102 protein-coding genes, 5 tRNA genes and 1 pseudogene (1 of these 108 only partly in view) are annotated in these 115,077 nt (G+C 73.1%); 78 read left to right on the plus strand and 30 right to left on the minus strand.

All coding sequences use genetic code 11. The features are described 5' to 3' along the window. From ABT026_RS04075 to ABT026_RS04110, 8 genes are all read left to right on the plus strand, one after another. Positions 1-43, plus strand: partial view of an ABC transporter substrate-binding protein gene (locus tag ABT026_RS04075; RefSeq protein WP_351111919.1) — the final stretch only. The gene continues 1,625 nt to the left of window position 1, outside the view; 43 of the gene's 1,668 nt are visible here — the last part of the coding sequence; its start codon lies off the left edge, out of view; its stop codon occupies positions 41-43. 108 nt (positions 44-151) lie between these two features. Continuing rightward, a complete protein-coding gene (locus ABT026_RS04080; RefSeq protein WP_351111921.1) occupies positions 152-1,156 on the plus strand; it encodes an ABC transporter permease in 1,005 nt (334 codons plus the stop codon). Positions 1,157-1,164: 8 nt separating this feature from the next. Further along, positions 1,165-2,115 (plus strand): ABC transporter permease, encoded by a 951-nt coding sequence (locus ABT026_RS04085; protein WP_502967902.1) that lies wholly within the window; start codon positions 1,165-1,167, stop codon positions 2,113-2,115. Between the two features lie 6 nt (positions 2,116-2,121). Next, the gene (locus ABT026_RS04090) at positions 2,122-3,144 is read left to right on the plus strand and encodes an ABC transporter ATP-binding protein (protein ID WP_351111923.1); all 1,023 of its coding nucleotides are present in this window, start codon (positions 2,122-2,124) and stop codon (positions 3,142-3,144) included. Beyond that, complete coding sequence (locus tag ABT026_RS04095) at positions 3,141-4,286, plus strand: ABC transporter ATP-binding protein (protein ID WP_351111925.1); 1,146 nt, start codon at positions 3,141-3,143, stop codon at positions 4,284-4,286. The genes ABT026_RS04090 and ABT026_RS04095 overlap by 4 nt, the downstream gene beginning before the upstream one ends. 237 nt (positions 4,287-4,523) lie before the next feature. Beyond that, positions 4,524-5,201, plus strand: coding sequence for a trimeric intracellular cation channel family protein (locus ABT026_RS04100; protein ID WP_351111927.1), 678 nt, complete (start codon positions 4,524-4,526; stop codon positions 5,199-5,201). A 62-nt stretch (positions 5,202-5,263) separates the two neighbouring features. Continuing rightward, the gene (locus ABT026_RS04105; protein ID WP_351111929.1) at positions 5,264-6,124 is read left to right on the plus strand and encodes a thioesterase family protein; all 861 of its coding nucleotides are present in this window, start codon (positions 5,264-5,266) and stop codon (positions 6,122-6,124) included. Positions 6,125-6,314: 190 nt separating this feature from the next. Further along, entirely contained in the window at positions 6,315-7,484 is a 1,170-nt protein-coding gene (locus ABT026_RS04110) for a cysteine desulfurase family protein (RefSeq protein WP_351111930.1), read from the plus strand. 44 nt (positions 7,485-7,528) lie between these two features. Here ABT026_RS04110 and ABT026_RS04115 read toward each other — a convergent pair whose 3' ends face one another. Beyond that, on the minus strand, positions 7,529-8,215 hold the full coding sequence (locus ABT026_RS04115; RefSeq protein ID WP_351111932.1) for an N-acetylmuramoyl-L-alanine amidase: 687 nt from the start codon (positions 8,213-8,215) through the stop codon (positions 7,529-7,531). A gap of 61 nt (positions 8,216-8,276) precedes the next feature. On the opposite strand from ABT026_RS04115, the gene mnmA reads away from it, so the two are divergent. From mnmA to ABT026_RS04130, 3 genes are all read left to right on the plus strand, one after another. Continuing rightward, positions 8,277-9,407, plus strand: a complete 1,131-nt coding sequence (mnmA, locus tag ABT026_RS04120; protein WP_351111934.1) for a tRNA 2-thiouridine(34) synthase MnmA — start codon at positions 8,277-8,279, stop codon at positions 9,405-9,407. 164 nt (positions 9,408-9,571) lie between these two features. Beyond that, complete coding sequence (locus ABT026_RS04125) at positions 9,572-9,760, plus strand: hypothetical protein (protein WP_351111936.1); 189 nt, start codon at positions 9,572-9,574, stop codon at positions 9,758-9,760. A gap of 92 nt (positions 9,761-9,852) precedes the next feature. Beyond that, positions 9,853-10,506: a class I SAM-dependent methyltransferase gene (locus ABT026_RS04130; RefSeq protein ID WP_351111938.1), complete on the plus strand. Its 654-nt coding sequence runs from the start codon at positions 9,853-9,855 to the stop codon at positions 10,504-10,506. A 58-nt stretch (positions 10,507-10,564) separates the two neighbouring features. On the opposite strand, the gene ABT026_RS04135 is transcribed toward ABT026_RS04130, so the two are convergent. Together ABT026_RS04135 and ABT026_RS04140 are read right to left on the minus strand one after the other, a co-directional pair. Then, positions 10,565-11,095 (minus strand): SRPBCC family protein, encoded by a 531-nt coding sequence (locus tag ABT026_RS04135; RefSeq protein ID WP_351111940.1) that lies wholly within the window; start codon positions 11,093-11,095, stop codon positions 10,565-10,567. 121 nt (positions 11,096-11,216) lie between these two features. Further along, positions 11,217-12,146: a ketopantoate reductase family protein gene (locus tag ABT026_RS04140; protein ID WP_351111942.1), complete on the minus strand. Its 930-nt coding sequence runs from the start codon at positions 12,144-12,146 to the stop codon at positions 11,217-11,219. Positions 12,147-12,471: 325 nt separating this feature from the next. Here ABT026_RS04140 and ABT026_RS04145 point away from each other — a divergent pair, with 325 nt between their 5' ends. From ABT026_RS04145 to gatB, 9 genes are all read left to right on the plus strand, one after another. Next, positions 12,472-13,011 carry an LOG family protein gene (locus ABT026_RS04145; protein WP_351111944.1) on the plus strand — a complete coding sequence of 180 codons (540 nt, stop codon included), beginning with the start codon at positions 12,472-12,474 and terminating at the stop codon, positions 13,009-13,011. Between the two features lie 26 nt (positions 13,012-13,037). Continuing rightward, positions 13,038-13,727 (plus strand): SDR family oxidoreductase, encoded by a 690-nt coding sequence (locus ABT026_RS04150; RefSeq protein ID WP_351111946.1) that lies wholly within the window; start codon positions 13,038-13,040, stop codon positions 13,725-13,727. 166 nt (positions 13,728-13,893) lie between these two features. Further along, entirely contained in the window at positions 13,894-14,898 is a 1,005-nt protein-coding gene (locus ABT026_RS04155; RefSeq protein ID WP_351111948.1) for a methionine synthase, read from the plus strand. Positions 14,899-14,912: 14 nt separating this feature from the next. Continuing rightward, positions 14,913-17,189, plus strand: coding sequence for an NAD-dependent DNA ligase LigA (gene ligA / locus ABT026_RS04160; protein WP_502967895.1), 2,277 nt, complete (start codon positions 14,913-14,915; stop codon positions 17,187-17,189). Positions 17,190-17,531: 342 nt separating this feature from the next. Next, positions 17,532-19,811 carry a putative bifunctional diguanylate cyclase/phosphodiesterase gene (locus ABT026_RS04165; protein ID WP_351111950.1) on the plus strand — a complete coding sequence of 760 codons (2,280 nt, stop codon included), beginning with the start codon at positions 17,532-17,534 and terminating at the stop codon, positions 19,809-19,811. 112 nt (positions 19,812-19,923) lie between these two features. Continuing rightward, entirely contained in the window at positions 19,924-20,223 is a 300-nt protein-coding gene (gene gatC, locus ABT026_RS04170; RefSeq protein WP_108954271.1) for an Asp-tRNA(Asn)/Glu-tRNA(Gln) amidotransferase subunit GatC, read from the plus strand. A 2-nt stretch (positions 20,224-20,225) separates the two neighbouring features. After that, positions 20,226-21,719 carry an Asp-tRNA(Asn)/Glu-tRNA(Gln) amidotransferase subunit GatA gene (gene gatA / locus ABT026_RS04175; RefSeq protein WP_351111952.1) on the plus strand — a complete coding sequence of 498 codons (1,494 nt, stop codon included), beginning with the start codon at positions 20,226-20,228 and terminating at the stop codon, positions 21,717-21,719. Further along, positions 21,716-21,955 (plus strand): hypothetical protein, encoded by a 240-nt coding sequence (locus ABT026_RS04180; RefSeq protein ID WP_351111954.1) that lies wholly within the window; start codon positions 21,716-21,718, stop codon positions 21,953-21,955. The genes gatA and ABT026_RS04180 overlap by 4 nt, the downstream gene beginning before the upstream one ends. A gap of 15 nt (positions 21,956-21,970) precedes the next feature. Further along, on the plus strand, positions 21,971-23,485 hold the full coding sequence (gatB, locus tag ABT026_RS04185) for an Asp-tRNA(Asn)/Glu-tRNA(Gln) amidotransferase subunit GatB (RefSeq protein ID WP_351111956.1): 1,515 nt from the start codon (positions 21,971-21,973) through the stop codon (positions 23,483-23,485). A 134-nt stretch (positions 23,486-23,619) separates the two neighbouring features. Here gatB and ABT026_RS04190 read toward each other — a convergent pair whose 3' ends face one another. Then, positions 23,620-24,786 carry a PQQ-dependent sugar dehydrogenase gene (locus ABT026_RS04190; RefSeq protein WP_351111958.1) on the minus strand — a complete coding sequence of 389 codons (1,167 nt, stop codon included), beginning with the start codon at positions 24,784-24,786 and terminating at the stop codon, positions 23,620-23,622. A 225-nt stretch (positions 24,787-25,011) separates the two neighbouring features. After that, positions 25,012-26,010 carry an aldo/keto reductase gene (locus tag ABT026_RS04195; protein WP_351111960.1) on the minus strand — a complete coding sequence of 333 codons (999 nt, stop codon included), beginning with the start codon at positions 26,008-26,010 and terminating at the stop codon, positions 25,012-25,014. Between the two features lie 97 nt (positions 26,011-26,107). Here ABT026_RS04195 and ABT026_RS04200 point away from each other — a divergent pair, with 97 nt between their 5' ends. The 6 genes from ABT026_RS04200 to serA all read left to right on the plus strand — a co-directional run bounded on the left by ABT026_RS04200 (position 26,108) and on the right by serA (position 36,193). Next, complete coding sequence (locus ABT026_RS04200) at positions 26,108-27,049, plus strand: 2-hydroxyacid dehydrogenase (RefSeq protein ID WP_351111962.1); 942 nt, start codon at positions 26,108-26,110, stop codon at positions 27,047-27,049. 372 nt (positions 27,050-27,421) lie between these two features. Continuing rightward, positions 27,422-30,622, plus strand: a complete 3,201-nt coding sequence (locus ABT026_RS04205; protein WP_502967896.1) for a putative bifunctional diguanylate cyclase/phosphodiesterase — start codon at positions 27,422-27,424, stop codon at positions 30,620-30,622. A 243-nt stretch (positions 30,623-30,865) separates the two neighbouring features. Beyond that, a complete protein-coding gene (locus tag ABT026_RS04210) occupies positions 30,866-32,716 on the plus strand; it encodes an acetolactate synthase large subunit (protein ID WP_351111964.1) in 1,851 nt (616 codons plus the stop codon). 20 nt (positions 32,717-32,736) lie between these two features. Continuing rightward, a complete protein-coding gene (gene ilvN, locus ABT026_RS04215; protein ID WP_108954261.1) occupies positions 32,737-33,261 on the plus strand; it encodes an acetolactate synthase small subunit in 525 nt (174 codons plus the stop codon). 117 nt (positions 33,262-33,378) lie between these two features. Continuing rightward, positions 33,379-34,377, plus strand: coding sequence for a ketol-acid reductoisomerase (ilvC, locus tag ABT026_RS04220; RefSeq protein ID WP_351111967.1), 999 nt, complete (start codon positions 33,379-33,381; stop codon positions 34,375-34,377). A gap of 226 nt (positions 34,378-34,603) precedes the next feature. Then, positions 34,604-36,193, plus strand: a complete 1,590-nt coding sequence (serA, locus tag ABT026_RS04225; RefSeq protein WP_351111969.1) for a phosphoglycerate dehydrogenase — start codon at positions 34,604-34,606, stop codon at positions 36,191-36,193. A 135-nt stretch (positions 36,194-36,328) separates the two neighbouring features. Here serA and ABT026_RS04230 read toward each other — a convergent pair whose 3' ends face one another. Continuing rightward, on the minus strand, positions 36,329-37,849 hold the full coding sequence (locus ABT026_RS04230) for an MFS transporter (protein WP_351111971.1): 1,521 nt from the start codon (positions 37,847-37,849) through the stop codon (positions 36,329-36,331). Between the two features lie 95 nt (positions 37,850-37,944). On the opposite strand from ABT026_RS04230, the gene ABT026_RS04235 reads away from it, so the two are divergent. Next, entirely contained in the window at positions 37,945-38,532 is a 588-nt protein-coding gene (locus ABT026_RS04235) for a TetR/AcrR family transcriptional regulator (protein ID WP_351111973.1), read from the plus strand. A gap of 24 nt (positions 38,533-38,556) precedes the next feature. On the opposite strand, the gene ABT026_RS04240 is transcribed toward ABT026_RS04235, so the two are convergent. Then, a complete protein-coding gene (locus tag ABT026_RS04240) occupies positions 38,557-39,687 on the minus strand; it encodes a PucR family transcriptional regulator (RefSeq protein ID WP_351111975.1) in 1,131 nt (376 codons plus the stop codon). A 149-nt stretch (positions 39,688-39,836) separates the two neighbouring features. Here ABT026_RS04240 and ABT026_RS04245 point away from each other — a divergent pair, with 149 nt between their 5' ends. From ABT026_RS04245 to ABT026_RS04275, 7 genes are all read left to right on the plus strand, one after another. Then, a complete protein-coding gene (locus tag ABT026_RS04245) occupies positions 39,837-40,763 on the plus strand; it encodes a proline dehydrogenase family protein (RefSeq protein ID WP_351111977.1) in 927 nt (308 codons plus the stop codon). 57 nt (positions 40,764-40,820) lie between these two features. Beyond that, positions 40,821-42,452: an L-glutamate gamma-semialdehyde dehydrogenase gene (pruA, locus tag ABT026_RS04250; protein WP_351111979.1), complete on the plus strand. Its 1,632-nt coding sequence runs from the start codon at positions 40,821-40,823 to the stop codon at positions 42,450-42,452. A gap of 339 nt (positions 42,453-42,791) precedes the next feature. Next, entirely contained in the window at positions 42,792-42,944 is a 153-nt protein-coding gene (locus ABT026_RS04255; protein ID WP_351111981.1) for a hypothetical protein, read from the plus strand. Between the two features lie 90 nt (positions 42,945-43,034). After that, entirely contained in the window at positions 43,035-44,078 is a 1,044-nt protein-coding gene (locus ABT026_RS04260; RefSeq protein ID WP_351111983.1) for a 3-isopropylmalate dehydrogenase, read from the plus strand. 268 nt (positions 44,079-44,346) lie between these two features. Beyond that, entirely contained in the window at positions 44,347-45,441 is a 1,095-nt protein-coding gene (locus ABT026_RS04265) for a branched-chain amino acid aminotransferase (protein ID WP_351111985.1), read from the plus strand. 397 nt (positions 45,442-45,838) lie between these two features. Further along, positions 45,839-47,437: a citramalate synthase gene (cimA, locus tag ABT026_RS04270; protein ID WP_351111987.1), complete on the plus strand. Its 1,599-nt coding sequence runs from the start codon at positions 45,839-45,841 to the stop codon at positions 47,435-47,437. A 69-nt stretch (positions 47,438-47,506) separates the two neighbouring features. After that, the gene (locus ABT026_RS04275) at positions 47,507-48,916 is read left to right on the plus strand and encodes a hypothetical protein (protein WP_351111989.1); all 1,410 of its coding nucleotides are present in this window, start codon (positions 47,507-47,509) and stop codon (positions 48,914-48,916) included. A gap of 59 nt (positions 48,917-48,975) precedes the next feature. Here the strand turns inward: ABT026_RS04275 and ABT026_RS04280 are convergent, their stop codons facing one another. The 5 genes from ABT026_RS04280 to ABT026_RS04300 form a co-directional block, all read right to left on the minus strand. Then, positions 48,976-50,112: a serine hydrolase domain-containing protein gene (locus ABT026_RS04280; RefSeq protein WP_351111991.1), complete on the minus strand. Its 1,137-nt coding sequence runs from the start codon at positions 50,110-50,112 to the stop codon at positions 48,976-48,978. 164 nt (positions 50,113-50,276) lie between these two features. After that, the gene (locus ABT026_RS04285) at positions 50,277-50,720 is read right to left on the minus strand and encodes a hypothetical protein (RefSeq protein ID WP_351111993.1); all 444 of its coding nucleotides are present in this window, start codon (positions 50,718-50,720) and stop codon (positions 50,277-50,279) included. Positions 50,721-50,837: 117 nt separating this feature from the next. Then, on the minus strand, positions 50,838-52,313 hold the full coding sequence (gene gltX / locus ABT026_RS04290) for a glutamate--tRNA ligase (protein WP_502967897.1): 1,476 nt from the start codon (positions 52,311-52,313) through the stop codon (positions 50,838-50,840). Next, positions 52,306-53,082, minus strand: a complete 777-nt coding sequence (locus ABT026_RS04295; RefSeq protein WP_351111997.1) for a fumarylacetoacetate hydrolase family protein — start codon at positions 53,080-53,082, stop codon at positions 52,306-52,308. Before ABT026_RS04295 ends, gltX begins: the two co-directional genes overlap by 8 nt. Positions 53,083-53,199: 117 nt before the next feature. Continuing rightward, on the minus strand, positions 53,200-53,382 hold the full coding sequence (locus ABT026_RS04300) for a hypothetical protein (protein ID WP_351111999.1): 183 nt from the start codon (positions 53,380-53,382) through the stop codon (positions 53,200-53,202). A 630-nt stretch (positions 53,383-54,012) separates the two neighbouring features. Here ABT026_RS04300 and ABT026_RS04305 point away from each other — a divergent pair. The 8 genes from ABT026_RS04305 to ABT026_RS04340 all read left to right on the plus strand — a co-directional run bounded on the left by ABT026_RS04305 (position 54,013) and on the right by ABT026_RS04340 (position 64,456). Then, on the plus strand, positions 54,013-57,768 hold the full coding sequence (locus ABT026_RS04305) for a sensor histidine kinase (protein ID WP_351112001.1): 3,756 nt from the start codon (positions 54,013-54,015) through the stop codon (positions 57,766-57,768). Further along, positions 57,769-58,191, plus strand: a complete 423-nt coding sequence (locus tag ABT026_RS04310) for a roadblock/LC7 domain-containing protein (protein ID WP_108954246.1) — start codon at positions 57,769-57,771, stop codon at positions 58,189-58,191. 109 nt (positions 58,192-58,300) lie between these two features. Further along, positions 58,301-58,693, plus strand: coding sequence for a DUF742 domain-containing protein (locus ABT026_RS04315; RefSeq protein ID WP_108954245.1), 393 nt, complete (start codon positions 58,301-58,303; stop codon positions 58,691-58,693). Next, positions 58,674-59,252: a GTP-binding protein gene (locus ABT026_RS04320; RefSeq protein ID WP_351112003.1), complete on the plus strand. Its 579-nt coding sequence runs from the start codon at positions 58,674-58,676 to the stop codon at positions 59,250-59,252. The genes ABT026_RS04315 and ABT026_RS04320 overlap by 20 nt, the downstream gene beginning before the upstream one ends. Positions 59,253-59,714: 462 nt before the next feature. Continuing rightward, on the plus strand, positions 59,715-62,774 hold the full coding sequence (locus tag ABT026_RS04325) for a sensor histidine kinase (protein WP_351112005.1): 3,060 nt from the start codon (positions 59,715-59,717) through the stop codon (positions 62,772-62,774). 10 nt (positions 62,775-62,784) lie between these two features. Then, positions 62,785-63,198 carry a roadblock/LC7 domain-containing protein gene (locus tag ABT026_RS04330; protein WP_166021041.1) on the plus strand — a complete coding sequence of 138 codons (414 nt, stop codon included), beginning with the start codon at positions 62,785-62,787 and terminating at the stop codon, positions 63,196-63,198. Between the two features lie 96 nt (positions 63,199-63,294). Next, positions 63,295-63,894 (plus strand): DUF742 domain-containing protein, encoded by a 600-nt coding sequence (locus ABT026_RS04335; protein ID WP_351112008.1) that lies wholly within the window; start codon positions 63,295-63,297, stop codon positions 63,892-63,894. Beyond that, complete coding sequence (locus ABT026_RS04340; RefSeq protein ID WP_108954241.1) at positions 63,875-64,456, plus strand: GTP-binding protein; 582 nt, start codon at positions 63,875-63,877, stop codon at positions 64,454-64,456. Before ABT026_RS04335 ends, ABT026_RS04340 begins: the two co-directional genes overlap by 20 nt. 274 nt (positions 64,457-64,730) lie before the next feature. Here the strand turns inward: ABT026_RS04340 and ABT026_RS04345 are convergent, their stop codons facing one another. Together ABT026_RS04345 and ABT026_RS04350 are read right to left on the minus strand one after the other, a co-directional pair. Beyond that, positions 64,731-64,928 carry an acyl-CoA carboxylase epsilon subunit gene (locus ABT026_RS04345; protein ID WP_351112010.1) on the minus strand — a complete coding sequence of 66 codons (198 nt, stop codon included), beginning with the start codon at positions 64,926-64,928 and terminating at the stop codon, positions 64,731-64,733. Positions 64,929-64,986: 58 nt separating this feature from the next. After that, the gene (locus ABT026_RS04350) at positions 64,987-66,519 is read right to left on the minus strand and encodes an acyl-CoA carboxylase subunit beta (RefSeq protein ID WP_351112195.1); all 1,533 of its coding nucleotides are present in this window, start codon (positions 66,517-66,519) and stop codon (positions 64,987-64,989) included. Between the two features lie 473 nt (positions 66,520-66,992). Here ABT026_RS04350 and ABT026_RS04355 point away from each other — a divergent pair, with 473 nt between their 5' ends. The 8 genes from ABT026_RS04355 (at position 66,993) to ABT026_RS04390 (ending at position 70,588) form a co-directional block, all read left to right on the plus strand. Further along, positions 66,993-67,589: a YceI family protein gene (locus ABT026_RS04355; RefSeq protein WP_351112012.1), complete on the plus strand. Its 597-nt coding sequence runs from the start codon at positions 66,993-66,995 to the stop codon at positions 67,587-67,589. 157 nt (positions 67,590-67,746) lie between these two features. Beyond that, positions 67,747-69,267 (plus strand): hypothetical protein, encoded by a 1,521-nt coding sequence (locus ABT026_RS04360; protein ID WP_351112014.1) that lies wholly within the window; start codon positions 67,747-67,749, stop codon positions 69,265-69,267. Beyond that, positions 69,264-70,019 (plus strand): HAD family hydrolase, encoded by a 756-nt coding sequence (locus ABT026_RS04365; RefSeq protein WP_351112016.1) that lies wholly within the window; start codon positions 69,264-69,266, stop codon positions 70,017-70,019. The genes ABT026_RS04360 and ABT026_RS04365 overlap by 4 nt, the downstream gene beginning before the upstream one ends. 93 nt (positions 70,020-70,112) lie before the next feature. Continuing rightward, positions 70,113-70,184: transfer RNA gene (locus ABT026_RS04370), tRNA-Gln, on the plus strand. Positions 70,185-70,205: 21 nt separating this feature from the next. Continuing rightward, a tRNA-Glu gene (locus ABT026_RS04375) sits at positions 70,206-70,278 on the plus strand. 28 nt (positions 70,279-70,306) lie between these two features. Further along, positions 70,307-70,379, plus strand: a tRNA-Glu gene (locus tag ABT026_RS04380). A gap of 36 nt (positions 70,380-70,415) precedes the next feature. After that, positions 70,416-70,487, plus strand: a tRNA-Gln gene (locus ABT026_RS04385). Between the two features lie 28 nt (positions 70,488-70,515). Continuing rightward, a tRNA-Glu gene (locus ABT026_RS04390) sits at positions 70,516-70,588 on the plus strand. A 137-nt stretch (positions 70,589-70,725) separates the two neighbouring features. Here the strand turns inward: ABT026_RS04390 and ndgR are convergent. Then, on the minus strand, positions 70,726-71,442 hold the full coding sequence (gene ndgR, locus ABT026_RS04395) for an IclR family transcriptional regulator NdgR (RefSeq protein ID WP_108954235.1): 717 nt from the start codon (positions 71,440-71,442) through the stop codon (positions 70,726-70,728). 156 nt (positions 71,443-71,598) lie between these two features. Here ndgR and leuC point away from each other — a divergent pair, with 156 nt between their 5' ends. The 4 genes from leuC to ABT026_RS04415 all read left to right on the plus strand — a co-directional run bounded on the left by leuC (position 71,599) and on the right by ABT026_RS04415 (position 75,019). Continuing rightward, positions 71,599-73,023, plus strand: coding sequence for a 3-isopropylmalate dehydratase large subunit (gene leuC, locus ABT026_RS04400; protein ID WP_351112018.1), 1,425 nt, complete (start codon positions 71,599-71,601; stop codon positions 73,021-73,023). A 34-nt stretch (positions 73,024-73,057) separates the two neighbouring features. Next, positions 73,058-73,651, plus strand: a complete 594-nt coding sequence (leuD, locus tag ABT026_RS04405; RefSeq protein ID WP_351112020.1) for a 3-isopropylmalate dehydratase small subunit — start codon at positions 73,058-73,060, stop codon at positions 73,649-73,651. A gap of 326 nt (positions 73,652-73,977) precedes the next feature. Then, a complete protein-coding gene (locus ABT026_RS04410) occupies positions 73,978-74,208 on the plus strand; it encodes an SCO5555 family protein (RefSeq protein ID WP_351112022.1) in 231 nt (76 codons plus the stop codon). 136 nt (positions 74,209-74,344) lie between these two features. Further along, positions 74,345-75,019, plus strand: a complete 675-nt coding sequence (locus ABT026_RS04415; RefSeq protein ID WP_351112024.1) for an HU family DNA-binding protein — start codon at positions 74,345-74,347, stop codon at positions 75,017-75,019. A 134-nt stretch (positions 75,020-75,153) separates the two neighbouring features. Here the strand turns inward: ABT026_RS04415 and ABT026_RS04420 are convergent, their stop codons facing one another. Next, entirely contained in the window at positions 75,154-75,366 is a 213-nt protein-coding gene (locus tag ABT026_RS04420; protein ID WP_351112026.1) for a hypothetical protein, read from the minus strand. 179 nt (positions 75,367-75,545) lie between these two features. Next, a complete protein-coding gene (gene cofC / locus ABT026_RS04425; protein ID WP_351112028.1) occupies positions 75,546-76,187 on the minus strand; it encodes a 2-phospho-L-lactate guanylyltransferase in 642 nt (213 codons plus the stop codon). Positions 76,188-76,387: 200 nt separating this feature from the next. Here cofC and ABT026_RS04430 point away from each other — a divergent pair, with 200 nt between their 5' ends. The 7 genes from ABT026_RS04430 to ABT026_RS04460 all read left to right on the plus strand — a co-directional run bounded on the left by ABT026_RS04430 (position 76,388) and on the right by ABT026_RS04460 (position 84,623). Continuing rightward, a complete protein-coding gene (locus ABT026_RS04430; protein ID WP_351112030.1) occupies positions 76,388-77,182 on the plus strand; it encodes a lysophospholipid acyltransferase family protein in 795 nt (264 codons plus the stop codon). Next, positions 77,179-78,234: an NAD(P)H-dependent glycerol-3-phosphate dehydrogenase gene (locus tag ABT026_RS04435; protein WP_351112032.1), complete on the plus strand. Its 1,056-nt coding sequence runs from the start codon at positions 77,179-77,181 to the stop codon at positions 78,232-78,234. Before ABT026_RS04430 ends, ABT026_RS04435 begins: the two co-directional genes overlap by 4 nt. Positions 78,235-78,436: 202 nt before the next feature. Continuing rightward, positions 78,437-79,606, plus strand: a complete 1,170-nt coding sequence (locus ABT026_RS04440; RefSeq protein WP_351112033.1) for a D-alanine--D-alanine ligase family protein — start codon at positions 78,437-78,439, stop codon at positions 79,604-79,606. Positions 79,607-79,875: 269 nt separating this feature from the next. Further along, a complete protein-coding gene (locus tag ABT026_RS04445) occupies positions 79,876-81,039 on the plus strand; it encodes a polyprenyl synthetase family protein (protein ID WP_351112197.1) in 1,164 nt (387 codons plus the stop codon). After that, positions 81,036-82,607, plus strand: coding sequence for a phytoene desaturase (locus ABT026_RS04450; protein ID WP_351112035.1), 1,572 nt, complete (start codon positions 81,036-81,038; stop codon positions 82,605-82,607). Before ABT026_RS04445 ends, ABT026_RS04450 begins: the two co-directional genes overlap by 4 nt. Next, positions 82,594-83,619 (plus strand): phytoene/squalene synthase family protein, encoded by a 1,026-nt coding sequence (locus ABT026_RS04455; protein WP_351112037.1) that lies wholly within the window; start codon positions 82,594-82,596, stop codon positions 83,617-83,619. The genes ABT026_RS04450 and ABT026_RS04455 overlap by 14 nt, the downstream gene beginning before the upstream one ends. Then, positions 83,616-84,623, plus strand: coding sequence for a Rieske (2Fe-2S) protein (locus tag ABT026_RS04460; protein ID WP_351112039.1), 1,008 nt, complete (start codon positions 83,616-83,618; stop codon positions 84,621-84,623). The genes ABT026_RS04455 and ABT026_RS04460 overlap by 4 nt, the downstream gene beginning before the upstream one ends. A gap of 94 nt (positions 84,624-84,717) precedes the next feature. Here the strand turns inward: ABT026_RS04460 and ABT026_RS04465 are convergent, their stop codons facing one another. The 4 genes from ABT026_RS04465 to ABT026_RS04480 form a co-directional block, all read right to left on the minus strand. Further along, on the minus strand, positions 84,718-86,214 hold the full coding sequence (locus ABT026_RS04465; RefSeq protein WP_351112199.1) for an FAD-dependent oxidoreductase: 1,497 nt from the start codon (positions 86,212-86,214) through the stop codon (positions 84,718-84,720). Positions 86,215-86,345: 131 nt separating this feature from the next. Further along, the gene (locus tag ABT026_RS04470; RefSeq protein WP_351112041.1) at positions 86,346-87,716 is read right to left on the minus strand and encodes a lycopene cyclase family protein; all 1,371 of its coding nucleotides are present in this window, start codon (positions 87,714-87,716) and stop codon (positions 86,346-86,348) included. 103 nt (positions 87,717-87,819) lie between these two features. Further along, positions 87,820-89,076, minus strand: a complete 1,257-nt coding sequence (locus ABT026_RS04475) for an NAD(P)/FAD-dependent oxidoreductase (protein WP_351112043.1) — start codon at positions 89,074-89,076, stop codon at positions 87,820-87,822. A 328-nt stretch (positions 89,077-89,404) separates the two neighbouring features. Continuing rightward, positions 89,405-90,505, minus strand: coding sequence for a MerR family transcriptional regulator (locus ABT026_RS04480; protein WP_351112045.1), 1,101 nt, complete (start codon positions 90,503-90,505; stop codon positions 89,405-89,407). Between the two features lie 181 nt (positions 90,506-90,686). On the opposite strand from ABT026_RS04480, the gene ABT026_RS04485 reads away from it, so the two are divergent. The 4 genes from ABT026_RS04485 to ABT026_RS04500 all read left to right on the plus strand — a co-directional run bounded on the left by ABT026_RS04485 (position 90,687) and on the right by ABT026_RS04500 (position 93,502). Then, complete coding sequence (locus ABT026_RS04485) at positions 90,687-91,319, plus strand: RNA polymerase sigma factor (RefSeq protein WP_351112047.1); 633 nt, start codon at positions 90,687-90,689, stop codon at positions 91,317-91,319. Between the two features lie 111 nt (positions 91,320-91,430). Next, positions 91,431-92,279 (plus strand): DUF4397 domain-containing protein, encoded by an 849-nt coding sequence (locus tag ABT026_RS04490; protein WP_351112049.1) that lies wholly within the window; start codon positions 91,431-91,433, stop codon positions 92,277-92,279. After that, the gene (locus ABT026_RS04495) at positions 92,272-93,027 is read left to right on the plus strand and encodes a class F sortase (protein WP_351112051.1); all 756 of its coding nucleotides are present in this window, start codon (positions 92,272-92,274) and stop codon (positions 93,025-93,027) included. Before ABT026_RS04490 ends, ABT026_RS04495 begins: the two co-directional genes overlap by 8 nt. A gap of 61 nt (positions 93,028-93,088) precedes the next feature. Beyond that, a complete protein-coding gene (locus ABT026_RS04500; protein ID WP_351112053.1) occupies positions 93,089-93,502 on the plus strand; it encodes a hypothetical protein in 414 nt (137 codons plus the stop codon). A gap of 70 nt (positions 93,503-93,572) precedes the next feature. Here the strand turns inward: ABT026_RS04500 and ABT026_RS04505 are convergent, their stop codons facing one another. Together ABT026_RS04505 and ABT026_RS04510 are read right to left on the minus strand one after the other, a co-directional pair. Beyond that, positions 93,573-94,088: a DUF3515 domain-containing protein gene (locus tag ABT026_RS04505; RefSeq protein ID WP_351112055.1), complete on the minus strand. Its 516-nt coding sequence runs from the start codon at positions 94,086-94,088 to the stop codon at positions 93,573-93,575. Between the two features lie 20 nt (positions 94,089-94,108). Beyond that, positions 94,109-94,342 (minus strand): Lrp/AsnC family transcriptional regulator, encoded by a 234-nt coding sequence (locus ABT026_RS04510; protein ID WP_108954215.1) that lies wholly within the window; start codon positions 94,340-94,342, stop codon positions 94,109-94,111. Between the two features lie 274 nt (positions 94,343-94,616). Between ABT026_RS04510 and ABT026_RS04515 the strand changes: the two genes are divergently transcribed. Further along, positions 94,617-95,582 (plus strand): thiamine-phosphate kinase, encoded by a 966-nt coding sequence (locus ABT026_RS04515; protein WP_351112057.1) that lies wholly within the window; start codon positions 94,617-94,619, stop codon positions 95,580-95,582. Between the two features lie 22 nt (positions 95,583-95,604). Then, positions 95,605-96,438, plus strand: coding sequence for a bifunctional hydroxymethylpyrimidine kinase/phosphomethylpyrimidine kinase (gene thiD, locus ABT026_RS04520; RefSeq protein ID WP_351112059.1), 834 nt, complete (start codon positions 95,605-95,607; stop codon positions 96,436-96,438). A gap of 150 nt (positions 96,439-96,588) precedes the next feature. Here the strand turns inward: thiD and rpmB are convergent, their stop codons facing one another. Next, on the minus strand, positions 96,589-96,774 hold the full coding sequence (gene rpmB, locus ABT026_RS04525; RefSeq protein WP_108954212.1) for a 50S ribosomal protein L28: 186 nt from the start codon (positions 96,772-96,774) through the stop codon (positions 96,589-96,591). Between the two features lie 297 nt (positions 96,775-97,071). Between rpmB and ABT026_RS04530 the strand changes: the two genes are divergently transcribed. After that, positions 97,072-98,799 (plus strand): DAK2 domain-containing protein, encoded by a 1,728-nt coding sequence (locus ABT026_RS04530; protein ID WP_351112061.1) that lies wholly within the window; start codon positions 97,072-97,074, stop codon positions 98,797-98,799. Positions 98,800-99,088: 289 nt separating this feature from the next. Here ABT026_RS04530 and ABT026_RS04535 read toward each other — a convergent pair whose 3' ends face one another. Both ABT026_RS04535 and ABT026_RS04540 read right to left on the minus strand, forming a co-directional pair. Continuing rightward, positions 99,089-102,097, minus strand: coding sequence for an ATP-binding protein (locus tag ABT026_RS04535; protein WP_351112063.1), 3,009 nt, complete (start codon positions 102,095-102,097; stop codon positions 99,089-99,091). After that, complete coding sequence (locus ABT026_RS04540; protein ID WP_351112201.1) at positions 102,094-103,953, minus strand: HSP90 family protein; 1,860 nt, start codon at positions 103,951-103,953, stop codon at positions 102,094-102,096. Before ABT026_RS04540 ends, ABT026_RS04535 begins: the two co-directional genes overlap by 4 nt. Positions 103,954-104,126: 173 nt before the next feature. Between ABT026_RS04540 and recG the strand changes: the two genes are divergently transcribed. From recG to mutM, 8 genes are all read left to right on the plus strand, one after another. After that, entirely contained in the window at positions 104,127-106,334 is a 2,208-nt protein-coding gene (recG, locus tag ABT026_RS04545; protein WP_351112065.1) for an ATP-dependent DNA helicase RecG, read from the plus strand. A gap of 59 nt (positions 106,335-106,393) precedes the next feature. Continuing rightward, a complete protein-coding gene (gene rsmD / locus ABT026_RS04550; RefSeq protein ID WP_351112067.1) occupies positions 106,394-106,981 on the plus strand; it encodes a 16S rRNA (guanine(966)-N(2))-methyltransferase RsmD in 588 nt (195 codons plus the stop codon). Beyond that, positions 106,978-107,487 (plus strand): pantetheine-phosphate adenylyltransferase, encoded by a 510-nt coding sequence (coaD, locus tag ABT026_RS04555; RefSeq protein ID WP_351112069.1) that lies wholly within the window; start codon positions 106,978-106,980, stop codon positions 107,485-107,487. The genes rsmD and coaD overlap by 4 nt, the downstream gene beginning before the upstream one ends. A 121-nt stretch (positions 107,488-107,608) precedes the next feature. Continuing rightward, entirely contained in the window at positions 107,609-108,766 is a 1,158-nt protein-coding gene (locus tag ABT026_RS04560; protein WP_351112071.1) for a F0F1 ATP synthase subunit B family protein, read from the plus strand. A 130-nt stretch (positions 108,767-108,896) separates the two neighbouring features. Then, positions 108,897-109,550 (plus strand): YceD family protein, encoded by a 654-nt coding sequence (locus ABT026_RS04565; RefSeq protein ID WP_351112073.1) that lies wholly within the window; start codon positions 108,897-108,899, stop codon positions 109,548-109,550. Positions 109,551-109,552: 2 nt separating this feature from the next. Further along, a complete protein-coding gene (gene rpmF, locus ABT026_RS04570) occupies positions 109,553-109,726 on the plus strand; it encodes a 50S ribosomal protein L32 (protein ID WP_052859918.1) in 174 nt (57 codons plus the stop codon). A 19-nt stretch (positions 109,727-109,745) separates the two neighbouring features. Further along, positions 109,746-110,603: a ribonuclease III gene (rnc, locus tag ABT026_RS04575; protein ID WP_351112075.1), complete on the plus strand. Its 858-nt coding sequence runs from the start codon at positions 109,746-109,748 to the stop codon at positions 110,601-110,603. Positions 110,604-110,738: 135 nt separating this feature from the next. Then, on the plus strand, positions 110,739-111,596 hold the full coding sequence (gene mutM, locus ABT026_RS04580) for a bifunctional DNA-formamidopyrimidine glycosylase/DNA-(apurinic or apyrimidinic site) lyase (protein WP_351112077.1): 858 nt from the start codon (positions 110,739-110,741) through the stop codon (positions 111,594-111,596). 420 nt (positions 111,597-112,016) lie between these two features. Here the strand turns inward: mutM and ABT026_RS04585 are convergent. Further along, positions 112,017-112,448, minus strand: a pseudogene (locus tag ABT026_RS04585) (VOC family protein); the annotation flags it as partial. Here ABT026_RS04585 and ABT026_RS04590 point away from each other — a divergent pair. Next, on the plus strand, positions 112,433-112,858 hold the full coding sequence (locus ABT026_RS04590) for a DUF6924 domain-containing protein (protein WP_351112079.1): 426 nt from the start codon (positions 112,433-112,435) through the stop codon (positions 112,856-112,858). The pseudogene ABT026_RS04585 and the gene ABT026_RS04590 sit on opposite strands and share 16 nt — an antisense overlap. Before the next feature lie 47 nt (positions 112,859-112,905). Continuing rightward, a complete protein-coding gene (locus ABT026_RS04595) occupies positions 112,906-113,280 on the plus strand; it encodes a hypothetical protein (RefSeq protein WP_351112081.1) in 375 nt (124 codons plus the stop codon). On the opposite strand, the gene ABT026_RS04600 is transcribed toward ABT026_RS04595, so the two are convergent. The 3 genes from ABT026_RS04600 to ABT026_RS04610 form a co-directional block, all read right to left on the minus strand. After that, entirely contained in the window at positions 113,270-113,476 is a 207-nt protein-coding gene (locus ABT026_RS04600; protein WP_351112083.1) for a hypothetical protein, read from the minus strand. The genes ABT026_RS04595 and ABT026_RS04600 overlap by 11 nt on opposite strands. Before the next feature lie 242 nt (positions 113,477-113,718). Continuing rightward, on the minus strand, positions 113,719-114,291 hold the full coding sequence (locus ABT026_RS04605) for a hypothetical protein (RefSeq protein ID WP_351112085.1): 573 nt from the start codon (positions 114,289-114,291) through the stop codon (positions 113,719-113,721). Positions 114,292-114,397: 106 nt separating this feature from the next. Continuing rightward, positions 114,398-114,733 (minus strand): hypothetical protein, encoded by a 336-nt coding sequence (locus ABT026_RS04610; protein ID WP_351112087.1) that lies wholly within the window; start codon positions 114,731-114,733, stop codon positions 114,398-114,400. Between the last annotated feature and the right edge of the window lie 344 nt (positions 114,734-115,077).

Consider the following 115,077-nt stretch of genomic DNA (forward strand, 5'->3'; position numbering starts at 1 on the left):
GCCGCTGACGCAGGAGAACTTCGCCGAGGTCTCCTTCAAGTAAGCCGCGGTACCCAGGCACCGCATCCCCGCTCCGCCCGGCCGCCGCACCCAAGGCGGCCGGGCGGACGCGTCCATCAGGCAACACGTACGTCAGAAAGGGGCATGCGCGGTGCTGCGTCTCGTCGCACGAAGACTGCTCCAGCTCATACCCACGCTGCTGGGCCTGTCGGTCCTGCTCTTCATCTGGCTCAACCGGCTTCCCGGCGGCCCCGCCTCAGCGATCCTGGGCGAGCGCGCGACCGATGCCGAGGTCGCGAGAATCAACCGGCTGCTGGGCCTCGACCAGCCGCTCTACGTCCAGTACTGGCGCTTCCTCAAGCGCATCGTGGAACTGGACCTGGGCACCTCGGTGCAGACCGGACAGCCGGTGTGGGACGAGTTCACCCTCCGCTTCCCGGCCACCGTCGAACTGTCGCTGCTGGCCATGCTGATCGCCGTCGCGGTCGGCGTTCCGCTGGGCTACCTCGCCGCCAAGCGGCGCGGCGGATGGCTGGACGTCAGCGCGGTCTCCGGCTCGCTGATCGGCATCTGCATCCCCGTCTTCTTCCTGGCCCTGCTGCTCAAGCAGGTCTTCGCCGTCCACCTGGGCTGGTTCCCCAGCTACGGCCGCCTCTCCACGGGCCTGAACGCCACCGACGTGACCGGGTTCGCCACCCTCGACGGCCTCCTCACCGGTGAGTTCGACGCCACCTGGGACGCGATCATGCACCTGGTGCTGCCCGCGCTGGCGCTCGCCTCCATCCCGCTCGCCGTGATCGTGCGCATGACCCGGGCCAGCGTCCTGGAGGTGCTCGGCGAGGACTACGTCCGCACCGCCGAGTCCAAGGGCCTGCACCCGAAGGTGGTGCGCGGCCGGCACGTGCTGCGCAACGCCATGCTGCCGGTCATCACCGCGGGCGGCCTGCTCACCGGCTCCCTGCTCTCGGGCGCCGTGCTGACCGAGACCGTCTTCTCCTTCAACGGCATCGGCCAGTTCATCCGCACCGCCATCGACGGCCGTGACTACCCCGTCCTGGTCGGCTTCATCATGTTCATCGCGATGACGTACGTCCTGATCAACCTGCTGGTGGACCTGGCGTACAGCCTCATCGATCCGAGAGTGCGGGTGCACTGACCGTGAGTATGACCAAGACCGAGAAGATCCAGCGGCTCGCGGAGCTCACCGCCCGGGACGAGACCACCAGCGGCGCCAGCCTCTGGAAGGAGGCGCTGCGCCGGCTGCGGGGCAGCAAGATGGCGCTCATCGGCGGCGCGATCATCCTGCTCTTCCTGATCGTCGCCGTGGTCGGCCCGTGGGTCGCCCCGTTCTCGCCCACCGCGCAGACCTGGCGCAGTGAGGTCTTCCCCAACCAGGGCAAGTTCGTCAACCCGCGCGCCGAGAACTGGTTCGGTCTCGACCACCTGGGCCGCGACCTGTTCTCGCGCTTCCTGGTCGGGGCGCGGCAGACCCTGCTGGTCGGTGTCGTCTCCACGCTGATCGGCCTGATCGTCGGCGCGATCATCGGCGGGGTCTCCGGCGCCGCGGCCACGCTCGGCGGGGACGCCGGCCGCCGCTTCGACTCGGTGATCATGCGCTTCATCGACATGATGCTGGCGCTGCCGTCGCTGCTGCTCGCCGTGTCCGTCGCCGCCGTGATGGGCCAGTCCCTGACCACGGTGATGATCGCGGTCGGCGTCGTGCAGGTGCCGATCTTCGCCCGGCTGCTGCGCGGCTCGATGCTCGCGCAGGGCGGCGCCGACTACGTGCTGGCCGCCCGTGCCCTCGGCATCCGCAAGCGCCGGATCGTGCTCACGCAGATCGTGCCGAACTCCCTGAGCCCGGTGATCGTGCAGACGACCCTCACCCTGGCCACCGCGATCATCGAGGCCGCCGCCCTGTCCTACCTGGGTCTCGGCAACCCCGACCCCGCGGTCCCCGAGTGGGGCGTGATGCTCTCGACGGCGCAGCGTTTCTTCGACAACGCGCCGCTCATGGCCGTCTTCCCGGCCGTCGGCATCATCATCACCGCCCTCGGCTTCACCCTGCTCGGTGAGTCCATGCGGGAAGCCCTCGACCCGAAGCTGCGAGGCTGAACCACCATGCCACTTCTCTCAGTCGACGAACTGACGGTCACGTTCACCGGAGCGCACGGCCGCAGGACGAACCGCGCGGTCGACGGCGTCTCCTTCCAGGTCGACCAGGGTCAGGTCGTGGGCCTGGTGGGCGAGTCCGGCTGCGGCAAGTCGGTCACCTCGCTCGCCCTGATGGGCCTGCTGCCCTCCAAGGGCGTCGAGCTGGGCGGCCGCGCCGACCTCGACGGCGACAACCTGCTCACCATGAGCCGCGGCAAGCTGCGCGACCTGCGCGGCCGGCGGATGGCCATGATCTTCCAGGACCCGCTGTCCTCGCTGAACCCGGTGATCCCGATCGGCGTGCAGGTCACCGAGATCCTGGAGCGGCACCGCGGCCTGAAGGGCGAGGCGGCCCGCAAGCGCGCCGCCGAGCTGCTCGACCGGGTCGGCATCCCCGATCCGACCCGGCGGCTCAAGGAGTTCCCGCACCAGCTGTCCGGCGGCATGCGGCAGCGCGCCATGATCGCCATGGCCGTCGCCTGCGCCCCCGAGCTGCTGATCGCCGACGAGCCGACCACCGCGCTCGACGTGACCATCCAGGCGCAGATCCTGGAACTGCTCAAGGAACTGGTCGACCAGGAGGGCACCGCCCTGCTGATGATCACCCACGACCTGGGCGTGGTCGCCGGCCTGTGCGACCAGGTCAACGTGCTCTACGCGGGCCGGGTCGTCGAGTCCGCGGCCCGCCGCGAGCTGTTCGCCCACCCGTCGCACCCGTACGCCAACGGGCTGCTGGGCTCCATCCCGCGCCTGGACGCCCCCCGCGGCGAGCCGCTCACCCCGGTCCGCGGCTCCATCAACGACCGGATCGCCTGGACCGACGGCTGCGCCTTCGCGCCGCGCTGCGACCGCTACGAGCTGGACTGCCTCGGCGGCGCCCCCGGCCTGCGCGAGCCCCGGGCCGCCGGCCACCAGGTGCGGTGCGTGCACCCGGTGCTGCACGGCAACGGCGAAACCGACGATCTCCGGACCGAGGAGGTCCCCGCATGAGCCTGCTCGAACTCGACGGAGTGAAGGTCCACTTCCCCGTCAAGAAGGGCGTGATCTTCGACCGCGTGGTGGGCCATGTGCACGCCGTGGACGGGGTGTCCCTGAAGGTGGAGGCCGGGCAGACCTACGGCCTGGTCGGTGAGTCGGGCTGCGGCAAGACCACCCTCGGCCGGGCCGTGCTGCGGCTGGTCGACATCACCGAGGGCGAGGTCGTGCTCGACGGCACCGACCTGGCCAAGCTGCCGCCGGAGGAGATGCGCCGCTTCCGCAGCCGGCTCCAGATGGTGTTCCAGGACCCGCTGGGCTCCCTCAACCCGCGGCAGAACATCGAGTCGATCCTCTCCGAGGGCATGGCCGCCCACGGCATCGGCGCCACCCGCGAGGAGCGGCGGGAGAAGATCAAGGCCATCCTGACCAAGGTCGGCCTGCCCGCCGACGCGCTCTCCCGCTACCCGCACGAGTTCTCCGGCGGCCAGCGCCAGCGCATCGGCATCGCCCGCGCGCTGGTCCTCGAGCCCGACGTGATCATCTGCGACGAGCCGGTCTCCGCGCTGGACGTGTCCATCCAGGCCCAGGTGATCAACCTCCTTGAGGACCTGCAGGAGGAGCTGGGCCTGACCTACCTGGTCATCGCCCACGACCTCGCGGTGGTCCGGCACATCTCCGACGTGGTCGGCGTGATGTACCTGGGCGCGCTGGTCGAGGAGGCGTCGAGCGACGCGCTCTACGCCGAGCCGCGCCACCCGTACACCAAGGCGCTGATGTCGGCGGTGCCGGTGCCGGACCCGGAGGTCGAGGAGAAGCGGGAGCGCATCCTGCTCACCGGCGACCTCCCCTCCCCGGCCAACCCGCCCGCCGGCTGCCGGTTCCACACCCGGTGCCCCTGGGCGCGGGAGCGGTGCGCCACCGAGCGTCCCGAGCTGCTGGACACGGGCGACGGACACCGGGTGGCCTGCCACTTCCAGGCGGAGATCGCCGCGGGCGAGCTGGAGCGGACCGGCGGCGAGGTGGTCGCGGCGGCGCGGCCCGAGGAGCCGGTGACGGCGCCGGTGCCGGCCCCGGCGACGGGTGACGCGCAGGGCTCCGCGCCGGCGCCGGACGCCCCGGACACTCCGGACGCGGGGGTCGTCGGCACGAAGTGAGCCGGGCCGGTGATCCGGCCGGCGGTCGAAGGGGGGCGGCGTCCACGGGGCGCCGTCCCCCTTCGTGCGTCCGGTCCACGTCTCCGGTCCACGTCTCCCGTTCTTGTCTCCGGTGCATGTCTCCGGTTCACGTGTCGGGTTCACATGTCCGGGCACGTGACGCATTGAACTCCAGGCATCTCGCATGCTGGACCTTTCAATGCAAGGTCGACGGCGGACACCGGGCACAATGTCGAGGTGTACCCGCAACTGTTCAGCCCGGGCGTCCAGCACACGCTCGAACTGGTCGGCATCTTCGTCTTCGCCATATCCGGCGCCCTGCTCGCCGTGCGCAAGAACTTCGACGTCTTCGGCATGGCCGTGCTCGCCGAGGTCACCGCGCTCGGCGGAGGGCTCATCCGTGACGTGGTGATCGGCGCCGTGCCGCCGGTCGCCTTCACCGACCTGGGCTTCTTCCTCACGCCGCTGGCGGCCACCGCCCTGGTCTTCTTCCTTCACCCCCAGGTGGAGCGCATCCAGACCGCGGTGAACGTCTTCGACGCGGCGGGCCTCGGTCTGTTCTGCGTGGCCGGCACGCTCAAGGCGTACGAGTACGGACTGGGGCTCACGGCCTCGGCCACGCTGGGCATGGCCACCGCCGTCGGCGGCGGTGTGCTGCGGGACATGCTCGCCAACGAGGTGCCCTCGCTGCTGCGCTGGGACCGCGACCTGTACGCGGTGCCCGCCATCGTCGGTTCGGCGATGGCGGCGGTCTGCATCAAACTGGACGCGCTCACCCCCGCCACCCTGGGGCTGGCCGTCACGGTCGCCTTCGTGCTCCGGCTGCTCGCCATGCGGTTCCACTGGCGGGCCCCGCGTGCCTGGCACCGCCGGTCGACCGTCAAGGAGGTCCAGCCGGAGGAGGTCGCGGTATGAGGTGGGTCACTGTCCGCGGTGGAAAAGCTACCGCTTAGTAACGTACGGGGTATCGTTCTCCCATGTCAGATGCAGCCTCCGCCCAGGCGACCCGGGCCACGATCGGTGACAGCGAGTTCGACCGGGACAGCACGGTCACCTGCCGGGAGCCCGGCGTGTACGACATCGATCTGCCCGCCGGCTGGACGATCTTCAACGCGGTCAACGGCGGCTTCCTGCTGGCCGTGGCGGCCCGCGCGCTCTCCGACGCGCTGCCGCACGCCGACCCGTTCTCCGTCACCGCGCACTACCTGACGGCCTCCACGCCGGGCCCCGCCGTGGTGCGCACCGAGGTGGTCCGCACCGGCCGCACCCTCTCCACCGGCCAGGCGTCGATCTACCAGCAGGACGCGGACGGCAACGAGGTCGAGCGGATCCGGGTCCTCGCCTCCTACGGCGACCTGGACTCGCTGCCCGACGACGTCCGGACCAGCGCCGTGCCGCCGGTCTTCCCGCCCATCGAGCAGTGCTTCGGGCCGGACGACTCGCCGGAGCCGCTGCCGGGCGCGTCCGCCATCACGGACCGCCTCTTCATGAAGATGGACCCCGCGACGCTGGGCTGGGCGCTGGGCGCGCCCTCCGGCAAGGGCGAGGTGCGCGGGTACTTCGGGCTCGCCGACGGGCGGGACGCCGACCCGTTCTCGCTCCTGCTGACCGTGGACGCGCTGCCGCCGACCGCCTTCGACCTCGGCCTCACCGGGTGGGTCCCGACCGTCGAGCTCACCGCCCACATCCGGTGCCGCCCGGCCCCCGGCCCGCTGCGGGTCTCCATCACCACGCGCAACCTCGCGCACGGCTTCCTCGAGGAGGACGCCGAGGTCTGGGACACCGCCGGCCGCCTCGTCGCCCAGTCCCGCCAACTCGCCCGCGCCCGCCTGACCTGACCCGAGGTTCGCGGTGGCCGCGCCCTGCACCCCTGCGGCGGCCGAACCTGCCCGCCCCCGGCTCGAGCGGCGTCGAGAGCTCGGGGGAGGGGGGTATTCGCAGGGCGGGATGGGGGAGCGGCCCCGCGCTGGGGCCCGGAACCCCCGCCGCCCCGGGCCCCCACGCACCGCCCCGTAGAATCGAGGCACCATGGCATACCTCGACCACGCGGCGACGACCCCGATGCTGCCGGAGGCGGCCGCCGCGCTGACCGCCCAGCTGGCCGTCACCGGCAACGCGTCCTCCCTCCACGCGGCCGGCCGCCGCGCGCGCCGCACCGTCGAGGAGGCCCGCGAGACCCTCGCCGAGGCCCTCGGCGCCCGCCCCAGCGAGGTCGTGTTCACCTCCGGCGGCACCGAGGCGGACAACCTCGCCGTGAAGGGCCTGTACTGGTCCCGCCGCGACGCCGACCCCGCCCGCACCCGCGTCCTGGCCAGCCCCGTCGAGCACCACGCCGTCCTGGACGCCGTGCACTGGCTCGCCGAGCACGAGGGCGCCACCGTCGAGTACCTCCCCGTCGACGCCTTCGGCAGGGTCCACGCCGACGCCCTGCGCGCGGCGATCGCCCGCAACCCCGACGACGTCGCCCTCGCCACCGTGATGTGGGCCAACAACGAGATCGGCACCCTGATGCCGGTCCGCGAACTCGCCGACGTCGCGACCGAGTTCGGCGTCCCGCTGCATGCCGACGCGGTGCAGGCGTTCGGGCAGGTGCCGCTCTCCTTCGAGGAGTCCGGTCTCGCCGCCGCCACCGTCTCAGGCCACAAGATCGGCGGCCCCTACGGCATCGGCGCCCTGCTGCTGCGCCGTGAGCACACCCCCGTCCCCGTGCTGCACGGCGGCGGCCAGGAACGTCACGTCCGCTCCGGCACCCTCGACGTCCCCGCCGTGGCCGCCTTCGCGGTCGCCGGGGCGCACGCCGCCGAGCACCAGCCGCTGTTCGCCGAGCGGATCGGCGCCCTGCGCGACGAGCTGGTGGACGCCGTCCGCTCCGCCGTGCCCGAGGCGATCCTCGGCGGCGACCCCGACCGGGCCGGCCGGCTCCCCGCCAACGCGCACTTCACCTTCCCCGGCTGCGAGGGCGACTCCCTGCTGCTCCTGCTGGACGCCCAGGGCATCGAGTGCTCCACCGGTTCCGCGTGCACGGCCGGCGTCGCCCAGCCCAGCCACGTCCTGCTGGCCACCGGCACCGACCCGGACCTGGCGCGCGGCACCCTGCGGTTCTCCCTCGGCCACACCTCGACGCCCGCCGACGTGGAGGCCGTCGCCAAGGCGATAGGCCCCGCGGTGGAACGCGCCCGCGCCGCCGGCCTCACCTGACCGAACCGCCCGCCCAGGCACCCGCCCCGGCACCCGCCCAGGCGTCAGGCCCGGTTCCTGAGCGCCCCGCGCACCAGCTTCATGTACCGGTCCCAGTCCCAGTGGGGCCCGGGATCCGTGTGGTCCGCGCCCGGCACCTCGTGGTGGCCGATCACGTGCTTGCGGTCCACCGGTATGCCGTGGCGCTCGCATATCCCGGCCGTCAGCCGCGCCGATCCCTCGTACATGGCCGCGGTGAAGTCCTGGGGGCGGTCCACGAAGCCGACGTGCTCGATGCCGACGCTGCGCTCGTTGTAGTCCCGGTTGCCCGCGTGGTACGCCACGTCCAGCTCACGGATCATCTGCGTGACGTGGCCGTCCCGGTCGACGATGTAGTGCGCCGCCGCCTGGTGGCCGGGGTCCTTGAACACCTTCACCGCCGTGCGGTACTCGCACTGGGTGATGTGGACGACGACCAGCTCCACCGGGTAGTCGTCGGGCCGGTCGGCCCGGCGGTAGTTGGCCTCCGAGGCGGCCGTCCACCGGGCGCCCGGGGAGTCCACCGCGCCCTCGACGCGTGGCTTCTCGACGCCCGGCACCCGCCACCACGCGCGGCTGAGGTCCTCGCGTGCGACCAGGCCGGCGCCGGCGGCCGTCGCGAGGCCGCCGATCAGCAGGGTCCGGCGCCTGACGCGCCGGCCCCCGTCCTTGCCCTTGCCCTTGTCCTTGCCGGACCCGGTGGTGGCGTTCACGTATCGCACAACGCATATCCGGGGGCGGCGGTTCCCGGGCGCCCCGTACCCTGGAGGGGCTATGACCGATTCCCCGCAGCGCCCCCTCCGCGTCCTCGCCGCCATGTCCGGCGGTGTCGACTCCGCCGTCGCCGCCGCCCGTGCCGCCGAGGCGGGACACGAGGTGACCGGAGTGCACCTCGCGCTCTCCGCCAACCCGCAGTCCTTCCGCACCGGAGCCCGCGGTTGCTGCACCGTCGAGGACTCCCACGACGCCCGCCGCGCCGCGGACGTCATCGGCATCCCCTTCTACGTGTGGGACCTCGCCGACCGGTTCAAGGAGGACGTGGTCGACGACTTCGTCGCCGAGTACGAGGCCGGCCGGACCCCCAACCCCTGCCTGCGCTGCAACGAGAAGATCAAGTTCGCCGCGCTCCTCGACAAGGCGCTCGCCCTCGGCTTCGACGCCGTCTGCACCGGCCACTACGCCAAGGTGGTCCTCCGCGAGGACGGCTCCCGCGAGCTGCACCGCGCCTCGGACATGGCCAAGGACCAGTCCTACGTCCTCGGCGTCCTCGACGACCGGCAGCTCGCGCACGCCCTCTTCCCGCTCGGCGACACCGTCACCACCAAGGACGAGATCCGCGCCGAGGCCGCCCGCCGGGGCCTCGCGGTGGCGAAGAAGCCCGACTCGCACGACATCTGTTTCATCGCCGACGGCGACACCCAGGGCTTCCTCGCCAAGCGCCTCGGCAGGGCCGAGGGCGACATCGTCGACGAGTCCGGCGCCAAGCTCGGCACGCACGAGGGCGCCTACGGCTTCACCATCGGCCAGCGCAAGGGCCTGCGGATCGGCACGCCCGCCGCCGACGGCAAGCCGCGCTACGTCCTGGACATCTCCCCGGTGAACAACACGGTCACCGTCGGCCCCGCCGCCGCGCTCGACGTCACAGCGCTGACCGCGATCAAGCCCCGCTGGTGCGGCACGGCGCCCTCCGGCCCCGGCGCGTACACGGCCCAGCTGCGCGCCCACGGCGACGAGACCCCGGTCACCGCCGAGCTGGTCGACGGCACCCTGCACGTCGCCTTCGCCGAGCCGGTCCGCGGCGTCGCCCCCGGCCAGGCCGTGGTCCTCTACGACGGCACCCGCGTCGTCGGCTCGGCGACCATCGCCACCACCACGCGGGCGACGGAACCGGCCGCCACGGCCTGACGCCGCCGGCGCCCCGGGGCCGAACGGAGCTCGTGGAGAGGGGAGTTGGTCCGACTGCTCCGGGAAGCGCCGGGCACCCGTACCTCCGACGAGCCCGGTGCCGGGGTGGACAGCCACCACAGCCACAGCTGAAGGGCGGCCTCATGCCTCGTATGAGCTGGACCATGGAACAGCGAGCCACGGTGCGGCGGTACATGCTTCTCACCACGCTGTTCGCGGTGGTAGGCGTCGCCCTCGGGGTCTTCCTCGCCGCCTCCGGGAACGCCGGAGGATGGGTGGTGCTGGGGATGTGCCTGTGCATATGGGCGGCGTGCGCTCTGTTCGTCGGCTCCGTCCGGCGCGACCAGCCATGAGAGTGAGCGCGTCGCGGCACAGGTCATGACGCGGGGCGTCCGGACCCTCTTCCACCCGGGGCGCTGTCGGACCGCACTGGCACGATGACCGGATGACCGACTCCACCGCGATCGCCGCCTACTGGAACGCCGCCGCTCACGCCTTCGACGAGGAGCCCGACCACGGTCTGCGCGGCGAGGCGACCCGCGCCGCCTGGGACCGGCTGCTGCGCCGGTGGGCGCCGCCGTTGCCCGCGGACGTGCTCGACCTGGGCTGCGGCACCGGCTCGCTCTCCGTGCTGCTGGCCGGGGCCGGGCACCGGGTGACCGGTGTGGACCTCGCGCCCGCGATGGCCGAGGCCGCGCGTGCGAAGCTGGCCGCCGCCGGGCTGCCGGGGGTCGTCCACGTCGGGGACGCGGCCGCCCCGCCGGTGGGGGAGGACCGCTTCGACATGGTCGTCGTGCGGCACGTGCTGTGGACGCTGCCCGACCCCGAGACCGCCCTGCGCCACTGGGCGGGCCTGCTCCGCCCCGGCGGCACGCTGCTGCTGGTCGAGGGCCGCTGGCGTCAGTCGGCCGACGCCGCCCCGTACGTCGACGGGGTGGAGGCACTGCCGTGGGCCGGCGGGGTGCGGCCGGAGACGCTGCGGGAGGCGGTGGTGCCGTACGCAGCCGAGACCGAGATCGAGGACCTGACGACCGACCCCGACCTGTGGGGCCGCGCGGTGGACGACATCCGCTACGCGCTGGTGGCGCGCGTGGGGTGACCACGAGCGGGACCGGGTGGCGGGGAGGATGCCTTTCCCGGCCACCCGGTCCACTCCGTCACTCCGCCTTCTCGGCCGTCTCCTTGACCGCCCTCAGCGTCGCCTCCATGCCCTCGCCCATCTCGCGGAGGCGGTAGGCGATCACGGCCTCCTCCTTCTCCGGCATCTTCGCGATCACCCGGGTGACCCCTGAAGGACCCGGCCCGATCACCGTCGACTCCCGGAGCAGCGTGCCGCCGTCGACCGGCGTGAGAGCGAACGACCAGGTGGCCATCCGCTTCTCCAGCGCCTGTGCCGGGTCGCCGAAGCGGCCGTCGACGTCCAGGACGGCCCAGGTGAGCCGCCGTTCGGGCTCGAACTCCGTGATGTGGGCCAGCGTCCGGCCCTTGCCGGCGATCGGGTGCTCGTTGTGGCCGATGTACCGCGCGCCGACGGCCGGACCGGTCGCCCCGTCCAGCCACTCGGTGCGCTTCAGTTCCGGGCTGCCCTTCGACATCTCCTCGATGTCGGCGACCACGGCCCACACGCGGGCGGGGTCCGCCGCGATGTGGATCTCACGCTCGGTCGCAGGCCCGTCGGAATAGCGCACGTCAACCCCCACTTCCGGGGCGCGGTCGCTCGCCGGCCCCGCAGGGCGATGCTAGACCTGCCAACTTCCCCGCGAAGGTGTGCGGTTGGCCACATCGCCGGCCTTGACGGGACGCGGCGGATCAGGCTCCCGCACCGCCGTACCGCTGCCCGACCTCGGCCACCAGCCGCGCCATGACGGGCGCCGCCACGCCCTCACGCTCGGCCGCGCGCAGCACGGCGCCGCCGATGGCGTCGAGCTCCAGGGCCCTGCCCGCCTCGGCGTCCCGCCGCATGGAGGACAGCATCCCCGGCGGGCAGTTGTCGTACATGGCCAGGCTCTTCGCCGGGTCGAGCGAGGCCCCACGGGCGGACGCCACCGCGGTGATCTCCCCGGTCAGCGCGACCAGGTCCTCCCGGTACGTGGTGCGCACGCCCTCCGCGTCGGTCAGGTGGCGGGTGGTCAGCAGGGCGAAGGGGGCGAGGAACGCCAGCTTCCCCCAGAGCGCCGAGGCCTCCGAGGAGGCGATCCGTGCCCGCACCCCCGCCGAAGCGAGCAGCTCCGCCACCCGTCCGAGCACCGGCTCGGGCAGCCCTGCCAGGTCGATGTCGCAGAACGGGCTGCCGTGCTCCACCACACCCGGCGCGACCCGGGTCGCCTCGACCCGGATCACCCCCGCCGCCACCCGCCCGGCGCCGTAGCGCCCGCGGAGCCGCTCGACGTGCTCCACGCCGTTCAGCAGCGGCACCACCACCGTGCCGGGGCCCACAGCCGTGGCCGGCACCCGCTCCAGGGCGGCGTCCAGCGAGGTCTGCTTGACGGCGACGAGGAGCAGGTCCACCGGCTCGCGCAGCTCGGTGTCCGCCTCCACCGCGGCGGTGAAGTCGCCGAACGCACCGCTGCGCACGGTGAGCCCGTTCTCCCGCAGCACCGAGGCCGTCTCCTCCCGGGCCAGGCAGATCACCCGGTGACCGGCACGGGACAGCACGGCGGCGAGCAGCCCGCCGACACCGCCGGGGCCGAGCACCGCGACGGTGGCGGGAGAGGCGGTGGCGTGCGTGGGGGAGGACATGGCGGTGAGGCTCCTTCCGGACGAACGGGGCCCGAGACCGGGCCCCACCGAGATGATCAGCGTCCGGCGCCCCCCAGGGCAAGACCAGGGTTCGGTGGCCCATACCCGAGCAATTCCTTGGGGGTGTCCGCTCCCGCGGCTCCCGGCGGCGCCTCGTGACCGCTCCCGGTGCGCGCCCCGTGACCACCACGCCTCGAGGGCCACGCCGGACGCCGGACTCGACGCCTCCACGAGGCCCACGGCGGAAAAGCCCGCCGCCCCGGCCCCCGAGGGCCGGCCGGCGACTCCCGCAGCGGCCCCGGGGCGAACGAGTACGGTGAACGTCATGAACATCTGCGTCTTCCTCTCCGCCGCCGACCTGGACGAGAAGTACACCCGGCCCGCCCGGGAGTTCGCCGAGCTCATAGGACGGGGCGGGCACACCCTGGTGTGGGGCGGGTCCGACTCCGGTCTGATGAAGGTGGTCGCGGACGGCGTGGAGGAGGCCGGGGGCGGGCTGTACGGCGTCTCCGTCGACTTCCTGTCGGCCAAGGCGCGGCCGGGCCTGGACACCATGGTCGTCGCCAAGGACCTGCCCGAGCGCAAGCGGCTGATGCTGGAGCGCGCCGACGCCGTCGTGATCATGGTGGGCGGCACCGGCACGCTGGACGAGGCCACCGAGATCATGGAGCTGAAGAAGCACGGGCACACCGAGATGCCGATCGTGCTGCTCAACACCGCGGGCTTCTACGACGGGCTGCACCAGCAGTTCCTGCGGATGGAGGCCGAGGGCTTCCTGTTCCGGCCGCTCACCGAGATGATTTTCTTCGCCGAGGAGCCGCTGGGTGCGATGGCCTACCTGGAGGAGAGCCTCGGGCACGTGTGACGAGGCCGGATGCGAGCATGGGGCGCATGGCAACTCATGTGATCACCGGCGCCGGCTCCGGCATCGGCGCGGCCGTCGCCCGCCGGCTCTTGGAGCGCGGCGACGAGCTCGTGCTGCACGCCCGCGACGCCGGCCGGGCCAAGGAACTCGCGGCCCTCTTCCCCGGGGCGCGCACCCTGGTCGGCGACCTGAACGACCCGGACAAGCTGTCCTGGGCCTTCTCCCACCAGACCCTGCCCGAGCGGATCGACTCGCTGCTGCACATCGCCGGCGTGGTCGACCTCGGGCCGGTCGGCGACCTCACGCCCAAGGCGTGGCGGCACCAGCTGAACGTCAACCTGATCGCCCCCGCGGAGCTGACCCGGCACTTCCTGCCGCAGCTGCGGGTCGCCAAGGGTCACGTCGTCTTCGTCAACTCCGGCGCCGGGCTCGCCGCCCACGCCCAGTGGGCCGCGTACGCCGCCTCCAAGCACGGACTGAAGGCGCTCGCCGACTCCCTGCGTCAGGAGGAGCACGGCAACGGCGTGCGGGTCACCTCCGTCTACCCCGGCCGGACCGCCACGCCCATGCAGGCCAAGGTCCACCAGCAGGAGGGCAAGGAGTACGACGAGAGCCGCTGGATCGACCCCGAGTCGGTGGCCACCAGCATCCTCATGGCCCTCGACCTGCCCCGCGACGCCGAGGTCAACGACCTCACCGTCCGCCCGGGCCGCTGACGCGGCCGACCCGCACGAAGCCGAGAGCTTGGGGGTGAGGGTCGCCCAGCGGCACGATTGCCCGCAGTGTCGCAGCTCTGTCCGCGGCGCGGTTGCGGCCCCGTGCGCCGTGCGGGGCGGTGGCCCCCTGGCACCGCCGCCCCGCACGTTTCCGTACCCTTCCGACGTGAGCGAAAAGCGCAGGTACACCTTCGGGGCCGCCACCGGGGTCGGCTCCCTCCCCGGCGAGGACGCGCAGGAGGCCGCGAGGACCGCCGTCGGGTCCTTCGAGACGTTCGCGTTCCTCCCCGAGCTGCCCGCCCGCGGCCCGGGCGCCGACATGATCGGCCGGACCGCCGGCCTCCTGGTCGAGATGTACGCCCGCGTCGAACCGAGCGGCTGGCGCCTCGGCGACCGCCCCGGCCGCGACACCCGCCGCGCGCACGCCTGGCTGCGGCAGGACCTCGACGCCCTCGAGGAGCACACCCAGGGCTACCAGGGCCAGTTGAAGGTGCAGGTCGTCGGGCCGTGGACGCTCGCCGCCGCGCTGGAGCTCAGGAACGGCGAGGCGGTCCTCTCCGATCCGGGCGCCGCACGCGACCTGACCGGCTCCCTCACTGAAGGCCTGCGCGACCACCTCGCCGGACTGCGCCGCCGCGTCCCCGGCGCCGAGATCGTGCTGCAGCTCGACGAGCCCTCCCTGACCGCCGTGCTCCGCGGCCAGGTGCGCACCGCCAGCGGCTACCGCACCCACCGCGCCGTCGACCGGCAGGTGGTGGAGGCCGGGCTGCGCGAGGTGATCGGCGTCCACGACGGCCCCGTCGTCGTCCACTCCTGCGCCCCCGACGTCCCGTTCGCCCTGCTGCGCCGCTCCGGCGTCGACGCGGTGTCCTTCGACTTCTCGCTCCTCACCGAGCGTGACGACGACACGATCGGCGAGGCGGTGGAGGACGGCATGCGGCTGTTCGCCGGAGTCGTGCCGGGAACCGACGCCCCGTTGTCGGACCCTGCGGGTAGCGTCATGGGTGTCAGGACGCTGTGGCGCAGGCTGGGACTGCGTCCGGGACTGCTCCCGGAGGCGGTCACGATCACGCCCGCGTGCGGACTCGCGGGGGCCACCCCCGGGTACGCGCGCAAGGCGCTCGCGCATTGTGTCCGGGCGGCGATATCGCTCGCGGACAACCCTGAGTGACGGGAGGACCGACAGTGGCCGGCGACGAGCAGGCGAACACGGCGGACGGCGTGGCGGGCGGCACGCCGGAGAGTGCGGTGCCCAGCGAGGCCCGGGACCGGCACGCGCAGCTGGCCGAGCAGATCGAGGAGCACCGCTTCCGTTACTACGTGAAGGACGCTCCCGTCGTCAGCGACGCGGAGTTCGACCGGCTGCTGCGCTCGCTCGAGGCGCTGGAGGAGGAGTTCCCCGAGCTGCGCACGCCCGACTCGCCGACCCAGAAGGTCGCCGGGGCGTACGAGACGGAGTTCACCGCCGTCACGCACCGAGAGCGGATGCTCTCGCTCGACAACGCCTTCGACGCCGAGGAGCTCGCCGCCTGGGCCGACCGCGTGGCCAAGGAGATCGGCGCCTCCTCCCACCACTTCCTCTGCGAGCTCAAGGTCGACGGCCTCGCCGTCAACCTGACCTACGAGCGGGGCCGCCTCACCCGCGCCGCCACCCGCGGCGACGGCCGCACCGGCGAGGACATCACGCCCAACGTGCGCACCATCGCCGAGATCCCGCACCGGCTGCACGGCGAGGACCTCCCCGACCTGGTCGAGATCCGCGGCGAGGTCTACTTCCCGATGGAGGCGTTCGAGGAGCTCAACGCCCGCCTGGTCGCGGCCGGCGACAAGCCCTTCGCCAACCCCCGCAACGCGGCGGCCGGTTCGCTGCGCCAGAAGGACCCCAAGGTGACCGCCACCCGCCCGCTGCACATGGTGGTGCACGGCATCGGCGCCCTGGAGGGCTACCGCGGCTCGGGCATGTCCCGGCTCTCCGAGGCCTACGAGCTGCTGCGCTCCTGGGGGCTGCCGACGGCCCGGCACAACAAGGTGGTCGACGGCCTCGACGGCGTGCGCGCGTTCATCGCCCACTTCGGCGAGAACCGCCACTCCGTGGAGCACGAGATCGACGGCGTGGTCGTCAAGCTCGACGAGATCCCGCTGCAGGGCCGCCTCGGCTCCACCTCGCGTGCGCCGCGCTGGGCGATCGCCTGGAAGTACGCCCCCGAGGAGGTCAACACCAAGCTGGTCAACATCCGTGTGGGCGTCGGCCGCACCGGCCGCGTGACGCCGTACGCCCAGGTGGAACCGGTCACCGTGGCCGGCTCCGAGGTCGAGTTCGCCACCCTGCACAACCAGGAGGTCGTCAAGGCCAAGGGCGTCCTCATCGGCGACACGGTGGTGCTGCGCAAGGCCGGCGACGTCATCCCGGAGATCCTCGGCCCGGTCGCCGACCTGCGGGACGGCAGCGAGCGGGAGTTCGTGATGCCCGCCGAGTGCCCCGAGTGCGGCACGGCGCTGCGGCCCATGAAGGAGGGCGACATCGACCTGCGGTGTCCCAACGCCCGGGCCTGCCCCGCCCAGATCCGCGAGCGCCTCTTCTACCTGGGTGGCCGCAAGGCGCTGGACATCGAGAACTTCGGCTACGTCTCCGCCGCCGCGCTCAGCCGGCCGCTGGAGCCGTCCGAGCCGCCGCTGCGCGACGAGGGCGACCTCTTCGACCTCACCATCGAGCAGCTGCTGCCCATCAAGGCGTACGTCCTGGACAAGGACAGCGGACTGCCGAAGCGGGACCCGAAGACCGGCGAAGACAAGATCGCGACGCCCTTCGCCAACAAGGAGGGCGAGCCGCGGAAGAACGCCGTGGCCATGCTGGAGAACATCGCCGCCGCCAAGGAGCGGCCGCTGGCCCGCGTCCTCACCAGCCTCTCCATCCGCCACGTCGGCCCGGTCGCCGCCGAGGCGCTGGCCCGTGAGTTCCGTTCGCTGGAGCGCATCGAGGCGGCCGGCGAGGCCGAACTCGCCGCCACCGAGGGCGTCGGGCCGATCATCGCCGCCTCGCTCAAGGAGTGGTTCGCCGAGGACTGGCACCAGGAGATCCTCCGCAAGTGGCGCGCGGCCGGCGTCCGCACGGAGGACGAGGCCACCGGCGAGGACGAGGGCCCGCGCCCGCTGGAGGGGCTGACCGTCGTGGTCACCGGAACGCTCACCGCCTACACCCGGGACGGCGCCAAGGAGGCCCTGGTGAGCCGGGGCGCCAAGGTGACCGGGTCGGTGTCGAAGAAGACCTCCTTCGTGGTGGTCGGCGACAACCCCGGGTCCAAGTACGACAAGGCGATGCAGCTGAAGGTGCCGGTGCTCGACGAGGACGGGTTCGCCGTGCTGCTGGAGCGGGGCCCGGACGCCGCCCACGAGGCCGCACTCCCCGCCGAGGGGGCCGTGGAGCCCGCAGCGGCCGAAGGGGGCGCCGAGGAGGCGGAGTAGCGGCGCTCGGGCGCGCGGTACCGGGTGCCGCCCCCGCGCCGCCCCAGCCGCCCCCCGCTCCCGCCCCAGCCGCCCCCCGCTCCGCCCCTCGCGGAGAGCGGACGAACAGGCAGGGAACGGGCCTTCCGGGCAGTTCGGGTGCAAGCGGGCAACCGCCGGTGACCGGTGCCCAGGAGGCCGTCCGCCGCCTACTGTGGGGACGGTGCACCGGCCGCCTCCGGGCGTCGGGGCACGCCCACCGCTGCGGGAACCGCCGCGGAGCAGAGGGTTCGGACACGCGCGGCCGCGAGGTCGCGCACCGGCCGTGCGGCGTGGCGCCGTCGGCCGGGAGAGGGACGGGGTATGGAACCGACCGAGAACGCCGCGTCGGGCCCTGGGCTGCGCGCACGTGTGACGGGCGCCCTGCGGCGGGTGTTCTCCCGGCTCGCCCCCGCCACCGCCGGCCGTCCCGACGCGCCCGCCCTCCGTCCGGTTCGCCCGGCCCCCGCGCCGTTCGGCGGGCAGTGGGCCGGCACCGGGCCCGCCACCCTCGCGTCCGCCCCCCTCGTCCGCCCCGCGTCCACCGTGCGCCGGGACCTCGGCGAGGACGGCGACCGGCAACCGCCCGCCTGGCCCGTACTGCCCGTCGTGGTGGTCGCCGCCGCCGGCTTCGTGCTGGGGGCCGGCTTCTACCGCGCCTTCTCCGGCCCGCACGCCCTCTTCCCGCCCGGCGCCGTCGGCTGGGCGCTGGCCCTGCTCACCGGCGTGATCGTCGGCCATCTGGTGCTGCTCGGCCGGACCCGCTGGTGGGGTGGCACCGGAGCCGGCGCCGCCCTCACCCTCGCCGTCCTGCTGCTGTACGGCTGGGTGCCGGCCGGCCTGGTCAGCCTCACCGTGGTCGTCTTCTCCGGAATGGCCCGCAGACGCAGCAGACGCCAGAACCTGCTGTGCGGCGCCGTCGACATCCTCGGCATCGCCGTGGGGGCGCTGGTGCTCGCCCTGTTCGGCAGGTTCCCCTCCGTCGAGGCCCCCTGGCAGGCGCAGTACTGGACCGGGTCCGTCGCCCCCGAGGTCGCCGCGGTCGCCGTCGCCTACCTCGCCGTCACCCGCGTCCTGCTCTGGTACCTCCAGGCGCCCTGCGGCGACAGCCTCCCCGTCCTCACCCGCACCGACGTCACCCGGCAGGGGCTGCTCGCCGCCGCGCTGTTCGGCATCGCCCCGCTGATGTGCGTGGTGGCCTCCGTGCAGCCGATGCTGCTGCCGCTCTTCGCCATCCCGCTGATCGCCCTGGACCGCACCCTGTGGATGGCCCGGGCCCGCGCCGAGGAACAGCTGCGCGACCCGCTCACCGGCCTGCCCAACCGTCAGTGGCTGCTGGAGCGCACCTGGAGCGCCATCGACGACGCCGAACGGATGGACGCCCGGACCGCCCTGGTCCTCATCGACCTGGACCGCTTCCGCTCGGTCAACGACACGCTCGGCCACATGGCGGGCGACCGCCTGCTGGTGCAGACGGCCGACCGCCTGCGCCGCGCCCTGCCCGACGGGGCCGAGGCCGCCCGGCTCGGCGGCGACGAGTTCGCCGTCCTGCTGCCGCTCACCGACTCCACCACCTCGGCCACCCGGGCCGCCCGCGCCCTGGTCGCCGAACTGGGCTCCCCGCTCGACCTGGACGGGCTCACCCTGGTCCTGGAGGCCAGCGCCGGCGTGGCGCTCTTCCCCGACCACGCGCCGGACGCCGAGGGGCTGCTGCGCCGGGCCGACGTCGCGATGTACCAGGCCAAGCGCGACCGCACCGGCGTGGAGGCCTACGAGTCCAAGCGGGACTCCAACACCCCCGACCGCCTCGGGCTGCTGGGCGACCTGCGCAGGGCGCTCGACGCCCACGAGGTCGAACTCCACTACCAGCCCAAGGTGCGCTTCGACGGCCAGGTCGCCGGCCTCGAGGCGCTGGTGCGCTGGGTGCACCCCGACCGGGGCAAGGTGCCGCCCGACGAGTTCATCGCCATCGCCGAGTCCTCCGGGCTGATGCCGCACCTCACCGAGTACGTGCTGGAGACCGCCCTCGCCCAGGTCGCCCGGTGGCGCGCGCAGGGCCTGATGGTCCCGGTGGCCGTCAACGTCTCGCCGCGCGACGTCCACACCCCCGGGTTCGCCGGGTCCGTGGCCGCGCGGCTGGCCCGGCACGGCGTTCCGACGGGCGCCCTCCAGCTGGAGATCACCGAGCACGTGCTGCTGGAGGACCCGCAGCGGGCCGCGGACACGCTGGCGGCGCTCAGCGGCCACGGCGTCAAGCTGTCGCTGGACGACTTCGGCACCGGCTACTCCTCCCTGGTCCACCTGCGGCGGCTGCCGGTCAGCGAACTGAAGATCGACCGTTCCTTCGTCGCCAGGCTGGCCGTGGACTCCCAGGACGCCGAGATCGTGCGCTGCACGGTCGACCTGGCCCACTCGCTGGACCTGCTGGTCGTCGCCGAGGGCGTGGAGGACGACGAGACCTGGGAACGCCTGCGGGACCTGGGCTGCGACGCGGTCCAGGGCTGGCTCGTCTCCGCGGCGCTGCCGCCCGACGAGACCACCGCGTGGCTCAAGGCCCGGGGCGTCCGGCGCTCCCCGGCCGCCCTCGACCCGGGCCGGGGCTGAGGCGGGCGGCCCCGAAACGGCTCCCTGGGGGAAACCGGTGCGTGGTCACGTGGCCGTGAGCCATAGGATTGGGGTCCACACCACAGAACTCTCACCCCCAGAGGATCGCTGCATGCCTGGCATCACGCGCGAGGAGGTCGCCCACCTCGCCCGGCTGGCGCGTCTGGAGCTGAAGCCCGAAGAGCTCGACCACTTCGCAGGCCAGCTCGACGACATCATCGGCGCGGTCGCCCGCGTCAGCGAGGTCGCCGACCAAGACGTGCCCCCGACCTCCCACCCGCTCCCGCTGACCAACGTCATGCGCGCGGACGAGGTCCGTCCCTCGCTCACCCCCGAGCAGGCGCTCTCCGGCGCCCCTGCCCAGGAGCAGCAGCGTTTCAAGGTGCCGCAGATCCTGGGTGAGGAGCAGTAGTCATGACCGACATCATCAAGCTCACCGCGGCCGAGACCGCCGAGAAGATCGCCTCCGGCGAGCTCACGGCCGTCGAGGTGACCGAGGCCCACCTGGCCCGCATCGAGGCCGTCGACGAGAAGGTCCACGCCTTCCTGCACATCGATCGCGAGGGCGCGCTCGCGCAGGCCCGCGCGGTCGACGCCAAGCGCGAGCGCGGCGAGAAGCTCGGCCCGCTGGCCGGCGTGCCGCTGGCGCTCAAGGACATCTTCACCACCGAGGGCATCCCGACCACGGTCGGCTCCAAGATCCTCGAGGGCTGGATCCCGCCGTACGACGCCACGCTGGTCAAGCGCCTGAAGGCGGCCGACGTCGTCATCCTCGGCAAGACCAACATGGACGAGTTCGCGATGGGCTCCTCCACCGAGAACAGCGCCTACGGCCCGACCGGCAACCCCTGGGACCTGACCCGGATCCCCGGCGGCTCCGGCGGCGGCTCCTCCGCCGCGCTGGCCGCGTACATGGCCCCGCTGGCCATCGGCACCGACACCGGCGGCTCCATCCGCCAGCCGGCCGCCGTCACCGGCACGGTCGGCGTCAAGCCGACCTACGGCGCGGTCTCCCGCTACGGCATGGTGGCGTTCTCGTCCTCCCTGGACCAGGGCGGCCCCTGCGCCCGCACCGTCCTCGACGCGGCCCTGCTGCACGAGGCGATCGCCGGCCACGACCCGATGGACTCCACCTCCATCGACGCCCCGGTCCCGCCGGTCGTCGAGGCCGCCCGCAACGGCTCGGTCGCCGGCATGCGCGTCGGCGTGGTCAAGCAGTTCCGCGGCGAGGGCTACCAGGCCGGCGTGGTGCAGCGGTTCGAGGAGTCGGTCGAGCTGCTGAAGTCGCTCGGCGCCGAGATCGTCGAGCTGGACTGCCCGTCGTTCGACCTCGGTCTCTCCGCGTACTACCTGATCGCGCCCTCCGAGTGCTCGTCCAACCTGGCCCGCTTCGACGGCCTGCGCTACGGCCTGCGGGTCGGCGACGACGGCGGCAACTCGGCGGAGACGGTCACCTCGCTCACCCGCGAGGCCGGCTTCGGCGACGAGGTCAAGCGCCGCATCATGCTCGGCACCTACGCACTCAGCTCGGGCTACTACGACGCCTACTACGGCAGCGCGCAGAAGGTCCGCACGCTGATCACGCGCGACTTCGAGAAGGCCTTCGAGCAGGTCGACGTGATCGTCTCGCCGACCACGCCGACCACCGCCTTCCCGATCGGCGAGCGCGCCGACGACCCGATGGCGATGTACCTCGCCGACCTGTGCACCATCCCCACCAACCTGGCGGGCAACGCGGCCATGTCGCTGCCCTGCGGACTCGCCCCGGAGGACAACCTCCCGGTCGGTCTGCAGATCATCGCCCCGGCGATGCAGGACGACCGTCTCTACAAGGTCGGAGCGGCCGTCGAGGCCGCCTTCGTGGAAAAGTGGGGACACCCGCTCATCGAGGAGGCTCCGTCGCTGTGAACTCGCTGAAGAAGGCCAAGGGCTTCAAGAAGTCCCGCAACGGGACGTACCTGTCCATCGCCACCACCGCCTTCGGTGCCGTGACGGTCGTCAAGCAGATCCGCAGGGCCCGTCAGGAGAGCGACTCGCTGCGGCTGCTGGACGCCGCCGTCTCCGGCGTCGCCATCGTGACCGGCATCGCCCTGCTGCTGCGCGACCTGAAGCAGCTGGGCGACGACGACGTCCTGCTGGGCTGAGAGGGAAGTTACACCGTGACCACCACGACCGACCTGGTGTCGTACGAGGACGCGCTGGCGTCCTACGACCCCGTCATGGGCCTCGAGGTCCATGTCGAACTCGGCACCAACACCAAGATGTTCTGCGGCTGTTCGACCGCGCTGGGCGCGGAGCCGAACACCCAGACCTGCCCGATCTGCCTCGGCATGCCCGGCGCCCTCCCGGTCGTCAACGCGACCGGCGTGGAGTCGGCGATCAGGATCGGTCTCGCGCTGAACTGCGAGATCGCCGAGTGGTGCCGCTTCGCCCGGAAGAACTACTTCTATCCGGACATGCCGAAGAACTTCCAGACCTCCCAGTACGACGAGCCGATCGCCTTCGACGGCTACCTCGACGTGCAGCTGGAGGACGGGGAGACCTTCCGCGTCAAGATCGAGCGCGCCCACATGGAGGAGGACACCGGCAAGTCGACGCACGTCGGCGGTGCCACCGGCCGCATCCACGGCGCCTCCCACTCGCTGCTGGACTACAACCGCGCCGGCATCCCGCTGATCGAGATCGTCACCAAGCCCATCGAGGGCGCCGGTGAGCGCGCGCCCGAGGTCGCCCGGGCGTACGTGCGCGAGCTGCGCGAACTCATCCGTGCCCTCGGGGTGTCCGAGGCCCGGATGGACAAGGGCCAGATGCGCTGCGACGTCAACCTGTCGCTGCGACCGCACGGCCGGGAGAAGTTCGGCACCCGCAGCGAGACCAAGAACGTCAACTCGCTGCGCTCGGTGGAGCGCGCCGCCCGCTTCGAGATCCAGCGCCACGCGGCGGTGCTGTCCTCGGGCGGCACCATCGTGCAGGAGACCCGCCACTTCCACGAGGACACCGGGTCGACGACCTCGGGCCGCGTGAAGGAGGAGGCGGAGGACTACCGCTACTTCCCCGAGCCGGACCTGGTCCCGGTCGCCCCGTCCCGCGAGTGGGTCGAGGAGATCAGGGCCCAGCTGCCGGAGATGCCGCTGGCCCGCCGCAACCGGCTGCGCGAGGAGTGGGGCGTGTCGGCCACCGACATGCAGGCCATCCTCAACGCCGGCGCGCTGGACCTGATCGTCGAGACCATCGACGCCGGCGCCGACGCGGCCTCCGCCCGCAAGTGGTGGATGGGCGAGCTGGCCCGCAGCGCCAACGAGGCGGGTGTCGCGCCCGAGCAGCTGGCGATCACCCCCGCCCAGGTGGCGCGGGTGTCCGAGCTGGTCGCCAAGGGCGAGCTCAACGACAAGCTGGCCCGCCAGGTCATCGAAGGCGTGCTGGCCGGCGAGGGCGCGCCGGACGAGGTCGTGGAGAAGCGCGGCCTGAAGGTCGTGTCCGACGAGGGCGCGCTCGGCGCGGCCGTGGACGAGGCGATCGCCGGCAACCCGGGCGTCGCGGACAAGATCCGCGGCGGCAAGGTGGCGGCGGCCGGCGCGCTGGTCGGCGCGGTCATGAAGGCCACCCGCGGCCAGGCCGACGCGGCCCGCGTCAAGGAGCTCATCCTCGAGAAGCTCGGCGTCACCGAGGGCTGACGCCTTCGACCGCCCGCGTGACGCGACGGCGCCCCGAGCCCTCCGGCCCGGGGCGCCGTCGCGTCCGGCGGCCGCGCGTCGCTTCCGGCGGCCGCCGTGCGGGCGCGGGTCCCCTGCCCCCCGCTCGCGGACCGTCAGGTGACCCGGAGCTCCAGGACACGGTCGTCGCCCTTGCGCGGCTCGCCGCGGGTGTCGGTGTTGGAGGTGACCAGCCACAGCCGGTCCCCGCCCGCCGCGAGCACCGTCCGCAGACGGCCGTACTTCCCCTCCAGGAAGGCCTGCGGCTTCGCCGACGCCTTGGTGCCGTCCAGCGGGATCCGCCACAACCGCTCGCCCCGCAGCCCGGCCAGCCACAGCGAACCCTCGGCGTAGGCCAGGCCGCTGGGGGAGGCGTCCTCGGTCCTCCACTGGGCGAGCGGGTCGCGGAACTCCGGGCCGCCGCCCTTGCCCTCCTGCTCGGGCCAGCCGTAGTTGCCGCCCGGCACGATCTGGTTCACCTCGTCCCAGGTGTCCTGCCCGAACTCCGCCGCGAACAGGCGCTGCTTGCCGTCGAAGGCCAGACCCTGCACGTTGCGGTGACCCCACGAGAAGACGGGGGAGTCCGGGAAGGGGTTGCCCGGCGCGGGCTCGCCCTCCGGGGTCAGCCGGAGGATCTTGCCACCGAGCGACTCCCGGTCCTGTGCCAGCGGCCGGTCGCCCGCCTCGCCGGTGCCGACGTACAGCAGCTTGTCGGGCCCGAAGGCGATGCGTCCGCCGTTGTGCACGAAGGCCTTGGGGATGCCCCGGAACACCGTGTCCGGCTCGCCGAGTTGCTCTCCCGCCGGCCGGTCCGGGCGGTAGAGCATCCGCACGATCCGGTTGTCGGAGGCCGAGGTGAAGTAGGCGTAGAGATAGTGGTCGGAGGAGAAATCCGGGGACAGCGCCAGCCCGAGCAGCCCGCCCTCGCCCTCGGGGGACACCCCAGGGACCTCACCGACCTCGGTCTTCTTCCCGTTCCCGGTGTCGATCCGGGTGATCGTGCCCTCGTCGCGGGAGGCGACCAGCAGTGCCTCGTCGCCCAGCGCCGCCACACCCCAGGGCGACTTCAGCCCGGTGGCGACCGTCCGCACCACCTGCACCGACCCCTTGGCCGGAGGCGTCCTCGGGCCCGGGCTCGCCGACGGCGAGGGGGCCGCCGCCGCGCTGCTCCTGGACCGGGGGGAAGCGGGTCCGTTCCCGCCCCCGTCACCGGAGGAGCAGCCGGCCGTCAGCAGGAGCGCGGACGTGGCCAGGGCGGCGGCCGCGGCAGTTGGACGTCGCACGAGGAGGTCCCTTCGGTCGGGTCGGGCACGGCGGGGCCGAGCGGTACCGCACGGGTTTCGGGCCCACCCTGTCCTACACCGGACGGCCGCCGAAAGTTCCCGCACCGCGCGGGCCGCGCGGGCCGCGCCCGGGTCCTTCACGCCGACCGCGCCGGATGCTGCGTGCCGACCACACCGGATGCCCCGCGCCGACCGCGCCGGATGCTCCGCGCCGACCGCGCGCGTTCAGTCCAGCGCCGCCGGCAGGTCCCGCAGCTCCGCGAGGTCCTCGGCGGTGAGCCGCAGCGCGGCCGCGGCGGCGTTCTGCCCGGCCCAGCGCTCCTGCTTGGTGCCCGGTACGGCCACCACGTGCGGCCCCTGCGCGAGCACCCACGCCAGGGCCACCTGCGCCGGGGTCACGTCCTCCCCGTGCCGCGCGGCGACCCGGCGCAGCCCGGCGACGATCGGCTGGTTGGCGGCCATCATCTCCGCGGTGAACCTCGGGTGGCGGGCCCGCGCGTCGTCCCGCTCGAAGCCCTCGCCCGGGGTGAGCGTGCCGGTGAGGTAACCGCTGCCCAGCGGCGTCGCCGCCAGGAACGCGACCCCGTGCCCCGTGCACCAGGGCAGCAGGGTCTCCAGCGCCTCCCGCGACCAGACGGACAGCTCCGCCTCGACCGCGGTCACCGGGAACACCCGCTGAAGCCGGCTCAGCTGCTCCAGCGTCCCCCGGTAGGGTCTCGCCCCCGGCCGCCGCCCGGAGCGGGCGCCGCCCACCGCGCACAGCCCGAGCGAGCGGACCTTTCCCTCGCGCACCAGCTCGGCCATGGCCCCCCAGGTCTCCTCGACCGGGACCTCGGGATCCGCGCGGTGCAGCTGGTAGAGGTCGATCACGTCGGTCTGCAGCCGTCGCAGCGAGGCGTCGCAGGCCCGCCTCACGTAACCCGGGCGGCCGTTGGCGACCAGATGCCCCTCGCCGACCAGCAGCCCCACCTTGGTGGAGACGAACGCCTCGGAGCGGCGCTCCTTGAGCACGCGGCCCAGCAACAGCTCGTTGGTGAACGGCCCGTACATGTCGGCCGTGTCGAGGAGGGTGGCTCCGCCGCCCAGGTCCAGGGCCCGGTGCACGGCGCGCAGCGACTCCCCGCCGCGCTGCCGCGAGGTGCTGTACGCCCAGCTCATCGGCATGCACCCCAGCCCGACGGCGCCGACCTCGAGCGTCGTCGAGCCCATCCTCCTGCGCTCCACCTGCCCGCGACCCTCCCTAGGCCTGCCCTGCCCGCCACCGCACGCGGGATCCCAACCTAACGTCTGCCGTCCGGCGTCACTCACCTAGCCTCGGGGCATGACTGCTGAAGTGTGGCTGCCCTACCGCGAGGACGAACTGGAAGGACTGCCGGAGGGCCTCGTCCCCCGGTTCTGGGACGGCCAGGACGCGTACCCCGCCGACCCCGCCGCCTGTGTCCTCTATGTCGTGCCGTACCTCAGGCCCGGTTCCGTGGCCGTCCGCCCGATGCCGGAGATGACCTCGCTGAAGGTGGTGCAGACGTTGTCGGCCGGCATCGACCACATCGAGGCGGGACTCGCCTCGCTGCCCGGCGGCGTCCAGGTCTGCAACGCCCGCGGCGTCCACGACGCCAGCACCGCGGAACTCACCCTGGCCCTGGTCCTCGCCCAGCTGCGCGGCATCCCCGACTTCGCGCGCGCCCAGGAACGGGGGGAGTGGCTGGGCGGTTTCCGGCCCGCGCTCGCCGACCGGACCGTGCTGATCGTCGGCTACGGAGCCATCGGCTCGGCGGTCGAGGACCGGCTCGTGCCCTTCGAGGTCGCGCGGGTGGTGCGCGTCGCGCGCTCCGCCCGCGCCACGGCGCGCGGCCCGGTGCATCCGCTCTCCGAGCTCCCGGGGCTCCTGCCGGAGGCGGACGTGGTGGTACTGCTCACCCCGCTCACCGAGGCCACCCGGGGCATGGTGGACGCGAAGTTCCTGGCCGGGATGAAGGACGGGGCCCTGCTGGTGAACGTCTCGCGCGGTCCGGTGGTGGACACGGAGGCCCTGCTCGCGGAGGTGCGGACCGGCCGGCTCCGGGCCGCCCTGGACGTCACGGACCCCGAGCCGCTGCCGCCCGGCCACCCTCTGTGGACCGCGCCCGGAGTTCTGATCAGCCCTCACGTCGGCGGCCCCACCAGTGCGTTCGCCCCGAGGGCCAAGAGGCTGCTGGTGGACCAGTTGTCACGGTTCGCCGACGGACGCCCCCTGCGCAATGTGATGCTGACGACCGGTCCCTGACGCATGGTCCGGTCCAGTTCGGGTACTCTCCGCTGTCCCGTGGATGCGGAACGTTCCGAACTTCCGTACGTCATCACGGAGAGTAGATGAAGTATGTCCCTGAGTGACGATGCTGGTGTATCGTCACTCGGGGGCTGCGCCGCGCACCGGGGCGCCGGAGAGGTTCTGGACCGAACTGCGAGGGGGGCGACGGGCGATGTACGGCCGAGCGACCGGACCACGGACCCATCATGCCGCGGCCTGCCGCGCCGCGACCCGCAACTCGGCGCCGCTGGGCCGCCGTCGGGGACCCAGGTGCGCGACGGCGCACGCCCGGGCCTTCCGTCGCCGATCGAGTGCCGCCCGCCGCCCCGGCGCCTGCGGGAGGCCCCGGTGAGCTCCCCGTCCCTCTCCCCGCCCGTGCTCGACGGCGGAGGGTGTGCGGCCCAGGAGCCGCGCCTGCCGTCGGCCGCGTCCGTCCCGTCCCGGACGGAGACCGGGCTGCGCCGGGCAGCGGCGCTGGCGCCGCTGCTCCTCCTCGCCGTCGTGTGCGCGGGCTACGCACTGGGCTCCGCGACGGGCTGGGGCTCGCCCCGCGCGGCCCTGGTGATGGGGGACTTCGGGTTGAGCGCCGCCGGCGCGGCCGCGGCCGTCTCCTGTTTCCTCTACTCCCGCCGCCAGGGCGACGAAGTCCGCCCGGCGTGGCTGCTGTTCGCCCTCTCCTCGGCCATGGCCAGCCTGGGCAACCTCGTCTGGGGCTGGTACGAGGTCGTGCTCGAGGCGGAGATGCCGCGGCCCAGCCTCGCCGACCTCTTCTTCCTGTGCTTCGCCCCGCCCGCCATCCTCGGCCTGCTGATGCTGGCGCGGCGCCCGCTGACCAGGGCGGGCTGGGTCTGTCTGGTGCTCGACGCCTGGCTGATCGGCGGCTCGTTGCTGACGCTCTCCTGGAGCCTGGCCCTGAGCCGCAAGGCCGGCGCGGCCGACCAGGGTGTCGCGCACGCCGCCTTCCAACTGGCTTATCCGATACTGGACATCGCGCTGGTGAGCGTGGTCCTCGCGCTGCACTTCCGGCGCACCGCGGCCAACCGCGTCGCCGTCAACACCGCGGTCGGCGCCCTCGCGCTGACCGTGGTCTGCGACGCCCTGTTCACCTCGCCCCTGCTCCACCAGAGCTACCGCTCCGGACAGTTGCTCGACGCCGGCTGGTTCGCCGGCTCGCTGCTGCTCGCCTACGCCCCCTGGGCCGCCGCCTCCTCGCGCGAGCAGGACGGCCGCGGTGGCGACCGGCCGCGCCGGGGCGGCCGCACCTGGGGGCCCGGGCCGGCGCCGTCGCCGAGGCGCCGCGCGGCCGGGGCGGAACCACCGGGCGAGTCCGCCGCCCCGGGGCCCACGGCCGGGCCCGCGGCGGCCCCCGCCGGCCCCTGCCCCTCCATCCCGGGTCCCCCGGCGCCGGGTGTGGAGGCGGGCTACTACGAGCCGACGCGGCCCATAGCGGGATCGCTGGCCGCGCTGCTGCCCTACCTGGCCGCCGCCGTCTGCACCCTGGGCATCCTCTACAACGTCCTGGCCGGCCGCAGCGTGGACCAGGTCGTGCTGCTCACCGCGGGCGCCGTGGTCCTGGCGCTGCTCGTCCGGCAGGGCATCATGCTGATGGACAACATGGCGCTCACCCAGAAGCTGGCCGAGAAGGAGAACCACTTCCGGTCCCTGGTGCAGGGCTCCAGCGACGTCATCATGATCGCGGCCCCCACCGGTCGCCTGAAGTACGTCAGCGACGCCTCCCAGGGCGTCTACGGCCTCCGTCCGCAGGAGCTGGTCGGCCGTGAGCTGGCCGCGCTGATCCACCCCGAGGACCTGCCGGGCGTCCTGCACGAACTGCGCCGCTTCCTGGCCGCCGGCCCGCCCGACGACCCCACCACCCGGATCGAATACCGCTTCCGGTCCGGCGGCGGAGGCTGGCTCAACGTCGAGTCGACGGTCAACCGGCACCAGGGCGGCCTCATCCTCAACAGCCGGGACGTCACCGAACGCGTCCGCCTCCAGGCCCAGTTGCAGCACAACGCGGAGCACGACCCGCTCACCGACCTGCCCAACCGGGCCCTGTTCACCCGGCGCGTCGGGCAGGCGCTCGCCGGCCGCCGGACCTCCGACCAGGGCACCGCGGTGCTCTTCATCGACCTGGACGGCTTCAAGGCGGTCAACGACACCATCGGCCACCAGGCCGGGGACGAGCTCCTGATCCAGGCGGCCCGCCGGCTGCACGAGGCCGTCCGCAAGGGCGACACCGCCGCCCGGCTCGGCGGCGACGAGTTCGCCGCGCTGATCATCGGCGACGGCGTCAGCGAGCGGGCCGCCCGCGAACGGCACATCGTGGAGCTGGCCGACCGGCTGAGGCTCCGGCTCTCCCAGCCGTACGACATCGAGGGCAACGACGTCCGGGTGGCCGCCTCCATCGGCGTCGCCTTCGCGGAGCCGGGTCTCGGCGCGGGCGAGCTCCTGCGCAACGCGGACCTGGCGATGTACCGGGCCAAGGCGGCCGGCAAGGACCGGGTCGAGCTGTACGCGCCCCAGATGCAGCAGGACGTGGTGCGCCGGGCCGAGGTCGCCGCCCGTCTGCGCACCGCTCTGCACCGCAAGGAGTTCGCGCTCCTCCACCAGCCGGTGGTCGCGCTGTCCGACGGCCGGATCACGGCCCTGTCGGCGCAGGCCCGCTGGCGGTCGGGGCAGGGCTCGCTCTTCACCCCCGCGGAGTTCCTGCGGGTCGCCGAGGAGGGCGACCGGACGGCGGCGCTCGGCCGCTGGATGCTGGAGGAGGCCGTCGTCCAGGCCGCCGACCGGTCCCGCGCCGGCCTGCGCGTGCCGGTCTCGGTCCGCATGGCGGCCCGGCGCCTGCTGGACCGGTCGCAGACGCTCACCTCCATAGAGGAGCTGCTGACCCGGCACGGGCTCGCGCCCGGGTCCCTGATGATCGAGCTCACCCAGCTCGGACCCGGCACCGACCTGGACGAGCTGGAGAGCCGCCTGAAGGTGCTGCGCCGCCTCGGCGTCCGCTTCGCCCTGGACGGCTTCGGCGTGGGCTTCGGCGGCGTCACGGCGCTGCGGCGGCTGCCGGTGGAGGTCGTCAAGCTCGACCGGAGCATGGTCGAGGGCGTGGTGGAGTCGGCCCGCCTCTACAAGATCACCAGTGGTCTGCTGAGGATCGCCGCCGATCTCGGGATGCAGACGGTGGCCGACGGTGTGGACCTGCCCGACCAGGTGAGCGTGCTGCGGGCCATGGGCTGCACCCACGGCATGGGCGGCGCCTTCTCCGCGCCGCTGGACGAGTACCGCATCCGCCGGGCGCTCACCGAGGGGCGCTGTCCGGTCCCGCCCGACGTCGTCCGGCACGGCGCGGGCGGCAGCGGCAGGCCCGGCGGCCCGGGGGCGCACCGCGCCTCCTCCGCGGGCCGTACGGCGCCGTCCACGGCCGGTCCGGGCGGCGGCCCCGGCAACCGCCCTCCGCTGCCTCCCGCACGGGCCGGGGGAGTGCCGTACGGAGGCTGGCAGTACGGCGGTCTTCGGCCACATAGTGAGACCGTCGTCCCACCCACTTGACACCCGACAGGCGTCGGGGGGAGGGTCAAGGTCATGCGCACCCGAATTCTCGTACTTGGACAGCGCGTCGGCTGAGCTGGACCTCCGGAGGAGAACCGGAGATCCAGCGCCCTACCGCCCGACGCGCTCCCCTCGCTTGCCTCACGGCACGAGGGGTTTTTTGTTGCACGGGGGCGACGCGCCCAGAGAACAGAACTCGCGAAAAGCTCGCACACACCACCTCGCATCGAGAAGAGAATGCCGATGACCGAGCAGGCCACCGGGGCCCACCATCCGCAGCCGCGGCCCCGCAACGGAGGACTCCAGCAGTCGCCGACCGAGCACGTCACGGGCGCCCAGTCGCTCATCCGCTCGCTCGAGGAGGTAGGGGTCGACACGGTCTTCGGCATTCCCGGCGGCACGATCCTTCCGGCGTACGACCCGATGATGGACTCCACCCGGGTGCGCCACGTCCTGGTCCGGCACGAGCAGGGCGCCGGCCACGCGGCCACCGGTTACGCGCAGGCCACCGGCAAGGTCGGCGTCTGCATGGCCACCTCGGGACCGGGCGCCACCAACCTGGTCACCCCGATCGCCGACGCCAACATGGACTCGGTGCCGCTGGTCGCGATCACCGGGCAGGTCGTGTCCGCGGCGATCGGGACGGACGCCTTCCAGGAGGCGGACATCGTCGGCATCACCATGCCGATCACCAAGCACAGCTTCCTGGTCACCCGCGCCGAGGAGATCCCCCGGGTCATCGCCGAGGCCTTCCACATCGCCTCCACCGGCCGCCCCGGCCCGGTCCTGGTCGACATCCCGAAGGACATCCTCCAGACGAAGACCACCTTCTCCTGGCCCCCGGCCGTCGACCTGCCGGGCTACCGTCCGGTGACCAAGCCGCACGCCAAGCAGATCCGCGAGGCCGCCCGGCTGATCACCTCGGCGAAGCGTCCCGTGCTCTACGTCGGCGGCGGCGTCCTCAAGGCCGGCGCCACCGCCGAGCTGAAGGTGCTCGCGGAGCTGACCGCGGCGCCGGTCACCACCACGCTGATGGCGCTGGGCGCGTTCCCCGACAGCCACCCGCAGCACCTGGGCATGCCGGGCATGCACGGCTCGGTCGCCGCGGTCACCGCCCTCCAGAAGGCCGACCTGATCGTCGCCCTCGGCGCCCGCTTCGACGACCGCGTCACCGGCAAGCTGGACAGCTTCGCCCCGCACGCGAAGATCGTCCACGCGGACATCGACCCGGCGGAGATCGGCAAGAACCGCGAGGCGGACGTCCCGATCGTCGGCGACGCCCGCGAGGTGATCGCCGACCTGGTCCAGGCCGTGCAGAAGGAGCACTCCGAGGGGCACCGCGCCGACCTGGGCGCCTGGTGGGTCGACCTGGACCGGTGGCGGGAGAACTACCCGCTGGGCTACGAGCTGCCCTCCGACGGCTCGCTCTCCCCGCAGCAGGTCATCGAGCGGATCGGGCAGCTCGCCCCCGAGGGCACGATCTTCACCGCGGGCGTCGGCCAGCACCAGATGTGGGCGGCCCACTTCCTGCAGCACGATAGCCCGGCCACCTGGCTGAACTCCGGCGGCGCCGGGACCATGGGCTACGCGGTCCCCGCCGCGATGGGCGCCAAGGCCGGCCGGCCGGAGCGCGCGGTCTGGGCGATCGACGGCGACGGCTGTTTCCAGATGACCAACCAGGAGCTCACCACCTGCGCCCTGAACGACATCCCGATCAAGGTCGCCGTCATCAACAACGGCGCCCTGGGGATGGTCCGCCAGTGGCAGACGCTCTTCTACAACCAGCGCTACTCCAACACCGTGCTGCACTCCGGCCCCGGTGCCGACCAGAAGGGCCCGAGCGCCGGCACCCGCGTCCCCGACTTCGTCAAGCTGTCCGAGGCGATGGGCTGCTACGCCATCCGCTGCGAGTCGCCCGAGGACCTCGACAAGGTCATCGAGGAGGCCAACTCCATCAACGACCGCCCCGTCGTCGTGGACTTCATCGTCCACGAGGACGCGATGGTCTGGCCGATGGTCGCGGCCGGCACCTCCAACGACGAGATCATGGCCGCACGGGACGTCCGCCCCGACTTCGGCGACAACGAAGAGTGATGGGACGAGGAACACCTGACATGTCGAAGCACACGCTCTCCGTCCTGGTGCAGAACACCCCGGGCATCCTGGCGCGGATCGCCGCGCTCTTCTCCCGCCGCGGGTTCAACATCGACTCGCTCGCCGTGGGCGTCACCGAGCACCCCGACATCTCCCGCATCACCATCGTGGTCGGCGTCGAGGACCTGCCGCTCGAGCAGGTCACCAAGCAGCTCAACAAGCTGGTCAACGTCCTGAAGATCGTCGAGCTGGACCCGGTCCAGTCGGTCCGGCGCCAGCTGGTCCTGGTCAAGGTGCGCGCGGACAACGAGACCCGTTCGCAGATCACCCAGATCGTCGACCTGTTCCGCGCCAAGACGGTGGACGTCTCCCCGGAGGCCGTCACCATCGAGGCGACCGGCGGCAGCGACAAGCTCGAGGCCATGCTCCGGATGCTGGAGCCCTACGGCATCAAGGAGCTGGTGCAGTCCGGGACGATCGCCATAGGGCGTGGCGCGCGGTCGATCACCGACCGCTCGCTGCGCGCCGTCGAGCGCGCCTCCTGACCTGCTCCGCACCTCAGGAACCACCGGCTCGCCCGCATGGCGAGACCGTCAGCCCTCTTCCGCCGCCCGGTCATACGCTGGGCGCAGCACCTGTGACACAACTAGGAGTGAACCGAAGTGGCCGAGCTGTTCTACGACGCCGATGCCGACCTGTCCATCATCCAGGGCCGCAAGGTCGCGGTCATCGGCTACGGCAGCCAGGGCCACGCCCACGCCCTGTCGCTGCGTGACTCGGGTGTCGACGTCCGCGTCGGTCTGCACGAGGGCTCCAGGTCCAAGGCGAAGGCCGAGGAGCAGGGCCTGCGCGTGGTCACCCCGGCCGAGGCCGCGGCCGAGGCCGACGTCGTGATGATCCTGGTCCCGGACCCGATCCAGTCGCAGGTCTACGAGGAGTCCATCAAGGACAACCTGAAGGACGGCGACGCGCTGTTCTTCGGCCACGGCTTCAACATCCGGTTCGGCTTCATCAAGGCCCCGGCCGGCGTCGACATCTGCATGGTCGCCCCCAAGGGCCCGGGCCACCTGGTGCGCCGTCAGTACGAGGAGGGCCGCGGCGTCCCCTGCATCGCGGCCGTCGAGCAGGACGCCAGCGGCAACGCCTTCGCGCTGGCCCTGTCGTACGCCAAGGCGATCGGCGGCACCCGCGCCGGCGTCATCAAGACGACCTTCACCGAGGAGACCGAGACCGACCTGTTCGGCGAGCAGGCCGTGCTCTGCGGCGGCACCGCGGCGCTGGTCAAGGCGGGCTTCGAGACCCTCACCGAGGCGGGCTACCAGCCGGAGATCGCCTACTTCGAGTGCCTCCACGAGCTGAAGCTGATCGTCGACCTCATGTACGAGGGCGGCCTGGAGAAGATGCGCTGGTCGGTCTCCGAGACCGCCGAGTGGGGCGACTACGTCACCGGCCCGCGGATCATCACCGACGCCACCAAGGCCGAGATGAAGAAGGTCCTCGCCGAGATCCAGGACGGCACCTTCGCGCAGCAGTGGATGGACGAGTACCACGGCGGTCTGAAGAAGTACAACGAGTACAAGGACCAGGACTCCCAGCACCTGCTGGAGACCACCGGCAAGGAGCTGCGCAAGCTCATGAGCTGGGTGGACGAGGAGGCCTGAGCCGCCCGGCGGGGCCGGAGCACCGCTCCGGCCCCGTTCTCCCGTCCGTGCGGAAACCGCACGGACGGGTGATCCTTCCGCAGGGGCGCGGGACGACGACCGGGGCCCCACTACACTGCACTGCATACGCGTCAGGCCCACAGCGTCGTGCGTCTTCCACGCGGCTAGCACCCCTCCACGCCTGCGGCCGTCGGGACGGCCGTCCGCAACGCAATTGAGGACTCACGTGAGCTCGAAACCTGTCGTACTCATCGCTGAAGAGCTGTCGCCCGCCACTGTCGACGCGCTCGGTCCGGACTTCGAGATCCGGCACTGCAACGGAGCCGACCGGAGCGAACTGCTCCCGGCCATCGCCGACGTCGACGCGATCCTGATCCGCTCGGCCACCAAGGTCGACGCCGAGGCCATCGCCGCCGCGTCCCGCCTGAAGGTCGTCGCCCGCGCGGGCGTCGGCCTCGACAACGTCGACGTCTCCGCCGCCACCAAGGCCGGCGTGATGGTCGTCAACGCACCCACCTCGAACATCGTGACCGCGGCCGAGCTGGCCTGCGGCCTGCTCCTCGCCACGGCCCGCAACATCCCGCAGGCCAACGCCGCGCTCAAGAACGGCGAGTGGAAGCGGAACAAGTACACCGGCGTCGAGCTGGCGGAGAAGACCCTCGGTGTGGTGGGCCTCGGCCGCATCGGCGCCCTGGTCGCCCAGCGGATGTCGGCCTTCGGCATGAAGGTCGTCGCCTACGACCCGTACGTGCAGCCCGCCCGGGCCGCGCAGATGGGCGTCAAGGTGCTGACGCTGGACGAGCTGCTCGAGGTCTCCGACTTCATCACCGTCCACCTCCCCAAGACCCCCGAGACGCTCGGCCTGATCGGCGACGAGGCGCTGCGCAAGGTCAAGCCGACCGTGCGCATCGTCAACGCCGCGCGCGGCGGCATCGTCGACGAGGAGGCGCTGTACTCGGCGCTCAAGGAGGGCCGGGTGGCCGGCGCCGGCCTCGACGTCTACGCGAAGGAGCCCTGCACGGACTCCCCGCTCTTCGAGTTCGACCAGGTCGTCTCCACCCCGCACCTCGGCGCGTCCACGGACGAGGCGCAGGAGAAGGCCGGCATCGCCGTCGCCCGCTCGGTGCGTCTGGCGCTCGCCGGCGAGCTGGTGCCGGACGCGGTCAACGTCCAGGGCGGCGTGATCGCCGAGGACGTCAAGCCGGGTCTGCCGCTGGCCGAGCGGCTGGGCCGCATCTTCACGGCGCTGGCCGGTGAGGTCGCGGTGCGGCTCGACGTCGAGGTGTACGGCGAGATCACCCAGCACGACGTCAAGGTGCTGGAACTCTCGGCGCTCAAGGGCGTGTTCGAGGACGTCGTCGAGGACACCGTCTCCTACGTCAACGCCCCGCTGTTCGCGCAGGAGCGCGGCGTCGAGGTGCGGCTGACCACCAGCTCCGAGTCCCCGGACTTCCGGAACGTGGTCACCGTCCGCGGCACCCTGGGCAACGGCGCCGAGGTGTCGGTCTCCGGCACGCTGGCCGGGCCGAAGCACCACCAGAAGCTGGTCGCCGTCGGCGAGTTCGACGTGGACCTGGCGCTCACCGACCACATGGTGGTGCTGCGCTACGCGGACCGTCCCGGCGTGGTCGGCACGGTCGGCCGGGTGCTCGGCGAGTCCGGCGTCAACATCGCCGGCATGCAGGTCGCCCGTGCGGCGGCCGGCGGCGAGGCGCTCGCGGTGCTGACAGTCGACGACACGGTGCCGGCGGCGGTGCTGTCGGAGCTGGCCGAGGAGATCGGCGCGACCTCCGCCCGGGCCATCAACCTCACCTGAGCGACCGCCCCTCGGGGCACGGGGAAGGACCCGCCCGCCGCGTGAAGCGGTGGACGGGTCCTTCCCCGTTTCCCGGAAGACCGGTGACGTCCCCTTCCTGCCCGTTCCCGCTCCGGCCTGTTCCCGGCCGGCCGCTCAGTCGCGGTCGCCGCAGTCGGCGGCCGGCCGGATCCCGCGGAGGGTGAGCGCGGCCGCCACCGCGGCCACGGTGAGCAGCGCCGCACCGGTCAGGCCCGCCACGTGCATGCTGTCGGTGAACGCCGCCCGCGCCGCCTGGGCCAGCGCCTCGCCCGCCCGGCCGGGCAGTTCGGCGGCGGTGGCCAGCGCGCCGCCGAGGGTCTCCCGTGCCGTCCCCGGGGCCGAGGCCGGCATGGCGTCCCGGTACACGGCGGTGCCCACGGACCCCAGCACGGCCATGCCCAGCGCGCCACCGAACTCCGCGCCCGTCTCCAGCACGGAGGAGGCGGTGCCCGCCTTGTCCACCGGCGCGGCGCCCAGCGCCAGGTCCGTCATCTGCGACATGACCAGGACGATGCCGCAGGCCAGCACCCCCGCGGCGACCAGGATCAGCACCAGCGAGTCGGTCCCGGGGGCGGCGAACAGCGCGTAACCGGCGGCGGCGACGGCGAATCCGGCGGTGACCACGTGGACCCGGGGCACGCCCTTCTGGACCGCCGCGGCGGCGGCCGGCGCGGCGGCGCCGATCGGCAGGGAGGGCGCCAGCGACCACAGGGCGGCCTCCAGGGCGCTCATGCCCAGCACCGACTGCAGGTACTGCGTGGTGAAGAAGGAGGAGCCCATCATGCCCAGCGCGGAGACGGCGTTGAGCGCCACCGCCGGGCCGAAGCCGCGCGAGCGGAACAGGCCGCGCGGGATCATCGGGGAGGCCGCCCTCCTCTGACGCCACACGAAGAGCGCCCCGAACAGCAGTCCGGCCCCGAGGAACGCGCCCTGCTCGGGCTCCCAGTCGTGGGAGGCGAACTCCTTGACGCCGTGGATGAGCGGCAGTACCGCCGCCAGCGAGAGCGGCACGCTCAGCAGGTCGAACCGGCCCGGCGTGGGGTCCTTGGACTCCGGCAGCACCACCGGACCGAGGACCAGCAGCAGCGCCATGGCGGGCAGGTTGACCAGGAACACCGAGCCCCACCAGAAGAACTCCACCAGCAGGCCGCTCATCACCGAGCCGAGCGCGACGCCGCCGGTCATCACCGCGCTCCACACACCGATCGCCTGGGCGCGCTGGCCCGGGTCGGTGAACATCGTGCGCAGCAGCGCCATGGTGGACGGCATCAGGGTGGCCCCGCCGATGCCGAGGACGGCGCGCGCGGCGATCAGCGTCTGCGCGCTGTCGGCGTAGGCGGCGACCAGCGAGGCCGCGCCGAACGCCGCCGCCCCGAACAGCAGCAGCCTCCGGCGGCCGATGCGGTCGCCGAGCGAGCCCATGGTCATCAGCAGGCCGGCCAGGACGAAGGCGTAGATGTCGAAGATCCAGAGCTGCTCGGTGCCGGTGGGCGCGAGGTCCGCGTTGATCGCGGGGATCGCGAAGAACAGGACCGAGACGTCCATCGAGACCAGCAGCAGCGGCAGCATCAGGACCGCCAGCGCGGTCCACTCACGGCGTCCGGCCCGGGCCGGAGAAGGCGTTGTCGTCGTCATGGCAGTGACGGTACACGCGTCTTATACGCTTGTCTATGACGCCTGTATAAGACAGGCGTCAGGGACGCCTGTACAGGGACGGATAAGGTGGGCACATGGGTCATCGTGAGGATCTGCTCGACGGCGCCAAGCGCTGTCTGCGGGAGAAGGGTTTCGCCCGGACCACCGCGCGCGACATCGTGCGGGAGTCGGGGGCCAACCTGGCGTCGATCGGCTACCACTACGGGTCCAAGGACGCCCTGCTCGCCCAGGCGTACGTGGGGCTGATGGAGGAACAGGCCGAGCACTTCGACTGGGAGGCCGCCGCGGCCGGGACGGCTCCGGGCTCGCCGGAGCGGATCCGGAAGGTGCTGACGACGGTCGTCGAGTCGTTCGACCGGCCCGACGCGGTCTGGCACCTCAGCATCGAGGTCATCACCATGGGGGACCGGTTCCCGGAGATCACCCGCAACCTGGTCGCTGCCCAGCGGGAGGGCGGCCGCGGCCTCGCCGCGCTGCTGCTGGGGCTTCCGGAGGAGAGCCTCGACGATGAGACGACCGACACCGTCGGAAGCCTGATCATGGTGCTGCTCGCGGGCATGATCGCCCAGCACTCGCTGGACCCCGCCCTCGCCCCGACCGGCGATCAGCTCACGGACGGCCTGTTCCGGCTGGTCGGCGGCCCGCCCGCACAGGAGCGCTGACCGGTGGCCGCCCGGAGCCGGCGGTCAGAGGCGGGCGGCCTTGACGCCCATGTGGAGCAGCAGGCGGTGCTCGCCGTCGTCGAGGTCGAGGCCGGTGAGCTGCTCCACGCGGGAGAGCCGGTAGTAGAGCGTCTGCCGGTGGATGCCCAGGGCGGCTGCGGTGCGGCCCGCCTGGCCGGCGTGGTCGAGGTAGACCTCGACCGTGCGGGCGAGTTCCGGACGGTCGAGCAGCTCGCGCAGCGCCGTGTCCTCGGCCGCGCCCGCGGGAAGCCGGGTGAGCAGGCGGTACGGGCCGATCGCCGACCACTGCGCCACCGGCCCCAGACGCGGCTCCGCCGTGACGGCGCGGGCTGCGGCCAGCGCCTGGTCCCACAGCTCGCCCGTCTCCCCGGCCCCGCGCCGCGGCCCGCCCACCCCGGCCGCGGAGCCGGGCGCCAGCCGGGCCGCGGCGGTCAGCACCGAGGCCGGCACCTCCGCGCCGGTGCGCACCCGCACCAGCAGCGCCAGCATCTGCGGGCCGCCGGTCAGCGGTGCCGCGACGGCCGCCGCGGTGCCCGGCACCCGGCGCGCCGACGGCGGCTCCTCCTCGGTCCACGGCGTCACGCACAGCACGGTGTACAGGTCGCCCGCGTCCGGCCCGAGGGCCGACCGGAGCGCGCCCAGCGCCGTCTCCCGCTCCCGCCCCTCCCCGCCGCTCTCCAGGACCCGGCGGAACTCCCGGGTCACCGCGTCCTCGGCGGACGCCTCCTCGGCGAGCAGCGCGCCGATCCGCCCGGCGACCCGCATGGCCGCCGCCAGCTGGGCCTCGGTGGGGCCCGGGTCCGGTTCCAGCAGCCAGACGTACCCCTGGACGACGTCCCGGGAGCGGGCCGGCAGGCAGATCCGGCCCCGCAGCACTCCCGCCTCCGGCGCCGGAGGGATCCGCACCGGACCCGTCGCCCGGGCGATGCCGAAGCCCTCGAACCAGGCCCTGACCTGTGCTGACGAGCTGCGCGCCAGGATGGTCCTGGTCCGCACGGGGTCCAGCGCCGCCTCGTCGCCGAGGCCGTCGTGCACCCCGAAGGCGATCAGACCGAAGTCGCGCCCCTCGAGGGTGGCCGGCACGCCCAGCAGGGCGGAGATCTCGTCGACCAGTTCCTGGTAGTCCGGTTTCACGGCTCCATTGTCCTCCCTCTTCATACAGATGTCTGAGAGGAAAGGCGTCGATCCGTGACAGGTGTCGATAGGTGAAACGGAACCTGGATCCCTACCGTTCGAATCGGCGGTCCACGCCCTCGTCACTTTCGTATTTCCAGGAGGTCCCCGTGCTGGGTCCCGTGATTCTCGCCGCCTCGCGCAGCGACAGGATGCGTCGTCTGGTCACCGCGGCCCCGGGCACCAAGCAGGTCGTCGACCGGTTCATCCCCGGCGAGACCGTCGGCGACGTCCTGCCCATCGTCCGCGAGCTCACCGAGCAGGGCCTGGAGCTCACCATGGACGTGGTGGGCGAGGACATCACCACGCCCGAGCAGGCCGAGGCGGCCCGCGACGCCTACCTGGAGCTGATCGCCAGCCTTGAGGAGATGGAGCTCGGCGCCCGCGTCGAGATGTCCGTCAAGCTGTCGATGTTCGGCCAGGACCTGGAGAACGGCGTCGAGCTCTCCCGCGCCAACGTCCGCCCGGTCGTCGAGGCCGCCGCCGCGATCGGCACCACGGTCACCCTGGACGCCGAGGACCACACCACCATCGACAAGATGCTGGCCACCCACGCCTGGCTGCGCGAGGACTTCCCGCAGACCGGCTGCGTGATCCAGGCGATGCTGTACCGCACCGAGGAGGACGCCCGCGCTCTCGCGGCGAGCGGCAGCCGGGTGCGCATCGTCAAGGGCGCCTACAAGGAGCCCGCCGAGGTGGCCTACCAGTCGAAGGCCGAGATCGACAAGGCGTACGTGCGGATCATGAAGATCCTCATGGAGGGCGACGGCTACCCCATGATCGGTTCGCACGACCCGCGGATGATCTCCATCGGACAGGAGCTCGCGCGCCGCGCAGGGCGCAAGATGGACGAGTACGAGTTTCAGATGCTGTTCGGCATCCGCGGCGACGAATCGCTGCGTCTCGCCGCCGAGGGTCACCGGATGCGTGTCTACACCGCGTACGGCACCGACTGGTACGGCTACTTCATGCGCCGTCTCGCGGAGAAGCCGTCGAACCTCCGGTTCTTCCTGCGTTCGATGGTCAGCAAGGGCTGAGCCCCGCACCGCCCGACCGCACCCACCGCTCAGAGCTCTCACAAGGAGAAGGAACCCATGGACGCTGTGACCCAGGTCCCCACGCCCGTGAACGAGCCGGTGCACGGCTACGCCCCCGGCTCGGCCGAGCGCTCCCGGCTGGAGGCCAAGCTCAAGGAGCTGGCCGACAACCCGATCGAGCTCCCGATGACCATCGGCGGCGTCAAGCGCCTCGGTGGCGGCGAGGAGTTCAAGGTCGTCCAGCCGCACAACCACCAGGCGGTCATCGGCACCGGCCGTCACGCCACCGAGCAGGACGCCCAGGACGCCATCGACGCGGCCCTGGCCGCCGCCCCGGCCTGGCGCGCCATGTCCTTCGACGACCGCGCCGCCATCATCCTGCGCGCCGCCGAGCTGCTGTCCGGTCCGTGGCGCGAGACGCTGGCCGCCTCCACCATGCTCGGCCAGGGCAAGACCGCCCAGCAGGCCGAGATCGACACCCCCTGCGAGCTGGTCGACTTCTGGCGCTTCAACGTGCACTACGCGCGCCAGATCCTCGCCGAGCAGCCCCCGGCCAACTCCCCGGGCGTCTGGAACCGGCTGGACCACCGCCCGCTCGAGGGCTTCGTCTACGCGATCACGCCGTTCAACTTCACGGCCATCGCCGCCAACCTGCCGACCGCGCCCGCGCTGATGGGCAACGTCGTGGTGTGGAAGCCGTCCCCGACGCAGACCCACGCCGCCGTCCTCACCATGCGCCTGCTGGAGGAGGCCGGTCTGCCCAAGGGCGTCATCAACCTGGTCACCGGTGACGGCATCGCGGTCTCGGAGGTCGCGCTGAACCACCGCGACCTGGCCGGCATCCACTTCACCGGCTCGACGAAGACCTTCCAGCACCTGTGGAAGACGGTCGGCGCCAACATCGAGAACTACCGCGCCTACCCCCGCCTGGTCGGCGAGACCGGCGGCAAGGACTTCGTCGTCGCCCACCCGAGCGCCGACCGCGCCGTGCTGAAGACCGCGCTGACCCGCGGCTCCTTCGAGTACCAGGGCCAGAAGTGCTCCGCCAGCTCGCGCGCCTACATCCCGGCCTCCATCTGGAACGACGGGTTCAAGGAGGAGTTCGCGGCCGAGGTCGACGGCATCACGATGGGTGACGTCACCGACCTGTCGAACTTCCTCGGCGCCGTGATCGACGAGCGCGCCTTCGCCAAGAACAAGGCGGCCATCGACCGCGCCAAGGCCGACGACGCCTGCACGATCGTGGCCGGCGGCACCTACGACGACTCGGTCGGGTACTTCGTGCGTCCGACCGTCATCGAGTGCACCGACCCGGAGAACGAGGTGTTCACCACCGAGTACTTCGGTCCGATCCTTGCCGTCCACGTCTACGAGGACGACAAGTACGAGGAGATGCTGACCCAGATGGAGTCGGCCTCCGACTACGCCCTCACCGGCTCGGTCATCTCCGGCGACCGCGCCGCGGCCGCGTACACGATGGACAAGCTCCGCTACGCGGCGGGCAACTTCTACATCAACGACAAGTCGACCGGCGCCGTGGTCGGCCAGCAGCCGTTCGGCGGCGGCCGCGCCTCCGGCACCAACGACAAGGCCGGCGCCCCGCAGAACCTGCAGCGCTGGACCCTGACCCGGGCCATCAAGGAGACCCTGGTCGCGCCGACCGAGTACGGCTACCCGCACATGGGCTGACCGCTCGCACCGGACCGCTCCGCCCCCGCCTCTCCCCCACGAGGCGGGGGCGGAGCCCTTTTCGCACCGCCCGCCGCCTGCCGGGGTCCGCCTGCCGGGTGGGCCCCTTGTGCACATCTGAGCCCGTTGGGGTGGCATCTGTCTCGGATAGTAGGACGTCCGACTAATGGTGGAGACAACGGCGCTCGGCTCGCCTAGCTTTGTAGGAGCCGAACATGTCGCCCCATCCGGCGAACGGCGTTGGCGAGCCACGCCCCCGCGCAGGCCACCCCTGCGGCGTGACGCTCCCCGCCCCTTCCGGCGCTTCCGCCACTCTTCCTCCGAAGGAGCCGACGCGTCATGCCCGAGACCACCGCAGTCCAGCACGCCCACTCCGCCGCCCGTTCCCGCGCCCGCCGCTCCCGGCCGGCCGACGCCGACCGCCGCAACGCCGCGGCCGCCCTCCAGCGCGCCCTCGACCGCCGTGACAACGGCGGCGCGACCGGCCACTGAGCAGGCCGCACGACCAGCCCCCGAGGGGTCCGTTGTCCGCATCGCGGACGGCGCGTGCCACCCCTTGGGACAACGCACTAAGGTGCCGACATGTCTCGCAGCATCGATCTCGCAGTGATTCCCGGTGACGGCATCGGGCAGGAAGTCGTGGCCGAAGGCCTGAAGGTCCTCTCCGCCGTCCTCCCGCAGGATGTGAAGCTGGAGACCACGGAGTACGACTTCGGCGCCCGCCGCTACCACGCTACCGGTGAGACCCTCACCGACGACGACCTGGCCGCGCTCAAGGGGCACGACGCCATCCTGCTCGGCGCCATCGGCGACCCCTCCGTGCCGTCCGGCGTGCTGGAGCGCGGCTTCCTGCTCAAGCTCCGCTTCGCCTTCGACCACCACGTCAACCTCCGCCCGTCCAAGCTGCTGCCGGGTGTCGCCACCCCGCTGGCCGGCGAGCCGGAGATCGACTTCGTGGTCGTCCGCGAAGGCACCGAGGGCCCCTACACGGGCAACGGCGGCACCATCCGCAAGGGCACCGAGCACGAGGTGGCCACCGAGGTCTCGGTGAACACCGCCTACGGTGTCGAGCGCGTGGTCCGCGACGCCTTCGCCCGCGCCCAGGCCCGCCCGCGCAAGAAGCTGGCGCTCATCCACAAGAACAACGTGCTGACCTTCGCCGGTCACCTGTGGACCGACGTGTTCAACCGTGTCGCCCAGGAGTTCCCCGAGGTCACCACCGAGTACATGCACGTCGACGCGGCGACCATCTACCTGGTCACCCAGCCGGAGCGGTTCGACGTGATCGTCACCGACAACCTCTTCGGCGACATCGTCACCGACCTCGCCGCCGCCGTCTCCGGCGGAATCGGCGTGGCCGCCTCGGGCAACATCAACCCGAGCGGCCAGTACCCGTCCATGTTCGAGCCGGTCCACGGCTCGGCCCCGGACATCGCCGGCCAGGGCAAGGCCGACCCCACGGCCACCGTCCTGTCCGTCGCCCTCCTGCTGCGCCACCTCGGCCTGGACGCCGAGGCCGCGCGCATCGACGACGCGGTCGCCGCCGACCTGGTCGAGCGCGTGGGCCTGCCCGCCCGCTCCACCGAGGAGATCGGCGACGCGCTCGCCGCACGAGTAGCCGGCTAGCCCCCGGCCGCCCACCTACGAAAGCCGCCGGGACGCACCTCGCACCCGGCGGCTTCCGCCATGTCCCGCCGGGTGCCACCATCGAAACGCAGGGTCGTACCACCGCACCGTCCTTCACCGGGCACCCTCTTGCGATAATCGGACGTGGAGTCGCGTTCGATCATCGCCAGAACGTGCCGACCGGGCGTCCTGAGGGACGTCCGACGACGGCGGGAAGCACGAGCGGAGACGCGGCCCGTCACTACAACGGTGAAGGACAGTTCTGCTGATGACGACGACGCCCACGATCGAGCTCAAGCCCACCTCGCACCCGCTGCCCGCGGCCGAGCGGGAGGCCGTCCTGGCCAACCCCGGGTTCGGCCGCCACTTCACCGACCACATGGTGTCGGTCAAGTGGACCGAGGGCCGCGGCTGGCACGACGCCGAGCTCGTCCCCTACGGCCCGCTCTCCCTCGACCCGGCCAACATGACCCTGCACTACGCGCAGGAGATCTTCGAGGGGCTCAAGGCCTACCGCCGCGCCGACGGCTCGGTGGGCATCTTCCGCCCCGAGAAGAACGCCCTGCGCTTCCAGGCATCCGCCCGCCGGCTGGCCATGCCGGAGCTCCCGGTCGAGACCTTCATCGAGGCGTGCGACGCGCTGGTCCGGCAGGACGAGGCATGGGTCCCGGCGCACGGCGGCGAGGACTCGCTGTACCTGCGCCCGTTCATGATCGCCACCGAGGTGGGGCTGGGCGTCCGGCCGGCCAAGGAGTACCTGTTCCTGGTCATCGCCTCCCCGGCCGGCGCGTACTTCCCCGGCGGGGTCAAGCCGGTCTCCATCTGGGTCGCCGAGGAGCACGTGCGCGCGGTCCCCGGCGGCATGGGCGACGCCAAGACCGGCGGCAACTACGCCGCCTCCCTGATGGCCCAGGCCGAGGCCGCCAAGGTGGGCTGCGACCAGGTCTGCTACCTCGACGCCATCGAGCGCCGGTGGATCGAGGAGCTCGGCGGCATGAACCTGTACTTCGTCTACGAGGACCGGATCGTCACCCCGGCCCTCAGCGGCTCCATCCTCGAGGGCGTCACCCGTGACTCCCTGCTGCGGGTGGCCGCCGACCTCGGCCTCGCCCCCGAGGAGGGCAAGGTCTCCGTCGACCAGTGGCAGGCCGACGCGCAGAGCGGCGCCCTCCGTGAGGTCTTCGCCTGCGGCACCGCCGCCGTGATCACCCCGGTCGGCACGGTCAAGCGCAGCAGCGGCACGGAGTGGAAGCACGGCACCGGCGAGCCCGGCGAGGTCACCCTGCGCCTGCGCGACGCCCTGCTGGACATCCAGCGCGGCACCGCCGAGGACAAGCACGGCTGGATGCACAAGGTCTGCTGAGACCGCGAACGGCGGACCGACGGTGGTCCGGCGGACCAACCGCCCGGCGGCCCCGGGAAGCGCGCTGCGCTCCCCGGGGCCGCTTCGCGTGGTGGGACGGTTCGCCCGGATCCTGAGACACCCGGTTTGAGGCCGCGCAACCTGTGCCAGACTGGCGATGTGCCCTCGTTCGCCATGATTATCGGCAGCAGGCGCGCCGGTCCGCAGTGACCGCCCGTACGCACCCCGTACGCGTGGTCACCCTCGTCGTCGACCCGCGCGCAGACCTCTCGCACCCGCGAGGGGTTTTCTTTGTTTCGGCCCCACCCACGGCCGGGACGGAGGGCGCGCGAGCGTCGGGGGCGGTGGAGCCGGTTCTTCCGGTCCGACCGAGACGACCAGTTCAGGAGTTCCTGCCATGACGGAAACCAGCCGACCCGACGACGCCTTCCACGTCTTCGACACCACGCTGCGCGACGGAGCCCAGCGGGAGGGCATCAACCTCACCGTCTCCGACAAGCTCGCCATCGCACGGCACCTGGACGAGTTCGGCGTGGGATTCATCGAGGGCGGCTGGCCGGGCGCCAACCCGCGGGACACCGAGTTCTTCGCCCGCGCCCGCGAGGAGATCGACTTCCGGCACGCGCAGCTGGTCGCCTTCGGAGCCACCCGCCGGGCCGGCGGCTCCGCCGCCGAGGACCCGCAGGTCAAGGCGCTCCTGGACTCCGGCGCCCCGGTGATCACCCTGGTCGCCAAGGCCCACGACCGGCACGTCGAGCTGGCGCTGCGCACCACCCTGGACGAGAACCTCGAGATGGTCCGCGACACCGTCGCCCACCTCAGGGCGGCCGGCCGCCGGGTCTTCGTCGACTGCGAGCACTTCTTCGACGGCTACCGGGCCAACCCCGAGTACGCCAAGGCCGTGGTGCGCGCCGCCTCCGAGGCCGGCGCCGACGTGGTCGTCCTGTGCGACACCAACGGCGGCCTGCTGCCCGCGCAGATCCACGCCGTCGTCGCCACCGTCCTCGCCGACACGGGAGCGCGCCTGGGCATCCACGCCCAGGACGACACCGGCTGCGCCGTCGCCAACACCCTGGCCGCCGTCGACGCCGGCGCCACCCACGTGCAGTGCACGGCCAACGGCTACGGCGAGCGGGTCGGCAACGCCAACCTCTTCCCGGTGGTCGCCGCGCTGGAGATCAAGTACGGCAAGCGGGTCCTGCCCGAGGGCAGGCTCCGTGAGATGACCCGGATCTCCCACGCCATCGCCGAGGTCGTCAACCTCACGCCCTCCACCCACCAGCCCTACGTGGGCCTCTCCGCCTTCGCCCACAAGGCCGGACTGCACGCCTCCGCGATCAAGGTCGACCCGGACCTGTACCAGCACATCGACCCCGAGCAGGTCGGCAACACCATGCGGATGCTCGTCTCCGACATGGCCGGCCGGGCCTCCGTCGAGCTGAAGGGCAAGGAGCTCGGCATCGACCTCGGCGACGACCGGGAGCTGGTCGGGCGGGTCGTCGAGCGGGTCAAGGAGCGCGAGCTCAAGGGCTACACCTACGAGGCCGCCGACGCCAGCTTCGAACTGCTGCTGCGCGCCGAGGCGGGCACGCTGCCGGTCTATTTCGCGGTGGACTCCTGGCGCGCCATCACCGAGGACCGCCCCGACGGCAGCCACGCCAACGAGGCCACCGTCAAGCTGGTCGCCAAGGGCGAGGTCATCCACGCCGCCGGCGAGGGCAACGGCCCGGTCAACGCCCTGGACCGGGCGCTGCGCGCGGGCCTGGAGCGGATCTACCCGGAGCTGGCCAAGATCGGGCTGGTCGACTACAAGGTCCGCATCCTGGAGGGCCGCTCGGGCACCGACTCGACGACCCGGGTGCTGATCTCCACCTCCGACGGCCGCAACGAGTGGTCCACGGTCGGCGTCGCCGACAACGTGATCGCGGCCTCCTGGCAGGCGCTCTCCGACGCCTACACCTACGGCCTGCTGCGGGCGGGGGTCGAGCCGGCCTGACCCGGAGCGCCGGGGGTTCACCGGTGACCCATTTCACCCTTTTGGGTCATCGGGCGTACCTTCGTACGTATGAAGGGCACCCCGACCAGCCGGCGTCTCGGGCGACCGGCCTCCATAGCAGCCGCAGCGCTGCTCACCACGTCGGCCGGCCTGGCGACCGGCGTGCCCCTTGCCTCCGCCGCGCCCACCGGGACAGTGGCCGCGGCGGAGTCCCGCACGGCCGCCGCCCCCGCCGCGACGTCCATCCAGGAGATCGGCGATCGCCTGCGGGACAACCCCGTCTACGTCGACCCGCAGGCCGCCGACCAGCTGTCGCAGGCCGAGGCGGCCGATCTCGCCGACCGGATCGAGAACGCGGACCGCGCGGTGTTCCTGGTGGTCCTGCCCGCCGACTACCCGACCGACAACATCTTCAGCGACCTGCGCTCCGCCACCGGCATCACCGGCGTCTACGGCATACGCCTGGGCGACCGGTTCGACGCGCGGGCCGACTCGTCGGTGATGTCCCGCCAGGCCGTGAGCAACCTGGCCCGCAGCGTGGACGGCGAGCCGGCCCCGCAGCAGCTGAGCAACTTCACCGACCGGGCGCTGGACACCATGAGCGGGTCCGCACCCGACAGCTGGAACGGGCGCGGGGCCGGTGCGGCCAACGGCGTCGGCGCCCTGGTGACCGTCGGCGCGCTCGCCGCGGTGGTCGGTGGCAGCGCCCTGGTGGTCACCCGCCGCAGCCGCCGCCGGGCCGAGGCGGACCGGCGCGAGGCGCTGGAGCGGCTGCGGGTCGTCGTGGACGAGGACATCACCGCCTACGGCGAGGAGCTCGACCGACTGGACTTCCACCCGGGCGAACCGGGCGCCGACGACGCCATGCGCGCGGACTACGCGCGGGCGCTGGACAGTTACGAGGACGCCAAGACGAAGATGGCCGCCGCCCAGCGGCCCGAGGACGTCAAGGGCGTCACCGAGACCCTGGAGGACGGCCGGTTCGCGCTCGCCGTGCTGGCCGCACGGCGGGAGGGCCGCCCTCTGCCGGAGCGGCGCGCGCCCTGCTTCTTCGACCCGCGGCACGGGCCGTCGGTGGCCGACGCGCGGTGGACGCCGCCCGGCGGCACGGCGCGCGACGTGCCGGTGTGCGCCGCGGACCAGGCGCGGCTGGCGGATGGTCTCGACCCGATGATCCGCGAGGTCGACACCGGGTACGGCACCCGCCGTCCCTACTGGGACGCGGGCCCGGTCTACGGCCCCTGGGCCGGCGGCTACTTCGGCGGCGCGCTGCTGCCGGGACTGCTGATGGGCACGATGCTCGGCGGCATGATGGCGGGACCCGCCTACGGCGCGGGCTGGGGCGGCGGCTACGGCGACGGCGGCGGGTTCGAGGGCGGCGACTTCAGCGGCGGCGACTTCAACTCCGGTGACTTCGGCGGCGGGTTCGGCGACGGCGGCGGCTTCGGGGGCGGCGGAGACTTCGGCGGCGGCTTCTGACCCGGCCCGGACGGCCGATGGGCGGGGGACGGCTCAGGAAGCCGCCCCCCAGGTGAACGTCAGACCGCCGCGTAGACGGCGGAGAGGTACTGCGCCCCCTGTTCGGAGCCGACCAGCCCCGCCTTCATCTCGTTCATCACGTAGCAGAAGGTCATCCTCCGCTCGACGTCCATGACGATCTGCGAGCCGCCCCAGCCGCCCCAGAAGCAGATCCGGCCCTCCGGGATGAACGGCACCCCGGCCGGCTCCGGCAGCGCGTAGCCGATGCCCCAGCGCAGGGGGACGCCCAGCACCCGGTCCACGCCCCGCGCCTGCTCGCGGAAGATCAGGTTCACCGTCTCCGGCGACAGCAGCCGCACCCCGTCGACTTCGCCGCCGCGCGAGATCACGGAGAGGACCCGCGCGATCGAGGCCGCGTCGCCGTGACCGTTGGCCCCGCCGATGTCGGCCCGACGCCACCGCTCCGTGTTGGCGATCTCCGCCCGCAGCGGCGCGCTCGTCAGCGTCCTCATCAGCACGCTCGACGGGTCGATCGCGCTCTGGTCGACCGGCGGCGGAGGCGGCGGGATGATCTCCGCGCAGCGGTCCCGGTCCTCCTCCCGCGCGCCGATGCGGAAGTCCGCGCCCAGCGGGCCCGCGATCTCCTCGTCGACGAACCTCTTGAGCGGCCTCCCGTCGACCCGGCGGACCACCTCGCCGACCAGATGACCGAAGTTCAGCAGGTGGTAGCCGGAGCCCTCGCCCGGGGTCCACCACGGCTCCTGCGCCGCCAGGTGCGCGGTCGAGCGCTCCCAGTCGAAGATGTCCGCCGCGTCGAACGGCGCCGCCCAGCCGGAGACGCCGGACGTGTGGCTCAGCAGGTGCCGGACCAGCACGCCCTCCTTGCCGCCCGCCGCGAACTCCGGCCAGTATTTGGCCACCGGGGCGTCGACGTCCAGTGCACCGCGGTCCACCAGGACCAGCGCGGCGAGCGAGGTCAGCGTCTTGGTCGTCGACCACACGTTGACCAGGGTGTCCCGCTCCCAGGGCCGGGTGCGCGCCCGGTCGGCGTGACCGCCCCACAGGTCGACCACCCGCTCGCCGTCGACGTCCAGGCAGATCGACAGCCCGGTCTCCGCCCCGGCGGCCAGGTTGGCCTCCGCCGCCTCCCGCACCGCCGCGAAACGCTCGTCCACGAATCCGTTCAGCTCGCCCACGCGCTGCCCCCTCGTCCTCTCCTGCCCGGGGCACGGCCCGACCGCCTGCCCCGCCGATCCCAGCACCCTAGGAGCGCGACCCCTTCCCGGGGAACGGACCGCGCGTCAAACGGTGCACGTGCACATACCGGCGCGGCATTCGCCGGGCGGGAGGCCGATGCCGGTCACTCGGACGGGTGCGCGTTCCGGGGCTTCAGGTCGCGCAACGGGACCGACAGGCACAGCACGGTGAGCGTCGCCCAGGCCAGCAACGCGGGGTTCACCCATCCCGGGACCATCTCGTGGACCGCACCGTCGGCCCAACGGCACGTGTGGGACAGGGGCAGGTAACTGCGGTCGACCGCCTCCAGAGCGGTGCCGGGAGCCCGGCCGGAGGCGTTCGCGCAGGACTCCTCCGGCTGGAGGGACGACCCCGTCATGAGGCCCAGGAGGTAGGTGGTCGCCCCGAGGGACACACCGAGCAGCAGGGCCTTCCTCCAGGTCGGCGGCTCGCGCCGTCCGTCGCCCGGTCGCTCGGGCAGGCGCCGCAGGGCGACGAAGAGGAGGGCGGCGACGCATACCGCGACGACGTAGGGGCCGCTCAGCGCCGCGACGTGGACCAAGGTCATCGACTCCTCCTCCGGCCCGGCCGGGCTCCGGCGCATTGTCCACCACGGCGCACGAAGGGGCGGCCGCCGGGAACTCCCGGCGGCCGCCCCTTCGTGCGTGCGCGTGCGGCTACGGCGTCACGCGGCCAGCTTCGCCAGCGCCGCGTCGATGCGGGCGAGGGTCGCGTCCTTGCCCAGGACCTCCAGGGACTCGAAGAGCGGCAGACCCACCGTGCGGCCGGTGACCGCGACGCGGACCGGGGCCTGGGCCTTGCCGAGCTTGAGGCCGTGGGCCTCGCCGGCGGCCAGGACGGCCTCCTTGAGGGACTCCGCGGAGGACCAGTCGGCGGCCTCGAGCTTCTCGCGCGCCGTGCGCAGCAGCGCGTCCGATCCCTCCTTCATCGCCTTGTTCCACGAGGCCTCGTCGAAGACGGGCTCGGGGAGGAAGAGGAAGTCGACGTTGGAGGTGATCTCCGACAGCACGCGCAGACGGGTCTGCGCGTGCGGGGCGATCGCCGCCCACTTCGCCTCGTCGAAGTCCTCCGGCGCCCACGGGGCGAACGGCGCCCGCAGCCACGGCTCGCAGCGGGCCGCGAACTCCTTCGGGTCCAGCAGCCGGATGTGGTCGCCGTTGATCGCCTCGCACTTCTTGAGGTCGAAGCGCGCCGGGTTCGGGTTGACGTCCTTCAGGTCGAAGGCGGCGACCATCTCCTCGATCGAGAAGACGTCCCGGTCGGCGGAGAGGGACCAGCCCAGCAGCGACAGGTAGTTCAGCAGGCCCTCGGGCAGGAAGCCCTGCTCGCGGTACAGGTTGAGCGAGGCCTGCGGGTCGCGCTTGGAGAGCTTCTTGTTGCCCTCGCCCATCACGTACGGCAGGTGGCCGAAGCGCGGGACCGCCTTGGCGATCCCCAGCTCGATCAGCGCGCCGTACAGCGCCACCTGGCGCGGGGTGGAGGAGAGCAGGTCCTCGCCGCGCAGGACGTGGGTGATCTCCATCAGCGCGTCGTCGACCGGGTTCACCAGGGTGTACAGCGGGGCGCCGTTGGCCCGGACGATGCCGTAGTCCGGCACGTTCTCCGGGGTGAAGGTCAGCTCGCCGCGCACCAGGTCGTCGAAGGTGATCGTGGTGTCGGGCATCCGGAAGCGCACGATCGGCTTGCGGCCCTCCGCCTCGTAGGCGGCGACCTGCTCGGCGGTCAGCTCACGGCAGTGGCCGTCGTAGCCGGACGGGCGGCCGGCCGCGCGGGCGGCCTCGCGGCGCTCGTCGAGCTCCTCGGCGGAGCAGTAGCAGTGGTAGGCGTAGCCGCCGTCCAGGAGCTTCTGCGCCACGTCGCGGTAGAGGTCCATCCGCTGCGACTGCCGGTACGGCGCGTGCGGACCGCCGACCTCGGGGCCCTCGTCCCAGTCGAAGCCCAGCCAGCGCATCGCGTCGAGGAGCTGCTCGTACGACTCCTCCGAGTCGCGGGCCGCGTCGGTGTCCTCGATGCGGAAGACCAGGGTGCCCTGGTTGCGCCGGGCGAACGCCCAGTTGAACAGGGCGGTGCGCACCAGGCCCACGTGCGGGTTACCGGTGGGGGAGGGGCAGAAACGTACACGGACGGGTGCGCTAGCCACGCTTGACAACCTTGTTGGTGAGAGTGCCGATGCCTTCGATGGTGACGGCGACCTCGTCGCCGTCCTGGAGCGGGCCGACGCCCGCCGGGGTGCCGGTGAGGATCACGTCGCCCGGCAGGAGCGTCATCGCCGCGGAGATATTGACGACCAGGTCCTCGACCGAGTTGACCATCTGCGCGGTGGTGCCCAGCTGGCGCTGCTGACCGTTGACCGTGCACTGGACGGCGAGGTCGGAGTGGTCGAGCTCGGTCTCGATCCAGGGGCCGAGCGGGCACGAGGTGTCGAAGCCCTTGGCGCGCGCCCACTGCTGCTCACGGCGCTGCACGTCGCGGGCGGTGACGTCGTTGGCGCAGGTGTAGCCGAGGATCACGTCCTTGACGCGCTCCTTGGGGACCTCGCGGCACATCCGCCCGATCACCACGGCGAGCTCCGCCTCGTGGTGGAGCTCCTGGGAGAAGGACGGGTACTGGATGACGTCGCCGGAGCCGATCACCGAGGTGGACGGCTTGAAGAAGGCGAACGGGTCCTGCGCCGCCTCCCCGCCCATCTCGGCCGCGTGCTCCGCGTAGTTGCGGCCGAACGCGACGACCTTGCTGGGCAGGACGGGCGGCAGGAGGCGGACCTTGCTCAGCGGGACCTTGGTGCCGGAGAGCTCGAATTCCGCGAACGGGATGCCCTTGATGATGTCGAGGACGAGTTCGTCCTGCTTGTCGCCCTCGACCACGCCGAAGGCGACGTTCCCGTCGATGGAGAATCTGGCGATGCGCACGGGATCCTGGTGCCCCTCACTGAGCTGCCGGCCGGAGTCTGACGCTCCAGGCTAACGCGGAGGGAGGGGCCGGTGGCGCGCACCGTCCGCACGGGCGGCGGGAGTGCCGCGGCGCCGCTACTCGGCGGTCGCGCGGACCGGGACCTCGTTGAGGATCGTGCGGCGGGGGTTGGCCGTCTGGGCCGGCAGGTCGACGGAGTGCTCCAGCTCCTCGCCGAGCAGGTGCGCGGCGTCTTCCAGGTGCGCCAGGGTGGTGCGGCGCGGGTTGGCGGTGTTGCGAGAGCTCATGTTCGTCTTCACTGTTGTTCGGACCCCTCTGATGGCGGGTGCTGCTGCGTCGGGTGCGGCGTCGGGCGGACGTCGGCGGTCCGCCGACGTTCCCTCTCAAGCGTCAGGCTAAAACGTCAGACTAAACGCGCGTTTCACCTCCCAACCGGTGAAGGGTACGTGAATCCTTAGTGATTTTCCTCACTTGACCGCCCGTCATTCCGGGCAAGCCGGTCGAAACGGCCAGGGGGCGATAGCGGACATAAGCAAGTGAAAGTCTCCATTCCGCTCCTGATCATGGCGACTGGGACACCTGTGCGAGCCGTGCGGTACCTGGGGGAACACCCGTTTTGCCCGGTGTAAGCCTCCACGGGGTGTGACGCGGCCGGTACAACGTGTCATCTGGGTCACGGCCTGCCCTACGGGCCTTGTTGAGGATCGGCCACTGTGCTGGAATTCCACGGACCGTCGTGGAACCAGCCGACGCTCCGGTGCGCCGACAGCTCCGGGCGGAGGTCAGGAGGGGGAGGAAGCGCCGGTCCATCACGACCACGTAGGTCACTTCACGACCACACAACGGGGGCGCAGCCCGAACGCGCCCTCGCATACGCCGACACCGTCCCTTCCCCCGGAGGGACGCCTGGTCCAGAGGTTGCGACGCTAGTGCAGGGACGTTTCAAGAGGGATGGCAGCGCTTCGGCGGAGCCGGAGCCACACAACGGGACCGCACGCGGTGCCTCGCCCCAGCACGCCCAGGGCCAGGAACCGGACGGCGACGCGCCCGCCCCGGTGCTCAAGCCGGCCGGCGGCGGATCCACGGGCCCGGGCTCCCGCATAGCCCTGCGCAACTGGCGCATCTCCACCCGACTGGTCTCGCTGCTCGCGCTGCCCGTGGTCGCCGCGACCACCCTGGGCGGACTGCGGATCAGCGACTCGCTCGAGGACATGCAGCAGCTGGAGAACATGCAGCTGCTGACCGAGATGACCAAGCAGGCCACCGAGCTCGCCACCGCGCTCCAGGAGGAGCGCGACGTGACGGCCGGCCCGCTGGCCCACGGCGGCGCGGACCGCGACTACAAGGTCAAGACGCCGCGCGAGAAGACCGACCGCGCCAAGAGCACCTTCCTCAAGGACACCGAGGCCGTCGACGACCAGCTCACCGAGGGTGAGCTGCAGGGCGTCCGCGACAGCCTCGTCGGCCTCGTCGGCGAGCTGCGCGACCTCGACAAGCTGCGCAAGAACGCCTACGACTCCCAGGGCAACGCCACCCAGACGGTGGAGTCCTACCACCGGCTCATCACCCAGCTGCTCGACCTCTCCACCGACATGGCCGAGGCGACCAGCAACCCGGAGATGATCCAGCGCACCCGAGCGCTGGCCGCCTTCTCCTCCGCCAAGGAGTACGCGTCCATGCAGCGCGCGGTCATCGCCGCCGCGCTCCCCAAGGACGCCGCCTCCTTCGCCAAGCTGTCCGAGAACGACCGCCTCTACGGCGAGGCCGCCATCGGCAGCGAGAAGAGCGAGCTGGACGCCTTCACGACGATCTACGGCTCCGGCGCCAAGAAGACCCTCGAGCCGCTCGGCAACAACAGCGTCATCGAGGCCGCGGACAAGTACGCGGACACCGTGCTCAGCCCCAAGGGCACGCGCAACGTGAACCGGCAGTCCTACCAGGACTGGGTGGACGACGCCTCCACCAAGCTCGAGTCGATGGAGAGCATCGAGCACACGCTCCTCGAGGAGATGGAGCAGAAGGCCCGCGAGCTCCAGGACGAGGCCCAGCGCGAGGCGCTGATCTCCGGTGTCCTGATCCTGGTGGTCCTCGGCGTCTCCCTGGTCGGCGCCTTCGTCGTGGCCCGCTCCATGATCCGCTCGCTGCGCCGCCTGCAGGACACCGCCACCAAGGTCGCCAAGGACCGCCTGCCCGAGCTGGTCAAGCAGCTCTCCGAGAACGACCCGCAGGACGTCGACACCACCGTCGAGTCGGTCGGTGTGCACTCCCGGGACGAGATCGGACAGGTGGCCTCGGCCTTCGACGACGTGCACCGCGAGGCGGTCCGCCTCGCCGCCGAGCAGGCCCTCCTGCGAGGCAACGTCAACGCGATGTTCACCAACCTCTCGCGCCGTTCGCAGGGCCTCATCCAGCGCCAGCTGACGCTGATCTCCGAACTGGAGTCCCGCGAGGCCGACCCGGACCAGCTGTCCTCCCTCTTCAAGCTGGACCACCTCGCGACCCGTATGCGCCGGAACGGCGAGAACCTCCTCGTCCTCGCGGGCGAGGAGCCCGGCCGTCGCTGGACCCGCCCGGTCCCGCTGGTCGACGTCCTGCGCGCCGCGGCCTCCGAGGTGGAGCAGTACGAGCGCATCGAGCTGTCCACGGTCCCCAAGACCGAGATCGCCGGCCGCGTCGTCAACGACCTCGTGCACCTGCTCGCCGAGCTGCTGGAGAACGCCACCTCGTTCTCCTCCCCGCAGACCAAGGTCCGGGTCACCGGTCACGCGCTGCCCGACGGCCGCGCGCTGATCGAGATCCACGACACCGGCATCGGCCTCTCGCCGGAGGACCTCTCCGCGATCAACGAGCGCCTCGCGGCGCCGCCCACGGTGGACGTCTCCGTCTCCCGCCGCATGGGTCTGTTCGTGGTCGGCCGCCTCTCGCAGCGTCACGGCATCCGCATCCAGCTGCGTCCCTCGGACTCCGGCGGCACGACCGCGCTGGTCATGCTCCCCGTGGACGTCGCCCAGGGCGACAAAAAGGCCGTTCCCAGCAAGGGCCAGGGTGGTGGCGGTGTCGCCGCGGCCGCGGCCGGCGCGGCGGCGGCCCGTCGCGGCGGCGCCGGCGCAGCACTCGGCTCGGGCGCGCGACCCGCGCTGCCCGCCCGTGACTCCGGCGGCGGAGCGTTCGGCCAGGGCGGCTCCGGCGGCCAGGGCGGCACGCCCGCCGGCGGTCCCGGCCAGGGCCGTCCCACCGCGGGCGCCGGCTTCGGCGGTCCCTCCGCGCAGGCCCCGCAGGCCGGCTTCCCGGCCGGCCCCGCGCAGCAGCAGAACCGCGGCTCGGTTCCGGCGCAGCGCACCCCCCAGCAGGGCATGGGCCAGGCCGGCGGTCAGGGCATGAGCCCCGCCGGCGGTCAGGGCATGGGTCCGGCCGGCGGTCAGGGCAGGGGCCAGGGCCCCGGCGCCGGGCAGCCGAACCGCGCGCAGGGCGGCCAGCCCGGTCAGCGCCAGCCGCAGCTGCCGCCTCCGGGCGGCCCGCGTGCCGAGCTCCCCGGCGGCGCCCGTCCGGCCGACGGTCCGCGCGGTCACGACGACTTCGGCCACACCTCGCAGCTGCCGCGCGTCGACGACCAGCAGGGACCGGGCTCCACCGCCCAGTTCCCGCGCCCCGACTTCGACGGCCCCGCGCCGCAGCAGCAGCCCCAGGCGCCCGGCGTCCGCGGCCCCCAGCAGGGCGCCCGGCCGCAGGCCCAGCAGCCGCAGGCCCCGCAGCAGCCCCAGCAGTACGGCAACCCCGGCGCTCCCGCCGGCGGCCAGTACCCGCAGCAGGGCTACCTGGCCGCGCCGCAGGACGCCTCGTCCACCGGCCAGTTCCCCGCGCCGGGCCAGTACCAGGACCCGTCGTCCACGGGGCAGTTCCCCGCGCCGGGCCAGTACCAGGACCCGTCGTCCACGGGGCAGTTCCCCGCGCCGGGCCAGTACCAGGACCCGTCGTCCACCGGGCAGTTCCCGGCCCCGGGCCAGTACCAGGACCCCTCGTCCACCGGGCAGTTCCCGCAGCCCCCGGCCGGCGGCCAGCAGCAGTACGGCGGCGGCTACGGCGCGCAGCAGCAGCCCGCGCAGGGCGACCTGCCGCCGGTCAACGGCCACACCGACGGCGGGACCCCGCTGTTCGACTCGCTGGAGACCAACTGGTTCCGCGGCCAGCAGCAGCAGGCCCCGGGCCCGCAGGGTCAGCAGCAGTACCAGCAGCAGCCGCAGGCCGGCCGGCCCGCCCCGCAGCAGCAGGCGCCGGGCCAGCCCCGCCGTCCGCAGCAGCCGCAGGCCCCGCAGCGCGCCCCCCAGCAGCCGGCGCAGCAGCCGCCGGCCCCGCAGCGGCCCGGCGCCCAGGCCGCCCAGCGGCCGTCCGCGGCCCCCTGGCGCAGCTCGCCCAACGACGAGCTGTCCCGCCAGGCCGAGCGCGCCCGCAAGCCCAGCGCGGGCGGCGTCACCACGTCCGGCCTGCCCAAGCGGGTGCCCAAGGCGAACCTCGTCCCGGGCACCGCGCAGCAGAACCAGCACACCGGCGGGCCGCAGGTCTCCCGCGCGCCCGACGCCGTGCGGGGCCGGCTGACCAATCTCCGCCGGGGCATCGCGCAGGGACGGCAGGCCACTTCCGGCCAGACCGGTTCCTTCCCGAACCCCACTCACCAGCAGGAGCGCTAGTTGAGCCCGATGAGCCAGGCTGCACAGAACCTGAACTGGTTGATCACGAACTTCGTGGACAACACGCCCGGGGTCTCCCACACCGTCGTCGTCTCCGCCGACGGTCTGCTCCTGGCGATGTCCGAGGGCTTCCCGCGTGACCGCGCCGACCAGCTCGCCGCGGTCGCGTCGGGCCTGACCTCGCTGACCGCGGGAGCCTCGCGGATCTTCGAGGGCGGTCACGTCAACCAGACCGTCGTCGAGATGGAGCGCGGCTTCCTGCTGATCATGTCCGTCTCGGACGGCTCGTCCCTGGCCGTCCTGGCCCACCCGGAGTGCGACATCGGCCTGGTGGGCTACGAGATGGCTCTTCTGGTCGACCGTGCAGGCGCCGTCCTCACGCCCGACCTGCGCGCGGAGCTCCAGGGCAGCCTGCTCCGCTGAGCTGCCCGCGCCATGTGACCGACACCCCCCCACCGTCCGGCCGTCATGCACGCAACCCCCCACCGGCCCGCGGCACTTCAACCCGACTTGCTGTCCGCCCGGAGGATCAATGAACCCGCCTTCCGCCGCTCACGATCCGTACAGAGATCAGTACGGTGAAGAGGGGCCGCTGGTCAGGCCCTACGCCATGACCGGCGGCCGGACGCGGCCGCGCTACCAGCTCGCCATCGAGGCGCTGATCAGCACGATCGCGAATCCGGCACAGACAGGGGGACTCCTCCCCGAGCATCAGCGCATTTGTCACCTCTGCCACGAGGTGAAGTCGGTGGCGGAGGTGTCGGCCCTGCTGTCCATGCCCCTGGGTGTGGCGCGCATCCTCGTCGCCGACCTCGCCGAGGCGGGCATGGTCGCCGTCCACCAGCCGGGCGGCGACGAGAACAACGGCGGTGCACCGGACGTGACACTGCTCGAAAGGGTGCTCAGTGGACTTCGCAACCTCTGACGGAAGCCGGGCGACGACCTCGGCGAAGATCGTGGTGGCGGGCGGCTTCGGCGTCGGCAAGACCACGTTCGTCAGCTCCGTCTCGGAGATCAACCCGCTGCGCACCGAGGCGGTCATGACCTCCGCCTCGGCGGGCATCGACGACCTGAGCCACACGTCCGGTAAGACGACCACCACGGTCGCCATGGACTTCGGTCGCATCACCCTGGACCAGGACCTGATCCTGTACCTGTTCGGCACCCCCGGGCAGGACCGGTTCTGGTTCATGTGGGACGACCTGGTCCGCGGCGCCATCGGCGCGGTGGTCCTGGTGGACACCCGGCGTCTCGCCGACTGCTTCCCGGCGGTCGACTACTTCGAGAACTCGGGCCTGCCCTTCGTGGTCGCGCTCAACAACTTCGACGGGCAGCAGGCCTACCAGCCGGAGGAGGTGCGGGAGGCGCTGCAGATCAGCAGCGGCACCCCGATCCTCGCCACGGACGCCCGCCATCGCACCGAGGCCAAGGGCGCCCTGATCAGTCTTGTGGAGCACGCGCTCATGGCGCGACTGCGCCCGTAGGCCCGCTGCCTGCGAAAACCCGGTCGCGCGCACGCCGGCGCGGCCGGGTTTCCGCTGTGCGGGAGCGGCGCGGAATTCGTGGGGGGTGCCGCACGGAATGTGTTCGTGGTACACATCAAGTGCACCGTCGTGCACAGGAGTTATGACCTGCATCAAAAGCCCCTTGTGGCCTTGGCCACCCGGGGGCAGGAGTTCATAACATTTCGACAGAGATATCTGTCACCTGATGCCACAGGGCGCGGTCGGCCGGTGCCGCTACGCGTACGAACGCCCCGCCATTTGCCGGACGACACTCCTTATGTCCCTTTTACGGGTCCCTTTCGTTCCGTGGATCAGTCGTGTCCGGACGTTTGGAACTGTCCGTACCCACGTGCTGGAATGCCAGAACTGCCCATTGGTCACAAGGGCCCAGAGACACCGCGGCACGACGAAGGTGCCGACCGCCGAGAGGTTGTTGGTCGAGTGAGGCGAAGCAAGAACGGACCCGAGCCGTCGGCCCGGGGCAACTTCACGCCGCCCCCGCGAGCGGGGTCGGAGGAGCTGCCCGGTTCCGAGCCGGTGGTCACGCCCGATGCGGGCGGTGGCCGTTTCTCGCCCCGCAACTGGCGGGTGCGTACGCGTCTGAACGCGATCCTCCTGATACCCGTCGTCCTCGGTCTCATTCTGGCCGCCGTCGAGGTCAAGGGATCCATCGACACGTGGCAGGAGGCCGAGGACGCGGCCGCCACCGCGCGCGTGGTCCGCGGCGCCCTGAACTACGCCGACGCCCTGTCCGACGAGCGTGACCTCAGCGCCGCCCCGCTCCTCGAGGGCAAGGGCAAGAACAACCCGGTCGTCAAGGAGCTCCGCGAGCGGAGCGACAAGGCCGCCGTCGAGTTCGACAAGGTGCTCAAGGACCTTCCGGACACGCCGAGCCTCCAGCGCCGCAAGGAGCTGTTCGTGGCGGCCGCGGACAAGCTCCCGGCCCTGCGGGAGCGGGCGTACACCAAGATGCTCCCCGGCACCAGCACGGAGGAGGGGTACGTCCAGGTCATCCACCCCCTCATGGACTTCGCCAACGAGCTCACGCTCGACGAGGGCAACGTCGCCTCGTACGGCCGCACCGCGTACGCCATGTCGCTCACCAAGGGCGCCCAGTCGCTGCAGCGCTCCATCGGAACGCACGTCCTGGTCAAGCCGGACCCGGACCCCAAGGTGCGGCTGTCGCAGCGCGTCACCCTTTCCTCGTACGCCTACCTCGAGCGCATCGCGATCGAGGAGTACACCGGCGCCGGCCGCGTCGAGGACCAGGAGCGCCTCGAGTCCGAGATGGTGGAGGTGAAGCGGAAGTTCGCGGAGACGGCGGCCGAGACGCCGTTCCACAAGAACCTCGTCGACACCACCGAGATCATCCGCGCCATCCTCGTCAACGACCCGGGCACCCCCGTGGGCAAGGCGACGCTGAAGCAGATCGGCGTCACCGCGGAGACCTGGCAGGCGGTGAACGACCCGAAGTTCGAGGCCTACGGCAAGATCGAGTCCGACCTGACCGACGCCGCGGTGGAGGGCTCGCAGCAGGTCGCCGACGACGCCAGGACGGCTGCCTTCGTCGCCGCCGGCGCCGTGCTCCTCGCCCTGATCGCCGCCTTCGTGCTGGCCGGTCTCGTCGCCCGTCAGATGAGCCGCTCGATGCGCGACCTGCGCAACGCGGCCTTCGACGTCGCCGAGCAGCGCCTGCCGATGCTGGTCGACCAGCTCTCGCGCACCGACCCGGGCCGGGTCGACACCCGCGTGGTGCCGATCCCGATCAACACCACCGACGAGATCGGCGAGGTCGCCCGCGCCTTCGACCAGGTCCACCGCGAGGCGGTCCGGCTCGCCGCGGAGCAGGCACTGCTCCGGGGCAACATCAACGCGATCTTCACCAACCTGTCGCGCCGCAACCAGTCCCTGATCGAGGGCCAGCTGACCCTGATCACCGACCTGGAGAACAACGAGGCCGACCCGGACCAGCTGGAGAACCTCTTCAAGCTGGACCACCTGGCGACCCGTATGCGCCGCAACGGCGAGAACCTCCTGGTCCTCGCCGGCGAGGAGCCCGGCCGCCGCTGGGACCAGCCGGTCCCGCTGGTCGACATCCTGCGCGCCGCCTCCTCCGAGGTGGAGCAGTACGACCGCATCGAGCTGGCCGGCGTCCCGGAGGCCGAGATCCACGGCCGCGCCGTGACCGACCTCGTGCACCTGCTCGCCGAGCTGCTGGAGAACGCGACCACGTTCTCCTCCCCGCAGACCAAGGTCCGCGTCACCGCGACCCGTCTGCCGGACGGCCGCGTCATGATCGAGATCCACGACAAGGGCATCGGCCTCACCGCCGAGGACTTCGCGGACATCAACCACAAGCTGGCCAACCCGCCGACCGTGGACGCCGCGATCTCCCAGCACATGGGCCTCTTCGTGGTCGGCCGCCTGTCCGACCGGCACGGCATCCGCGTCCAGCTCCGCCCGTCGGGCGAGCAGGCCGGCACCACCTCGCTGGTCATGCTCCCGGACAACATCACGCACGGTGGCGCCGCGCAGAACGTGCCGGCCGACGAGTTCACGGTCTCGCAGATCATCCCGCAGCAGTACCAGCAGCAGGCTCCGATCGAGCAGGCCCCGCTGCGGACCGCCGCCGAGCTCGGCTTCGACGACAGCCGCTACCAGCAGCCGGGGGAGGACGCCCGCGAGCTCGACTCGGTCGGACGCCAGCTCCTGCGCGAGGAGCGCCGCGCCGCCCTCGAGGCCCAGACCCACCCGCAGGACTTCCAGGAAGGCCAGGGCTACCGGGACGGCCAGGGCCAGGGGTACGACGAGGGTCAGGGCTACCAGGACGGCGGCTACGACCAGCAGCAGGGCTACCAGGAGCAGCCGGGCTACGACGAGTCGTACTACGGCGCCGGCGAGCAGGGCTACGCGGAGCCCGGCCCGACGCAGCAGCAGGGCGACGGCCAGGACGGTTACCAGAACTACGGCGAGCAGCCCTACCAGGGCGACTGGCAGCAGCAGGGTTACCAGAACGGCTACGCCGAGGGGTACCCCGCGGACGCGGGGTCGCCCCAGGGCGCTGACGCGGGCATGTCCAACGGCGTAGGCTTCGGCCAGGGCCCGGCGACGACCGACTCCGGACTTCCGCGGCGCGGGGGCTTCGGTGACGGCGCCGGTCAGGGCAACGGCCAGGGCCCGGCTGCGGCCGGCGACGACTGGCGGTCCTCCAACGACGACCGCTGGCAGTCCGCCTCCAAGCTCAGCAAGCCCAAGGCGGGCGGAGTGACCTCTTCCGGCCTCCCGAAGCGGGTACCCAAGGCGAACCTCGTGGAGGGCACCGCCGAGGCGACCCCGCAGGGCGGTCCGCAGGTCTCCCGCAACCCCGACGAAGTGCGGGGCCGGCTGAGCAACCTGCGGCGGGGCGTCCAGCGCGGACGTACCGCCGGCAACGAAACGAACGGCCAGGCCGACGGGAACCAGTTCCGTGGTCCTGACAGCACCTACAACCAGGAGCGTTAGTGTGAGCCCGATGAGCCAGGCGGCGCAGAACCTGAACTGGTTGATCACCAACTTCGTGGACAACACCCCCGGTGTTTCCCACACCGTGGTGGTCTCCGCCGACGGCCTTCTTCTGGCGATGTCGGAAGGCTTCCCGCGCGACCGCGCGGACCAGCTCGCGGCGGTCGCCTCGGGTCTGACCTCGCTGACCGCGGGAGCCTCGCGGATCTTCGAGGGCGGCCATGTGAACCAGACCGTGGTCGAGATGGAGCGGGGTTTCCTCTTCATCATGTCCATTTCGGACGGTTCGTCACTCGCCGTGCTGGCCCACCCGGACGCGGACATCGGTCTGGTGGGGTACGAGATGGCACTCCTGGTCGACCGTGCAGGTACGGTACTTACGCCGGATCTGCGCGCGGAGCTTCAGGGGAGCCTGCTCAACTAGCAGGACCCGCGTGCGTCTTGGCGTCCCGAGACCGTAAGGTTTCGGGACGCGGCTTCCACACGTTGGGTGCCCGGCACAGTTGGAGGAGGAGAGAGAGTGGCAACACCCCCAGGCGGTCCGAACCAGGGCGGCTGGTCGTACGACCAGGGCCAGAACGGGCAGCACGGCGAGCAGTCGTACGACTTCTCCTCCGCTGCAAGCCACACGCACCAGCAGCCGTACGCTCCCCAGAACCCGCAGGGTCCGGGGCAGCATTCCCCTTACGGGCAGCCGGCTGCGCCGTACGACCGTCCTGTGGCTCCGCAGCGGAGGGCTCACGAGCCCTCGCCCGCCGGCGGCGCCTCACAGGCGGCCAAGAACCCCCTGGTGCGTCCGTACGCCATGACGGGCGGCCGTACCAGGCCCCGCTACCAGCTCGCCATCGAGGCGCTGGTGCACACCACCGCGCAGCCGCACCAGATGCAGGGGCAGCTGCCCGAGCATCAGCGGATCTGCAACCTCTGCCGGGAGATCAAGTCGGTCGCCGAGGTCTCGGCCCTGCTCCAGCTCCCTCTCGGCGTGGCCAGGATCCTCGTCGCCGACTTGGCGGAGGCGGGCCTGGTCGCCATCCATCAGCCCGGCGGCGACGAGAGCGCCGGCGGCCAGCCAGACGTGACACTGCTCGAAAGGGTGCTCAGTGGACTTCGCAAGCTCTGACGGTGGTCCTTCCCGCTCCACCACCTCAGCGAAGATCGTGGTGGCGGGCGGCTTCGGCGTGGGCAAGACCACGTTCGTCGGCGCGGTCTCGGAGATCAACCCGCTGCGCACGGAGGCCGTGATGACGTCCGCTTCGGCGGGCATCGACGACCTCACCCACACCGGGGACAAGAAGACCACCACGGTCGCCATGGACTTCGGTCGCATCACCCTGGACCAGGACCTGATCCTGTACCTGTTCGGCACACCCGGGCAGGACCGGTTCTGGTTCATGTGGGACGACCTGGTCCGCGGCGCCATCGGCGCGGTGGTCCTGGTGGACACCCGGCGTCTCGCCGACTGCTTCCCGGCGGTCGACTACTTCGAGAACTCGGGCCTGCCCTTCGTCATCGCCCTCAACGGCTTCGACGGCCACCAGCCGTACCAGCCGGAGGAGGTGCGGGAGGCGCTGCAGATCGGGCCGGACACCCCGATCATCACCACCGACGCGCGGCACCGGGCGGACGCCAAGTCGGCCCTCATCACGCTCGTCGAGCACGCCCTGATGGCCCGCCTCCGGTAGACCCGCTCCGGAAGCCGTCCGCACGACGCGACGGCACCGGCCGACGAACCGCCCCGCATCCGGCGGCGCCGCACACGGCGCCGCCGGATGCGGCGTTCCAGGGCCCCGACGGGCCCGGCGACCCTTCCCGGTCCCCCGTGCACCCGCGCGCCGGCCCTGTGCACCACCGCGGGCCCGTCCGTCGCGCACCGCACCCGCGCCGTTGCCCGCACGCGCCGCGGCCCGCCCTCCCACGGGGGGAGGACGGGCCGCGGCGCGTGTGGCGTGTGGCGGGTCAGCGCCAGCTGTGGGGCATCCGGAAGCCCGGCTCGCGCTCCAGACGGCGCCAGCCGGCCCGCACCGAGCCGCCGCGGGCGACGGGCCCGGCGGACGCCGCGGAGGTCGCCCGGGCCAGCAGGATCGCCGTGAGCGCCGCGAGCTCCTCGGGGTCGGCGTGACCCTTCTCGACGCGGATGTCGACACCGGCGGTCATCACATGCACTCCTGGTTGAGAGGTTCGGGGGAGAGGGAGGAGGGAACGGCGGGATCCGTCACTGCGGCGGGTTGCCGTGCTTGCGCGACGGCAGGTCCGCGTGCTTGTTCCGCAGCATCTCCAGCGACCGCGCCAGCACCTCGCGGGTCTCGGCGGGGTCGATCACATCGTCGACGAGTCCCCGTTCCGCCGCGTAGTACGGGTGCATCAGCTCGGACTTGTACTCCTTGACCATGCGGGTCCGCATGGCCTCCGGGTCCTCGGCGCCCGCGATCTGCCGGCGGAAGATCACGTTGGCGGCGCCCTCGGCGCCCATCACCGCGATCTCGTTGGTCGGCCAGGCGAAGGTGAGATCCGCGCCGATGGACTGCGAGTCCATGACGATGTACGCGCCGCCGTACGCCTTGCGCAGGATCAGCGAGATCCGCGGCACCGTGGCGTTGCAGTACGCGTACAGCAGCTTGGCGCCGTGGCGGATGATGCCGCCGTGCTCCTGGTCGACGCCCGGCAGGAAGCCGGGGACGTCCAGGAAGGTCAGGATCGGGATGTTGAAGGCGTCGCACATCTGGACGAACCGCGCGGCCTTCTCGCTGGCCTCGATGTCCAGCACGCCCGCCAGCACCTGCGGCTGGTTGGCGACGATACCGACGACCTGGCCGTCGACCCGGCCGAGCGCGCAGACGATGTTCCGCGCCCAGCGCTCGTGCACCTCGAGGTAGTCGCCGTCGTCGACGATCTCCTCGATGACCTTGGTCATGTCGTACGGGCGGTTGCCGTCGGCGGGGACCAGGTCGAGAAGCACGTCCGAGCGCCGTCCGACCGCGTCGCCGGAGGGCAGCCGCGGCGGGTTCTCCCGGTTGTTCTGCGGGAGCATCGACAGCAGGTACCGCACCTCGGCGATGCAGGTCTCCTCGTCGTCGTACGCGAAGTGGCAGACGCCCGAGGTCTCCGCGTGCACGTCCGCGCCGCCGAGGCCGTTCTGGGTGATCTCCTCGCCGGTCACGGCCTTGACCACGTCCGGACCGGTGATGAACATCTGCGAGGTCTCGCGGACCATGAAGACGAAGTCGGTGAGAGCGGGGCTGTAGGCCGCGCCGCCCGCGCACGGGCCGAGCATCACGCTGATCTGCGGGATGACGCCGGAGGCCCTGGTGTTGCGCTGGAAGATGCCGCCGTAGCCGGCCAGGGCGGAGACGCCCTCCTGGATCCGGGCGCCGGCGCCGTCGTTGAGCGACACCAGGGGAGCCCCGGCCGCGATGGCCATGTCCATGATCTTGTGGATCTTGGTGGCGTGGGCCTCGCCCAGCGCGCCGCCGAAGATGCGGAAGTCGTGGGCGTACACGAAGACGGTCCGGCCCTCGACCGTGCCCCAGCCGGTGATCACGCCGTCCGTGTAGGGCTTCTTGTGCTCCAGGCCGAACCCGGTGGCCCGGTGCCGGCGCAGCTGCTCGACCTCCTGGAAGGACCCCTGGTCCAGCAGCAGCTCGATGCGCTCCCGTGCGGTCAGCTTGCCCTTGGCGTGCTGAGCCTCGGTGGCCTTGTCGCTCGGTCCGGCCAGTGCGCGCGCCCGGATCTCGTGCAGCTCCGCCACGCGCCCTCGGGCGTCGGCCGGCTCGGTCAGGTCCTCCGTGGGCTCGTCCAGTGCCTCTTCCACAACGGTCATGTAGCGACCATACGAAGGGGGACGGACGGACCGGACCGTCGACTCCGTACAGTGTCCGGCGCGATTTCCTGGCGCTACCGGACAGAAGACCCCAACGGTGCAGGCATTCCTCCTGCCGTACCGCCCGTGCCGTTGTGGAGGTGCGACAAAGGGGCTACGCCGTCCGGGTGAGGGGTGGCGGGGTCGCGCGGGCAGGGCCGAGCGGGTGATGCCTGCAGGAAGTCTCCCGTGGGCGCCTCCTGGACGCGGCAGAGATCTTCAGGAACAGAACCCCGAACGGGACGGTTGAATATTCAACAGAACCGCGCTACCTTCGTGGTCGTCGGGAGTTGTTGAATCTTCAACCGACAGCGGTCCTGTTCCGTTCCGCCCGTATCCGCCCACGTTCCAAGGAGCACGTCATGGGTCTCTTCAACCGCAGCAACGACGCCGCCGCGACCGCCCCGGTCAGCCCGGACCTCGCCGCCCTGACCGGCGACTACACCGTCGACCCGTCGCACACCACGCTGGGCTTCGTCGCCCGTCACGCCATGGTCACCAACGTCAAGGGTCAGTTCCGGGAGTTCACCGGCAGCCTGCACCTGGACGGCTCCGACCCGTCGAAGTCCACCGCCTCGCTGGACATCGTCGTGAACAGCATCGACACCGGTTCCGCGGACCGCGACGGTCACCTCAGGAGCGCGGACTTCTTCAAGACCGACGAGTTCCCGACCATGACCTTCCGCTCCACCGCGGTCGAGGCCGTGGGCGGCGACGACTACCGGGTCACCGGCGACCTCAGCCTCCTGGGCGTCACCAAGGAGGTCACGATCGACCTGGAGTTCCAGGGCGCCGCCAAGGACCCGTTCGGCAACGAGCGCGTCGGCTTCGAGGGCCGCGGCGAGATCCTGCGCTCCGACTGGGGCGTCTCCTGGAACGCCGCGCTGGAGACCGGCGGCGTGCTGGTCTCGGACAAGATCAAGCTCCGCTTCGACATCTCCGCGATCAAGAGCGCGTGACGCCGGTGGGCTGCGGAAGTCCCCCGCCCCGGACGGGGCGGGGGACACGCGTGGCCGACCCTCCCGGGGGCACACGGGCTACACCCTGTCCCCCTCCTGCGGGACGCCGCCCCCGCGCCGTACCGGCGGCACGGCCGTCCGCCCGCAAGGTGGCCCCATGCCTCACCTCGTGGACGCGCGCCCCGCACTCCTGTGGCCGGCGGCGGCCGCCGCCGCCTTCACCGCGGCCCAGCTCGTCCTGGTGCCCGGCACCGGCCTCGGCTGGGACGAGATCGTCTACGTCACCCAGGTCGAGGGCGACACCCCCGCCGCCTTCTTCTCCGCCCCCCGCGCGCGGGGCGTCAGCTGGCTGAGCGCCCCGGTCGCCGCCCTCACCGACTCCGCCGCCTCCCCGGCGGCGCTGCGCGTCTACCTGGCCCTGCTCGCCGGACTCGGACTCCTGCTCGCCCTGCGGGTCTGGCGCACCCTGCTCCCACCCCCGGTGCTCGGCGTCGCCGGGCTGTTCTTCGCGGGCCTGTGGATCTCCCTCTTCTACGGCCCCCGCGCCATGCCCAACCTCTGGTGCGCCCTCGGCGTCCTCGCCGCCACCGGCTGGTTCCTGCGCGCGGCGCGCCGCCGACCCGGCCGGGCCACGGACCGCCGGGCCCCCTGGTGCGCGGCCGCGGCCGTCGCCTTCGTCGCCCTGATGCGCCCCGCCGACGGCTTCTGGCTCGCCCTGCCGCTGTGCGCCGCCGCGCTCGTCGTCCCCGCCTGGCGCCACCGGCGGCTCCTGCCCCTCCTGCTGGCCGGCGGCCTGGCCCTGGGGGCGCTGCCCTGGGTGATCGAGGCGTACGCGTCCTACGGCGGCCTCCTGGCCCGGCTCGCCCGCGCGGGCGAGATCCAGGGCGGCATGGGCCTGCGCTTCGCGGTCGACGACCAGATCCGCTCCCTGGTCGGACGCACCCTGTGCCGCCCCTGCGTCGGTCCCTGGAACCACCGGTGGACCGCCGCCTGGTGGTTCCTGCTGCCCCCGGTCACCGTCGCCGGGGTGCTCGTCGCCCGACGGGCCGGACGGCAGCCGGCGTCCCTCCTCGCCGCCGTCGTCGCCTCGTCCCTCGCCGTCACGTACCTGTTCACCATCGACTACGCGGCCCCGCGCTTCCTGCTGCCCGCCTACGCCCTGCTGGCCGTCCCGGTCGCCGAGGCGCTGGTGGCCGCCGTGCGGGCCGTGGGGCGGACCCGTGGCGGCCGCCGCCTCGCGCTCGGCGGAGGGCTCGCGGTGGTCCTCGCCGGTCACCTCGCCGTCCAGCTGGCGGTGGCCGCCGAGGTGACCGAGCGCAGCCGGGCGCAGCACCGGGAGCTGACCGCCGTCGCCGCGGAACTGCGCCGGCTCGGGGTGCGGCCGCCGTGCGTGGTCGCCGGGGACCAGTTCGTGCCGGTCGCCTACTACACCGGTTGCTCCTCGCGGCAGCCGGTCGGCGGCCACGACGGCAGCATCACGGTGGCGGGACTGCTACGGCTCGGACACACCCGGCCGCTCGCCGTGATCACCGTGGGCGGCCGCCGTCCGCCCGGGTTCGCGGGCGGCTGGCGGCCCGCCGAGCTGGGCGGAGGGCATGTCGCCTGGCTCCCGCCCGGCGGGCCCGCCGGGCCGAACGGAGGACACGGGCCGCTCGCCGGGCGTACCGTCGGACCATGACCGTCAGGGCCGTTCTGTGGGACGTGGACGACACCCTCTTCGACTACCGCACGGCGGGCCGCGAGGGGATCGCCGCCCATCTCGCCGCCGAGGGCCTGCTGTCCGGGTTCGACGGGCCCGACCACGCCCTCGCCCGCTGGCGGGAGGTGACCGAGCTGCACTGGGGGCGTTTCGCCGCCCGCGAGGTCACCTTCGAGGAGCACCGGCGCGACAGGGTGCGGACCTTCACCGGCTGCGACGACCTGGACGACGCCGCGGCCGACGCCTGGTTCGAGCGGTACTTCGCCCACTACGAGGCGTCCTGGGCGCTCTTCCCGGACTTCCTCCCGGCCCTGGAGGCCCTGGTCCCCAGCCACCGCCACGCGGTGCTCTCCAACTCCAGCCTCCTGGTGCAGGAGCGCAAGCTGCGGACGCTGGGCGTGCTCGACCGCTTCGAGGCCGTGCTCTGCGCGGCGGAGCTGGGCGTCTCGAAGCCGGAGGCCGGCGCCTTCCACGCGGCCTGCGACGCCCTCGGGCTGCCGCCGGGGCAGGTCGCCTACGTGGGCGACCACCCGGAGATCGACGGGCGGGGCGCGGCCGAGGCCGGCCTGCTCTCCGTCTGGATCGACCGCCACGGGGAGGAGCCGCCCGGGGAGGAGGGGCAGCGCGCCTGGCGTCGCATCCGGTCGCTGGCGGAGCTGCCCGAGGTGCTGGGGGCGCCGGGGTGGTCGGGCGCGGAATCCCGTTTTGGAGCACGGTCAACCTTCGGGTAATGTTCTTCCTGCGCCGAGGGAACGGGCAGGAGCCCGGAACCGGAAGCGCACAACTAGAACAAGGGCCTCCCGCTCGGGGGGCTTGCGTTCCAGTGGCCTATGGTGTAATTGGCAGCACGACTGATTCTGGTTCAGTTAGTCTTGGTTCGAGTCCAGGTAGGCCAGCTCGCAGAGCTCATCTGCAACGCCCCCGTTGTGTAGCGGCCTAGCACGCCGCCCTCTCAAGGCGGTAGCGCCGGTTCGAATCCGGTCGGGGGTACTGGTTCTCTTCGGAGGATCGACAATAGGCCCCCGTTGTGTAGCGGCCTAGCACGCCGCCCTCTCAAGGCGGTAGCGCCGGTTCGAATCCGGTCGGGGGTACAAGCTGGTCTAACCACGCATTGGTCAGCCATGCATTGGTCTATGGTGTAATTGGCAGCACGACTGATTCTGGTTCAGTTAGTCTTGGTTCGAGTCCAGGTAGACCAGCTCGGATCTGCGGAAACGTACGATCCTCGCCCCCGTTGTGTAGCGGCCTAGCACGCCGCCCTCTCAAGGCGGTAGCGCCGGTTCGAATCCGGTCGGGGGTACGGAAGAGGAAGGGTCCCGTTCGATGAACGGGGCCCTTCCTCGTGTGTGCGACGACAAGTTTTCGTGTGTGGTGGCGGGTGCGTGGAGGTCGAGGACGGCCCGTGCCCGCGGGGAGGCGGGCACGGGCCGGCAGGGGTCAACTGGAGCGCCGCAGCGCCTCGGAGAGCCGTGAGGCCGCGTCTATGACGGCCTGCGCGTGCATCCGGCCGGGATGCCGGGTGAGGCGCTCGATCGGGCCGGAGACGGACACCGCCGCCACCACCCGGTTCGACGGACCGCGCACCGGGGCGGAGACCGAGGCCACGCCCGGCTCGCGCTCGCCGATGGACTGGGCCCAGCCGCGGCGCCGCACGCCGGAGAGCGCGGTCGCGGTGAACCGGGCGCCCTGGAGGCCCCGGTGGAGCCGCTCGGGCTCCTCCCAGGCCATCAGGATCTGCGCCGACGAACCGGCCTTCATGGTCAGCGTCGACCCCACGGGCACGGTGTCCCGCAGTCCGGACAGACGCTCGGCGGCGGCGACGCAGATCCGCATGTCGCCCTGCCGGCGATAGAGCTGGGCGCTCTCGCCGGTGACGTCGCGCAGGTGCGTGAGCACCGGGCCGGCGGTGGCCAGGAGCCGGTCCTCGCCGGCCGCCGCGGCCAGCTCGGCCAGGCGCGGCCCGAGAATGAAACGGCCCTGCATGTCGCGCGCCACCATGCGGTGATGCTCCAGGGCCACGGCCAGTCGATGTGCCGTAGGCCTTGCCAGTCCGGTCGCCGCGACCAGACCCGCGAGGGTGGCCGGACCGGACTCGAGAGCGCTCAGCACAAGGGCCGCCTTGTCCAGAACGCCGACGCCGCTGCTGTTGTCCATGCAACGATACTCGCGTCTCACTCTGTGAAACGCAAGTTCACTTTCGCGTGGGAGCCGCCACTCTGGACGCATGGCGTCGTGGTCGCTGCTTCGGTCGGCCGCCACCTGAGTCTCACGAAGTGCGGGGCCGACGTGGTCCTCGCCGAAGGGAAAGCGATGGGTAGGACACTGGCGGAGAAGGTCTGGGACGACCATGTCGTCCGGCGCGCCGAGGGCGAGCCCGACCTCCTCTACATCGATCTGCACCTGCTCCACGAGGTGACCAGCCCCCAGGCCTTCGACGGCCTCCGCAAGAGCGGCCGCACCGTGCGCCGCCTCGACCTCACCATCGCCACCGAGGACCACAACACCCCGACGATCGACATCGACAAGCCGATCGCCGACCCGGTCTCCCGCGCCCAGCTGGAGACCCTGCGCAAGAACTGCGCCGAGTTCGGCGTCCGGCTGCACTCGCTGGGCGACATCGAGCAGGGCGTCGTCCACGTGGTGGGACCGCAGCTCGGACTCACCCAGCCCGGCACCACGGTGGTCTGCGGCGACTCGCACACCTCCACCCACGGCGCCTTCGGCGCGCTGGCCTTCGGCATCGGCACCTCGCAGGTCGAGCACGTGCTGGCCACCCAGACGCTGCCCCTGGCCCGTCCGAGGACGATGGCGATCACGGTGGACGGTGAGCTGCCCGACGGCGTCACCGCCAAGGACCTGATCCTCGCCGTGATCACCAAGATCGGCACCGGCGGCGGCCAGGGCTACATCCTGGAGTACCGCGGCAGCGCCATCGAGAAGCTCTCGATGGAGGCGCGGATGACGATCTGCAACATGTCCATCGAGGCCGGCGCCCGGGCGGGCATGATCGCCCCCGACGAGACGACCTTCGCCTACCTCAAGGGCCGCCCGCACGCCCCCGAGGGGGCCGACTGGGACGCCGCGGTGGAGTACTGGCGGACCCTGCGCAGCGACGACGACGCGGTGTTCGACGCCGAGGTCGTCATCGACGCCGCCGAGCTCGCCCCGTTCGTCACCTGGGGCACCAACCCCGGCCAGGGCGCGCCGCTTTCGGCGACGGTCCCGGACCCCGCCTCCTTCGAGGACCCCTCCGAGCGCTTCGCCGCCGAGAAGGCCCTGGAGTACATGGGCCTGGAGGCCGGCACCCCGCTGCGCGAGGTGGCGGTCGACACCGTCTTCGTCGGTTCCTGCACCAACGGCCGCATCGAGGACCTGCGTTCGGTCGCCGAGATCATCAAGGGCCGCAAGGTCGCCGACGGCGTGCGGATGCTGGTCGTCCCCGGCTCCGCGCGGGTGGGCCTGCAGGCCGTGTCCGAGGGCCTCGACGTGGTCTTCAAGGAGGCCGGCGCCGAGTGGCGTCACGCGGGCTGCTCGATGTGCCTGGGCATGAACCCGGACCAGCTCGCCCCCGGCGAGCGCTCCGCGTCCACGTCCAACCGCAACTTCGAGGGGCGTCAGGGCAAGGGCGGTCGCACCCACCTGGTCTCGCCGCCGGTGGCCGCCGCCACCGCCGTCCTGGGCCGGCTCGCCTCCCCGGCCGACCTGTCCGACGCGCCCGCCCCCGCCGGCGTCTGAGCGATCCGGCACCGAGGAACCGAGGAACCGAGACATGGAAGCTTTCACCGTTCACACCGGCCGGGCCGTCCCGCTGCGCCGCAGCAACGTCGACACCGACCAGATCATCCCCGCGCACTGGCTCAAGAAGGTGACCCGGGACGGGTTCGAGGACGGGCTCTTCGAGGCCTGGCGCAAGGACCCGGAGTTCGTCCTCAACCGCCCCGAGCGCGACGGCGCCACCGTCCTGGTGGCCGGCCCCGACTTCGGCACCGGCTCCTCCCGTGAGCACGCCGTCTGGGCGCTGCAGAACTACGGCTTCAAGGCCGTGATCTCCTCGCGGTTCGCCGACATCTTCCGCGGCAACTCGCTGAAGAACGGCCTGCTCACGGTGGTGCTGGAGCAGTCCGTGGTGGACGCGCTGTGGGAGCTGGTGGAGAAGGACCCGACCGCCGAGATCACCGTCGACCTCGAGGCCCGCGAGGTGCGCGCCGAGGGCGTCACCGCGCCCTTCGAGCTGGACGAGAACTCCCGCTGGAGGCTGCTGAACGGCCTCGACGACATCTCCATCACCCTGAGCAACGAGGCGGACATCTCCGCCTACGAAGCCGAACGACCCGCCCACAAGCCCAGGACGCGCGCCGCGTGAGCGTCGCCTGAGCAACGCCCGGGCGTAGCGCCCGGAGCCGTCGAGGCCCCCGGAACCGACCTGACCGGTCGGATCCGGGGGCCTTTTTCGGCCACCGCGCGAGGGCCCCGCGAGGCCCCGCCGCCACGAACGGGGGTACCTGCGCGCCGGTCGGCGGAGCCAGGTTGACGGTGTCCGATTCGTTCCCAACTCCGTGTTTTAGCTGCGGTGTTGTGCGGGTACCCGAGCTCTGGCGCTGCTTTCGGACGGTGCCCTCGACGGGCCCGTCGAGGGAGCAGTTGCCCCCCGCGCAGGCGACAACTCGCCCTAGATGGCACAATCTGTGCATGGAACACGACGGCCAACTCGCGCTCTATGCGGCAGTCGCGGACCGACTCAAGGAAGCGCACACAAGAGTGCGCGCACTGCAAGTCCCGGAGGGCGTACGGGTGGCGCTGACCCGGAAGCTGCTGATCATCACGGCGGCTGCCAAACACGATCTCGGTGACGCGACGAAGCGGCTGGAGCGGTTCACGGACGATCTCGCGCAGGGGCGATTCCCCGCCGAGGGTCTCTGAGCACTCCGGGGCGGTCGAGTCCGTTGCGGCACAAGGGTGATTAGCCCGTTTCGTGTTTGATTTGCGGTATATATCTGCCTAACGTGCGAAAACGCTTGAACGGATACGTTCTGGCAATGTCTCCGAAGGGGAAGACGTGAACAAGGCGCAGCTCGTAGAAGCGATTGCCGACAAGGTCGGTGGCCGTCAGCAGGCCGCCGACGCGGTGGACGCGGTCCTGGACGCCATCGTCCGCGCGGTCGTCGCCGGGGACCGGGTGTCGGTCACCGGGTTCGGTTCCTTCGAGAAGGTCGACCGTCCGGCGCGCTACGCCCGCAATCCCCAGACGGGGGAGCGGGTGCGGGTGAAGAAGACCTCCGTGCCGCGCTTCCGCGCAGGTCAGGGCTTCAAGGACCTGGTCAGCGGCTCCAAGAAGCTTCCGAAGAACGACGTCGCGGTGAAGAAGGCCCCCAAGGGCAGCCTCACCGGTGGCGCCTCCGCCACCGTGAAGAAGGCCGCGGCCAAGAAGACCACCGCCGCGAAGAAGGCCTCCGCCGCCAGGACGACGGCCGCGAAGAAGACCACGGCCGTCGCCAAGAAGACCACCGCCGCGGCGAAGAAGAGCACGTCGGCGACGGCGAAGAAGACCTCCGCCGCCGCCAAGAAGACCACCCCGGCGAAGACCACCGCGACGGCCAAGAAGACGTCCGCCGCCGCCAAGAAGAGCACCTCGGCGCCGGCGAAGAAGACCACCGCGAAGAAGGCGCCCGCCAAGAAGTCCACGGCGCGCAAGACCACCGCCAAGAAGACGACCTCGCGCGGCGGCAAGTAGGACCGCCACGCGCCCCTGGGGCAGCTCGCGCGCCGGGCCGGACTCCTCCTGGAGTTCCGGCCTGCGGCGCGTTCAGGGGGCGTGCGTCCCCCGGCCGGGAGCGTGCGGGCCCGGGGCCCGCGGACCTCAGAAGGTCAGAAGGTCTGGAGCGTGATCAGGGTGATGTGCGGCGTGCCGTCCGCCGCCGGCCGGTCGCCGACCTCCAGGCGCACCCGCTGCCCGGAGCGCAGCAGCAGGAGGCCGCCCGCGTCGAAGGCGGCGGCGTCGAAGGGGACCGGCGTGCCGTCGTCGAGGAGCACCTGTCCGGTGCGGGTGTCCGGGTCGAAGGTGTAAGCGGTGGCCTGCATGCGGTCAGCGTACCGGCGGGGCGGATCGGCGCCCGGCGTTCCCGCGAGGCGTACCAGCCCGGCGCTCCCGCGAGGCGTAACCGCCCGGCGCCCCCGGCGAGACGTTTCGCGGCGAGGGGTTCCCGCGAGGCGTTGCGGGCCAGGCGTTCCCGCGCGACGCGACGGCCGCCGTTCGCGCCTCAGGGCCCGGCCGGCAGCAGACGCGCGGCCGCGGCCGCCGTGCGCGGTCCCACGCCCAGGGCCAAGGCGGCGCGCAGGTCGGCGCCGGTGTCCACGTCCTGGCGGACCGACTCCACGTCCGGCACCAGCAGCTCGGCGGCGCCCGAGGCGGCGTGCCGGGCCCGGGAATCCGGTCCGAATTCCGGGCGCAATTCGACGCCGGACGACGCCGTCAGCAAAGTCGTCCCGATTCCCGCCGCGTCCGCCAGAAAGGCGCGCGGGAATTCCGCCGCCGCGTCCAGGACACGGGCCAATTCCACCGGCCGCAGTGCCGGGAGATCGGCGTTCAGCGCCGCGACCCCCGCCCCGGGCCGCCGCCGGCGGACCACCGAGGCGCCGTGGGCCAGCGCGGCGTTCAGCCCGCCGCCCGCCGTGGCCTCCGGTACGACCCGTGCGCCCAGGCCGCCCAGTTCGCGCGCGGCCAGCGGGTCGTCCGTGACTACTGCCACATCCCTTACCGCGCCGCAGGCCAGCGCCGCGGCCACCGTGTCCTGCGCGAACGCCAGCGCGAGCCCCGGCCGCAGGACGTCCGGGGCGGCGTCCGACAGCCTGCTCTTGGCCCGCGCGAGGGGCTTCAGGGGGATGACCAGGGTCCAGTGCACGTGCGTTCGTACCTCTCTTGTCGCCCACATTGTCCCCCCGTGGGTCCCGCGACAGGACGACGGCCGTCGCCGGACGGGGCGTACGGTGTTCTCGACAGACGGTCGGCCCGGGGCCACACTTGTGCGACTCACGGCCGACGAACCGAAGAACCAGGCCCTGGCCCCGTACGGCCGGACGGGCCCAAGAGGAAGGTGTGCGCGTGCCTCGCCGCAGAATCGGCTTCTGGTACCGCTTCGCAGCGGTCATCGCCAAACCGCCGCTGGTGCTTCTGCTGAAGCGGGACTGGCGAGGAATGGAGAACATTCCGGCCGAGGGCGGCTTCATCACGGTCGTGAACCACATTTCGCACGTGGACCCGCTCGTGTACGCGCACTACCAGTACAACACCGGCCGCCTGCCGCGCTTCCTCGCCAAGAGCGGGCTGTTCAAGAAGGGGTTCGTCGGCACCGTCATGCGCGGCACCGGCCAGATCCCCGTCTACCGGGAGTCCACCGACGCGCTCAGCGCCTTCCGCGCCGCGATCGACGCGGTGAACCGCGGCGAGTGCGTGGCCTTCTACCCCGAGGGCACCCTCACCCGCGACCCCGGCGTCTGGCCGATGACCGGCAAGACGGGCGCCGCCCGGGTCGCGCTGAGCACCAAGTGCCCGGTGATCCCGGTCGCCCAGTGGGGCGCCAACGAACTGCTGCCGCCCTACAGCAAGAAGCCCAGCCTCCTCCCGCGCAAGACGGCCCGCGTGGCGGCCGGTCCGCCCGTCGACCTCTCCCGCTTCCACGACCGTGAGATGACGCCGGAACTCCTCAAGGAGTGCACCGAGTCGATCATGGACGCCATCACCCGCGAGCTGGAGCAGCTCCGCGGCGAGAAGGCGCCCGCCCGCCGCTACGACCCCCGCGAGGTCCGCCTCGAGCAGCGCCGTCAGGCCGCCGCCCGCCAAGCCGCCGAGCGGACGACCGGGTCCGCCGCCGCGGCGGGGGAGGGGAACGGCAAGTGACCGACCCCGCCGCGAACGACTCCGTCGGCAGCGAGGCCCGCCCGGGCGAACCCGTCCGGGCGGCCGTCTTCGGCGCCGGCTCCTGGGGCACCGCCTTCGCCGTCGTGCTCGCCGACGCGGGCTGCGAGGTGACCCTCTGGGCGCGCCGCCCCGAGGTGGCCGAGGCCATCAACTCCACCCGGGTGAACGCCGACTACCTGCCCGGCGTCGAACTGCCCGCGGGGATCCGGGCCACCGCCGACCCCGCCGAGGCCGCCCGCGACGCGCACTTCACCGTCCTGTCGGTCCCCTCCCAGACCCTGCGCGGCAACCTGGCCGCCTGGACGCCGCTGCTCGCCCCCGGCACGGTGCTGGTCTCCCTGATGAAGGGCGTCGAACTGGGCTCCGCGATGCGGATGAGCGAGGTGGTCGCCGAGGTCGCGAAGGTCGGCCCCGAGCGCGTCGCCGTCGTCACCGGGCCCAACCTGGCCCGCGAGGTGGCCTCCCGGCTGCCCACCACCGCGGTGGTGGCCTGCGCCGAGGAGCCGGTCGCCCGCCGCCTGCAGGCCGCCTGCCACACCCCTTACTTCCGGCCCTACACCAACACGGACGTGGTGGGCTGCGAACTGGGCGGCGCGGTGAAGAACGTCATCGGCCTCGCGGTCGGCATCGCCGACGGCATGGGCCTGGGCGACAACGCCAAGGGCTCACTGATCACCCGGGGTCTCGCCGAGACCACCCGGCTCGGGCTCGCGATGGGCGCCGACCCGCTGACCTTCGCCGGCCTGGCCGGCCTCGGCGACCTGGTCGCCACCTGCTCCTCGCCGCTGTCGCGCAACCACACCTTCGGCACCAACCTCGGCAAGGGGATGACGCTGGAGGAGACCATCGCGGTCACCCGGCAGACGGCCGAGGGCGTCAAGTCCTGCGAGTCGGTGCGCGACCTCGCCCACCGGCACGGGGTGGACATGCCGATCACCGAGATGGTCGTGGAGATCGTCCACGAGGGGAAGCCGCCGGCGGTCGCGCTCAAGGAGCTGATGGGGCGCGACCCCAAGCCGGAACGGCGCTGACCCCGTCGTCCACGAGGGTCCGGGAGGGTCCGGCCGGCGCCCGGTGCGCGGCCGGACCACCGCCGTCCCGCCCCGCGGCAGCCCTGCCGTGACCCCGCCCCGGCCCCGACGCCGCCCGGCGCGGGGCAGACCGGGCGAATCGACCGTGTGCCCGAGCGCGTTCGCCGACGTGTGCGAGAGCAGCGGGTACGCTCAATCCGTTATGAGCACTCAGAACCTCCCCCAGAGCCCTGAGCGGACCGCCGAGGAACCGCAGCGCAAGCCGCGCGTCGCCGTCGTCTTCGGCGGCCGCAGCTCCGAGCACGGCATCTCCGTGGTGACCGCCGGCGCCGTGCTGCGCGCGATCGACCGGACGAAGTACGACGTCCTGCCGATCGGCATCACCCGGGAGGGGCGCTGGGCCCTGACCGCCGACGAGCCGGACCGCATGGCGATCGCCGAACGCACCCTGCCCGGCGTGGACGAGCTCGCCGAGTCGACCGAGGGCGGCGTGGTGCTCCCCGTCGACCCCTCCAGCCGCGAGGTCGTCTACAGCGAACCCGGGTCGGTCTCCAAGACGCTGGGCGAGGTCGACGTGGTCTTCCCCGTCCTGCACGGCCCCTACGGGGAGGACGGCACGCTGCAGGGACTGCTCGAGCTCTCCGGCATCCCGTACGTCGGCGCGGGCGTCCTCGCCTCCGCCGTCGGCCAGGACAAGGAGTACATGAAGCGGGTCTTCACCTCCTTCGGCCTGAAGGTCGGCCCGTACGTGGTGATCCGCCCGCGCGAGTGGGAGCAGGACCAGGCCGCGGCCCGCAAGAAGATCGTGGACCTCGCGGGCGACCACGGCTGGCCGCTGTTCGTGAAGCCGGCGCGGGCGGGCTCGTCCATCGGCATCACCAAGGTCGACGACCTGTCCGGGCTGGACGACGCGATCGCCGAGGCCCAGTTCCACGACCCCAAGATCATCGTCGAGGCGGCGGTGGTGGGGCGCGAGATCGAGTGCGGCGTCCTGGAGTTCGCGGACGGGCCGCGGGCCAGCGTCCCCGCGGAGATCCCGCCCGCGCAGAGCCACTCCTTCTACGACTTCGAGGCCAAGTACATCGACTCCGCGGCGGGCGTCGTGCCGGCGCCGCTCACGCCCGAGGAGACGGCCGAGATCCAGCGGCTGGCGGTCGAGGCCTTCGACGCGGCGTCCTGCGAAGGGCTGGTGCGGGCGGACTTCTTCCTCACCGAGGACGGGGAGTTCGTGATCAACGAGATCAACACGATGCCGGGCTTCACGCCCATCTCCATGTATCCGCGCATGTGGGAGGAGACCGGGGTGTCCTACCCCGAGCTGGTGGACCGGCTGATCCAGGCCGCCCTCCGCCGTCGCACCGGCCTCCGCTGACCCGCTCCTCACCGCGGCCTTTTCTCCTCGGCCCGTACCTCCTCGGCCCCGCCCGGCGTCACCGCCGCGCGGGGCCGTCGTGCGTCCTCGTCCGGGGAGCGCCCCCGCCCGCTACGCCTCCCGCGGACCGTTCGGGCGCGCCTGTAGGGCCGGTGGGGTGACCTGGCCCGCCGGAAGGGTCCGGAGCGGGAAGGAATCAGCGCATCCATTCACCATCCCTCGGCCGAAGCACAGGTATGCAGGTGACCGAGAGTGAAGAGGGGTTGCGCATGCTGGGACTGCGGCTCGCGGTGGCCGAACCGGCCAGGCCGCCCGGAGGTCCGCCCACGGCCGGCGAGGCCGTCCGGGCGGTCGAGGCGGAACTCGCGGACGTGCTCGACGACGCGCTGGCCCGCGCCCGCGACACGGACCCCGTGTACGCGCGCGACGTCGCCGACCGTCTCGCCGCGTTCGTCCGGCGCGGCGGTCGCCGGATGCGCGCCGCGTTCGCCTGGTGCGGCTGGCAGGCGGCCGGCGGCACCGGTGACCCGACGCCCGTCCTGCGCACCGGCGCTGCCCTGGAACTGCTCCAGGCGTGCGCGCTGGTCCACGACGACGTGATGGACGGCTCCGCGCTGCGCCGCGGCGCCCCGGCCCTGCACGTGGAGTTCGCCGAACTGCACCGCGCCACGAAGGCCGCCCGCGGCTCCGGGGGCTCCGGCGCGGCCTTCGCCCTGTCCGCCGCCGTGCTCGCCGGGGACCTCGCCCTCGCCTGGGCGGACGACCTGATGACGGAGACCGCCCTCGGCTCCCCGCACGGCCGCCGGCTGCTGCGCGAATGGCGGGCCATGCGCGGCGAGATGGTGGCCGGCCAGTACCGCGACCTACACGCGCAGGCCACCGGGGCGTCCGGGATGGACGAGGCGATGACCGTCGCCACCCTCAAGAGCGCCCTGTACACCGTCGAGCGCCCCCTCGCCCTCGGCGCCACCCTGGCCGGGGCGGAGGCGGACGCCACGGAGGCGCTGCGCCGCGCGGGCCGCAGCGCGGGACTGGCGTTCCAGCTCCGCGACGACCTGCTCGGCGCGTTCGGCGACCCCGCCCTCACCGGCAAGCCCGCCGACGACGACCTGCGCACCCGCAAGCTCACCTGCCTGCTCGCCGCCGGCGTCCGCCTCGCCGAGGCCACCGGCGACACCGAGGCCGCCGCGGCGCTCGCCGTCGGCGCGCCGGCCGGCACCGAGCAGGACCTGCGGCGGATGCGGGCCGCGCTGACCCGCACCGGGGCGCGCAAGGCCGTCGAGTCGCGGATCGGGGAGCTGGCCGAGGACGCCCTGCGGCACTTCGGGAGCACGGGCGCCCACCCCGCCGTCCGGCGGGAGTTCGCCGCCCTGGTCGAGCGGGCCGCGGGCGTCTCCCTCGACCACGCCGACGTCACCGGGGAGGACGCGTGAGGACGGTACCGGGTCCCACGGACCACGTCGTCGTGGTGGGCGCCGGCCTGTCCGGCCTCGCCTGCGCCCTGCACCTGCTCGGCGCGGGCCGCCGGGTCACCCTCGTCGAACGCGAGGACGGCCCCGGCGGCCGGGCCGGCCGGGCCCGCCTCGGCGGGTACGAGATCGACACCGGCCCCACCGTGCTGACCATGCCGCACCTGGCCGACGAGGCCTTCGCCGCGGTGGGCGACAGCCTGCGCCACCACGTCGAGCTGACGCCCCTGCACCCGGCCTACCGGGCGAGCTTCGCCGACGGCAGCGCGCTCGACGTGCACACCGACGGCGCGGCCATGGAGGACGAGGTCAGGCGGTTCGCCGGACCGGCCGAGGCGGACGGCTACCGCAGGCTGCGGGACTGGCTGGAGCGGCTCTACCGGGCCCAGATGCGGCGCTTCATCGACACCAACTTCGACTCGCCGTTCCAGCTGCTCCACCCGGACCTCGCCCGCCTCGCCGCCCTCGGCGGCTTCGGGCGCCTGGACCGCCGCATCGGCCGGTTCATCGACGACCCCCGGCTGCGCCGCGTCTTCTCCTTCCAGGCCCTGTACGCGGGAGTCGCGCCCGCCCGGGCCCTCGCCGCCTACGCGGTGATCGCCTACATGGACACCGTGGCCGGCGTCTGGTTCCCCAAGGGCGGCATGCACGCGCTGCCCCGCGGGATGGCGGACGCGGCGCGGAAGGCGGGCGCCGAGCTGCGCTGGTCCTCGGAGGTCACCGAGCTGGAACGCGCGTCCGGCCGGGTCCGCGCGGTGCGGCTGGCCTCCGGCGAGCGGATCGCCTGCGACGCCGTCGTGCTGACCTGCGAACTCCCCGCGGCGCACGACCTGCTGGGACGCGCCCCGCGGCGCCCGGTGCGGCTGCGGCACTCGCCGTCCGCCGTCGTCCTGCACGCCGGGACGGACCGCACCTGGGACCAGCTCGCCCACCACACCCTGTCCTTCGGCCACGCCTGGGAGGACACCTTCGAGGAACTCACCCGCTCCGGACGGCTGATGAGCGACCCCTCCCTGCTCATCACCCGGCCCACCACGCACGACCCCGGGCTGGCCCCGCCCGGCCGGCACCTCCACTACGTCCTGGCACCCTGTCCGAACACCGCCGTCGGCCCCTCCGCGGCCGCCTGGCACACCCTGGGCCCCCGCTACCGGGACAGCCTGGTCGCCGAACTCGAGCGCCGCGGACTCGACGGGTTCGCCGGCAGCGTCCAGGAGGAGATGCTGGTGACGCCGCTGGACTGGGCGGCGCAGGGACACGCGGACGGCAGCCCCTTCTCGGTGTCCCACACCTTCGCGCAGACCGGCCCGTTCCGGCCCCGCAACCTGGTGCGCGGGGCGGAGAACGTGGTGCTCGCCGGCTGCGGCACCACCCCCGGCGTCGGCGTGCCCACCGTCCTCATCAGCGGCAAGCTCGCCGCCGCCCGGGTCACCGGCCCGACCGTCCGCAGGACCTCCGTGCACATCCCCTCCGCACCGCGCGGCGGCCGAGCCGTCCCGCCGACCCCGGCAGGTGTCCATGACGCGCCGTGAACTGGACGCGGCGCGAATCACCGATCCCGCGCTGCGCGACGCCTACACCCGCTGCCGCACGCTCAACGCCCGGCACGGCAGGACCTACTTCCTGGCCACCCGCCTCCTCCCGGTCGAGCGCCGGCCGGCCGTGCACGCGCTGTACGGCTTCGCCCGGCGGGCCGACGACCTGGTGGACGACCTCGGCGCCGGCGCGACGGGCGAGGACCGCGACCGGGCGCTGCGCCGCCTCGAGGACGACCTGGCGCGGGCGCTGCGCACCGGAGAGGGGGACGACCCGGTGGTCAAGGCGGTCACCGACACCGCCGAACGGTACGACATCGACCACGGCCTGTTCGCCGACTTCCTCGCCTCGATGCGCAGCGACCTGCACGTCACCGACTACCCCACCTACGGCGACCTGCGGGCCTACATGCACGGGTCGGCCGCGGTGATCGGCCTTCAGGTGCTGCCCGTGCTCGGCACGGTCGGGCCCCGCGAGGAGGCCGCGCCGTACGCGGCCGCCCTCGGCGAGGCGTTCCAGCTCACCAACTTCCTGCGGGACGTCGGCGAGGACCTGGACCGCGGCCGGATCTACCTGCCGGCCGACCTGCTCGCCTCCCACGGCGTGGACCGGCCGCTGCTGGAGTGGAGCCGCCGCACCGGCCGCACCGACCCGCGGATCCGGGCCGCCATGGTCGCCGCGGAGGAGCTGACCAGGAAGGTGTACCGCGCGGCGGAACCCGGCATCGCGCTCCTCGACCCGCTCACCCGGCCCTGCGTCCGCGCCGCGTTCGTCCTCTACGGCGGCATCCTCGACGTCATCGCCGCACAGGAGTACCGGGTGCTGCACCGCCGCGCCGTGGTGTCCGCCGGGCGGCGCGCCGCCACCGCGGCCGCCGGGATCGCGGGCATCGTCGGCGCGCGGGCCCGCGCCCGCGCCGGCCGTCGCCCGCGTGACGCGGCGCTCCCCGTTGTGAGCCCGGCCGGAAGCCCCGCGGCCGAACGCCCCGTGAAAGGACCCGTGAGTTGAGCGACCGAGCGGAACGCGACGGCTGGACGTCCCCCCTGCGGCGCCGCCGCCGGTCGGACTGGGCGTCCCAGACGCCGACCTGGCGCGACGCGCGCCCCGGCCTGATCGCCGAGGCGCTGAAGCGGGCCTCGGCCCGCCCCTCCGGCAACTGGTACGTCGTCGGCTCCTCCCGCGGCGTGCGCGCCGGGGACCGCCCGTACGGCCGGACCGTCGCCGGGGTGGAGGTGGTGCTCTGGCGGGCGGAGGACGGCGAACTGCGGGCCGGCCCGGGCGTGTGCCCGCACCTGGGCGCACCGCTGCGGGACAGCCGGGTGGTGTGCGGGACCCTCGTGTGCCACTGGCACGGCCTGGCCCTCAAGGGCGGCCCGACCGCCGGGTGGGAGCCATACCCGGTGCACGACGACGGCGTGCTGGTGTGGGTGAGGCTCGACCGGGCCGGCGGCGAGGAGCCGACGGAGCGTCCGGTCGTCCCGGCGCGGCCAGCCGAGGGCGCCGGGGTGGACTCCGTGTACACGGGGGTCGGGCGGTGCGAGCCCGAGGACGTGGTCGCCAACCGGCTCGACCCCTGGCACGGCTCCTGGTTCCACCCCTACTCGTTCGTCGACCTGACCGTCGCCCGGCCGCCCCTGGGGGAGGACGACGACGCCTTCGTCGTCGACGTCTCCTTCCGGGTGACCGACCGTCTGGTGGTGCCGGTCCGTGCCGAGTTCACCGCCCCCGAGCCGCGCACGGTCGTCATGCACATCACCGAGGGGGAGGGCAGCACCTCGGTGGTGGAGACCCACGCCACCCCACTGACCGCCCCCGACGACCCCCGGCCGCGGACCGTCGTCGTCGAGGCGGTCGTCGCCGCCTCGGACCGGCGCGGCTTCGCCCTGGCCCGGGCCGCCGCGCCGGTGCTGCGCCCGCTGATGCGGCGGACCGCCGGCCGCCTGTGGCGCGACGACCTCGCCTACGCCGAACGCCGCTGGGAGCTGCGCAGCACGGGACGCTTCCCGGGCTGAGCGGGTCCCCCGGTCCCCCGGTCCCCGGTGTCCCGGTGTCCCGGTGTTCCGTTCCCCGCCCCCGCCCGGTGTCCGGGCGGGGGCGGCGCGGTCGTCAGCGGGCGGCCAGGGCGCCCAGCGCCCGCAGTGCGGGGGAGCGGCCCGCGCGGGGGACCGTCCACAGGACCTGCCCGCGCACGCCCCAGTCGGCGAGCAGCGCGCCCGCCGCCAGGAACCCGGTGGTCGCGGCGCGTTCCATCAGCGCCACCGGCAGGTCGCAGCGGATCGCGTCACCGGCCAGCGTCACCCGGGGATCGGGCGTGCGGACGGCGGGCCGCCGCTGGTAGGAGCCGACCGGGAAGAACGGGCAGTCGGCCCGCCACTCGTGCCGGACGTCCACCGCGCGGGCGCCGGCCGTCTCCGGGTAGACGCGGTGCAGGGCGGCGAGCAGCCGGTCCTGCGTCTCCTCCCGGTCCGCGCCGGGCGGGACGGCGTAGGCGTGCAGCTCCACCACCGAGCCGCCGGTCCGGGCCGCCCAGCGGGCCGCCTCGCCCTCGTAGCGTTCCAGGACGCTGATGTTGTCCAGGCCGTCGTAGCCGCTGGTGCCGAGGAAGCCGGGCCGGTCGGCGCGCACCGGCCGGTCCAGCCAGAGCCGGGAGACCAGGAAGGGCGGAGCGGTCCGCAGCGCGGCCACGTCGTCCCGCCAGGCGGGGGTGCCCAGGTCCGGGGAGGCGTCGACCAGCGTGCGCAGCGCCCCGGGGTCGAGGGCCAGCACGGCGGCCTCGTGCCGCTCGGTCGCGTCCCCGGCCAGCACCTGGACCCCGCCGCCGTCGACCGGCCGCACCTCCCGCACCGCCGTGCCGGTGCGGACGCGGGCCCCCAGGCCGCGCAGGTAGTCGCCGAGCGGTTCCCACAGCGCCTGCGGGAAGGGCTCGGCGGGCACGTCGAAGAGCAGGCCCTCGGAGGAGCCGAGGAAGTAGATGTGGAACATCAGCAGCAGCTCGGCCGCCGACAGCTCACGCGGGTCGGCGAAGAAACTGCGGGAGAACACCTCGAACGCCAGGTGGTGCGCGGCCTCGGGGAAGCGGACGCTCTCCAGGAAGGCCGTCGCGCTCATGCCGTCGAAACGCTCGTAGACCTCGGGCACCCGGACGTCGAGCAGCGGCAGCGCGGCCCGGGCGTCCATCGACGCCAGGTCGCGCCAGCCGAAGGTGGGGCTGAGGGCGACGAAGCCGAGGGCGCTGAACGGCGGGGTGCGCGGCACGCGGGCGAAGCTGTCCGTCAGCCCGCCGCTGTGCCGCAGCGGGTAGTCGGGCAGCGGCCGGAGACGGTCGAGTCCCGGATCGGTGCGCCGCAACAGCCCCCGCAGGTTGTAGTACTGGCGGAAGAAGGCGTGGAAGCCGCGGCTCATGGTGGCCTCGGAGCCGTCGGCGAGGCGGGTGCCCCAGCCGGCCAGGCGGCCGCCCAGCGTCGGGCCCTGCTCGTACAGGGTGACCCGGGCGCCCCGCTCGGCGAGCAGGGTCGCCGCGGCCAGCCCGGCGATGCCCCCGCCGACCACGGCGACGCCCGGCGCGTCCCCGGGGGAGAAGCGGTCCCGGCCCGGCGCGGGCATCAGGACCTCGGCCTTGCGGTCGCGGCCCCGGCGGGCGGCGCGCGGACGGGACGACGAGGGGGACGAGGGGTGCGGGTCGTGGGCGGGGGAGGTCGGGGCGAGGGTGCGGGCCGGGCTCGGGGCGGGGGGCGTCATCGGCGGTGGTCTCCGGTGGGTGGGGCGGACGGCGGGCGGCGGCGGAGGAAGGGCACCTCGAGGGCGGTGCGCAGCATCGGGCCGACAGGGGTGCGCAGGCCGACGCCGAACTCCTCCCACAGGGAGGTGCGGCCGTCGAGGAAGCGCAGCAGGCGTTCGGCCGGCACGCGGCGGAACAGGTCGGTGAAGAAGGCGGGGCCGTCGATGCGGCCGGTGTCCAGCGCCCGCAGCATCACCGCGTCCATGGCGAGGGCCCGCCGCCCGTGCGGGGCGGGCACCCTCGCCCGGCCCGCGCGCAGCGCGTCCGCGACGGCCCGGCTCTGGCGCTGCACGGCGGCGAAGGTGTAGCCGGTGGCCGGCCGGGTCGCGCCGCCCGCGGTGCCGATCCGGAAGACGGACCGGCCGGGCCGCCGCGCGAAGCGCCCGTCCGTCATGGGGATGACGCCCTGCTCCGACGCCTCCACGGTGAGCGCGCCGAGCCCGAGCACCTCGCGGCAGTAGTGGTCCAGCGCCGCCTCGTAGGCCTCGGTGGTGAGAGGGGCGCGGGAGAACTCGGTGTACTCGACCAGCGCCCGGTCGGGAGCCAGCGGCAGCACGTAGCCGAAGGCGAGACCGTGGCGCGGCTGCGGCACCCGGAAGTCCATCAGGTCGGCCACCGCCGGGTCGAACCGGTTGCCGGAGGTGCGCACGAACCAGCCGCGGAAGTGCTGGAGCAGGTGGGTACGGGCCGGCGGCAGGGTGGGCGCGGGGCGGGAGTCGAACACGTGGCGGGCGTGGAGCAGCAGCGTCTGCCCCTCCCGGGTCGTGCAGCGCACGGCGGCGCCGTCGGCCGTCTCCCGCACGGCCTCCGCCGTGGCCCGCAGGATCCGGGCGCCCGGGGAGCGGGCCAGCCGGGCGTGCACCAGCCGCTCGAAGTCGGGGGAGCGGATCATCCGGTAGCGCAGCGGGGCCGGGTCCACGGTGACGGCGTGGCCGTCGGCGCCGTGGACGCGCAGGCGCGACCAGGAGGCTGCCACGGCCTCACGCAGGTCGCCGTCGGCGTGGTGGCCCCCGGTGTGCCGGCCTTGGGGGTGGTGGCCGTCGGCGTGGTGGCTCCGGCCGTCGTGGCCGCCGTCGGAGTGCGCGTCGGCGCCGTCGTGACTGCCGTCGGGGTGGGTGTCGGCGCCGTCGTCGTCGGCGGTCCAGTGGCACCAGGTGCGCTCGGGCGGGCGCAGGGGGCCGTCGGGGGCCTCCACCAGGGTCAGGGTGAGGGAGGGCGCCTCCCGCGACAGCCGGTGCGCCAGGCTCAGCCCGGCCGCGCCGCCGCCGAGGACCACCACCTCGGAGGTCAGGGAGGACGCGGCGGAACGCGCGCCGTCGAGGGTCACAGTCCACTCCCGGAGGTCTCAGGCGGGTCGCCGGCCTTGCACGTGTCATCGTCTCTTCCGCGCAGGGGCCCGTGGTGGATGCGGCGCGCGGGCCTCAGCGGCGTCAGCCGGGTGACACGGCGGCGTCGGCGAGCACCTCCCGGGCCGCCCGGGTGCCCGAGGCCAGCGCGCCCTGGACGCTGCCGGTGGCCCGGTGGTCGCCGCAGACGTACCGCCCGGCCCCCGCACGTGTGGTGCGGCTCAGCGGCCACGGCGGCTCCATCACGGGCAGGGCGCCCCGCACGGTGTACGCGGCGACCTGCCGCCAGTCGCCGGTGCCGGTCCCGTACAGCTCGCCCAGGCGGCGCAGCACCGCCTCGCCGCGGCCCGGCCGGTCGTCGCCCAGCACGGAGGTGGAGACGAGCGCGGTCCCCGGCGGCGCGTAGGTGGGCGTGACCTCGCTCAGCACGCAGGTGTTCAGCACCTGGAGGGTGCTGTCCACCACCAGCGTCGGCTCGTCCAGCGGCGGGCGGGCGGCCGCGTGGTAGTAGGTGGTGACGGTGCGTCCGGCCGGTGCGCCCACCCCGGGCAGCAGCCGCGCCGCGGTGGCCGCGTCGGTCGCCACCACCACGTCACGGGCGGCCAGTTCGCGGCCGCCCGCGAGGAGCACGCCGTCCTCGGTGACCGCCTCCACCGGCGACTCGAGGCGGAGCACGCCCGCGGGCAGGCCGCCGGCCAGTTGGGCGGGGACGGCGCCGATGCCGGCGGCGGGCAGGCAGAGCGTGCCGCGGACCATCGTCCGCCAGACCAGGTGGAAGAAGCGGGCGGAGGTCTCCAGACGGTCCTCCAGGAACACCCCCGACAGGAACGGCCGCAGGACGTTCTCCACAGTGCCCGAGGAGACCCCGGCGCAGGCCAGGGCGGCGGCCGTGGAGCGGGTGTCCGGGCTCCGGGTGACGAACCGGGCGGGCAGCACGGCGTCGCGGGCGGTGATCGCGCCCAGCGCGGCGAGGTCACGGGCCGGGAGCACCCGCCCCGGCAGCAGAGCGCCCGCGTCCGCCGGGCGGCGGGTGGGGTCGGAGAGGCGCACGACGCCGTCCGCGGTGTGCGCCAGCAGGCCGGGGGTGAACGGCCTCAGCCGCAGGGCCCGGAGGTCCAGGCGCCGCTTGACCTGGGGGTACGAGGTGTTGAACACCTGGAAGCCGCGGTCCAGCAGGAACCCGTCCCGCCGGTCCGTGCGCATCCGGCCGCCCACGCCGTCGGACGCCTCCAGCAGCGCCACGCGCCGGCCCGCGCGGCACAGGTCCAGCGCGCAGGCCAGCCCGGCGAGACCCGCGCCGACGACCACGGTGTCCGGGGTGCGCGGCGGCTGATCGCTCATGGTGCCTCTTCCCTTCGGCTTCCCCCGCCGTCCTACGGGGCGCGGCGGGCTCCGCCGGGACCTGCGCCCCGGCCGCGTACGTGCCCGGTCCGACGTCCGGACGGAGACCGGGCGGCACCGCGGCCGAGTACCCGGCCCCCGCCCACCCGCACCTCGCCCCGGCACGACGGGGGCCGAGCGGGTGACGCGAGGGCTGGGCGCCCACCGCCCGGGCGGGCCCGGGCGGGCCCTGGGCGGTCGCGGGTGGCCGCGGGGTCGGGGCCCTCTCCCACCCGGCCGGGTGGAAGCCGCCTCCCGCCCGCGCCCGGGGCATCGCGCGCCCGGGACCTCACCCGCGTGCCGCGGACTCCATCGCCGCGACCGCCTCGGCGAGGCCCGGCGGGTGGGGGAGTCCCGCGGCGGTCTGACCGGCCCAGCCGGGGCCCAGGGTCAGGACGGCCGGGCGTCTGCGCGCTCCGCGTACGCCCCACTCGATGGCCGCCACGTGCAGGGCCAGCGGCCGGCTGGCCGTGGTGCGGGACTGGGCCCACAGCCCCACCGCCGCGGGCCCCGTCCGGCGCACGGCGGTCACCAGGGACTCCACCGGCAGCGCCCCGCCGAACATCCGCACCGGCAGGCCCCGTTCGGCGAGCGCCGCCGACAGCGCCTCCAGCGGCAGCGTGTGGTTCTCCCCGGGGACGCAGGCGAGCACCGTGGTCGCGCCGGGCCGGTCGGCCACGACCGGGGGCGCGTGGCGTCGCAGCGCACCGGAGACGTGCCAGGACAGGAAGTGCTCGACCTCCACGTACCGCTCGCCCGAGGTCTCCCACTTGCGGCCCACCGCTTGCAGGGTCGGCATGATCACCTCCGTCCAGGAGGCCACCAGGCCGTGCTCGCCCATGACGTCGTCCAGGAGTCGGTCGAGGGCCACGGCGTCCAGGCGCAGCGCCGCCCGGGCGATGCCCTTGCACTCCTGCCGCACGTCGCCCAGTCGCATCCCCGACCCGGCCCGGCTGCGCGCACCCTCCGCGCGCCCCGGGGCGGGAGCCGCCCGGCCGCCCGTGCCGCCACCGCGCGGGGCCGAAACCGCCCCGTCCTCCCGAGCGGGAGCAGGAGCCCCGTCCCCCCGAAGGGCCGCCGCCCCCCGACTCCGGGGAGCGGGAGCCGTCCCGCCCTCGCGCGCGGGCAGGGCCGGGGCCGTCCCGGCGAGGACGACCCGCGCGGCCTCGGCCGGCGGCACCCCCGTGGCCGTCAGGGCGCACATCCTCTCCAGCCGGGCCAGGTCCCCGGCCGTCCAGCGCCGGTGCCGGCCGCCGTCGCGCGCGGCGGGCCCCAGCCCGTAACGGCGGTCCCAGGTACGGACCGTGGTCGGCGCCACGCCCAGCCGCCGCGCCACCTCCCCGGTGGTCAGCCCGCCCCCGTCCAGCACCTCGCGGAGCTCCTCGTCCATCGTCCGCACCTCCTGTCGCTCGCCTCCATCTTACGACGCACAAACGACGCATGTTGAGCGCGTCGAATTCACTCACAAGACTGACGAGCACGAGCCGGTGGCGAGGACGCACGCACCGTCCTGGCCCGCTCCGCGGGCGGCTCTGTCGCCCGCACGGCGCAGACGGCAGGAGGAACAGATCATGACCACCACGTTCACGCGGGATGCCGGCCTCAGGCCTTCGGGATCCCCGCCCCGGGCCCGGCCGTCCGTCGACGAGGACGAGGCGGAACTCGTCCGCGGACTGCGCGCGGCCGACCAGGACGCGTTCGCCGCCGTCTACCGCCGGTGGGGTCCTCTCGTCCACACCATGGCCACCCGCTCGCTCGGCGACTCCCACGAGGCCGAGGACGTGACGCAGCAGGTTTTCCTCGGCGCCTGGCGCGGCCGCGACGGCTACCACCCCGAACGCGGGTCGCTGGGCGGCTGGCTCGTCGGCATCACCCGGCGCAAGATCGTCGACGCCCTGGCGGCGCGGACCCGGCGGCCCGCCCCCCTCGACACCGTGGGTCAGGGCGACGGGGACGTCGTCGGGCGCCCCGCCGGCGCGCCCGACGACGTCCTCGACCGGGTGCTCCTGGTCGACGCCCTCTCCCGGCTGCCCAGCGGCCAGCGCGAGGTGCTGTGCATGGCCTTCTACCAGGACCTGACCCAGGCCGGCATCGCCGAACGCACCGGCCTCCCGTTGGGCACCGTCAAGAGCCACACCCGCCGCGGCCTGCACCGCCTGCGCGCGGCGATCGAGCAGGGAGTCACCGGCGGCCGGGAGGGGTAGTCGGCCGAATTGAGAAAAATGTCCGCCGCGTGCATCCGTACGGGACACCGCGCGCGAACCCAGAACGAGACCGCGCGGGACCGCGCGGACCTCCGAGAAGGGATGATTGCCATGACCGCCCGCACCCCCTTCCGCCTCGCCGCCTCCGCCGGCGCCTGCGCTCTCGCCCTCGGCGTCGCCGCCCCCATGGCCGTGGCCGCCGGCGACAGCGACAAGGCGGCCGAGACGGCGAAGGTGTCCGTCTTCCACGGCGTGCCGGGAATGACCGTCGACGTCTACGCCAACGGCGACCGGCTGCTCGGCGACTTCAAGCCCGGCACCGTCACCCAGCCGCAGGACCTCGCCGCCGGAACCTACGACATACAGCTCTTCAAGGCCGGCCAGGGGCCCGACGGCACCCCCGCCCTGGAGAAGACGGTCAAGGTGCCCGAGGGAGCCAACGCCACGATCGCCGCGCACCTGTCCGCCGACGGCAAGCCCATGCTCACCACCTTCACCAACGACACGTCGAAGATCGACGCCGGCAAGGCCCGCCTGACCGTGCGGCACGTGGCCGCGGCCCCGGCGGTGGACGTCCGGGCCGGCGGACAGGCCGTGTTCAAGGGGCTGACGAACCCGAACCAGGCCTCCACCGTGGTGGACGCTGGAACCGTCTCGGCCGACGTGACGCTCGCCGGCACCGACACCGTGGCGATCGGCCCGGCCGACCTGAACCTCAAGGAGGGCAGCGACAACATCGTCTACGCCTGGGGCAGCGCGAACGACAAGAACCTCGCGCTGGCGACCCAGACGCTCAGCGGCATGGGCAGCACCCCGAAGGCCGTGCCCGCGGGCGGCGCCCAGGCCGCCGGAACCATGCAGAACTCCCCGGACGCCTGGCTGGCCTGGGCCGCCGTCACCGGCGCGGTCACCCTGACCGGCGTCCACCTGGTCCGCCGCGCGGCGGAGCGCCGTGGGTGAGCGGACGGGCCGCTTCGTCGCCCTGGCCACGACGATCGCCGCCCTGGCGGCGGTCGTCGCGGTCGAGGAGCGGACCGGAGAGGTCCAGGCGGTCCCCGACTTCGGGCCCGCCCTCGCCGACCTCACCGCACCCGACCCCGCCGCCGCACCCGACCCGGACGCCGCCGCGCGACCGCGCGCCGCGGCGGCCGCACCCTCGGGGTCGGCGGTCGCGCCGTCCGTGCCCGGCGGTGCGGTCGCGCCGTCCGCCCCGGCCGCACTGGCGGGCACGCCGGTGCGGCCGGGGGACGAACGACGGCAGCACGCTCCCCTGCGCGTGCTGGTGCGCGCGATAGGGCTGGACGCGCCGGTGCTGCCGGTGGGCGTCACCCGGCAGGGGAACATGTCCGTCCCGTCCGACCCGGCCGTCGCCGGCTGGTACCGCCACGGCCCCGCCCCGGGCGGCGACCGCGGCTCCGCCGTACTGGCCGGGCACCTCGACGACGCCACCGGTGCCCTCGGCACCTTCGCGCTGCTGCGCGAGGCGGAGCCCGGCGACCAGGTGGAGGTCTGGCGCGAGGGGGCCGAGCCGGTCCGCTACCGCGTCACCGCCCGGACCACGGTGCCCGACGACGCCCTGCCGCCCGCGGTGTTCCGCCGCGACGGGCCTCCCGTCCTCACCCTGATCACCTGTGCCCCGCCCTACGTCCCCGGCGAGGGCGGCTACCGGGCCAACCTGGTCGTCGTCGCCGAACCGGTCCCCGCGTGAGAGCGACGGCGGCGCCGGGCGGCGCGGTACGCGGCACGGCACAGCGACAAGGAAGACAACGGTGGCGCATGTCGACCCGACCCGCCTGATGGACATCGCCCTGGGCCACGAGGCCCCGGCCGACGATCCCGTCCTGCGCCACCTCGCCCGGTGCGCGCGGTGCCGGGAGGAACTGCGCCGGACCGCGCTCGTCGTCGCGGCGGCGCGCGGGGTGCAGGAGCGGGACGTGCCGGTCGCGCCCCCGGACCGGGTCTGGCGGCGCATCGCCGAGGGGCTCGCCCAGCCGGAGGCGACGCCCGCACCGCAGGTCGGTCCGCCGCACGGGCCCCCGGTTCCGCAGCCCCGCACCGGGCGCCCGCCGGAGTCGGCCGGCAGCCGCCGGGCCGGCCCCGCCCCGCCGTCAGGCACCGGACCCGCCGCCCTCCGGCAACGCCTGCGCGCCGTCCTCCGGCGGGTCCGCGGGCTGGGCGGCTAGGGACAGCGTGGCGCGGCACGGCCGAAGGGAGCCTCCGGTGCCCGTCGGCCTGCGACGTCCTAGGGGAAGCTCAGTCCGCGACACCCTTGGGGATGGTCTTCTTGATCATGGGCGCCAGGTCGACCAGCGGGTAGGAGCCGTTCTCCTCGGCCACCTCCTGGGGGACGGTGACCTCGACGTAGGCCCGGCGCAGCCCGGTCGTGAAGCGGTATCCGCCGTCGCCCAACTCCTCCATGACGTACCGCACCCCCTCGATCTCCACCGGCACCTGTTCGGGATCGCTCATCACGGGGGGTCGCGGAATGCCGCAGCGGAGTATGATCGCCGGGCTTCCCCAGCCCGCCGTGAACTCGGACTGCGGCTCGGGGTCGGAACGGTCCTCGTCGACCACCGTCCCCGGCAACGCCTCGTCCAGCGCACGGCAGAGTCCGGCCACTTCCTTGCCCGGAGCGGGAACCGCCGCCTCGGCCCGGTCGTCTGCCGAGGAGCAGGCGGGAGCCAGGAGCAGCAGCCCGGCCACGCCCGCCGACGCGAGCGGACGGGTGCGACGGGCACGGGAACGAGGCCGGTGACGGAAGGAACGCACCGGCCCAGGGTAGACGGGGGCTACAGATGCACGACCGGGCAGGTCAGTGTCCGCGTGATGCCGTCCACCCCCTGGATCTTCGCGACCACCATGCGGCCGAGCTCGTCGACCGACTCGGACTGCGCCCGCACGATCACGTCGTACGGCCCGGTCACGTCCTCGGCCTGGATCACACCGGAGAACTTGCTGATCGTGTCGGCGACGGAGGACGCCTTTCCTACCTCCGTCTGGATGAGGATGTACGCCTGTACCACGGAACCTCCAGGGCGGCTTCGAGGATCGTGTGGGGAAAAGGAACGCCACGGTATCGCGTAGCCCCACTCCGGGGGGAGACCTCGGCGATCAAGGGCTCGCGCGCCCGAGTGCACTCCCCGGCGCGGGTTGACGCCCTCCGCGGCCGCCGCACGGCCCGCGACCTGCGGACCGGGCGGCCCGATGCGCGGACGGACCCCGCCGACATGTACACAGGGGGATACGCATGACACTGATACCCGGCACAACGACGGCTGAAGGGAACGGTGAGACGCGGTGAAGGGAACCGTGGGGGAACTGGGGGAGTTCGGGCTCATCAGGGAGCTCACCTCCCGGCTCACCACCACCCCGGCGGTCCGGCTCGGTCCGGGCGACGACGCCGCCGTGGTCTCCGCACCCGACCGGCGCGTGGTGGCGAGCACCGACATCCTGATCGAGGGCCGCCACTTCCGCCGGGACTGGTCGACCGCGTACGACGTCGGTCGCAAGGCCGCCGCGCAGAACCTGGCCGACATCGCCGCGATGGGCGCCGTGCCGACGGCCCTGCTGCTCGGCCTGGTGCTGCCCGCCGACCTCCCGGTGACCTGGCCGACGGAGCTGATGGACGGCCTGCGCGACGAGTGCCAGGTGGCCGGCGCGGCCGTGGTCGGCGGGGACGTCGTCCGCGGCGACACCATCACCGTCTCCATCACCGCCCTCGGCGACCTGCGCAACCACGAGCCGGTGACCCGGGCGGGCGCACAGCCCGGCGACCTGGTCGCTGTCACCGGCTGGCTGGGCTGGTCGGCGGCCGGCTACGCGGTGCTCTCCCGCGGGTTCCGCTCGCCGCGCGCCTTCGTGGAGGCGCACCGCCGCCCCGAGCCGCCGTACCACGCGGGTCCCGCCGCGGCCTCGCTCGGCGCGACCGCCATGTGCGACGTCAGCGACGGCCTGATCGCCGACCTGGGGCACATCGCGGAGGCCAGCAAGGTCCGCATCGACATCCGCTCCGGCGCGCTGGACATCCCGACGCAGATGAACGACATCGGCTCCGCGGTCGGCGTCGACCCGCTGCAGTGGGTGCTCACCGGGGGCGAGGACCACGCCATCGTGGCCACCTTCCCGCCCGACGTGAAGCTGCCCGCGCGGTGGAAGGTGATCGGCGAGGTCCTCAACCCGTCGGCGCTGCCCCAGGTCACCGTGGACGGCGCCCCCTGGACCCGCAAGGGCGGCTGGGACCACTTCGCGGACACGGAGGACTGAGGCCGACGTGGGGGAGGCGGACATGGGTGAGGCGGACGTGCAGAAGCCGGGAAGCGCCGGCGTCGGGGCGCCGCCGCTGGTGCTGACCGTCGCCGGGTCCGACTCCGGCGGCGGCGCGGGCATCCAGGCGGACCTGAAGACGATGCTGGCGCTCGGCGTGCACGGCATGAGCGTGCTGACCGCCGTCACCGCGCAGAACTCGCGCGGGGTGCACGGCGTCTGGGACCTCCCGGCCGAGGCGGTGCGCGCCCAGTACCGGGCGGTGGCCGACGACATCGGCGTCGACGCCGTCAAGACCGGGATGCTGTCCTCCGCCGAACTGGTCGAGCTGGTCGCCGAGTTGATCGGCTCGACCGGGGCCCCTGCGGTGGTCGACCCGGTGAGCGTCTCCAAGCACGGCGACCCGCTGCTGGCCGCCTCCGCCCTCGACGCGGTGCGCCACCGGCTGCTGCCCGCGGCCACCGTGGTGACCCCGAACCTGGACGAGGTGGCCCAGCTCACCGGCGTACGGGTGGAGGACGAGCCCGGCATGCGGCGGGCCGCCGAAGCCCTGCTGAAGCTCGGGCCGCGCTGGGTGCTGGTCAAGGGCGGTCACCTCGCGGGCGAGGCGGTGGACCTGCTGACCGACGGGACCGAGGAGCACCTGCTGCGGGCGCCACGGCTGGACAACCGGCACACCCACGGCACCGGGTGCACCCTCGCCTCCGCGATCGCCTCCCACCTGGCGCTCGGACTGCCGGTGCCGGAGGCGGTGGCGAGGGCGAAGGAGTACGTCACGGGCGCGATAGCCGCCGGGTTCCGGCTCGGCTCGGGCATCGGCCCCGTCGACCACGGCTGGCGCACGCGCGGACGGTGAGCGGCCCGCCGTGCTCACGTGCGAGGGCGGATCCGGACAGCAGAAAGCCGGTCCACGGTAATCGTGGACCGGCTCAATGCAGCGAACCGGCAGTGGCCGCGCGTGATGTCCCCGCAACCCGGGGAGTCCCGGGAGAGCGGGTGGTGGACGTCAGCGCGAGACCTTGCCGGCCTTGATGCACGAGGTGCAAGCGTTCACGCGCTTCGGCGTCCCGCCCACCACGGTACGAACGCGCTGGATGTTGGGGTTCCAGCGACGGGGCGTACGGCGGTGCGAAAACGAGATGTTGTTGCCGAAGCTCGGGCCCTTGCCGCAGACGTCGCAGTTGGCAGCCACGGGTCACTCCAAAGACTTCAGATGCACTTACGGTGGACCCCGGCATGCCAGGGGTCGGATCGAAGGGATCTGAGTGGCCTTGCCAGGGGAATGGCCCGAACGGATCGGGCAACCGGAGCAGCATACAACGACTGCGTCCGTACAACGAAACTACCACGGAGCGGCCGTCGACCCGCCCGGAGCCCCTCACGGGGAGCCACCGCCGGAGGACCGGGGGACACCGGGGAGCGCCGGGGGCGCGGGCGGGGACTACGCTGCCTTCCGGTCCAGCAGACCATGACATCAGGGAGGCGCAGGGTGCCGAAGGTGCCGGAGACGTTCTTCGACGCATCCACCGTGCGCGCCTGGTGCGCTCTCGCGCTCGCCGCGCTGGGACGGGCGCGCGAGGAGATCGACGCGATCAACGTCTACCCGGTGCCCGACGGCGACACCGGGACCAATCTCTACCTGACCCTCGAGTCGGCCGCCGCCGGCGTCGAGGACGCCTTCGCCGGCGGGGCCCGCCCCTCCCTCTCCGAGGCCATGCGGGCCATGGCCCACGGCGCGCTGGTCGGCGCCCGGGGCAACTCCGGCACGATCTGCGCGCAGCTGCTGCGCGGTCTGGCCGACGGCCTCGACGACAAGGCCCCCCACGCGGACGCCGAGGGGCTGTGCGCGGCGCTGCGGCGGGCCGCCCACTCCGCCTGGGACGCGGTGGCGCGCCCCGTGGAGGGCACCGTGCTGACCGTCGCCTCGGCCGCCGCGGCGGCCGCCACCGCGGCATCCGCCGCGTCGGCGGCCTCGGCCGGAGCCGACGCGGACTGCGGAGCGGTCGCGCGGGCCGCCTACGGCGGCGCCTGCGAGGCGCTCGCCCGGACGCCGGGACAGCTGGAGACGCTGGGCCGGGCCGGTGTGGTCGACGCGGGCGGGCGCGGGCTGGTCGCCGTCCTGGGCGCGCTGGTCGAGGCGCTCACCGGGGAACGGCCCGGCATCACGCCGGTGACCCGGCCGGCCGGCGGACCGGTGGCCGGGGTGGAGACGCGGGCGCCCGCGGCGGTCGCCGCCGAGGCCGCGGCCGGATGCGGGACGCACGGGCACGGCGAGGGCGGTGACGGCCCGGCCTATGAGGTGATCTTCCTCCTAGACGGGTGCGACGACCCGGCCGTGGACCGGCTCCGCGGGCGGCTGGACGCGCTCGGCGACTCCCTCGTGGTGGTCGGCGGCGACGGGCTGTGGAACGTCCACGTCCACGTCGACGACCCGGGGGCCGCGGTGGAGGCCGCCGTTGAGACCGGGCGGCCGCACCGGATCCGGATCACCCACTTCGCCGCCGACGCTGCCGCCGCCGGGCGCACGGGCGGCCAGGACACCCCGCCGGAGCCGAGCCGGCGGGCCGTCGTCGCGGTCCTGCCCGGCGAGGGGCTGGCCGCGCTGTGCGCCGGGACGGGCGCCTCCACGGTGCTGGCGCCGCCCGGGCGGCCGGTCTCCACCGAGGAACTGCTGGACGCCGTCCGCGCCGCGCACGCCCGTGAGGTGGTGCTGCTGCCCAACGACGACGAGCTGCGCCGCACGGCCGCCGCCGCCGCGGAACAGGCCCGTGCCGAGGGGATCCGCGTCGCCCTGATCCCCACCCGCGCCGCGGTCCAGGGGATCGCCGCGCTCGCCGTCCACCAGCCGGAGCGCAGCTTCGACGAGGACGTGGTGTCCATGACCTCCGCGGCCGGCGCGACACGGTTCGCCGAGGTGGCCGTCGCCGACCGGCAGGCGTGGACCATGGCCGGCATCTGCCAGCCGGGGGACGTGCTGGGCATGGTCGAGGGCGACGTCGCGCTCATCGGCTCCGACGTCACCGCGGTGGCGCTCGACGTCCTGGACCGCATGCTCTCCGCCGGCGGCGAACTGGTCACCCTGGTCCTCGACGACACCGCCCCCGCCGCCCTCGCCGCCACCCTCGAGGCCCACGTCCACGACCGCCACCTCGCCGTCGACACGATCGTCCACCACGGCGGCACGCAGGGAGCGCCCCTGCTCATCGGCGTGGAGTGACCTCACCGACCGCCGGGCTCGGCTGTGCGATGCGTGCCTTCGCGCGCTGCGGAGCCGTCAGCCGGACGGCGAAGTACGCGACGGCCCCCGTGGCGGCGACGGCCGGCAGGCCGCCCACGGCGCACAGCGCCACGGCCGCCCGCGACCGAGGGAGCGTGTGGGGCCGCGAGGGGACCGGCGACGGGGTCTGACCGTCCACGCGGGCGACAGCCTCGTTGGGCACCGGTCGTCCCGCCCCCGCGAGCCGCGCACCGCGCGGGGCCCTGGAGGCGGGACGTCCGGGCCGGGGTCAGGAGGCCGTTTCCTGGAGGAGGGCCTCGGCGTCGGAGCGGCGGGAGTGCAGCGGACCCGAGGGGTCGGGATCCGCGTCGCAGGCGGCGAGGACCTCGCGGGCGCGGGCGGCCGCGTCGGCGGGCCGGCCGAGGGCGGACTCCAGGCGTCCCAGGGTGAGGAGGGCGTCCGCGTGGGCCGCCCGGGCGACCTCGCCGAGGGCCGCGAACCCCGACGCCGCCTCCGCGAGGTGTTCGTGCGCCTCCTCCGACGGCCCCTCGTGGTCGGCGAGCAGCCCGCCGAACTGATGGTGCGTCCCCGCGAGTTCCGCCGCCGCGGGCAACAGCTCGGCGTCCTCCTCGGCTGCGGCCACCGCCTCCCGGCACGCCCCCAGCGCCTGCTCCATCAGCGCCCGGGCGGCGGGAACGTCGTCCTCGGCCGCCAGCCAGGCGCGTGCCCGCAGCGCCCGGACCTGCCCCGGCAGGTCGCCCAGCTCACGCCAGAGCTCCCCGGCCCGCGCGTACGCCGCGTCCGCCTCGGACGGCAGCTCGGCCCGCGACAGCGACTCCGCGGCGAGGTGCGCCAGCGTCGCGTGGTCCTGCTGCTCCGGCCAGTGCGCCGCCAGCTCGGCCGCCTGAAGCCGGCGCTCGGCGGCGTCCCGGTGGTCACCTAGGGCGGCCAGGCAGTCGCCCAGCCACCACAGCGTCTGCACCACCACGCCGTCGCCGTGCGTCTCGGGCGACAGGTCCGGCAGCGTGGACTCCATGACCTCCGCCGCCTCCGCCCAGCGCCGCTGCCGGTGCAGCAGGCCGCCGAGGCGGTGCCGGGCGTAGGCGCCCAGCGTGGCGCCCTGACCGGACTCGTCGGCCCAGTGCGCGGCCTCCAGCGCGTGGTCGGCGGCCTCGGCCACCCCCGCGCCGTCCTTCGCGCACTCCGTCAGCACCTCGCACAGCTGCAGGTGGAGATGGGCGTGCCCGGCCGGCGGCAGAGCGTCCCCGCCGTGCTCCAGCGCGGCCCGCAGGTGCAGCGCCGCCGTCTCCGGGTCGTCCAGGTGGTGGGCGATCGCGGCCAGCCGCGACTCGTACTCCACCGTGTACCAGGGCAGCCCGGCGTCCAGGAACTGCCGCACCGCCAAGGTCAGTTCGGGCACCGCCTCCTCGGGGGACCCGGCCAGGTCGCCGAGCATCGCGTGCGCCTCGGCGGTCCGGGAGACCAGGTGCGGGTCCTCGGTGCCCGGGGCGTGCTCCGCGACGAAGGCCAGCACCTCGCGGGCCGCCTCCCGGGTTCCCTCCGCGGCCTCGGCCTCCGCCGCCGGGTCGGGCTCCTGCCCGTCCGCGCCCTGGGCGAGCCGCAGCAGCACCCGCGCCCTGGCCATCAGCACGGAGGCGGTCTGCCGCACCCCGGTGTCCCCGGCCGCGAACAGCGCCAGGCACTGCCGGTACGGCGCGGTGACGTCCTCCAGCGCCCCGTCGAGCTTGCCGGACAACGTCCGCGCGTACACCCCGCGGGCCCGCGCGGCCAGCGCCTCGCCCAGGTCGCCCGCCTCGGCGTACAGCGTGGCCGCGGTCGCGAACAGGTCCAGGCCGTCGGGGCCCAGCGCCATCGCCCGGTGCTCGGCGAGCTCCGCGCGGTCCCGCGCGGTGAGCACCGAGCCGTCGGCACCGCCCGCACCCGCACCCGCAGCGCCGCCCGCACCCGCGGCACCGGTCACGCCCGCGGTACCGGTCACGCCCGTGCCCGCAGCGCCGGCGGCCCGTTCCACCGCCTCCCAGGCCTCCACCGCGCTCGGCATCAGCGCCTCCGACCGCCGCCGCGCCTCGGCGAGCAGCTCCGCCAGACCGAGCCGCTCCTCCGGGGACGACCCGGAGGCGGCCGCCCCCGCCGCGGCGGCCGGCCGCGGCGCCACCGTGGCGACCGAGACCCGCACACCCAGCGGCAGACGCTCCACCAGCGGCTCGCGCGCCATCCGCGCCCGCACCCGGTCGCTCACGTAGGAGGTGCCGTTGCGCCGGTCGAAGGCCTCCGCCAGCGACAGCGCCTCCGCCCGCGCGTGCGCGGCGAGCTCGGCGGCCGTCCAGTCACGGCCGGACGGCCCCGGCACCTGTCTCGCGCCCATGCCCAGCGCCACCAGCCGGTCCATGAGCAGCGCGGTCACCGCCAGGAAGTCCTTCTTGCTCGACGGGTGCCCGTCGTCGGTGAAGTACGCCGGCCGCTGCGCCAGCAGCTCCAGCGCCCGCGCCTCGTTGCCGGTCAGCACGCAGAACTCCACGTGCTCGGCGTACGAGGACCGCATGCTCTCCGTCGCCCGCACCAGGCGGAAACCGCGCAGGTGGTTCGCCTTCGCCTCGTCGAGCCGGCCCAGCCGCAGCAGCGGCAGCAGCGAGGACGCCAGCACGTTGTGCGGCTCGTGGGCGCAGGTGAAGCGGCCCTCCAGGACCGGACCCCACACCTCCAGCGCCTCGGCGTCGTGGCCGCCCGTCACCTGCCACCAGCCCTGCCCCTGCAGCTCGCAGGCGTAGCAGTCGGCCATCCGGTCCCGGTCCGCCGCCATCCACGCCCGGTAGGCGCGCTCCGCCCGCTCCAGGTCGCCGACGTGACTGGCGACGTGGAACTCGCAGGACCGCACGGCCCGCTCGGAGTGGCCCGCCAGCCGGTAGCGGCGCTCCATCTCCTCCAGCCAGTTCTCCATGGCGTCCAGCGGGATGTGCGGCTGCCCCAGCATCCCCGTCGACATCCACTTGAAGCGCCAGAACAGCGAGTGCGTCTCGTACGCGTCGAAGTCCTCCGGCCGCTCGTCCCACATCCGCAGCAGCCGGGCGAACGGCACGAACGCCTTGTCCTTCTCCGAGCTGTAGTTGTAGACGGTCAGCTGGTGACCCAGCGCCTCGATCACGGCCAGCGGTATGCCCAACGACTCAGCATCCGCCAGCAGTTGCTCGGCCCGCGCGTTGCGCGCCGGGCCCTCGGGCCGCTCGCCGTTCTCCGCGATCGCGCGGCGCAGCTCGTCCAGGCCGGTGACGGAAGTCAACGGACGTCCTCCTCAGGGTCGCCGTGCGTGGCATCGCCGTGCGTGGCCCACTCCAGCAGACCGAGGAACGCACGGTTGAGCAGCGCGGTGTCCGCGGGCCGCAGCGGCCGCTGCGCCATGAGCAGCGCCTGACCGTACAGGGACTCCGTCGCCGTACCGACCAGCTCCGGGTCCGTCAGCGAACCAAGGCGCCGGATCAGCGGGTTGAGATGGTTGAGCACCAGGCGGGCGCGCGGCGCGCCGCCCCGCAGCGAGCCGAGGATGCCCGACCACAGGTCGTCGGCCTGCTCCTCGGCCTCCGCCCGCGCCTGCTCGTGGCGGGCGGAGCGGTCGTCCAGGTGCAGCGCGGGCACCGTCATCGGGTGGAAGGCCCGCAGCACCACGTCGCAGCCCAGGGCGTCCAGCCGGGTCCGCGCCGCCGCCAGGAACGGCTGCAGAGCCAGCTCCACCGACGGGTCGACCGAGTCCAGGTGGGCCGTCACCACGTCCGCGTCCAGCTCGGCGACCACCGACCCCGGCCGCACCGACGGCAGCGCCTCCACCAGCTCGGTGTCGTAGGTGTAACCGCCGTTGACCACGCCGACGCCCTGCGCCGAGGCGATCGCGGAGACCTGCCGGTACTCCTCCACGGTCCGCGTGTAGTGCACGATCTTGTGCCGCTGGGCGAACTCCTCCAGCGACAGCTGCCCGTCCGTGGTCTCGAACGGCAGCCAGGGCAGCATCACCCGCAGCATCTCGGAGTCGTGCCGGGCCAGCGCCTTCACGCCCAGGTGGTGCACGGCCAGGAACGCCGTCAGCCGGTCCGGGTCGCCCGCCGCCAGCCCCGTCAGCCACGACCGGATGCGCTCGCCCAGCGCCTCCCGCACCGCCGCCAGCGTCTCGTCCTCGTACAGCGACTCCCGCGAGGCCGTGGGCCGCAGGGTGTCCGTGTCCAGCACGCACCGCACGAAGAACGCCCAGTCCGGCAGCAGTTCGTCGGCCCGGTCGGTCAGCAGCATGCCCTTGAGGTGCACGCGGTGACCGGCCCGCTGCGCCGGGCTGACCGCGGCCGGCAGCACGTACGCCACACCGCGCACCCCGGCCACCGGCACGTCCAGGTCGATCGAGTCCAGCGGGGTGAAGCCGAACAGGTCGCGGCAGTGCCGCGCCAGCGCCACCCGCCGGGTCGCCGGGCTCTGGTACGAGCGGTCCCAGGGCGCCGGCAGGTCGGTGACCGCCTCGTCGTTCACCCGCACGTCGTACGGCAGCAGCGAGCCGAAGTCGCGTGCCAGCTTCAGCACCCGCTCCTCCTCCAGCCACTGCGCCGCCCCGGCCCGCGCCCGCAGGTGCACCGTGGTGCCGGGCTCGGCGCGGGCGTCGTCGGGCAGCGTGCGCACCGTGTACGAGCCGTCGTCGGTGGCCAGCCACTCCACCGGCGGCGCTCCGGGCGTCCGGGCGCTGCGGCTGACCACCCGGATCTCCTCGGCGACCAGGAAGCAGGCCAGCAGACCGATGCCGAACTGCCCGAGGAACCCCGAGCGCGCCGACTCCAGCGAGGCCGCGTCGCCGCGCTTGGAGCTGCGGCCGATGGTCGCCAGCAGGTTGTGGACGTCCTCCTCGGTGAGGCCGACGCCGGTGTCCTCCACCCGCAGGGTCCCGCCCCCCGCGTGCAGCCGCACGCGGGCCGGGGCGTCCGGATCCTCCGCGCGCCGCGCCGTGACGGCGTCCACCGCGTTCTGCAGCAGCTCGCGCAGGTAGACCTTCGGGCTGGAGTACAGGTGGTGGGAGAGCAGGTCCACCAGACCGCGCAGGTCGACCTGGAAGGAGTGCGGGGCGGTGGGTGCGGGCTGGGACGGCTTCGAGGTCTGGGAGTCCATCGTCACGGCGCCGGTGGGGGTGGCAAGGGGTCGGCGCGGGGTCGGGCGGCACCGTATGGGGCGGTGGACCGCGGGTCAGTGGTGGCCGGACGCGTCATCCTAGAAGCTGAAGAACACACCTGACCAGGAGTTTCCACAGCCATTCCGCAGGGCTGTCGCACCCGTGGTGTGGAATGGGGGGCGTGCCCGCACTGGAAGAACCCCTGAAGAAGGTGCTCGGCCCCGCCACCGCGAAGGTGATGGCCGAGAACCTCGGCCTGCACACGGTCGGCGACCTGCTGCACCACTACCCGCGCCGGTACGAGGAGCGCGGCCGTCTCACCCGGCTCGCCGAACTGCCCATGGACGAGCACGTCACCGTGGTCGCCCAGGTCGCCGACGCGCGGTTGCACACCTTCGCCTCCAGCCGGGCACCCCGCGGCAAGGGGCAGCGCCTGGAGGTCACCATCACCGACGGCAGCGGCCGTCTCCAGCTGGTGTTCTTCGGCAACGGCGTCCACAAGCCGCACAAGGACCTGCTCCCCGGCACCCGCGCGCTGTTCGCCGGCAAGGTCTCCATGTTCAACCGCCGACTCCAACTGGCGCATCCGGCGTACGAGTTGCTGCGCGGCGAGGACGCGGCCGAGACGGTCGACAGCTGGGCCGGGGCGCTCATCCCGATCTACCCCGCCACCGCCAAGCTGGAGTCCTGGAAGCTCGCCAAGGCCGTCCAGACGGTGCTGCCCAGCGCCCAGGAGGCTGTCGACCCGCTCCCGGACATCCTCCGCGAGGGCCGTGGCCTGGTCCCCCTGCCCGAGGCCCTGCTCAAGATCCACCGGCCGCAGACCCCGGCCGACGTGGAGGACGCCCGCTCCCGCCTCAAGTGGGACGAGGCCTTCGTCCTCCAGGTCGCCCTCGCCCGCCGCCGCCACGCCGACGCCCAGCTGCCCGCCGTGCCCCGCAGGCCCACCCCGGACGGCATCCTCGCCGCCTTCGACGACCGCCTCCCCTTCACCCTCACCGAGGGCCAGCGGAAGGTCTCGAAGGAGATCTTCGACGACCTCGCCGCCGAACACCCCATGCACCGCCTCCTCCAGGGCGAGGTCGGATCGGGCAAGACACTGGTCGCGCTGCGGGCCATGCTCGCCGTGGTCGACGCCGGGGGGCAGGCCGCGATGCTCGCGCCCACCGAGGTGCTCGCCCAGCAGCACCACCGCTCCGTCACCGAGATGATGGGCGACCTCGCCCAGGGCGGCATGCTGGGCGGCGCCGAGCACGCCACCAAGGTCGTGCTGCTCACCGGCTCCATGGGCGCCGCCGCCCGCCGCCAGGCCCTGCTCGACCTGGCCACCGGCGAGGCCGGCCTGGTCATCGGCACCCACGCCCTGATCGAGGACAAGGTCCAGTTCCACGACCTCGGTCTGGTCGTCGTCGACGAGCAGCACCGCTTCGGCGTGGAGCAGCGCGACGCCCTGCGCGGCAAGGGCAAGCAGCCGCCCCACCTGCTGGTCATGACGGCCACCCCGATCCCCCGCACGGTGGCGATGACGGTCTTCGGCGACCTGGAGACCTCCGTCCTGGACCAGCTGCCCGCCGGACGCTCGCCGATCGCCAGCCACGTGGTGCCCGCCGCCGACAAGCCGCACTTCCTGGCCCGCGCCTGGGAGCGGGTCCGCGAGGAGGTGGAGAACGGCCACCAGGCCTACGTGGTCTGCCCGCGCATCGGCGACGAGGAGGACGATCCGAAGAGCCGCAGGAAGAAGGAGGAGGCCGAGACCGCCGACAAGCGGCCGCCGCTGGCCGTCCTGGAGGTCGCCGAACAGCTCGCGAAGGGCCCCCTCGCCGGACTGCGCGTGGAGGTGCTGCACGGCAGGATGCACCCGGACGACAAGGACGCCGTGATGCGCCGTTTCGCCGCGGGGGAGACGCACGTCCTGGTCGCCACCACCGTGATCGAGGTCGGCGTGAACGTCCCCAACGCCACCGCCATGGTGATCATGGACGCCGACCGTTTCGGCGTCTCCCAGCTGCACCAGCTGCGCGGCCGGGTCGGCCGCGGCTCCGCGCCCGGCCTGTGCCTGCTGGTCACCGACGCCCCCGAGGCGAGCCCCGCCCGGCAGCGGCTGGGCGCGGTCGCCTCCACCCTCGACGGCTTCGAGCTCTCCCGGATCGACCTGGAGCAGCGCCGCGAGGGCGACGTGCTCGGCCAGGCCCAGTCCGGAGCCCGCTCCTCGCTGCGGGTCCTCGCCGTCATCGAGGACGAGGAGGTCATCGCCCAGGCCCGTGAGGAGGCCGCCGCCACCGTCGCCGAGGACCCCGACCTCACGGCCCACCCGGGGCTGCGCGCCGCCCTCGACGCCCTCCTCGACGAGGACCGTGAGCAGTACCTGGAGAAGGGCTGAGAGACTGGGGACCGATCGTCACATCCACCGTCGGACCGCGAAGAGGACCTGAGCAGCAGATGAGCCGCGTGATCGCCGGGACCGCGGGAGGGCGCCGGCTGGCCGTCCCCCCGGGCAACGGCACCCGTCCCACCTCCGAGCGGGCGCGTGAGGGCCTGCTGTCCACCTGGGAGGCGCTGCTCGGCGGCCCCCTGGAGGGCGAGCGCGTCCTCGACCTGTACGCCGGTTCCGGTGCGGTCGGCCTGGAGGCGCTCAGTCGCGGCGCCGCGCACGCGCTGCTGGTGGAGGCCGACAACCGGGCCGCCCGCACGGTGCGGGAGAACGTCCGCTCGCTCGGCCTGCCCGGCGCCGAGGTCCGCAACGCCAAGGCCGAGCAGGTGATCCAGGGACCGCCGCCGGGCGCCCCCTACGACCTCGTCTTCCTCGACCCGCCGTACGTGGTCACCGACGACGATCTCCGGGAGATTCTCCTCACACTCCGCTCCGGAGGCTGGCTCGCCGACGAGGCGCTCGTCACCGTGGAGCGCAGCACCAGAGGCGGCGAATTCAGCTGGCCGCACGGTTTCGAACCGTTGAGGTCCCGCCGTTACGGAGAAGGCACCTTTTGGTACGGTCACGCCGCCTCCACCAGCGAGGACGCGCCATGACCGGACCGGAGAGCGAGGGATCCCACGTGCGCCGCGCCGTTTGTCCCGGGTCGTTCGACCCCATCACCAACGGACACCTCGACATCATCGCCCGGGCCTCCCGTCTGTACGACGAGGTCTACGTGGCCGTGATGATCAACCAGAACAAGTCGGGCCTGTTCACCGTCGACGAGCGGATGGAGCTGATCCGCGAGGTGACCTCGGACTGCCCCAACGTGATCGTCGAGTCCCACCACGGCCTGCTGGTCGACTTCTGCAAGCAGCGCGACATCCCCGCCATCGTCAAGGGACTGCGCGCGGTCAGCGACTTCGACTACGAGCTGCAGATGGCCCAGATGAACAACGGCCTCTCCGGGGTGGAGACGCTCTTCGTCCCGACCAACCCCACGTACAGCTTCCTGTCCTCCTCGCTGGTCAAGGAGGTCGCGGCCTGGGGCGGCGACGTCGCCCACCTGGTGCCGCCGACCGTCCTGACGGCGCTGGCCGGGCGGCTGCGCGGGAACTGATCCGCGCGGCGCCGACGCGCCGGGGACGCAGCGACGTCCCGCCCATCGTGCCGGACGGGCGACGGTCGCCGTACAGTCGTCCCGTCCGTCTCCAACCAGCTGTAGAGAGTGGCGAGTCCAGGTGGACGTGCAGAACAAGCTCGACGAGATCGTCGGCATGGTGTCAGGTGCCAGGTCGATGCCGATGTCGGCCTCGTGCGTGGTCAACCGCGCCGAACTCCTCGCCCTGCTGGAAGAGGTCAGGGACGCCCTGCCCGGCTCCCTGGCCCAGGCCCAGGAGCTGATCGGCGGCCGCGAGACGATGGTCCAGCAGGCCCGCGAGGAGGCCGACCGGATCGTCGAGGGCGCGCACGCCGAGCGCGCCTCCCTCATCTCCGGCACCGAGATCCACCACCAGGCCCAGCAGGAGGCCGACCGCATCCTCACCGAGGCGCGCGCCGAGGCCGAGGAGATCCGGGCCGAGGCCGACGACTACGTCGACTCCAAGCTCGCCAACTTCGAGGTCGTCCTGACCAAGACCCTGGGCTCGGTGGGCCGCGGCCGCGAGAAGCTGCTCGGCACCGGCCCCGGCGTGGACGAGAACGGCTACGAGGACGAGGACGCCCCCGAGCGCAGCCACGACCCCGAGACGCTGCGCCGCGACGCCGACAGCTACGTCGACCTCAAGCTGGGCGCCTTCGAGGCGGTGCTCGCCAAGACGCTGGAGGCGGTCGGCCGCGGCCGCGACAAGCTGCAGGGCCGGATCGCCTCCGACGCGCTGGCCGACCTGCCGCTGGGCGAGGACGGCATGCCGCTCCACGAGAGCGACGAGGACTTCCTGGCGGGCCTCGCGGACGCCGCCCAGGCCCCGGAGCGGCGCCCCGAGCGGCCGCAGCCGCAGCTCCCGCAGCAGGTGCGGCACCAGCCGCAGTACGACCAGCAGTCGCCCTACGAGCAGCAGCCGCAGCCGCAGTACGACCAGCAGGGGTACGAGCAGCAGGCGGCCCAGGACCCCTACGGCTACCAGCAGCCCCAGCCGGCCGCGGCCTCCTACGGCTACGACCAGCAGGGCGGGCACTCGCAGGGCTACGGCTACGACTACCAGCAGTCGGACCCGTACGCCGCCTACGGCCAGCAGCCGCAGCAGGCCCAGCAGCAGCCGCAGCAGGGCTACGACCAGGGCTACGGCTACCAGGCGCCCGCCCCGGAGGGCCGCGCGCTGGACGAGACCAGCTTCTTCGACACCGGCATGATCACCCCCGAGCAGCTGCGGGCCTACGAGCAGGGCCGCGGACAGTAGTCGTCCGCGACGGAGCGTAGGATCGAGGGGGGCCGGTTGGGTGCCGGTCGAAACGTCCAGTATCCTGGCTCTTCGGTCGTGCCCTCTGGGCGCGATTCCCCCCTCTTCACCTCGCAGATCTAAGGCTGGAATGGCTCAGAACGCCCGCCTCGACCACCGTGACCCTCTCGTGTTCGACACGCATGAGCTGGGGCGGCGGCCCGGTGCGCTGCGGCGCCTGACCAGGACGGTCGACGCGCCCCGGGACCTCGGCATCGCCGACGTCATCGGTGTGCCGGAGGGCAGGCCGCTGGAGCTCCAGCTCCGGCTGGAGTCGGTCCTGGAGGGCGTCCTCGTCACGGGGACCGCCCGTGCGAAGGCCGAGGGGGAGTGCGTAAGGTGTCTGGAGCCGCTCGAGCGTCAGCTCGTGGCGGACTTCCAGGAGATGTTCTCGTACCCTGACGCCGACGACCGGGGCCGCCCCAAGGCGGACGCCGGCGACGACGCCGAGGACGACGAGGACACTCTGTATCTCGAGGACGGCATGTTCGACCTCGAGCCCGTGCTGCGTGACGCGGTGGTACTCGCACTGCCGATGCAGCCGGTGTGCCAGGAAGACTGCCCTGGTCTGTGCCCCGAGTGCGGGGTGCGGCTGGCGGACGACCCGGACCACCACCATGACGCCGTCGACATCCGTTGGGCGGCACTGCAGGGACTCGCAGGTTCACTCGAACCCGGCGAGAAGGACGAGATGAGCGGCGGCGCGCCTCAGTCAGCACGCGCCGACGAGAAGCAGGAGAAGTAGCCGTGGCTGTTCCGAAGCGGAAGATGTCGCGCAGCAACACGCGTCACCGCCGGTCGCAGTGGAAGGCTGCGGTCCCCACCCTGGTGTCGTGCGAGCGCTGCCACGAGCCCAAGCAGCAGCACATCGCGTGCCCGTCTTGCGGCACGTACAACAAGCGCCAGGTCCTCGAGGTCTGAGCGGCTGGTGAGAGGCTCCATGTCCAACGCCAAGAAGGCGGACACGGCCTCGTCCCACACGCTTCTGGAAGGGCGGCTCGGGTACAAGCTCGAGTCCGCCCTTCTGGTGCGTGCACTGACCCACCGTTCCTACGCGTACGAGAACGGCGGTCTGCCCACCAACGAGCGGCTGGAGTTCCTCGGGGACTCCGTGCTCGGCCTGGTGGTCACGGACACGCTGTACCGGGTCCACCCCGACCTCCCGGAGGGCCAGCTGGCCAAGCTCCGGGCCGCGGTGGTCAACTCGCGTGCGCTGGCCGAGGTGAGCCGTGGGCTCGACCTCGGTTCCTTCATCCGGCTGGGCCGCGGTGAAGAGGGCACGGGCGGCCGGGACAAGGCATCCATCCTGGCCGACACCCTTGAAGCGGTGATCGGCGCGGTCTATCTCGACCAGGGTCTGGACGCGGCGGCGGAGCTGGTGCACCGCCTCTTCGACCCGCTGATCGAGAAGTCCTCGAACCTGGGCGCCGGCCTGGACTGGAAGACCAGTCTCCAGGAGCTCACCGCGACCGAGGGGCTCGGCGTTCCCGAGTACCTGGTCACGGAGACCGGGCCCGACCACGAGAAGACCTTCACTGCTGCCGCCCGCGTCGGAGGCGTCTCGTACGGCACCGGCACCGGCCGCAGCAAGAAGGAAGCGGAGCAGCAGGCCGCGGAGTCCGCCTGGCGGGCCATCCGGGCCGCCGCGGACGAGCGCGCCACGGCGGAGGCCGCCGAGGCCGCCGCCGCGACCGCCTCCTTGGGCGACGCCTCGGACGGAGCCTCCCAGGAGGCCCCCGAAGAAGCCGCCGCACCGCGCGACGGCGGGACGACGGACGCCGAGCAGGCGTCCGCCTGATCCGCGTCCGTCCGGTCCGGCCGTGCCCCTGGGCGCGGTCCGGTCCGGTCCGTCGCAGCATGTTCGTGAGCGCCCGTCCCCGACCGACCGGGGGCGGGCGCTCGCCCACTCCCACGGGGAAGACGGAGAGCCGCCATGCCCGAACTGCCCGAGGTCGAGGTCGTCCGGCGCGGCCTGGAACGCTGGGTCGCCCACCGCACCGTCGACGCCGTCGAGGTGCTGCACCCGCGTGCCGTGCGCCGGCACCTGGCGGGCGGGGAGGACTTCGCCCGCCGGCTGGCCGGTCACCGGATCGGCGTGCCGAGCCGTCGCGGCAAGTACATGTGGCTCCCGCTGGAGGACGCCGGCCAGGCCGTCCTCGCCCACCTCGGCATGAGCGGGCAGCTCCTGGTCCAGCCGCACGCCGCCCCGGACGAGAAGCACCTGCGCATCCGCGTCCGCTTCGACGACGCCCTGGCCACCGAGCTCCGTTTCGTCGACCAGCGCACCTTCGGCGGGCTCTCGCTGCACCCCACCGACGCCGAGGGGCTGCCCGACGTGATCGCGCACATCGCGCGCGACCCGCTGGACCCGCTCTTCGACGACGAGGCGTTCCACCAGGCACTGCGCCGGCGCCGCACCACCGTCAAGCGGGCGCTGCTGGACCAGTCGCTGATCAGCGGCGTCGGCAACATCTACGCCGACGAGGCGCTGTGGCGCGCCCGCGTGCACTACGAACGCCCCACGGCCGGTTTCACCCGCCCCCGCACGGCCGAACTGCTCCAGCACGTGCGTGACGTGATGACCGAGGCCCTGGATGAGGGCGGCACCAGCTTCGACAGCCTCTACGTCAACGTGAACGGCGAGTCCGGGTACTTCGACCGCTCGCTCGACGCGTACGGGCGTGAGGGTCTGCCGTGCCGCCGGTGCGGCACCCCGATGCGGCGCCGCCCGTGGATGAACAGGTCCAGTTACTTCTGCCCCCGCTGCCAGAGGCCGCCCCGCGCGGCGTGAGGGCCCGCAGCCTCTGTTGTGCCCCTGACGTGAATGACTGCGCCGTCGCGCCTCGCGATCGGCGGTAACCGGGGCGGAGGAGGGGGCGACGTTCGAGGCGGTGCCGGCGCCGGCGCCCGTGGAGGACAGCGGTCTCGGCAGTCTCCTCGCCCTCCCCCGGGTGGCGGCGGGCGTCGCGGGCACCGTCCACTTCCCCCACGCCGACGGGCGGAGGCAGGCCCCCTCGCGTTGGCGGAGTTCCGGCGCCTCGCGTGGAGCGAGGGCGGCTACGGCCGCCACGCGGCCCGGCGCGGCTGAAGTTCCGGCGCGCCAGTCCTGGCGCTCCGCCGCGCCCGGTCCGGTCGGGAGCGTCTCGCTGACGAAGACGCAGAACGGGTGGCCGTCCGGGTCGCGGTAGACGCGGAAGGACTCCTCGTCGTCCTCGTCGGGCTCCTCGCGGTCGTCCAGCAGGCTGCCGCCGAGGGCCAGGACCCGTTCGTGCTGGACGTGCAGCTCCGCCCGCGACGCCACGCACAGATCGAGGTGCATCTGCTGCGGCACCGGGCCGTCCGGCCAGGTCGGCGCGTTAAGGCGCTCGACCTGCTGGACGGCGAGCTGGGGCAGGCCCTCCGGTGTCCTCGGCACCAGCCAGTCAGCACCGCGTTCGTCGGGCTCGCCCCGCGGGGGCGGCTCGTCGCCCGCCCGGTAGAGGAGACCCAGCAGCGAGCGGTAGAACTCCGCCAGCCGACGGGCGTCCCCGCTGTCCAGCACCGTCTGCACCAGCCGGATGCCGCCCTGCCCGGTCACAGGTCTTCCCCTCCGTTCGACGAATCCCCGCAGATGACAGGATGGCAGGCATGCCTCTGCCCGCACCGGACGACCTCGCCTCGACGGTCCTGCGCGGCGACTTCGCCGACGACGCCGCCTGGGCGGCGGTGCGCGCGGCGATCGACGCCGCGGACGGCCACGGGCACGCCACCTACGTCAGCGATCCCCGCTTCACCGACGTGTCCGTGCCGGACCTGATCGACGAGGAGTCGGCCGCCGACGAGGACGACAGGCTCACCTACGTGTTCCTCGCCGACGTGACCACCCTGACCGACCCGTCGTTCCCGCTGCTCGCCGTCGACCTCCACGACGAACCCGGCCGCACGTTCCGGGTCCCGGCCCGGTGGTACCCCGAGGTGTCCGCCAACCTCAGCATCGCCAACGCGGACTTCGCGGATTTCGCCGACGCGGCGGACGACGCCGGCTGGTTCCGCGGCTGGGGCGACGCCGATTGATCACGCAAGGAGTGCTGGTCACCGGTCGGTGCGGGGAGTGCGGAGGCGTGACGACCATCGACGTGGGCCAGTTCTTCCACGGTGGCAGGATGCGCTGGGGCACCGAGGGGCGATGCGCGGACTGCCCGAACGGGTGGTGCGACGAGGACAGCGGTCCCGTCGCGCCCGAGCACATCCGACAAGCCCTGCTGCGGGCCCACGGGCCCGCGCTGCTCCGCCTGTCCGGAGATGCGCCGAGCCTGGTCCCGGTGCTCCAGGCACTCCGGGACGCGAGGGACCTGTCCCTCGCCGAAGCACGTGCACAGGCCACGCGTCTCGCCGCCGACGGGCTCCTCGGCACGCTCGTCGAGATGGAGGTTCTGGCGCTGTTCCTCCGCGGACGCGGCGTCGAGGTGACCGTCGCACCGGCCTCTACCGCGTGAGGGTCATGACGACGTACGCCATCCCGCCGAAGAGCGCGGCCAAGGCGACACCGAGGACGACGACCACCGCGGCCGTGACGGCGCCGACCAGTCCCGAGACCCCCGCGATCGCGGCCCAGCCCGCCCGCGTGACCCGCTCCGACCGCTCCACGACGCCCTCGGAGTCGCTGTCGTCGTACCAGTCCTGATCGTCCACGGCACCCCCTGGGCCACTCTCCTGGCGGCAGATCGCACCCCGCGCCGGAGCCCGGGGGAAGCGAAACGGCGCCGGGCGTCGAGCTCGTAAGCCCGACGCCCGGCGCCGTCACCGTTCAGCTCGCCGGGTTCCGCAGCCCCCGGCGGTCGTCTCAGTAGCCGAAGAAGTGATGGGTCGGGGCTCCGGCCTGTGGTTGTGTAGTCGACCATCGCTGCGACCTGCGACTTAACTGTCGATGGTTGTCAGCGTTGGTTATCGTTGCGCACCCTCTGACGGCCCCGAGACGGCCCAGGCATGCGTGCTCTGGGGACGTCAGTCAGGGAGTCGAGTGCTGTGACAACGTGCTGGCTTCTGGCCTTGCTCAGTAGTGTGATCGCTTCATCGACACCCTTGGGGTCCCACTTACGGCGCATTGCCTTGCCGCTCTCATGCACTGCGATCAGCTCTCCAAGTGCCTCGATCACGTCGCGCACCTTGTCGATGCCCTCGAAGTCAGGGAGGGCGGCTAGCTCGATCCGAGCGCGCCCGAGAGGGTCGAGGATGGCGAACACGTAGGGTTCTCGCGCGCCAAAGTCGGTGATGTCTATGTCGTCCGACCGGACTATGTAGCGATTCGCAGCGTCGGCTGCCTGAATCAGATTGTCCAGCGCGGTTGCGAATCGAGCCACATTGAGTTTGACCGCCTCAAACTTGGCTTCCCACTTGATGCGGTCTCGCGCTACACCCTGCTGAGTCCACCGAGTCACTACGCCCACAATGAGGGCAGCCGCGCCCGTGAAGAGCGGCGCTACTACGCCGATCGAAGACAGATCCATGGCGGGAATGATGCGCTGGTGCAGGCGATTGGTTCCTTGTTGCACGAAGACTGTCCGTCAGCAGTTGTCAGCGTTGGTCGTCGCTGTGCTCCCTCAGACGGTCCGGTTAGAGGCGGCGCGCCAGCCTTTTGTGCTGCTCGTGTGCCCCAGGCGGCATCGGCATGCCGATCCGACTCATCAGCATCGCCTTCGTAGCGAGCGCCAGCGCATCACCGAGAGCGGATTTCTCTTCGATGAGGATGACCCAGTCCCGCTCGTCGGTTGGCAGCGTCCCTGGCAAGGTCAAGATCCCGCGGTTCCGCAGCTCTCTGGTCATCTGCTTGCAGAGGGCCGCACCGAGCCGATCGCGGTACGGAGCCAACTGCTGCTTGATGGTCACCATGGAGAAGCGCTTGACGCCTCCGTCCAGCTTGACCGCACCCACGATCTCCGCGTATCCCATGACACCGCAGGTTACTGAGGTAGTAACTCAATTGTCCGCAGAGTTGCTATGAGTTGGCGGATCTGGTAATGGAGCCTGCTGGCGCATGGTGAGGTTGGCGGAGCGGCTTTGGGCTGGAGCTGCTTTGGGGCGAGTGATCATGGCCCCGTAAGCTGATGGCGAGTCGGGCAGTCAGTTGACCTGCCCGTAAAGCACGACGGTGGGGCCATGATCTTCGAGGCTCGCCCCAAAGTGGCTGCCTAAAGCCGTGGAGCCGACCGCCCCAGCCCCAGAGGGTTTCACCATCCCTCGCCCCCGCAGTCGCCGGCGCGCCGCCGGGCGGGGCCGCCGCTGGCGAAGACAGG

This window comes from Streptomyces sp. NPDC002734 (assembly GCF_040295685.1).
Classification (GTDB): Bacteria; Actinomycetota; Actinomycetes; order Streptomycetales; family Streptomycetaceae; genus Streptomyces.

Bases quoted from the DNA above. Each gene is read 5' to 3' on its own strand.
- ABT026_RS04130 (WP_351111938.1), top strand. From the start codon at position 9,853: ATGACCGACTCCACCGCGATCGCCGCCTACTGGAACGCCGCCGCTCAC.
- coaD (WP_351112069.1), top strand. From the start codon at position 106,978: ATGACCGGACCGGAGAGCGAGGGATCCCACGTGCGCCGCGCCGTTTGT.
- ABT026_RS04490 (WP_351112049.1), top strand. From the start codon at position 91,431: ATGACCGCCCGCACCCCCTTCCGCCTCGCCGCCTCCGCCGGCGCCTGC.
- leuC (WP_351112018.1), top strand. From the start codon at position 71,599: ATGGGTAGGACACTGGCGGAGAAGGTCTGGGACGACCATGTCGTCCGG.
- ABT026_RS04565 (WP_351112073.1), top strand. From the start codon at position 108,897: ATGGCTCAGAACGCCCGCCTCGACCACCGTGACCCTCTCGTGTTCGAC.
- ABT026_RS04265 (WP_351111985.1), top strand. From the start codon at position 44,347: ATGACGACGACGCCCACGATCGAGCTCAAGCCCACCTCGCACCCGCTG.
- ABT026_RS04090 (WP_351111923.1), top strand. From the start codon at position 2,122: ATGCCACTTCTCTCAGTCGACGAACTGACGGTCACGTTCACCGGAGCG.
- ilvN (WP_108954261.1), top strand. From the start codon at position 32,737: ATGTCGAAGCACACGCTCTCCGTCCTGGTGCAGAACACCCCGGGCATC.
- ABT026_RS04230 (WP_351111971.1), bottom strand. From the start codon at position 37,849: ATGACGACGACAACGCCTTCTCCGGCCCGGGCCGGACGCCGTGAGTGG.
- ABT026_RS04105 (WP_351111929.1), top strand. From the start codon at position 5,264: ATGTCAGATGCAGCCTCCGCCCAGGCGACCCGGGCCACGATCGGTGAC.
- mutM (WP_351112077.1), top strand. From the start codon at position 110,739: ATGCCCGAACTGCCCGAGGTCGAGGTCGTCCGGCGCGGCCTGGAACGC.
- ABT026_RS04285 (WP_351111993.1), bottom strand. From the start codon at position 50,720: ATGACCTTGGTCCACGTCGCGGCGCTGAGCGGCCCCTACGTCGTCGCG.
- ABT026_RS04355 (WP_351112012.1), top strand. From the start codon at position 66,993: ATGGGTCTCTTCAACCGCAGCAACGACGCCGCCGCGACCGCCCCGGTC.
- recG (WP_351112065.1), top strand. From the start codon at position 104,127: ATGGGGGGCGTGCCCGCACTGGAAGAACCCCTGAAGAAGGTGCTCGGC.
- ABT026_RS04610 (WP_351112087.1), bottom strand. From the start codon at position 114,733: ATGGGATACGCGGAGATCGTGGGTGCGGTCAAGCTGGACGGAGGCGTC.
- gatA (WP_351111952.1), top strand. From the start codon at position 20,226: ATGACCGACATCATCAAGCTCACCGCGGCCGAGACCGCCGAGAAGATC.
- ABT026_RS04145 (WP_351111944.1), top strand. From the start codon at position 12,472: ATGAACATCTGCGTCTTCCTCTCCGCCGCCGACCTGGACGAGAAGTAC.
- ABT026_RS04440 (WP_351112033.1), top strand. From the start codon at position 78,437: ATGAGCACTCAGAACCTCCCCCAGAGCCCTGAGCGGACCGCCGAGGAA.
- ABT026_RS04085 (WP_502967902.1), top strand. From the start codon at position 1,165: ATGACCAAGACCGAGAAGATCCAGCGGCTCGCGGAGCTCACCGCCCGG.
- ABT026_RS04465 (WP_351112199.1), bottom strand. From the start codon at position 86,214: ATGCCCGCGCCGGGCCGGGACCGCTTCTCCCCCGGGGACGCGCCGGGC.
- cimA (WP_351111987.1), top strand. From the start codon at position 45,839: ATGACGGAAACCAGCCGACCCGACGACGCCTTCCACGTCTTCGACACC.
- ABT026_RS04365 (WP_351112016.1), top strand. From the start codon at position 69,264: ATGACCGTCAGGGCCGTTCTGTGGGACGTGGACGACACCCTCTTCGAC.
- ABT026_RS04485 (WP_351112047.1), top strand. From the start codon at position 90,687: ATGACCACCACGTTCACGCGGGATGCCGGCCTCAGGCCTTCGGGATCC.
- ABT026_RS04480 (WP_351112045.1), bottom strand. From the start codon at position 90,505: ATGGACGAGGAGCTCCGCGAGGTGCTGGACGGGGGCGGGCTGACCACC.
- ABT026_RS04260 (WP_351111983.1), top strand. From the start codon at position 43,035: ATGTCTCGCAGCATCGATCTCGCAGTGATTCCCGGTGACGGCATCGGG.
- ABT026_RS04315 (WP_108954245.1), top strand. From the start codon at position 58,301: ATGAACCCGCCTTCCGCCGCTCACGATCCGTACAGAGATCAGTACGGT.
- thiD (WP_351112059.1), top strand. From the start codon at position 95,605: ATGGGTGAGGCGGACGTGCAGAAGCCGGGAAGCGCCGGCGTCGGGGCG.
- ABT026_RS04590 (WP_351112079.1), top strand. From the start codon at position 112,433: ATGCCTCTGCCCGCACCGGACGACCTCGCCTCGACGGTCCTGCGCGGC.
- pruA (WP_351111979.1), top strand. From the start codon at position 40,821: ATGGACGCTGTGACCCAGGTCCCCACGCCCGTGAACGAGCCGGTGCAC.
- leuD (WP_351112020.1), top strand. From the start codon at position 73,058: ATGGAAGCTTTCACCGTTCACACCGGCCGGGCCGTCCCGCTGCGCCGC.
- ABT026_RS04420 (WP_351112026.1), bottom strand. From the start codon at position 75,366: ATGCAGGCCACCGCTTACACCTTCGACCCGGACACCCGCACCGGACAG.
- ABT026_RS04330 (WP_166021041.1), top strand. From the start codon at position 62,785: ATGAGCCAGGCGGCGCAGAACCTGAACTGGTTGATCACCAACTTCGTG.
- ABT026_RS04475 (WP_351112043.1), bottom strand. From the start codon at position 89,076: ATGAGCGATCAGCCGCCGCGCACCCCGGACACCGTGGTCGTCGGCGCG.
- ABT026_RS04110 (WP_351111930.1), top strand. From the start codon at position 6,315: ATGGCATACCTCGACCACGCGGCGACGACCCCGATGCTGCCGGAGGCG.
- ABT026_RS04210 (WP_351111964.1), top strand. From the start codon at position 30,866: ATGACCGAGCAGGCCACCGGGGCCCACCATCCGCAGCCGCGGCCCCGC.
- ABT026_RS04235 (WP_351111973.1), top strand. From the start codon at position 37,945: ATGGGTCATCGTGAGGATCTGCTCGACGGCGCCAAGCGCTGTCTGCGG.
- ABT026_RS04410 (WP_351112022.1), top strand. From the start codon at position 73,978: ATGGAACACGACGGCCAACTCGCGCTCTATGCGGCAGTCGCGGACCGA.
- rnc (WP_351112075.1), top strand. From the start codon at position 109,746: ATGTCCAACGCCAAGAAGGCGGACACGGCCTCGTCCCACACGCTTCTG.
- ABT026_RS04540 (WP_351112201.1), bottom strand. From the start codon at position 103,953: ATGGACTCCCAGACCTCGAAGCCGTCCCAGCCCGCACCCACCGCCCCG.
- ABT026_RS04255 (WP_351111981.1), top strand. From the start codon at position 42,792: ATGCCCGAGACCACCGCAGTCCAGCACGCCCACTCCGCCGCCCGTTCC.
- gatC (WP_108954271.1), top strand. From the start codon at position 19,924: ATGCCTGGCATCACGCGCGAGGAGGTCGCCCACCTCGCCCGGCTGGCG.
- ABT026_RS04125 (WP_351111936.1), top strand. From the start codon at position 9,572: ATGGAACAGCGAGCCACGGTGCGGCGGTACATGCTTCTCACCACGCTG.
- ndgR (WP_108954235.1), bottom strand. From the start codon at position 71,442: ATGGACAACAGCAGCGGCGTCGGCGTTCTGGACAAGGCGGCCCTTGTG.
- ABT026_RS04345 (WP_351112010.1), bottom strand. From the start codon at position 64,928: ATGACCGCCGGTGTCGACATCCGCGTCGAGAAGGGTCACGCCGACCCC.
- ABT026_RS04165 (WP_351111950.1), top strand. From the start codon at position 17,532: ATGGAACCGACCGAGAACGCCGCGTCGGGCCCTGGGCTGCGCGCACGT.
- ABT026_RS04360 (WP_351112014.1), top strand. From the start codon at position 67,747: ATGCCTCACCTCGTGGACGCGCGCCCCGCACTCCTGTGGCCGGCGGCG.
- ABT026_RS04200 (WP_351111962.1), top strand. From the start codon at position 26,108: ATGACTGCTGAAGTGTGGCTGCCCTACCGCGAGGACGAACTGGAAGGA.
- rsmD (WP_351112067.1), top strand. From the start codon at position 106,394: ATGAGCCGCGTGATCGCCGGGACCGCGGGAGGGCGCCGGCTGGCCGTC.
- ABT026_RS04150 (WP_351111946.1), top strand. From the start codon at position 13,038: ATGGCAACTCATGTGATCACCGGCGCCGGCTCCGGCATCGGCGCGGCC.
- ABT026_RS04605 (WP_351112085.1), bottom strand. From the start codon at position 114,291: ATGGATCTGTCTTCGATCGGCGTAGTAGCGCCGCTCTTCACGGGCGCG.
- ABT026_RS04445 (WP_351112197.1), top strand. From the start codon at position 79,876: ATGCTGGGACTGCGGCTCGCGGTGGCCGAACCGGCCAGGCCGCCCGGA.
- ABT026_RS04455 (WP_351112037.1), top strand. From the start codon at position 82,594: ATGACGCGCCGTGAACTGGACGCGGCGCGAATCACCGATCCCGCGCTG.
- ABT026_RS04275 (WP_351111989.1), top strand. From the start codon at position 47,507: ATGAAGGGCACCCCGACCAGCCGGCGTCTCGGGCGACCGGCCTCCATA.
- ABT026_RS04095 (WP_351111925.1), top strand. From the start codon at position 3,141: ATGAGCCTGCTCGAACTCGACGGAGTGAAGGTCCACTTCCCCGTCAAG.
- mnmA (WP_351111934.1), top strand. From the start codon at position 8,277: ATGACCGATTCCCCGCAGCGCCCCCTCCGCGTCCTCGCCGCCATGTCC.
- ABT026_RS04140 (WP_351111942.1), bottom strand. From the start codon at position 12,146: ATGTCCTCCCCCACGCACGCCACCGCCTCTCCCGCCACCGTCGCGGTG.